The sequence below is a fragment of the Furfurilactobacillus sp. WILCCON 0119 genome (assembly GCF_053471565.1).
The window spans coordinates 1-115,343 of the sequence record NZ_JBPCCV010000002.1; the positions used below are offsets into that span (position 1 = coordinate 1).

Sequence of the window (115,343 nt, forward strand, 5' to 3'; positions counted from 1 at the left end):
CGAAAACCATGCGGTTCTCGTTGTTATGCGGTATTAGCATCTGTTTCCAAATGTTATCCCCCACTTTAGGGCAGGTTACCCACGTGTTACTCACCCGTTCGCCACTCATCTCAATGTTTTATCAATCAAGTGCAAGCACCGTCAATCAAAAACGAAGATGCGTTCGACTTGCATGTATTAGGCACGCCGCCAGCGTTCATCCTGAGCCAGGATCAAACTCTCAAATTAATGAGTTATTTGAACTAACTCTTGTTTTTGTTACTTGGTTATAAAGTGAATTGACTTCACAATTGTATTGTTTTGAACTTTCGTTCAAAGACCCTACACATTTGATTCGTCGAAACGTTGTTCAGTTTTCAAAGATCTAACTCGTTGCCTCAAGACAACTATTTAACTATATCATTTTGTTTCAATGTCGTCAAGGAAAAGTTTTAACTTTTTTTGATAACCAATTGATTCAAAACCCCGCCGCAACGCTTCTGCGTTAGCAACGAGTAATACTATATCAATTCCAGCTAAACTGGTCAACCCTATTTTGCAAAAAAGTTCAAAATAACGGTTTAATCTAGCAATGGTGCTGAATCAAATTTCACATCCGTGAACAATTCATGCAGTTCATTACCCTGCACAAACGCCATTTGATGGGCTTCTGCACGCTTTTGCAGTGCTTCATCCACCAGTAAGTGATCGAACACAAAAAGCGACACATTATCCGTGCCAATTTGGCAAGATGTCAGCTCGCTTAATCGCAGCCCCTCTAAATCTAAATCTAGTTGGCCCTTTAATTGATCCAAAATACTGGCTAACGCCGTCTTTCCTTCTTCAACACCAGTTGAAAAGAACCCATACATCTGTTCTTTATCACCCTTTGTGACCAAAAAACTTGGCACATTATCTTCAATCGTTAAAATTGTTCCGGCTACTTGCTTCATAACTTACACGAGCTCCTCTTCTACCGTATCGTTAAAAACCGCTGCCGCGCCTCTGCTAACCACGCGGGCATTTGTTCTTCAATTGGCGTAAAGCCAGTTCGAACGTGACGTGTTGTCCAGTACCGTTTATGTTGTTGCCGCGGATTGATCCCAGGGGTTCGTTCCTGGGCGTCCTCCTCTAAACAACGAATGGACAAACTAATTTTCCCTGAATATTCATCAATATCCAGTACTTTTACCGTCACGGACTCCCCCACCTTTAGAAATGCCCGCATATCACTAACAAACCCCACGTGCATTTCAGAAATGTGAATCAGTCCCTGATGATCTTCATCCAGATTAACAAAGGCACCGTACGGTTGAATCCCCGTTACCGTGCCTTTAACAATCTGACCAATTCGATACTCCATCTCACCGGTCTCCTTAACTAGTCGCTAACTGAAACACTGTTAATGAGAATGGGCACATCTGGACGGTCTTCATAATTTGTTGAAACGGCCCCCATTGCATCCACAACGTCCATTCCTTTGATCACCTGACCAAAGACCGTGTGGTGGCCATCAAGCCATGGTGTGCCCCCTTGCTTATACTGGTTAACAACAGCGTCATCAACACCCATTCCGCTTAATTGTTGCAGCATGTCAGCTGGCACCCGTTTTGCTTGAACAATGAAGAACTGACTTCCATTTGTGTTAGGGCCGGCATTTGCCATGGACAATGCGCCACGGAAGTTAAACAGTTGATCAGAAAATTCGTCTTCAAATGATTGACCATAGATACTTTCACCACCAGCACCCGTTCCAGTAGGATCGCCACCCTGAATCATAAAGTCACTAATGACACGGTGAAAACTCACACCATCGTAATAACCGTTCTTTGCTAACCCAACGAAGTTTGCAACGGTCTTAGGGGCCTGTTCATCAAATAATTGAACGGTAACATCCCCCATCGTTGTGTGCAGTGTTACTTGTGGGCCTTTTGCTGCCTCGAGTTCAAGTTGTGGATACATATTATTGTCCGCCTTCCATTCACCTATATTAGTTTGGATTCATATCGTCAGCCACGGAATCATCCGAAGCGTTTTTAATAATTTCTTTTTCATTGTAAACAACGTCACCGCCACATGCAATTAACGATTACAAATTGGTGTTAAGGTAAGAATTCTAAGTTGCAATTTCCTTAATTTTCTTATGAAACTAAGCTCACTAGTTTTGCCGCCACCGTTTTTCTGATATAGTAGGCCCATTGTCGCATTATGACAAGCCATAATGGTTGATCATTTAAAATTTTAGTTGTGAAAGGATTGCTCATGTCGACCCTCATTGATTTTGTCTTACACATTGACGCGCACCTTGTTTCCATTGTTAATACGTTTGGTAACTGGACGTACCTCATCCTCTTTGCCATTATCTTCGTGGAAACTGGTGCCGTTATTCTCCCCTTCTTACCGGGAGATTCACTGCTCTTTGCAGCCAGCGCCCTCGCTGCCAACCCTGTTTACCATTTGAACATTTGGACATTCGTGATTTTGTTCCTCATTGCCTGTATCTCTGGTGATTCACTCAACTTCTTCATTGGACAGCGCATTGGTCACGCCCTCTCGAACCACTCGATTTTCGGGAAGCTCATCAAAAAGGAGTCGTTAGAACGCTCCGAAGCCTTCTTTAATGCGCACGGTGCCATGGCGATTATCCTGGCCCGGTTTATGCCGATCATTCGGACGTTTGCACCGTTTGTCGCTGGCGGTAGTAACATGCCTTACCGTCGTTTCATTCGGTTCTCACTAACCGGTTGTGTCGCGTGGGTGGCTTTATGTTCTGCCGGGGGCTTCTTCTTCGGTAACATCCCGTTTGTAAAGGCGCACTTTTCAGCCGTCGTTTTGGGAATTATCGTTATTTCATTAATTCCTGCTGTCGTCGGTTACATCCGCGGTAAAATGAACCGCGCTTAATTATTAACAGAAAAGACCGGTCATGGTCGTCTAGTGGTTATTCACTAAACGACCATGACCGGTCTTTTTTGATTATCGCAAGCTCCGCCGACTAACCAGATAGCCAGCAATAAGCCAGCCTTCTAGTAAGACAAAGAATAGTGCAAAACAGGCGAGAAAGAACGTCTCTGGTAGTGCATTAATGATCGGATCATAGCGTGGATCAAACAACCAATCGTTATTTCGAAACAAGAGATGATGAAACGTAATAAAAAATTGGTCGAAATTAACGGCCATTAACGCCGCAACAACGGGTGGAATGGGTAACGCAATCTGCATGGGTAACAACAATTGCCATAGCCGCTCCTCATGCCATAGCCGCCACAGCCCCCACCCTACGATGGGCAGTGTTACCAAGCACACCAGATTGTTTAGCAAGAGTAACTGCTTTACATCTGCAAAGTGTTTAAGGGCCCCTACGGAATCCACAAAGTTCGGGAGTCTTAGTTGGGTCACCCACGGCCAGTTAAGGTAGTGCAGGAGTTGCATGTAGTTATGCATCATTTGTGCCCGTGTCAATCCCACCTGTTGCAAAACATCCGTATTGCTTAATGTGACGCGGTACACCCACACCGCGTGAACCGTCAGTGTAATTGCACTAGTCAAAATGAACAGCCAGCCACATAAGTAGCGAAAACAATGTCCTAATCGCTGACACACCTGGCTCACAGTTGCCACTCCGTTAGGTCGTTAACAATGTGGGTCGGCTCAATTTGAAACGTTTTGATCTGTGCCACCGTGGACAATCCGGTCAACGTGAGCAGCGAATCCATCCCGGCGTTATTAGCCGCCTGGATGTCAGTCCGCAAATTATCACCAATCATGAGGACGGCCTCTTTTGAAAGTCCAATCCGTGCTAACGCTTCATTCATGATGATCGTTGACGGCTTGCCAATCGTAATTGGGGTGACATCCGTCGCATACCGAACAAAGTCCACCACCGCACCAGCGCCTGGTAACATCCCCCGCTGATTGGGAATGTTTGTGTCCAAATTCGTCCCGATAAACGTGGCCCCGTTCTGAATGGCCAAAACCGCCTGCACAAACTTTTCATAGGTGACATCGCGGTCTAACCCCACAACAACAAACGTGGGCTGTTCGGCAGCCGTCGCCACCAGTGTAAACCCGCGACTCGTCAGCGCGTCACGCAACCCCTGTTCGCCAATCACATAAGCAGTCAACGCCTGATCGTCTGCTTTGCGCACCAGGTAGTCAGCTGTCGCCATTGCCGTCGTATACACATGCGCAGCCGTCGTCTCAATGTGATGATTGCGTCGCAAGTTTTCCGCGACCGCTTCGGGACTTCTGGTGGAATTATTCGTCACAAAGAGGTAGGGACGCCCACTTTCAATTAACCGGCTCATAAACGTTTGCGCCGTTGGTATTGCTGTTGTGCCTTGATAAATGGTGCCATCGAGGTCAATAAAGTACCCTGAATACGTGCTCATTAGTTCTTACTCTCCTGCGGCTTTGCTGATTTGTTCGCGTGGTCACCTTTTTGGCGAATCGTAAAGTGCCGCCGCCCTGGTTTCCGGTTATTTGAGGACGTTGCTTGTTGCCCCGTCCCGGCCGTCGGTGTGAGCGCCTTTGTTACGACCCGTTCTTCCACATGGGCCTGTTGCTTCCGACCACCACGACTACCATTGGCACCCCGACTCTTTTGGCGCGTCTTAAACTGATGTTTCTCAGGTTGTTCCTGGCCTTTTGCTCGCTGAGACTGGGCGGCCTTTTGCTTCGGTGCCGCCTTTTTATTACCAGTTGTCTTTGATTGTGTTGACGTTCGTGGTGCTTTCGCCTCAGCCTTAGGCCGCTGTGTCTGTTCATTGGCCGCGCCATGACGCCCATTGCGGCGGCGCCGTGACCGTTTATGCTCAGCTTTTTGTGGCCGATCTTGTTGCTCAATTTCAACATCCAAGTTATGCAGAACAAAGTAGGCACAACCAAAATTACAGTATTCGTACAGATAATCTTGAATTCCTGTCACCGTCTGGCTAACCGGAACGTTTTCCTTATCGGCAACATAAAAGCCCTTCAACCGTAGTTGGTCAAAGCCCCAGTCACCCACAATGAAATCATACTTACTGAGCACGGTACTGTACCGCTCAGCAAATTTATGGACATCAAAGGCGTCGTGAAAGTTGGTCACCAGTTCATATGGATGACCGTTAATAAAAAATTGTTCTTCATTTTCCCGGACGACGGTAAAAACGGCCGCCCGTTTTTCAGCTGCTTCCTGTGCTAACTGCTGAATGTGTTCGCGATCGATGTGAATCACACTCCCCTTTTTAAGCGTTCTTAATTAATGACGTTTTTGAAAATCAACGGCCTTACCCGTGATCATTTGTTCAATTTCAGCAAATGAAAGCGGTTGACCAAACGGAACCGTGTGGTCAAGATAGGCCACCTCAGGCGTATCCACACCCACGTTAATGTTTTCCTTAGCTGGCATCGCGTAATGATGGATGTGCCCATGAAGATTGATCACATTGCCAACGATTCCTAATGAAAACGGGTAGTGGGTTAAATAATACTGCCGGTGATCATACTTCAAGTACACACCGACATCCTGAAAACTAAACTTCGGTTCCCCATCTGCCATCAACTCGTTATGAGCTGCTAGGTACTTAAACAGCGCGCGGTTGTCATGGTTTCCCTTGATAAGAACCAGGTGCCCATGCAACCGGTGCAAGATGTCATTCACCGCGGCCATAGAAAGACTAGCCGGTCGCGTGAAGTACATTGCAATGTCGCCAAGGTGGTACACCGTATCGGCATCCGTTACCACCACGTTCCAATGTTCAATGATGGTTTCGTTCATGTCGTCAACCGTTAAAAACGGTCGGGGCGCAAACTCGTTATAGCCCAATAACTGTTCATGAAAAAAATGTGTATCCGACGTAAAGTAACGCACCTGTTCGACCTCCCGTTGATTCGTTTCCTTATTGTACCACAATCATTAATCTTCACGGTGACGGCGCACCCCAATGTAAAAGCGGTGACAGGCCATTGCCCATCACCGCTTTTACTTAATCTTGATTAATCTCACCAACCTGTTGTGCTGCTCGGTTAGTCGTTATTGTTTTAATAACAAATAATGCAATGAACCACGCCACCGCACCAAGAAGTGCAATCAACGTTTCAAGCTTCATGGTCATCACCACCGCAACAAAAACCAAGAATGCGATCACGAAGTAGTCAGACCACGGCATGAATGGCGCCGCAAAGTCACCAAGTGGTAATTGCTTTGCCTTTAATTGACGCCGGTACCGCAAGTGCGCTACCGCGATCAATCCCCAAATGAGTAAGAAACACGTGGTCGCAATGCTTGAAATAAACGTGAACACCCCAGCTGGAAAGAGGTAGTTCAACACAACCGCCACTGCGATAATAGCCGTTGAAAACCGGAGTGCGTTGGCTGGCACTTGGTGCTTCGATAACCGACTCATCCGTTTAGCGAAGTGGCTTTTCCCACCGTACGTCAAGGAATACAGCATCCGCCCGGTCGTAAACAGTGAACTGTTACAAGCTGATGCCGCCGCTGTCAGAACCACAAAGTTAATGATTCCGGCCGCCGCCTTGATGCCCACGTTTTCAAACACTTGCACAAACGGACTGCTATCTGGCGATACCGCTGACCATGGATAAATACTCATGATCACTAACAGTGAGCCAACATAGAATAAAATGATCCGCATTGGAATTTCATTAATGGCCTTTGGAATCACGTGCCGTGGATCTGCTGTCTCTGACGCGGTCATCCCAACCATTTCAATGCCGACAAACGCAAAGACCACCATTTGAAACGACAGCATGAACCCCTTCGCACCCTTTGCAAAGAACCCACCGTCCCGAACCAGGTTTCCAAATGAAGCGTGACCAGCTGGTGTCTTGACGGCAAGCAGCACCATCACGACCCCAACCACAATTAGGGCAATGATTGCCACAATTTTAATAATTGCAAACCAAAATTCTGCCTCACCAAACGCTTTGACCGTAATTAAGTTTAGCAATAACAGGAGCACTAAGATGATAAACCCTGGAATCCACTGGGGGATCGTCGGGAACCAAAAGCGGACGTACAGCCCAGCGGCCGTGATTTCGGCCATGGCAATGGTGATCCACGAGATCCAGTACGTCCAGCCCACTACAAAGCTGGTCCGTTCACCAAGGTACCGTTTAATGAAATCAATGAATGAGTGCTGCGTCAAATCTGACATCAGCAGTTCCCCCAGTGAGCGCATCAACAAGAAACACATCAACCCGGTTAGCATGTATACCAGTAAGATTGCGGGACCAGCCAGGTGGATTGATTGACCAGCACCTAAAAACAGCCCGGTCCCAATCGTACCACCAATAGCAATTAGCTGAACGTGTCGACTCTTTAACGCCCGTGATAATTCCTGCTCATTTTCTTGTGTTTCTTTCATCCTGATCGCTTCTTTCTTCCCACCGTTATTATTTCGTCCGTTTAATTGATTCTAGTATACGGGGCAAGTTAACGTTGAACAAACGAAACCATTTCACGTCTAAGGTGAAAGAAATTCACCTTAGACAAATCAACCATAAAAAAAGCGGGGTAACCACTGTGGTTACCCCGCTTTTAACACGTCATCAATTTATTTTTTTAACCGTTCAACGTCACGGGCAATCATTAATTCTTCATCCGTTGGCACTAACAGAACCTTTACAGATGAATCATCAGCTGAAATGATGGTCTCTTTACCACGAACATCGTTTCGTTCTGCGTCAATTTTGACCCCCATGTAGCCAAAGGCGTCGGCAATTGCTTCACGCATTTCCTTCGCATTTTCACCAATTCCGGCCGTGAAGACCATGGCATCCACACCGCCCATTTCAGCAATGTATGACCCCACGTATTTCACGATCCGGTTAACAAAAATCTTCATGGCTAATTCTGCCCGGTGTTCGTCACTGTTTTCCAGATCACGCATATCACCAGAAATCCCAGAAATCCCGAGTAACCCAGACTTTTTGTTCAAGATATCAATCATGGCCTCTGGATTCGTCAGCCCCAACTTTTGTTGAAGGAACGTCACTAACGATGGGTCAATGTCACCGGAACGGGTAGCCATTGTGATCCCAGCCAGTGGTGTAAAGCCCATTGAAGTATCAATTGAGTGCCCATTTTGAATGGCAGCTAATGAAGCACCAGCACCCAAGTGCAGCGTAATTACCTTCAGGTCAGCTAATGGTTTGCCAAGCATTTCAGCAGCGCGCGCGGAAACATACCGGTGACTCGTTCCGTGGGCACCGTAACGCCGGGCACCATACTTTTCGTAATATTCGTAAGGAATGGAGTACAGGTAGTTTTCTTCAGGCATTGTTGCATGGAACGATGTGTCAAACACAGCAACCGCCGTTGCATCAGGCAACACTTCCCGGAATGCCCGGATCCCCGTTGCATTCGCTGGGTTGTGCAATGGTGCATATTCAGCCAATGAGTCAATCTTAGCTAACACATCGTCATCAATGACCACAGAATCCTTGAAGAATTCACCACCAGCAACCACCCGGTGCCCAACACCGGTAATCTCGTCAAAGCTATCGATGATCTTCAAATCAATCAATTCTTTAAGTAAAACACTAATGGCTACTTTGTGATCCTTGAATGGTTGTTCCAGCTTAAAGTGTTCACCATCGCCGTAAGAAATGGTGAAGGAACCTTCTGCCAACCCGATCCGGTCAACAAGCCCCTTTGCGATAACCGTTTCAGCCGGCATATCGAATAATTGGAACTTTAATGTGGAACTCCCTGCGTTAACTGCGATTGTCTTTGCCATGTTTACACTCCTTTAGTTGTCTGTCTGATCTCAATAATTAACGTTAACCATTTGCAACGACCCATGCATCAATTTGTTGCATGAATTGTTGAACTGCATCTGGTTGCTTAAATGATGGAAATTCACCCAGAAGGACTTGCCCAGCTTGTTTAGCCGTGCCACCCTTCTTTTGTAACAGTAAAATTGCCTTTTGCGCAGACTTATTCATAAACAACTCACCTGGCAAGTTTAATAACCCTTGTAAATGAGCGTGTTCTTGAATCCACGCGACCAGCCCCTTTGCCTCACTCGATGTGAAGAGGTCACTTGGAACCAGGAAGATTCCCCAGCCACCAGGTTTCAACTGGTGCACGGCCTGTTCAAGTAACAAGTGATGAACGTATGAGTGGCCCGTTTTGGCGGCTGTTTCAAACGCCTTTACGTGTTCATCCAACGGATAATACCCAACTGGTAAGTCACTGACCACAAGATCCACAGCTGGCATCATCAATGGATCCAACGCATCCTGATGAAACAGTTCCAGATCATGGCGTTGAAGGGCGCCATCAATGTTGGCCGCGGCCAACATTGAATCATCATTATCCACACCAAAACCGTGAATCGTCACTGCTGAATCCGTCATTAACTGGTTCATCACCGTCGTCAATAAGTTCCCAGTTCCCACCGCGAGATCAAGCACCGTTAAGGCTTGTTGTGGGAGTAACCGACTGGCTAAATAGGCAACCAAAAAGCCAATCGCGTCTGGCGTCAATTGATGATTTGCGTCAATAGCGTCTGTTTCAACGTCCTTCAACAAAACGAGTTGAAGCGCCTGCCGAATCTCCTCTGGCGTTAACTGATCAAGTGAAATCTTTGCGTATAAATCACGCAATGTTGCCGCCGCCTCAGCCGTTGGACGGCCTTCTTCGATGCGAACCGTTCCGCCATCGATCAGGTCATCACCAACTTCGATGAACGCATCCAAATAACTTGTCTCGAGCTGTTCTTGTAATAGTGAAATTGCTTGATTAAGCGTCTCGTAGAGCGCCTGTACGTCTTCTTGTGCCAGCCCACTTCACCTCTTTGATCGTTTACTCTTAGTTTACATCGTCATAAAAACCGGTGTCCTTATTAAGGATACCGATTCGACGCACTTATTTCAACCGTTGATTACGCTCCCAAACGTGGCGCGACGCGGTTTGACCAGACCGTAAATGAATGGAAATTTGTGAACCATTTAACGTTGCTTCCCCGGTTTGAAATGTAAACTGGCTTTTCATCGGATTTTTAAGATGTTCGATTGCCGTTTGTTTTGTGATTGTTTGAATTTGCCAGTAGTCCCGCTCACTTCGTAACGCCCGAACCCCAGCCTCGTTTGCCGCAACATGACCTAACATAATTCCGGTCACTAATAGCAACAGAAAAATTGTTGTGGGTAACATGAAGCCCCTCCGATGGATCATGTGGCACCTCCCGGCTCAGCCGTTGGTAGCCACACCATCCGCCGAGCCGTTTGCTGATTTAACCATGTCACCGTGAGCGTCAAACAATGGGCACTATAGGAAAAATGAACCGTTGAAACACGCTCAACTAAGGGCATGTAACCGCCCTGACTCGTCGTCAGCACTAGCTGATGGCGCGTTAAACGAACCCAGTACTGGCTTGGCTTAACCGCCGTGGCTGTAACCCCAGTAAGTTGGATTGCGGTCGCCGTACCGTTGACATAACGCATGTGTTGGCGGTCATCACTCAAATGAATCATCGCATTATCTAATTGCGTTTGGTTAAGTAACCGTGGCTCTAATTGGCGGCGCAGTTGTTGCACCACAAGGCCAATGGTAAAAAGGATCATTAACCCGATCATCAGTGCCCAGACTGTTTCAACTAAGGTGAAACTTGCCCGCGGCCTAGTCACGCCCATCAACCATGGCCCCTAAAGCACGACAACTTGCTTCGTAATCCTGCTGTGCCTGGTGCACGTGTCCCCGTTCAATCGTTAACCGGGCACTCATCGACTGGTTTGTCTCCGCAACAAAGAGACAGGTCCCACTTGCAAGTGTTAACGCAAGAATAGCTTCCATTAAAACAAATCCTGACCGCTCACATTTTTTCCTCCGTAACATGAACAACCCCCCAGCCTAATTGTGGTTTGATGTGGTAACTAACGCCGCGTGTTGTGACAAAGGCAATGTCTTTTGGCGCTGTCATGGCCTGTGCCATCAGGTTGATCCGCCCACCATGAGGCAACCGTAAACTTTTTGGCATCGCCAACCGGACCGTGTGATGGGACTCAAATTCTTGATAAACAACACCTGCATCCGTAAAGCTCACCTTCACCAAGAAATTTGATTGCGCCGCATGAGCCCGCCCCTGTTCAATGAGCGCCACCGTTGTTGTTAAAAATTGCCGTTCCGTTTGAATCTGCCGCGTTTGGGCAAACGCCTGGGTGCCCCATAGTATCATTAATGTAGTCACAGCTAACACCACCACCATTTCGATCAGCGTAAACCCCGCTCTACTTTTTGGTCGCAACATTATCCGTGATCTCAATACCGGCATCCTTTGCCTTATCAATCTGTTTGCCCGTTAAGTATTTATCCGCCGCTAATTCATCAAACGTCACCGCCTGAGTTCCGTGATCATTCTGGTATAAATCGACCTGGGTCTGCACCACCTGGGTTAAGGCATCCTGGTGGGTTTTCGTAGCGTTTTTACGCGCTGCCGTAATGTTTGGCAAAATAATCAAAATCAATAACGAAATAATGAACAACACCACTGCCATCTCGATTAGCGTAAAGCCGGTGCGTTGCCCCGGTTTTGCTGGCGTCCGTCGCGTCATGATAATCCTCCAATCGCCTGATACATCGGTAACAGCAGACTCAGGTAAAGGCCAATGATCCCTGCGCCAATCACCCCAAACAAAAGTGGTTGAACCAAGCCAATGAGGCTTTCAATCCGCGTAAACAACCGTTGATACGTCAGTTGGGCGTCCGCCCGAAGATCCTTAGCAAGCTGTTGGGTTGTTAACCCCTTGCTGAAAAACATGGTAAACGTTGTCGGCAAAAATGCGTACCGATCGACGAATTGCGCGATGGTCGCCCCCTTTTTCAAATGAACATCAAGTTCATCCGCTAACTGCCGTAACACAGAGCGTGGCTGATACGTTTTGAGTAAGCGAAGTACGTCATGCGATTGCAACCCACTTGCAAGTAGCAAGCCCAGATTAAGTGCCAGATAATAGTGCCAATACAACCTCAACAAGCCGCCAAGAATCGGACAGTGACAGCCAACGACGACCCGCTCTAAGCGTGGGTGCCGCCACAAGCGCCAAATGCCAATAAGGATAATAGTCATCATCAAACAACCACCACCTACCCAAACAAGTGACCAGGGGCCCGTTAACGACGGCCGGTGTGGCACTAGCTCGCGTAACTCTGGGGCCAACACCTGTTTGACTGCAAGCATTAACAACAGCAACAACCCTAAAATCGCTAATGGATACCGGAGGACGGCCCTAACTTTTTGTTGTTGCCGATGTTTGAGCGCTAAGAAATTCCCCAAGTTTGTTAAAACTAGGCCCAGCGCCCCATTTTCCTCCGCAATTTTCAGCTGGTAGTAACAGTCAACGTCCACAAATGGTTGCACTGCATTTGAAAACGTCATTCCCGTCGAAAGCGACGCCTGGATGGCCGTAATCGTCACCCGTTGGCGCGGCAACATGATTCGCGCAAAATTAAGGCCCTCACGAAGCGAAAACCCAACCGCTAACACATCTGCCATCAAACTGAAAAACTGTGCGGCCGGTGCGGCGCGTAACGGTTTTATCTTAGCCGGCTCTGTACGCCGTCGCCACGGTCGCTGCCACTTTTCCATCACTAATTGCCTTGCTGAGCGCATCATGCCACCTCCAGGTCATTTGCTGAGTGAGTGAACGTTCTTGGGTCATGTCATTAAATAAATCGGTGGGCTCCAACCAGTCGTATAGCACCACCGGATGAGTCGTTCCTGGTAACAAACGTTGGTAACAGACCCCCGTAATGACTTGTTGCAAGTCTGCTGAAGAAATGCCGAGTTGATGCAACCGTGGTAACACACCGTGCGCACTTTGCGCGTGAACCGTTGAAAGGACGACGTGTCCACTAAGTGCCGCTTGAACCGCGATTTTTGCCGTTTGTTCATCACGAATTTCGCCGATCACAAACACATCCGGGCGGTGACGGAGTGCGAGTTTTAGCAGGGATTCATAGTCCATTCCGGCGGGCTTATTGACCTGAAGCTGAATGAATCGTGGCTCACTAATCTCAACTGGGTCCTCAATCGTTAACACAACGGCCTGATCGGCCAACTGCCGAGCTAGTTGGTAAATGGTCGTCGTTTTCCCGGAACCCGTTGGTCCACTGAGAATAAACAACCCCCGTTGTTGTGCCAAACGACTAAGTGCCGCCCACTGAGGCCCTTGACGCACGGTTTGTGTCACTGCTTCCAGTGGATAAATAATCCGAATCACCATTGATTCATGATCCTGAAAATCCCCAACTGTCGATAACCGCAAGTGCACGGTTTGCTTTGCTACCGTCATGGATAACGCCCCCAATTGCGGTCGCCTGTGATCACTAATTGACATGTTCGCTTGATACTTAACGTATGCCATTAGCTGTTCAGCCTGACTGGCCGATAGGTTCATTAACTTTTCGACCCCTGCAACCGTGTGAATAATAATTTCGTAACCCGTTACCTTTGGAAACAGATAGATATCGTTGGCTGTCTTTGCCATGGCCCAGAGCAACACCTTGATTAATCGTTCAGCAGGTTGCATCTCTTCCTCACTCCCCTCTATACCGACAACATACGCAAGCACCCGCCATTTATTCGTCATCATTTCAAAAAATTTGACGGTCAACGTAAAAAAAGACGCTGACTCACTTGAGTCAACGTCTTTCATCGTTACGATAACTAGTCTTCAGCAACTTCTGTTACTTCAGCTGCTTCGTAAACATCCGAAACATCATCGTTATCGTTTAATTCATCAATTAAGTTAATGTATTGCTTAGCCTTATCGGCAGGAACCGCCGTCACGTTTTCAGGAATCATTGTGATTTCTGCAGTGTCTAAAGCAAAGCCTTGTTCTTGCAACGCGTCACGGACAGCAGCCAGTTGACTTGGATCCGTGTAAATTTCAAATGCGTCTTCAGTGGTTGTCATGTCGTCAGCACCAGCATCCAGAGCACTCATTAACATGGTGTCTTCGTCAGCGTCAATCCCATCACGTAAAATGACAATGAACCCGCGACGGTTAAACATGTAAGCCACTGAACCTGAAGCACCTAAGGCACCACCATGGTGAGTGAAAGCGGACCGAATTGCTGAAGCCGTCCGGTTTTTGTTATCCGTCAACGTAGCAACCATCACAGCAGTCCCACCAGGGCCGTAACCCTCGTAAGTGATTTCTTCGAACTTTTGACCACCAGCACCAGTTGCTTTATCCAACGCACGTTTAACAACGTCCTTTGGCATGTTAGCAGCCTTAGCTTTATCCATGACTAACCGTAATTGAGCGTTGCCATCAGGGTCGGCACCACCAGCTTTTGCGGCTTGGTATAAGTCACGTGAGATTTTTTGGAAAATTTTTCCACGCTTAGCATCCTGAGCATTCTTCCGCCCTTGGATGTTATGCCATTTTGAATGTCCTGACATAATCGGCAACTCCTTTATTAGTTGGTTTAATGTGTGTATAAAACACCGAATAATAATATACCACTGGAACGGCGTGAGTTCAATCGCTTTCATCGATTGTCGCCTAATAATCAGTCATTCATTGATCATTGTGACAAATCTAAAAGACGTTTATAAACGAATGCGTGATTACCCACACACCGTTATGACGAACGGCTATCATAGCAGCATTTTAGCAATCATCGCGGTACTACCATTTTCATAAATTTCGTGGCATCAAAAAAACGAGTTTGAAAATAACTTACCATTTTCAAACTCGTTTTTGTTCGTTAAAAATTACTTTGTCGAATTCCGCTTTTTTAAGCCGTATGGCAGAACAACAGTCCGTTCGCCAATGTCTTCACCATTCATTAACTTTGTTAATAACCGCATGGACACCGCACCAATATCATACAGTGGTTGCGTAATGGAACTCATCCGCGGACGCGTGATTTCCGTAAAGCGGGTATCGTTACTGGTAATAATTTCAAAGTCTTCCGGAACCCGAATCCCGGCGTCTGTCAATCCGTTTAAGACCCCTGCGGCCAGTTCATCGTCACCCACAAAGGCTGCCGTGGCGTTAACATCTTGCAACGCTTTTGCCAACCCAAACCCAGCTTTGTATGAATAGTCCGTTTGGAATACAAGGCCTTCATCATAGTTGATGCGTGCGCCGCTTAGGGCCTGCTTGTACCCCTTCAACCGGTAATCCCGGTTGATGCTATCATCCATTGAACCAGTGACAAAGGCGATGCGCTTGTTGCCCCGGTCAATTAATTTTGTCACGGCCTGTGTTACGGCAGCAACGTAATCAATGTTGACGGATGGGGCTTGGTGCTCAGGATCCACTGATCCAGCCAACACGATTGGTGCATTGGACCGCTTAAAGGCAGCTCGTAGGTCATCACTAATCTGGTTCCCCATGTAAATGATGCCGTCCACTTGCTTCGCCATCAGGTTATCGATCACTTGTAGTTCTTTATCATGATTTTCATCAGAAGAAGCCAAAATGATGTTGTACTTGTACATCAAGGCAACGTCATCGATTCCCCGTGCCAGTTCAGAAAAGTACGAGTTTGTTAAATCAGGAATGATAACCCCGATTGTTGTCGTCTTTTTGGAGGCTAATCCACGGGCAACGGCATTTGGCCGGTAGTCCAATTGATCAATTACATCCAGCACTTTTTGCCGTGTTGCTGGCTTCACGTTTGGGTTACCATTCACGACACGCGAAACGGTGGCCATTGAAACAGCTGCTTCACGAGCAACATCATAGATTGTTACAGTTTGCTTATCCATTGTTACACCCTTTCATTCTTGATTTAATTTGTTTTCATTTATTTTCATAGCTTAACTAATATAACAAAGCAGATACATGAAAGCAATCATGAAACCGCTTACTCCAAATATAAATCAAACAACTGCCGGGTGCAAGCCATGCGACGCCATTGTGCTATACTAGGGACAACATTGAATGATTTAGATGTTTGAGTTTCACAATAATTGAAAATGAGGCGATGTTATGGCAGATTACACACAATTAGCACAAGTTCAACAATGGGTGGCCAACCAGGGCGTGGACGTTGCGTACTTTAGCAATTTCCAAACCATTCAATACTTGACCGGGTTCGGTTCCGATCCCATTGAACGTGTTCTTGCCCTCTTTGTATTTCCAGATCAAGATCCGTTCCTATTTTGTCCGGCACTAGAGGTCGAGGCCGTTAAGGACACTGGGTGGCCTTATGGCGCTTACGGGTATCTTGATCATGAAAACGCCTTTGCAATGATTGCGGACCAAATCAAAAACCGCGTGGCGAACCCGAAAAAGTGGGCCATTGAAATGGGCAACCTAACGATTGACCGCTTCAACGCCATGCACGAACAGTTCCCGAATGCGCTATTTGAAACAGACGCAACGGATTACCTTGCTTCATTACGGGTCATCAAGACACCACATGAAATTGACCTCTTAAACGCCGCCGGTGCCGAAGCCGACTATGCGTTTGAAATCGGCTTCAAGGCCGTTGCTGCTGGCGTACCTGAACAACGGGTCGCCGCAGAATTGCAATATGCCTTAATGAAGCGTGGTGTCATGAACATGAGCTTTGAAACATTGATTCAAGCTGGCGCTCATGCTGCCGAACCTCATGGTGCAACCAGTGACCTCAAGATTCAAAATAATGAATTGGTGCTGTTTGATTTAGGGACCGTTCATGATGGTTACATCTCTGATGCCTCTCGGACCGTTGCCGTTGGGACCCTGACTGATAAACAAGCTGACATTTACAAAGTCTGTTTAGAAGCGCAGCTGGCCGCAATGGATGCTGCCCGCCCTGGCATCACGGCAGCTGACCTTGATAAGGTTGCTCGTGACATCATCACCAAGGCCGGCTACGGCGAATACTTCATTCACCGGCTCGGCCATGGGATGGGGCAATCTGAACACGAATTCCCAAGTATCATGGAAGGTAATGATATGGTTCTAAAGGAAGGCATGTGCTTCTCCATTGAACCCGGGATCTACATTCCAAACGTTGCTGGTGTTCGGATCGAAGACTGTGTTCACATTACTGCTGATGGCTGTGCACCATTTACCCACACCAGCAAAGATTTAACGTACGTGGGTTAACGCTACCCTCACCTAATCATTAAAAAGTAAGCGACCACCACGGAAATTAATTTCTGCGGTGGTTTTTTATGTACCTAATTTTAGTTTAGCTAAAACGTTTTACGTAAAGCCCTTGCGCGAATTCACCCAATCATTTAACCTATGGACTATGTGTTTGCTGATAAAGGGTTCATTAAATAAAGGGGTTAGTCATCATGAAAATTACAAAAAAAGTCTGGTTTGATTCACTTGGGGTGGGATTCTTCACAATCATCTACAGCCTCATCATGACCGGCTTCTCACTCTGGATGGGCGCTGCAGCCTTTGTAGCGGTCTCCTACTTCTTTGGCGCCGGCTTTCCAAAAAACAAGGTGTGGAACATCTTACTGAGCTTTGCATTAGGAATCTTCTGGGGGCTCATTGCGTTTGCGCTTCTCCACGTCCCGGTGACATCCGGTCTGCTTGGTTCCTCAATTATGTTTGGTGTGCTTACGTTCGTTGTATTGTTCCTTCAAGGAACCATCATGCCCTTCACCCTCGTGCCTGCATGGTTAATTGCATGGGGAACGACAATGCTGATCATTACAAACGTTGCCGTTCACAACTGGCCACTGTTTGCCATTGAACTGTTTACCGCCATGTTCTTGGGCATTTTCGTCATCGGGTACGCCTCCGATTACTTTAACAAACTAATGTTCCACTTCTTCCCTGAAAAGGACGCCACTAATCAGGCCGCTAAAACGGCTAAACGTCAGCCTGATCAAGATATTGACTAACAAAAAAACGTCTGTGACATCGTCACGGACGTTTTTTTGATGCTGCCATCATTGAGTTACTTGGCAGACTTGTCGTCAGCCGGTGTTTCATCAGTTGGTGCTGAACTGTCATCAGCCGCTTTATCTGAAGCCTTTGAATCGTCTTCTGGTGCGGTGACCATGTCATCCACATTAATGACAATATCATCGTCGTCATCGTCAAGATCGACGCCGTTTAATTCCTCACGTAATGACGCTGTCTCGTCGTCGAAATCTTCTTGCTTTTGGTGTAATCGACCACGTAAAGAAGCACTCCGTTCCCCCACTGTTGAAGCGAAGTCACGGGCAGAATCAGATGCTGATTCTGAATAGTCCTGGAATGAATCCTTCGCGTCATCAATGGCGTCTGCTGCGTAAAACGCGTAATCAATCGCGCGGTCACGAAGCTTATGGTATTCCGTATCCGCTGTGTCGCGTAATGCATCCCGTTGTTCTTCCGTTAACGCACGGTAAGCTGCGTATGCGGCCGCACCACCTAATAACGCACCAATCCAAAATCCTTTAGCCATCTTCATTCTCCTTCTTTCTAGTCATCCGTCGTTCGTTGACGTTTCTTTTCTTGATGATTATTGTACATCTTAAATGCTGAGCTTGCTGCCCGCGCAGCCATCCCAACTTTACCAGCATTTTTCCCTGTGTCTGTCACCCGGTTTGTTAACCGGTGGGTTGCTGCGTTTAAGTCAGATACACTTTCACCAAGATCTGCCGCTGCCTGAAAAACTGGGTCAATGGTTGCGACCTTGTGGTTAACGTCATCCAATAATTCATTGGCGTTCCCCATGATGTCTTCCATTTGCTTGGACAACACGTCAAGGTCGCTCGTAATCACGACCATGCTCTTGTTAATTTCACCAAACGTTTTCGTCAGCCGTAGTAAGAAAATCCAAATGATTCCCACCAATAATAAAAATGCTACGGCAGCGATGATGCCTGCAATTCCGCCAAGTGTCATAAAATTGCCTCCAGTATGAAATAAAAACCTGATGTACTTGAGTTCAGGATACCATAAAACGATCGCTGGATAAAACCGTTTCCATTTAGTAATCAGTTAAACAATAAATGCCACCTGGATCAGCACCACCGTTACTGAGCCGAACGTCCCCTCGCTAACGTGGTCATTTCTTCGTCTGTTAGTGTAATGCTAGCAGCGGCCGCGTTACTAAAGAAGTGTTGAATGTTAGCCGTTCCGGGAATCGGTAAAATAACGTCAGAGCGCTGAAGCAACCACGCCAGTGCAATTTGTGCTGGGGTTGCTCGGTGCGCTTGAGCAATTGAAAGCAAGGGACCATCAGCGGCCGTTAACGTCCCCGTCGCCAGCGGATACCACGGAATAAACGCCATGTGGTGGGCTTCTGCGTAATTCAAAACGTCCTCGTCACTTCGATCCGTCAGGTTATAGCGATTCTGAACGGACGCAATCGAGGTGACGGCCTGCGCCGCTTCTAGTTCCGCGACGCTTACCTGACTGAGGCCAATGTGTTTCACCTTGCCCTCACGCTTCATATCCGCCAAAACGCCCAGTTGATCAGCCAGCGGCACCGTTTTATCGATGCGGTGCAACTGAATGAGATCTAATTGGTCCACCCCTAGTGAAAATAGGTTTAATTCAACCTGTTGCCGTAAATAGGCCGGTTGACCGAGCGGTGTCCACTCGTTCGGCCCCTGTCGGGTAAAGCCAACCTTTGTGGCAATCATCTTGTGGTGCCCTTGATATGTGGATAACGCTTGCTTTAGATAGTCATTTGCAAAGAACGGACCGTAAGCATCCGCTGTATCAATGAAATTGACATCACTATTCAACACGGCATCCATCACGGCGACGGCGTTTGCAGGGTCAGCACTTGGCCCCCACACACCTGGTCCGGGTAACTGCATGGTTCCATAGCCCAAGCGATTTACCGTTAGTTCTTCATCAAACGTAAATGTTTTCGTTGTCATTTCGTGTCCTCTCGGGGAAACGTCACCGTTAGTGCTGGAACCACTTGGCCATCGCGTGTGCAAAAACGGACCTCTGTGTGGGTTGGCAGCACATCTACCAGTGCAAACGTCCCCCCTAGATCAGCATACTGACCCCGTGGCTGGCTAATGCTCCCAGGGTTCAGGAAAAGAGTCCCCGCGTTTTCAACGACGCCCAGTTCATGTGAATGGCCAAAGCAAACAAGTGTGGCCTGTTCTTGCCGAGCAGCCAATGCAAGGGCCGTTAGATCGCGTTTGATGTGGTACAGGTGCCCATGCGTTAAAAAGACGCGCTGATCACCAATAGTGACTAATTCCTGATCTAAAAACGCAGGGTCAACATCCATGTTGCCACCAACGACGTGCATGGTCTGCCATAACACATCATCAGCAGCCAATTCAGAATCCCCACAATGAAACCAACCGTCGATAGTTCCGGCAAACTGCTGTTGAAGCCGCACTAAAATTTCGCGGTCGCCATGACTATCACTCACCACCAGTAATCGCATTAATCTTCACGCCACCAGGTTGGGAATTGTTCCATCAGTGAGGCAATCGCCCGGCCACGGTGACTCACCTCATTTTTTTCTGCCGTTGTTAATTCAGCAAACGTCTTTTTCTTCTCGGCCACATAAAATAATGGGTCATAACCAAAGCCATCTGTGCCATGTGGTTCACGCAAAATCAGGCCCGAAACGTCACCACTAACAACCAGGCGCTTTCCGTTGGGCTTCACAGCAACAATGGTCGTGTGAAAGTTAGCCGTTCGTTCAGCATCTGGGACGTTATCCATGGCAGCCAGCAACTTAGCATTGTTCGCTGCGTCATCATGATCGCCCGCATAACGGGCTGAGTGAATACCTGGTTGCCCATTCAAAGCATCTACTTGAAGACCTGAATCATCTGCAATAATGGGAAGTTCCACCAGCTTTGCCAATGCATCCGCCTTGATTTGGGCATTTTCTGCAAAGGAAGTCCCATTTTCTTCTGGAACCTTAACATCTGGGAAATCTGCTAACGTTAACACCTTAATGTTTAGTGGTGCCATTCGTTCTTTATATTCCGCAGCCTTACCTGCGTTGTTGGTTGCGATTACAATTGCGTCTGCCATGGTGCGCCTCCAAGAAGTTTATTTATCTACATCACTAATAATGCCCATTTTCAGTAAAAATATCAATCAATGACTGCTTGATTAACGGTCATTCCGGCTAAGCCCAACCACTGGGTGGCAATGGTCTTAAACATGTCCGGCGAGCCAGTGGTAAAGTAACGATCTGGTGCCAATTTTGTTGGCGCCGCCATGTGGTAAATATCCAGCAACGCCTTAATTTCATCAGCCGTCTCGGTGCCCGGGTCAATCAGCGTAACCCGTTCGCCCATCACGTTTTGAATGATGGGGGCCAACAGCGGGTAGTGGGTACACCCTAAAACCAGTGTATCAATGTCCGTTTGCGTCAACGGTTGGAGGGTTTGGGTAACAATCTGTTTGGCCAGTGGGCCCGTGTATTCATTACTTTCAACGAGTGACACGAACTTCGGACACGCTAAACTCGTGACCGTCATCTCGTGTACTTGCTCATGAATGGTTTTTGCATACGCGTCATTTTTGACGGTTCCCTCCGTTGCAATGACCCCAATGTGCCCATTCTTTGTCGTTCGAATGGCGGCCTTTGCACCGGGTTTAATAACACCGATAATGGGAATCGTTAACTGCGCTTGTAAGTCTGGTAATGCGGCTGCTGTTGCCGTGTTGCAAGCAATCACCAACATCTTGACTGGTTGGGCCTCAAGAAACCGCACCATTTCCCAGGTGAACTCACGCACCTGCTCTGCGGGCCGCGGTCCATAAGGAAGCCGGGCCTGGTCGCCAATGAAGCGGATCGTTTCGTTTGGCAGCTGGCGTAACGTTTCTTTAACGACCGTTAAACCGCCGACACCAGAATCCATAAACCCAATGGGTAATTCCGGTCGTAACCGTGACCGATCAATTTCTACCATGTCTCTGTCCCTCTGTTTCATGATTAATTGAACCTTTAGCATGACGCTTTCCACCGGACTTTTCAAGCATCAGCGATTAAAGTTCGGTGAAACATGATGATTCTCAGATGAAACTTTCTCAGGACCACGCTATAATGAGTAAAATTAAGGCAATTGGGGAGATAATCATGGATCAAGCAACCTACAACAAATTACTTACACAATCAGCGGTTTCTGCACTCGGTGCGGGCTTCATCCGCGATGAGGTGTTACCCACTATCCTGGGTGACGATCAGCTGACCATTCTGTATTGGATCGGCCGCCAGGTTGCCCGCAATAATCCGTTAGCAGATCGCGATGCCATCACACCACTCTTTGCCCAACTCAACTTTGGGACCCTGACGTTGACACATGACAGTCGCCATCAGCAACACTTTGAGTTAAGTGGTGCGCCGGTTGCCCAGCGATTAGCCGCTTTTCCGAAGGCCAGCTTTGACCTTGAGGCCGGTTTTTTAGCCCAACAAATCGAGCTGATCACTGGGGCCGCAACCGAAGGCACCGTTGACGAAGTTCACAAAGATCACGTCACCTTGCTCATTCAAACGGATCCACACGCCATCGTTGGTGATGTCGCTGCTAATGTCCCAACGTTAACGGTTACTGAGCCCAATGAACCCACCGTTGAATCATAATTAAGTGTGACTAACATGCATAACATCAAAAAACGCCTGCCGTCTCAATTGATTTTGAGACGACAGGCGTTTTTTGATGGCCTTGACCGACCTTATTTAAACGTTGTGAGATTTTGTTGCGTTGGGGCTAACTGTTGCCAGTCTGTAGAGTAGTAACGGTCATCGATGTGATAATCCGTCGTCCCTGTCTTTGTTGATAAGAACGGACGAACACCCTTATCAACGGCAACCCAGCCACGCCACCCGAGGTGGATGGTGTCTTCCATGAAGTACGGTTGCCCGCCATCATGGCTTAAATCTAACACATTGTTAAACCCTTGGCTTGCCAGCTGGTGTTTGATCTTATTGTTCGTTTGATCAATCATCGTCTGGTTTAAGTCAGTGTAATTGGCCCATCGCTGGTTAATTGGTGGCAAAATGAACAGCACATCGGTATGTGTTTTCGCAAACTGGTTCAAAACCAATTCGAAATCACTATACTCAGGTGACTTCCGGTAATCTAAATTCCGTTGTGCCCCCTTCAAATGGGCCATATTACCCCGTAACCGCTTGTTGTAGAACGTGTTACTGATTTCAAGGTTATTACTGGTGGTGTGTGCCTTACCCAGTTTAGCGGCCGTTTTATCCAGTGCTTGGTAGCTGTCTGACTTCGGCAACTGTTTCATCCCGTCATCAATTTTAACCAAGTGCCGGCCCAAACCATAATTTGAAAACAGTTGGTCTTCATGCGTCAGGATCAACGCTTGAATGGACAACTGGAGCCGATCATAGTTTGATAATGACTGCCCCTTAGCCGTCTTTCTGAGCATCCGTGCAATTGCGTGATCAGAATGTCCAGATGGCATTTCGAGGAGCCGTTTAGCAGCGTAGCGATCCATTTCACTATCTTGGGTCTGCTGAAGCCAGTCAACCGTTTGAAGCTTGGAATAATAAAAACCAAAAGCATCTTTACGGGCACCCTTTGGAACGAACCACTGAGGTGAAACAATGAAAACCGCCTTTTTATGCTGCATTTGTGTCGCAATGGTTTGCATTGAATAATACTGAGTCAATGATTGCGTCCCCGCTGCCCCTAAAAGAAACGGCCGGTAATTACGGTCATATTTTGCTGCTAGCACAGACGGATGCAACGGATCCATCCGCGCTAATTCACTGGAACCAAAAAACGGAACGTACTCACCTTCGAGTGCCTGTTTTTTGATCTGCTGGCCCTTAAACACTTGCGGTGCAAGTGACACTGCCGCCTTCTGCTCTGTCTTTTTTGAGTTACTGGCAAAGTTAATTGGTGAAAGCAGTAACGCCACTAAGATTACAAAGGCTGCAATGACCGGGCCGATAACCAACCAGAGTCGTTTTGCAGAAGTCATCTTACCCCACTAATCCTTCCACCTTAGCCACGATCTTGTTAGGTGTGTCCCATTCCGTCCGTTCAAATTCAGAAACAGGAACGTTAACCCCTAACTGACCTTGTAATTCTAACAACAATTGAACTGATCCCATTGAGTCCAACAACCCAGCGTCAAACAGGTTGGTGTCCATTGCTTCTGAAACGTCATTCCCAGTTAAGTCGTTCAAAATTTCTAATACTGTTTCTTTAACATCCATGATAATAATCCCCTTTAATTTATCTTGTTCAGCACCATTACTGCATCACCCCGTTACGGGTGTTTGAACCATAACGTATCTAAGAACCCGGAAAAGAGCAGGAAGCTCACACACACGACGTTGATCGTAAGGAAAATGGCAAAGGCCTCTGTCAATTTATTGTGCGGAATGGCCTCACGGTGTTTCTTCTTAAAGCGTAGCCACCAGTCATTGATGACTAAGCTGATGCCGTGGAATAACCCATAAGCAATGTAATACCACGTTACACCGTGCCAAAATCCCATAATCAACATGTTCAAAACGTACGCGATGTTACTAACTGTCACCCGGCTCTTGAACAGTTTATTCTTCATCATTGCAAACACTAACCGCATGAAGATGAAGTCACGGAACCAAAAAGACAGACTCATGTGCCAACGGTTCCAGAAATCCTTCAGGTTCTTTGACTGGAACGGCCGGTTAAAGTTCATTGGTGTTTCAATCCCCATTAAGTAAGAAATGGCGACTGCAAATAGTGAATAACCTGCAAAGTCGAAGAACAGGTCCAGTGAATAGGTATACATATACCCAATCAACGGCCAGGATAAGCCCTTGCCGCCGTAGCGGAGGGTCAGCATTCCCAGTTTTGGTAGCAACACGGTTCCAAACAAGTAGGCCAGTAAAAACTTATATAAAAAGCCAAGGAAAATGTAATGCACGGCTTTTCCGATCATCCCAATATAGGTCTCGCGATCTGGCACCTTTTCGTAATCATCCAACCACCGCCGGTAACGATCAATGGGTCCAGATGAAATGGTGGGCATGAATAGTAAAAATTCAAGGAAGAGCAATGGGTGGAATTCTTTAATGATTCCATCCCGCATTTCCATAATCATGCCGACCGTTCTAAACGTCAGGTAACTGATTCCCAGAAACCCAAACAGTGAGGAATGACTGGCCGCCACCGCGGGGGTGATTTTGACAAAGGCCAGTGGTAAGGCACTGAGTAACACAGCTAGATAAAAGACCCACCGATTGTTCGATCGGTTTCGGTAAGCCATGTACCCGCCAACTAACAACCACTGCCACGCCACAAACCCAATTAGGGCAACGCCTTGCTGCCACTTGGCACCATCAAACATTAAGAAAATAAAGGCTAATGAAACGAGGCTTTGGTACCACCGCCACCGATGGCCTGTGTACAACCCAATCATCAATGGGAGTAATCCAATCAGTAAGTACACAAAATACTGTGGATTACCATACGGCTCTAAATTGATCATGCTGGATTCACCTCAGCAATGATGGTCTTAATGTCCACCTTACCGTTAGCCGTCAATGGTAATGACTCTTGGTAAATGAAGCGGTTCGGGACCATATAATCCATCATAACGCCCTTTAAGGACTTTTTGATGGCCGTTGTCCGTTGTAAGTCAGAGGTGAATTCTGTCGTTTCTTCGGGCACAACGTAGGCCCACATTTGGCTAACTTTATGATCAGCATCGTATTTTGGCACTGCAACCGCCTGTTTGATCCACTGATTGTCATTCAAGTAGTGGTTCACCTCTTCAAGCTCGATTCGGTAACCATGTAACTTGATTTGAAAATCAATCCGCCCAAGGTAATGCAGTAAGCCCTGTTCATCCAAGAACCCAAGGTCACCAGAATGATAAGCAGCTTTGCCGGCTTCCGTAAAGAAGGCCCGGGCCGTTTTCTCTGGGTTATTTAAGTACCCTTTTGAAACACTGGGACCACTGATAATGATTTCACCCTGTTCACCGGCAGGTAAGCTCTTACCCGCGTCATCCACCACCGTAATGGTGGTGTCTGCTTTAACGGTTCCAATCGGGAGCCGGCCAGCGGCAATCAATTCATCCGTGATTTCAACACCAGTCACAGCAACCGTTGCTTCTGTTGGCCCGTACGTATTAAAGATGTGGGCATGAGGGAACCGTTCACGCAGTTTGGTTGCGGTCGAAACGGTTAGTTCCTCCCCACAAAAGAGGAAGTGCGTCAGGTCTGGTAAATGTTCTTCATCAAACGTTGGTTCTAGCAGACAAATGTCGGCAAACGATGGTGTTGCAACGAAAACATTGAGCTTCATCGTTGGCAACGTTTCAAACAAACGTTTGAAGTCATCTGTCACCACTTTTGGCAAGGCTGCCAACGTTCCACCAAGCGCCAACGTTGGCGCCCAATCCATTACTGATAAGTCAAACGAGTATGGTGGTTGTGCCATGGTAACCGGCCGGTTGGGGAGCTTAAAGTCATCACTTACCATCCAGTTCACGTAGCTCAACAGGTTTGTGTGACTAATTTGAACACCCTTAGGCCGGCCAGTCGTCCCAGACGTAAAGATGATGTAGTACGTCTGATCGCCACTAACTGCGTGATCCGCGTCATAGGCTGTTTCTGGTGCCGTCAACAATGAGGCTAACGTGTCCCCACCCAAAATTGGTTGGTCGCCCACTTCAACAGGCAACGCGTCAACCGCAATAATGGCGGCTGGTTCAGCAATTTCTGCAATCATCGTTAGCCGGTCATTTGGTGAATGCGTATCCACCGGAATGTAAGCGTGACCTGATTTAACTGCGCCAAGGAAACTGGCGATCATAGCAAACTGCTGACCACCAAAGACAACAACAGGTGCACCGGTTGGCAACCCCAAATCGTCTAAGTAGCGCGCAATGTTATCCGACGCCCGCTTCAAATCTGCGTATGTGTAATGTGTTCCTAACTCATCGTAGGCCACAGCTGTCGGTGTCGTCTGTGCCCATTGGTCGATGGTTTTGATCATGTTCTCAATCATGAAGACCCTCCCAGTCAATCTGCCGTTTAAAACTCATTGTAGATGAACTTGCTTTGGTTCACACCAGAGTAACTGTACAGATATAGTAGCAGTAATAGAATGACGAAATAAAATACTGTTTTTAGGATAAAGGTGACCCACGGCGTCCTTAGCCAGAGTCTTAATCGTGCCATCCTCATTGCCCCCTTCACTTATACCAATATCATCAGTATAGTGATTTATCACCTTAATAGTGGTAAAAAAAGTGTTAAACTTTTTAGTCCATTTTTTAGATTACCGTTAGTGTACCAGAAATCGCAAAAAAAAGCCCCATCGCATACCATTACGATTCTGCGAGGGGCTCTCATTATTCTGTCACATATAAAGCTAAAGCGTTAAGCCGTGTACTGCGCCAACGTCTTTTCGATTTGTTCCTTACTGTGGTAACCAACTAACGTGTCAACCACTTGGCCATCCTTCTTAACGATCAGGGTTGGAATCCCCATGATGCCAAACTTTGATGGGGTGTTTGGATTTTCATCAACATCCATCTTTGTGAAGGCCACCTTGTCGCCCATTTCATCCGCTAACTGTTCCACAACGGGTGATTGCATCTTACACGGGCCACACCAAGTTGCCCAAAAATCAGTCACGCTAACACCAGCATTGGTATCGGCTTCAAACGTTTGATCAGTTGTTACATTTACAGCCATTTTAACGGCCTCCTTATCACATTAGTCTTTAATACACTAACTTTTAGTATGTAAGTTAGTGTACTCTTTTTTTCAGAACACGCAATCAATTTGCCTGGCATTACCCAAGATGAACAACCGTTGCGCCGTCACCACCAGCATTTGCGGGGGCAAAGCCAAAACTTTTGACCCGGGGGTTCGATTGAAGGTACTCGGTAACCCCTTTTCGAAGAGCCCCTGTTCCCTTTCCATGAACAATCGTGACGTCGTTTAAATTAGCTAACAACGCAGAATCTATGAACCGATCCACTTCACTGATGGCTGCATCATACCGATGACCACGAAGATCTAATTGCGCCTGGGCCCGGGCACCAATGTTACTGTGCACCGTTGGCCGACTGGTCCGCTGTTGCTTTTCATTGGCTGTTGGTGCGGCTGACTTTTCAAGGTCATTGTCGTCAACCTTCATTTTCAGCATCCCAAGCTGAACTTCCCATTCGTGGGCACTCAACTTCCGGTTTAACGTTCCGTGTTGTCCATAAGATTTAACGACCACGTTGTCACCAGGATGAAAATCACGCTTTTTCTTTGCCCGGGCGAGGACCTTATTGTTTGCTAACGACGGTTCCTGACGGAGCGCATTTAATTGTCCCTGTGCATCAATCAATTCGTTTTCACGAACACCAGCCCCCTGCTTCACCTCTAATTGGCGCAGGTGGTGAATAATTTTGTCCGATTCCTTTTTAGCGTCAGCAACGATATGATTGGCCTGTTGCTTAGCAGCATCCAGCTCATGCGTCTTTTGTTCAGTGAACCGGTCAAACTGAGCCGTCAGCTCTTCTTGAAGCTTTGTGGCGTCCGCTAACTGTTCAGCTAGCGCTGCCGCCTCATCTGTGGCCCGTTTGCGCTGTTCAACTAAATCACCGATCATGTCGTTTAGATCCTGACTATCCTGACTGGTCAACGTTCGGGCCGCCGCAATGATATCGGACCGTAAGCCTAACCGTTGCGAAATTTCCAACGCGTTTGAACGACCGGGAATTCCGAGTAGTAAGCGGTAAGTTGGCTGCAGGGTCTCCGCGTCAAACTCCATGCTGGCATTAATGGTCCGTTTGCGGTCATACCCATACGCCTTTAGTTCTGGGTAGTGGGTCGTCGCCACAACGGCGGCGCCGATGGTTCCAAACGCATCAAGCATGGCGATCGCCAGTGCAGCCCCCTCTTTGGGGTCAGTTCCGGCACCAATTTCATCAACCAACACTAAGCTTTTGGCCGTCGCCTGATCAAGAATGCGGATCAAGTTGTCCATGTGTGAACTAAACGTACTCAACGATTGCTCAATGGACTGTTCGTCCCCGATATCAGCAAAGACATTGTCGTAAATGGCCACGGTACTTTCTTCACGGGCCGGAATAAACAACCCGGACTGAGCCATTAACTGGCTCAAACCTAATGTCTTTAACGTGATGGTTTTCCCACCAGTATTGGGTCCCGTAATGATGATGGCATCGTAATCATCGCCCAGCGTGATGTCATTTGCCACGGCCGTCGTTTGATCTAACAGTGGGTGACGCGCCTGCCGGAGGTTAACCTTTCCGTCGGGGCTCAGCAATGGTTCCGTTGCCTTTAATTGGTGCGCATACCGGGCCTTCGCGTTCACGAAGTCTAAATGGCCAAGCACACTCGCATTCGCTAAGATCTCCTCACGGTGTGGTGCCAGCATCCTTGACAATTCCTGTAGAACCCGGGCAATTTCATTTCGTTCCTGAACCTGGCTTTGCCGGAGCCGGTTATTTAAGTCCACCACGTCCTCTGGTTCAACGTACAGCGTTTGGCCAGACTGACTTTCATCATGCACGACACCACCGAAACGATTCCGGTACTCCGTCTTTACTGGGACAACATACCGGTCATTTCGCATGGTAATAATCGGCTCGCTCAAATAGCTTGCCTGGCGCCCACGAACGTATGACTGCATCTTGCTCCGAATCAATGCTTCCGTGCCCTTGATGCGGGTCCGGATGGCCGCTAATTCCTCGCTTGCTGCGTCACTAACACGCCCGTCTGGTTCAATGGCCGTGTTGATTCGCCGGGTCAGGTCCGGGAGTGTCACTAACTGGGCAACAATCGTGCTCAGATGACGTAACGTCACGCCCGTTTCATCCAGTTGATTAAAAAAGGTTCGCGTTGAACTTGCCGTTTGTAAAACCCGGCCAACCGCCGCTAGTTCCGTCCCGTTCAGCGCCGCGTCAATGGCTAACCGTTTCATGTGGGGCGTTAAATCTGCCAGTTCAGGCAACGGAATGCCACCCTTTAGCCGGAGAATGTCCGCACCGTCTTTTGTTTCATCTAAACTTTCTTGGATCACCTCAGCGTCTGTTGCTGGCTGCAAAGACGCCAACTCAGCGCGACCGCCAGGTGAACTCAGTAAGCCCGTCATCTGGGCCTTCACTTTTTCAAATTCGAGGATCGTTAATCCACGTTCATTCATCAATTTTATTCAGTCCTTTTTTATCGAGTTAACCACCACTGATAGATCTGTTCTGACAGTAGTGGCGTTTGGTGGAGAATCCACATGCTTAACGGTGAATGCAGCAGTTGGTCATGAATCCAGGTCGCCGGCCAAACGGACGCAATGGCCAAACCGAAGAAGATCAGGATGTACATTAGTATGCCAGCGACCGCAGCCCCGGCAAGTGCATTAACACCATGAATCACTGGTAAATTTGTAAACAGCTTTAACGACCGGGTCAACAATCGCAAAAGAATGATCCCAATAATCATCAGTCCCCAAAAGGCAATTCCGGCCGCCCAGAAATGGTTGACCTGACTGTTTAGAAGCTGGTCGTTGGCCGTGACTTGGTGATTAGCTGGCAACAAGTGTTGGACCCCCGTCGCGACCGTTGGCGTTAGTAACCGGGCCAGAAGCAAAATAAACAGGTAACCAACAGTGTTGACCAGTTCAACTACAAAGCCACGGTGAAAACCGCGCCCTAGTGCACTCACCAATAATAAAATGACAACTAACGTTAAAATCATTCGTCTATCCACCCCTTAATAAGCATTATGACACAAGCGGCGTCATACTCCACCTGAGGAATACGACGCCGCTCTGTCAGTTATTTACTGTCGCTCACGCAACGGTTTTTAAGCCATGTTGGAGTCATCGTCAAGGAATGTGTTAAGCATTTCTTCAACCATGTCCCATTCAGCTTCGTCTTCGATCGGTGAAAGTTCGCCTTCTGTGGAGCCATCTTCCTCTGGATCAAAACCGTAAGCCTGGATGTCCACTTCTTCATCATCCGCAGTGCTTGCTGGATATAAAAGAATGTAAGACTTGCCATAGTCTTCTGACGTAAACGTGAAGAGCACGTTATATAACGTCTCGTTGCCGTTATCGTCAACGAGCGTGATTTGTTGTTCGTTATCGTTTTCTGATTCGTGGTTGTGTGTTTCAGCCATTTGTTAGACCCTACTTTCTTCGTGAATGATCATGTGTTGTTGTGAATGTCCCAACCGCTACTTGGTTAGTTTACCATTTGCGTCGAGATAATTCTGCAAAATAAAGGTTGCCGCTAATTTATCAATGACTTGCTTGCGCTTTTTCCGTGAAATGTCGGCCTGCTCAATGAGCATCCGCTCTGCTTCCACCGTCGTCAAACGTTCATCAATAAAATCAATGGGTAAGCCAAAGCGTTCCGTCAACATGTCTCCATACCGTTGAGCGGCCTCTGCACGGGGGCCGAGGGTGTTGTTCATGTTCTTTGGTAAGCCCAAAACGAATCCGCCGGCCCCGGTCTCTTTGACCAACTCAGCGATCCGGTCCAAACCAAACTGGCCCTCATCTTCGTTAATCCGCACAATCTCGACACCCTGAGCTGTCCAACCGAAGGCGTCACTAACAGCGACCCCCACGGTCCGGGAGCCCACATCTAATCCCATTAATTTCATTTAGCTGCGTTATCCGCACTCAGATAAGCCCGGACGAGTTCTTCAATGATCTCATCACGTTCATGCTTACGAATTAAATTCCGGGCGTCATTAAGACGGGGAATGTAAGCTGGGTCCCCAGATAACAGGTACCCCACAATCTGATTAATCGGATTGTATCCTTTCTCTTCCAAAGCTGCATAAACTGTTGCTAACGTGTCATGCACGTCTTTTTGTTGCTGGTTACTAAAATCAAAGAACATGGTTTTGTCTGTTGTACTCATTCGTATTCCCTCCATGATCAATCAACCAAACGGCGTGTGTTGCTAACCAATCTGCGTTGGTTGCACTTTCCAACTGCACACTCCAGTTACGACCTATTTTACTTAATCCACCGCCAAATAACAATTATCCAGCACGTTGTAACCATATTGTCAAATAAGCAGTTCGTAATTTTAATGATTGATTGACTAAATAATCATAAAAAACGGAACCAGTCGGCAATTTGCCAAGCTGCTTCCGCTGTTAGCGTCACTCATTTGGACGCCCTGACGTTGCTTATTTGGCTAACCATGCCTTTGCTTGGGCCATCGCATCGTCCAGTCCGGCAGGATTCTTCCCACCAGCCTGAGCCATGTCTGGCCGACCACCGCCACCACCATTAATGGCAGGCGCAATGGCCTTGATCAAGTCACCTGCACGACGACCGGCCTTAACCTGGTCTGGTGCCATTGCAACTAAGAGGCTTGCCTTATCATCAACAGCCGTTCCAAGAACCAAAACATCTGACGGTAACTTCTGTTTCCAGTCATCCGCTAATTGACGGAGCTGGCCCATACCGGCAACGTTGACTGTTTGTGCGATCACCTTCACGCCGTTGATTTCGTCAACGTTCGTAAAGACATCGCCGGCCTGTTGCGCAGCCATTTTGGCTTGCAGCGCCCGTTGTTCTACTTCTAACTGCTTAACGTCTGCTTGCAACCCAGCGACCTTCCGAGGAACTTCCTTCACTTGTGGTGCCTTAACCATGGCAGCCGTTTCGTTTAAGAGGGCCTCTTCGTTGTTCAAGTAGGCAAAGGCATCACCAGCCGTTACGGCTTCGATCCGCCGAACACCGGCACCAACCCCTGTTTCAGAAACAATCTTAAACAAGCCGATTTCATTTGTATTGGTAACGTGATCACCACCACAAAATTCTGTGTTGAACTCACCAATTGAAACGACCCGGACCGTCTTCCCGTACTTCTCGGAGAACATGGCAATCGCGCCCATCTTCTTTGCAGATTCAAGGTCGGTTTCTACCGTTTTGACCGGAATTTCAGCAAAAATCTGGTCGTTGACCATCTGTTCAACCTTTTTCAGGTCGTCTTCTGTTACTTGACCAAAGTGGTTAAAGTCAAACCGCAAGTAGTTTGGTTCAACCAAGGAACCTGCCTGCGCAGTGTGCCCGCCCAAGACGTTTCGCAATGATTGATCCAACAAGTGGGTTGCCGTATGGTTCTTTTCGATCTTACTGTGCCGACCAGCATCCACAACCAGTTTGTACGTTGCGTTCTTCTTTAACGTCCCCGTTAACTTAACGGTGTGGAGGTTTTGGCCGTTTGGTGCATATTGAACGTCCGTTACACTAGCGACCACTTTCCCGTCGGCGTCAATGATCTGACCCGTATCAGCAATTTGACCACCCATTTCAGCGTAGAACGGCGTTTGATCAAAGATGACCTCGGCCGTTTCGTCGCCTTCTTTGGCCACGTCAACCAACGTTTCGTTAACAATGATGTCCAGTAACTTCGCTGCTGGAACCGTTAACGTCGTGTAACCAACATATTCACTGTCGGACTTGATGTCCGTGAGCAATGCCCGTTGCACACCCATTGACTTAGCAGATGACCGGGCGCCACGAGCACGCGCACGTTGCTTTTCCATTTCGGCCTTAAAGCCCTCCTGGTCCACAGCTAACCCTTCGTCACCAGCGTATTCAGTGGTTAATTCAACGGGGAAACCATACGTATCAAACAATTTGAACGCGTCGGTCCCGGACAGTTCGGCATTGCCAGCTGCCTTGGTAGCTGCAATCGTGTCGTTTAATAGTGACAGTCCTGTATCAAGCGTCACGTTAAACCGGTCTTCTTCAGAGTGGATCACACCGGCAATGTAGTCAGCCTGTTCCAACACTGCTGGATAATGGCTCTTCATGATTTCGCCAACAACCGGCACCAATTTGTACAGGAAGGCTTCGTTAATACCGAGCTTCTTCCCGTTTAAAATGGCCCGCCGAATTAACCGCCGAATTACGTAACCACGGCCTTCATTTGAAGGCAACGCCGTGTCACCAATGGCAAACGTCACGGCACGCGCGTGATCCGCGATGATCTTAAACGACACGTCGTCAGCCGCGTTGTCACCGTAGTGCTTATCCGCTGACAGTTCTTCCGTCTTTTTAATGATCGGCAGGAATAAGTCTGTTTCAAAGTTTGTCCGGGCGTGCTGGAACACAGACACAACCCGTTCGAGGCCCATCCCCGTATCAATGTTTTTATGAGGAAGTGGTTCGTACGTTCCTTCTGGTGTGTGGTTAAACTGTGAGAACACAATGTTCCACACTTCCAGATACCGTTCGTTTTCCCCACCAGGGAAGTTTTCAGGATCATCTTCAGCGACGTTGTTCATTTCTTGACCACGGTCGTAGAAAATTTCTGAATCAGGACCAGAAGGACCCTGACCAATATCCCAGAAGTTATCTTCGGCTTCCAGAATATGGTCTGCCTTGACCCCGGCGTCTAACCATTCCGCTTTAGCATCCGTATCCTTGGGGTACACCGTGATGTACAACTTGTCAGGATCAAACGCAAACCAATCAGCTCCGGTTAATAATTCCCAGGCCCAGTGAACGGCTTCCGTCTTGAAGTAATCACCCACTGAAAAGTTACCAAGCATTTCAAACAGCGTGTGGTGTCGGGCTGTTCGACCAACGTTTTCAATGTCGTTTGTCCGAATACTCTTTTGTGAACTCGTCATCCGTGGATTGTCAGGCACGACGGAGCCATCAAAGTACTTCTTCATTGTGGCGACCCCAGAGTTGATCCACAACAAGGTTGGGTCTTCAACGGGGACTAATGACGCACTCGGCATAATTTTATGGCCGTGTTGTTCAAAAAAGTCGAGGTACATTTGCCGTACTTGGCTACTACTTAATTCTTTCATGATTGTCCTTTCATCACTTGTGCGTGAAACACAAAACAACACCCCTGCTTGCAAAGACGGTCAAGGACCGCGGTACCACTTTGCTTGCAACGATGTTGTTCGTTAACCCCTCACTCATAACGCCGAGTCGCGTGTTTTTTAAACAAGTGTGTTATCAAATTTTTCTTCAAGGGAGCACAAGAATCGTTACCTCGCTCTTCACACCAACCAGAGCGTCGCTGAAAAATAACTGATTCCCACATATCCTTGACTGCACTTTAGTATAGCATTCACGGCCAACTTGTCAATTGACTTACCGACTCCGGTTGGCACGACTTGCTGCGCCCTGTTGCCGATTTGCCTTACGCTTCCCACGAGCAGCTTCACGCATCTCAACCCGTTTATCCTGTTGGGCCTTCCGCTTAATGGCTGACTTAATTTGGTTCTTGTAGCCAGGCTTAACTTTCTTCTTCTTTTTCTTAACCATACCGACCATGGTTGGATCAAGCTTATTGTGGGTCGCTGTCCGTTTCGTCCGCCGGTTTCGGTCGTATGAATCAACGATTTCACCCTGACGAATATCCTTCGGCGCAAACTTCACACCCAATTTTTCGATTTCAGCAACCTGATCCTCTTCACCAGGACGGTACAACGTAATCGCCGTTCCAGACATGCCGTTACGGCCGGTCCGGCCAACCCGGTGAATGAAGAAGTCCAGGTCTGCCGGAATGTCATCGTTAATGACGTGTGAAACACCCTTAATATCAATCCCACGCGCTGCCAAGTCCGTTGCAACCACGTATTGGTATTCCAGGTTTTGAACCTGTTTCATCACCCGTTTCCGCTCACGTGACGGCACGTCTCCTGAGATCATGGCCACTTTAAGGCCACGTTCCTTCAGGTACGCCGTTAATTCGGCCGTGCGTTGCTTGGTGTTACAAAAGACCAGCACAAGGTATGGTTCACCCATTGTCAGTAATTCATAAATCATTTCATTCTTTTTGTGCCCCTTGGTTGACATCAACCAGTTATCAATCGTTGGACTGATAATTGACGTTACCGGGATTTCTTCAATCACCGGGTTCGTCAGGTATTTCCGTAAGAATGGTTGCAGCTTCTGGGGAATCGTTGCGGAAAAGACCAACATTTGAAGGTCCTTAGGCAGGGCCCCCGCAATGTGATCTACGTCGTTTAAAAAGCCCATGTCAAGGGTCATATCCGCTTCATCAACAACCAGTTGGTGGGCGGTGTGTAAGCCCAGGTCATGTTCATCCATGAAGTCACGCAACCGTCCTGGGGTCCCAATCACAATTTGGGGTTGGTGCTTACCCAGTTGGCGTTCTTGCCGTGACCGATCCGTTCCCCCAACGTAGTTTGCGATCCGAATTGGCTGGTCAAAATGACTCGCCAATTGTTTAGCATCCGCGTAAATTTGACTCGCCAATTCACGTGATGGTGTCGCAATAATGGTCTGCACTTCATCTAAATCAGGCTTGAGCTGGTTAAAGATGGGCAGTAAAAAGGCGTGGGTCTTCCCACTCCCCGTTTGTGATTGACCAATAACAGACCGGCCAGCCATGATAACGGGAATCAACCGCGCTTGAACCGGTGTGGGTTTCACGAAGTTAATTTCCGTTAAGGCGGCCATTAGCTCTGGTCGCAAGTTTAGTTCTGTAAATGTTTCCGTCATAGTTTCTCCTTATTGGGCGCTTGTTAAGGCTTCTAGTTGGCTAATGATTGTTTGAACTTCAGCTTTATCTTTCGCCTTCGCACCACTGGCAAGCGGATGGCCGCCACCGTTGTGTTGCCGGGCCAACCCGTTGATCACGGGACCCTTGGACCGTAAACGAACCCGATAACTGTGGTCGTCTTGTTCCTCAAAAATGGCCCAGGCCCGCACTGAATCAATCTTTCCTGGCATCGGAACTAAGCTTGCAGTTCCGGCGTCACCAAGGTCAAACGACTGAATTGTTTCCGCGCTTAACACAACGTGCGCTGCACCACTCGCCGTGATCTCCAGGTGCTCATAGAGGTATGCCGATAACCGTGCGACTGGCACTGGCATTTCATCTTCCAATTGGTTGACGGCCACGGCATCGATCCCCGTGTCCATCAGTTGCGCAGCCACGCGCATGGTCGTCGGGGTCGTATCGGAGTAAAGGAACCGCCCGGTATCCCCAACGATGCCCGCGTACAGTGACCGGGCAGCCGTTGCGTCAATCGTTAAGTCAAACCGGTTTGCAAAGGCCACAACCATTTCTGAGGTGCTGGAGGCTTGGTCATCCACCCAGCTAAGATCACCAAACGGATCGTCATCTGGATGGTGATCAATTTTCACAACTTCCCGACCGTCACGCCACCGTTGGTCATCCACCCGCGGTTCGTTTGCCGTGTCGAGGATCAAAATCAGTGCTTGGTCAAATTGTGAATCAGCCACCTGGTCCATTTCAGCTAACCAGGCCAAACCAGGAACCTGCTTTCCAACGATATAAATCTTCTTTTCAGGATAAGCAACCTGCAAAATCCGGGCAAGGCCTGCCTGTGCCCCGACGGCATCTGGATCAGGTCGTTGATGTCTGTGAATGATGATAATGCGGTTGCGATTAATATCGTCAAAAATTGCTTTTTGCACGTCCATGGTTTTTGGCCCCTCTTCTCGCTACAAGTCTCGTACATGCCAGTATAACGGACATTGTGCGTAAATACAAAGCCTCACAGCGATATCTATGGACCATAATCCGGTTAAAATGCGCGTGAAGACGCCGAAGTAAATAGTGGTAACGTCATATTTTCAAAAGAAAGTGGATCTAAATTTGTCATCGTAATTCCTAGCAACCGGACGCTCGCTGCTAAATCAGCTGTTTCGTCGAACAATTCTTTTGCCGTTTCATAAATGATGTCAGCCGAATTTTCAAAAAATTCAGTTTGCGTTCGCCGCCTGGTAACCGTATTGAACTCAGCATCACGGACCTTCAGGACGATGGTTTTTCCGTGCCGTTGCCGGCTAACCAGGTGTTCCACCAGTTCGGTTGCCAATAATTGTAACTGTGTCTCAACATCCGCTTCATTGGTGATCAGGGTATCGTAAGTTTCTTCACGCCCAATGGATTTACGTTCCCGTTGCCACTCCACCGGTCGGTCATCACTCCCCCGAACGTGACGATATAACGCATAGCCCAGTTTGCCAAAATGTTGAATGAGTTCCGGCTCCGAATGTTTTAATAGATCCGCCCCGGTCATAATGCCCAGGTCGTGCATCTTTGGAACCGTCTTTTTTCCTACACCACGAAATTTTTCAATGGGCAACGGGGCGAGGAAGGTCTCGGCGTCTCCTGGTAAGACAACGGTAACGCCCACTGGTTTTGCATAGTCAGAGGCGAGCTTCGCTAAGAATTTATTGTACGAAATTCCCGTTGAACACGTTAAATGAACCGTTTCAAAAATTTGCGCCTGGAGCTGATGCGCAAGGGCCACAGCGGACTCGATGCCCTGCTTATTGGTCGTCACATCAAGGTACGCTTCATCAAACGCAATCGGCTCAATGTGATCCGTATACTGATGAAAAATTTCGTGAATTTGTGCAGAGACCGCCCGATACTTGGGAAAATCCGGCCGTTTAAAGACAGCCTTGGGCGCCAATTTTCTAGCTTCCTGTGCGCTCATCGCAGAATGAACACCTAGTTTACGGGCGACATAATTCGCCGTTGTCACGACGCCGTGTCCACCGGTCTCCCGTGGATCACGCGCAATGACTAGTGCTTGCTGCTTAAACTCGGGGTGGTCACGGACTTCAATAGAGGCATAAAACGCGTCCATATCCACATGAATAATTTTCCGACTGGCATCCACAACTAGTGGAACCTGCATTAACGTCTGCGCCATGAGTCACCCCTCCTTTTTTCCACTATTTAGTTTACAGTTTATCAAACATATGTTCGCAATAACAGCAAAAACACCGTCCTTCCGCCACTTTATTCTCAATAAATAAAACCGACGGAGAATCCCCATCCACATGAGGGTCTCCGTCGGTTTTATAACTTCACATCGCCATTAAATGGACAAATGATTAGTCTTTTGGTGCTTCTGATTCAGCAGCACTTGTTGCTTCTGAAGTTGCACTTGTTGCGGCGCTCGCTGCTTCTGAGCTTGCACTGCTCATTGGTGCTGCGGCAGCACTCGTCGTTGCTGCTGGCGTTTCTACGTGGTGAATTGACTGTAAGTCAAACACTAAGTAAATGCCGTCAGCATCGATCGTCACTGTCTTCTTTGTTTCGTCAAGTGCGTCAATAACACCGTGTAACCCACCAATCGTCACCACGTGATCCCCAACGTGAATCCCGTTCATCATTTCTTTACGTTGATCTTGTTGCTTCCGGTTTGGCCGCATAATAAAGAAATAAAAGATCCCCACGAAAAGGACAATCATGATGATTGTACTCCACATGTTGTTTTGCCCGCTCTTAGCGGCTGCTGCTAATAAACTTGTCAATTTCTCCACCTCATTCAAATAGATTCCTTAATGTACTGTACCAGACTTAACGAAGGTTGCCAAATGGAATTCGGCAATTAATTTCAGTCTGGAGCGGGAATGTGCAGGTGCTCATACCCGGCTGATGTCACCATTCTGCCCCGGGGCGTCCGTTTAATGAGCCCCGTTTGTAATAAGTACGGTTCGTACACTTCGGCGATGGTATCCGCTTCCTCACCAATGTTGGCCGCAAGGGTCGTTAACCCAACGGGCCCCCCGTTGTAAAAGTCGATCATCGTGTTCAATAGTTTGATGTCCACTTCATCCAGTCCCAACTCATCCACCCCAAGAACACGGAGCGCATGGTCGACAATTGGCGCATCAATGGCAGCACTCCCATCAACCTCCGCAAAATCACGAACCCGTTTTAATAACCGGTTGGCGATCCGGGGGGTTCCCCGTGAGCGGCGGGCAATTTCATGGGCGCCTGCCTTCACGATGTTACTGGCCAAAATGTTGGCCGACCGTAACGTGATCTCCTCTAGGTCAGCCGTCGTGTAGTAGTTCATGTGTTCGACGATGCCAAACCGATCTCGCAATGGCGCAGATAGCAAGCCAGCCCGGGTGGTTGCCCCAATCAAGGTAAATGGTGGCAACGGAAAGTGAACCGGATGGGCAGTTGGTCCCTGGCCCACAACAATATCCACGAAGAAATCTTCCATTGCAGAATACAACATTTCTTCCACCACTTTTGGTAACCGGTGGATTTCATCAATGAATAAAATGTCGCCAGGCTGTAATTCGTTTAACAACGCAATGATGTCACCGGGCCGTTCAATGGCCGGGCCACTCGTTGTCTTAATGTTGACCTGCATTTCATTTGCAATCACCATGGCCAACGTCGTTTTCCCCAGTCCGGGTGGGCCGTACAGTAACACGTGGTCCAGTGACTCTTCCCGTGCATTTGCTGCCGTAATGTAGACCGTGAGTTGCTCCTTCACCGTATCTTGACCGATGTACTGCGCCAAGGTCGTTGGTCGAAGCGACCGTTCTAGCGACGCTTCCTGCTCACTAACCGGTTCATTCGACATCACTTCATCATCCATCTTGTCACTCACCTCCTCAACCATTATTTACCATCATTAACGCGTTAATAACGACAGGGCCGCACTTAAGTACTGGTCTGTCGACTTGGCGCTCATGGTCGTTAATTGTTTTTCGACTTTTTTCACTTCTGCTGCACTGTATCCGAGTGCCGTCAGAGCTGCCAATGCATCTGTTAAGGCCTGCGATGTCGTTGGGGCAACTTCCAGATCAAGTTGGCCTGGCAACGCCCCAAGATCACTCAGCTTTCCTTGTAGGTCCAGCACAATTTGTTGCGCTGTCTTCTTCCCAATGCCAGGGAACTTCGTTAAAAAGGCCACGTCGTTATTTTCAATGGCGGCCACTAGGCCACTGTGGTCTTCGTTAGCAAGGATGGCCAGCGCACTTTTGGGCCCGATGCCAGAAACATTGAGTAACTTCAAAAACAGCCGCTTTTCATCCTCGTCAACAAACCCAAACAGGTTCATCTCTGTGTCACGAATAACCTGGTGGACGTAGATCTGAACCCCCTCGTCACCCTCGTGAAAGCGGTAGGGGTTCGCCGTTTGAATCAGGTACCCCACCCCATTTACATCGAGGACAACGTATGCAGGTGTTACGGCATTAACCGTTCCCCGTAAATATTCAAACATTTGTGTGCCTCCTAAAATTCGTGATCATCAAATTCAGACCAGGCTTCATGACTATCCTGAATCCGTTTAAACATTTTTTCCATATCTGCGTTCGTAAAGTGGACGACCACTGGCCGACCATGAGGACAGTTAAACGGATTTTGCGTTTGGGCTAAGTCATGCAAGAGCGCTTTGGCGTGCCGATCATCAAGGTGATGATTGGCCTTGATCGACCGTTTACAACTCATCATGATGGCCGTTTTTTCACGGAACTTGGCCACCGTCAGCCCACCATCCGTTAACACCCAATCCACCATTTCACGAACCGTGCTCTCTTCCTGCCCTGAGACAAACCACGTTGGGTGTTGCCGGACAATGAAACTGTTAGCGCCAAACGGTTCAAGGATCAGTCCTAATGACCGTAATTCATCCGCAGCATCCCTAATTTTCAAGGCATCACTCACCGGATAATCCAAAACAATCGGTACCAACAAGCTTTGAAGGTCGTCGCTTACCTCACCGATCTTCACTCGGTAATATTCATACTTGATCCGTTCCTGAGCAGCGTGTTGATCAACTAAGTATAACCCGTCAGCGGCCTGCGCAAACAAAAATGTGCCGTGCATTTGACCAATGTACATCAGTTCTGGAAACCGTGGCTGCGTTGTCGTTGGTTCCGCCACTTCGGGAACCATTTCGAGGCGCTCACTTGGCACCGCAACGGCAGGGGCATCCTCGTTTGCAAACGGTGCGGGCATCGTCTGGGCCTCATAACGCGCATCAAACGCCGTCATCGACGCACTGGTCATGTCATCGCGTTGATGGATCACCACAGGGGCTAACGCCTGGGTTGGGAGCGCGTCAGGTAACGATGGCGCCTGCTCCTCAGGTAACGCCACTGCTTCATCAGCCGGCGCTGGCATACTTGTGGCAGCTTGCACCGTTTTTTGTGGCTGTGCGTAAGTCACGTTAATCCGCGCATCGTGAATGGTCGAGGCCTGTGTCAACTGCTCGCCCAGTGCCACCGGATCCACCGTTTGTTCCCCGTGTAAATTTTGATAGGCATCCGGAATCAAGTTTTCCGTTGCCAGCCGGTTGTAAACTGCTTTATCGATCAGGTCAGCCAGTTGTGGTTCTTTACTCAACCGAACTTCCTGTTTTGTCGGGTGAACGTTTACATCCACCAGCAGTGGATCCATCGTTAAGTTTAGAACCGCGATGGGATAACGCCCAACCATGAGCTTTGAGCCATACCCTTTGATCAACGCCTTCGTCAGTTGAAAGTTTTTAATCGCCCGACCGTTGATCAGCACTGAAATGTAGTTTCGTGAGGCCCGCGTCAATTCTGGAAGGGCAACAAAACCCGTCAGTTGAAAATCCGCGTCTTCTGCCTGAATGGCAACCATTTTCCGGGCCGTTTGAACTCCATAAATCCCGGCAATGACCTGTTGCAGATCACCACGCCCCGCCGTTTTCGTTAATTCACGCCCGTTATGCCGTAAACTAAATGCAATTTCCGGGTGCCCCAGGGCCAACCGGTTAACCGTATCAACGATATTGGCTAGTTCCGTTTGTGGCGACTTTAGGTACTTTAACCGCGCTGGTGTATTAAAGAACAGGTCACTAACCGTAACCTCTGTCCCCGGCCGGGACGCGCCTGATGTATGGCTTAGGATCTCGCCACCCTTAACGTGGATTTCACTACCGGCACCACGCCCCGTCGCCGTTTTTAACCACACGTCGGCGACTGACGCAATACTTGGCAACGCTTCACCTCGAAATCCTAATGAGTGAACCCGAAATAGATCCTCACGTGACGTAATCTTACTGGTTGCATGCCGTGAAAATGCAAGCTCAACATCTTCATCGTCAATTCCTTGACCGTCATCCACAATTTGAATGGACTTTAAGCCGGCCTCTTCAATCAGAATATCAATGGTGGTTGCCTTAGCGTCCACCGCATTTTCAACCAATTCTTTAACGACTGAAGCAGGTCGTTCTACCACTTCACCAGCAGCAATTTGATCCGCCAAAATCGTTGGTAGTTCATGAATTTTACTCATTATTTAGATCCTCTCCGATTCGTTATTAACAAACCGGCTTACTTTAATTGTTGCTGAATTTCATAAAATTTATTCATCACGTCCATCGGTGTCATCGCCATCAGGTTCATTTGTTTCAATTCAGCGATGACCGCTGCAACCGTCGGATCTTCGCTGGCCGTGTCAAACAAGGCCAACTGTTCGTTTGCTGCCGGTTGATCAGACACGGGCGCTTCACTTAATGGTTGCTCAACGTCCACCGGCGTTGGCGTCTCGCCTGCCTGCGCCTCTAACTGCGTCAAAATCGTGCCTGCCCGGGTCAACAGGTTTGTTGGCATCCCGGCTAGTTTGGCAACGTGAATCCCGTAAGATTTATCGGCAGGTCCCGGTTGAATCTGGTGAAGAAAGACCAGCTGGCCATGTTCTTCCACCGCACCCACGTGCACGTTTTTCAGCGCTGCTAACGACTCTTCAAGCGCCGTTAGTTCATGATAATGCGTGCTGAACAACGTCTTTGCATGAACATGATCGTGCACATATTCAATAATTGCCTGAGCGAGCGCCATCCCATCATACGTCGCAGTTCCACGGCCAATTTCGTCAAACAAAATTAAGCTGTTCGCCGTGGCGTTCATCAACGCAGCGTTGGCTTCTTGCATCTCGACCATAAACGTCGAGTTTCCAGAAATCAGGTCATCCGCCGCACCAATACGCGTAAAAATTTGGTCAAAAACGGGCATCGTTGCTGCTTTCGCCGGGACAAAACACCCAATTTGTGCCATCACCACGGTTAGTGCGAGTTGGCGCATGTACGTACTCTTCCCGGACATGTTTGGCCCGGTAATCAGCAGAATTTCCGTGTCATCCGGCATCCGGACGTCATTTGGTACATACTCTTGCTTGCCCAAGACCTTTTCGACAACCGGGTGCCGCCCCGCTTCAATTTCAAGGTCATGCGCCGTGGTCAGCGTTGGCCGAACAAACCGGTAATCTTCTGAAACGACTGCAAAACTTTGTAAAACATCCAGACTGGCAACCGCTTTTGCTAACCGTTGAAGCCGCTCAATGGCGTCTTTAACAACGTTGCGAACCTTCGTAAACAGCTGATATTCCAGTGCTGTGGATTTATCCTGCGCTTCTAAAATCAACGTCTCTTTTTCTTTCAACTCCGGCGTTGAGAACCGCTCAGCATTGGTCAACGTTTGCTTGCGTTCATAACGATCCGCCGGAAGCTTCGCCAAGTTCGCTTTCGTCACTTCGATGTAATAGCCAAAGACCCGGTTATAGCCAATCTTCAACGTGCTGATCCCGGTGGCCGCCCGTTCCTTTGCTTCTAACGCCGCGATCCACTGCTTTCCGTTCTTCATGGCGTCACGGTAGGCATCCAACTGTTCGTTATAGCCATCCTTGATCACACCACCATCCGTGACGCCAATTGGTGGTTCGTCCATGATGGCCCGTTCAATCAAATCAGCCACATCGTCAACGGGATCAAGATCCGTTACAAGCGAACCAAAAATCGTCTGATCCAGTTCAGCCAACACGTACTTCAACTTTGGAATTTGCAATAACGACGTTTTTAACTGAATCAAGTCACGCCCATTTACACTCCCAAACGCCACCCGGCCGGCTAACCGTTCCAGGTCGTAGACCTTCACCAGCTCTTCTTGTAGACTTGCCCGTTCAAAGTAGTGTGTCAACAACTCAGCCACCTTATCTTGCCGCGCCTGAATGTCCGTTAGTGATAAGAGTGGCCGGTCGATCCATTGTTTCAACAAACGGCCACCCATGGCTGTCTTTGTTTCATCCAACAACCACAATAACGTGCCCGATTTCTTGCCCGTTCGACTATTGATGACCAGTTCAAGGTTTCTCTTGGCGTGGTGATCCATCTTAAGAAAATAGGAGGGTTCATACGCCACGGCCCGTTGTAAATGCGCAAGGTCCCGTTTTTGCGTTCCCAATAAATAACTCAGCAACATGGTCACGGCTGCGACCTTTGTATGATCGTCTAACCCCTGGGTTACAAAACTTACCTCAGCGTTCGCCATCATGTTCGTTTGGTGAGACACCAAAATCCCTAGTGGTGCAAACCCCGTTAACGCATCATCCGTCAGGGTATCGTCCACCACGACCTCTTTTGCTTCCACAGCCATGACTTCGTTCATCACAGCCGCAATCGTAGTCAACGTTGCTGTTTGGACTTCACCGGTAGACACATCCGCGTAAGCAAAACCATACTGGTCACCTTGTTTGGTAACGCCAGCAAGGTAATTGTTTTGCTTGGCGCCCTTCACACCAGTGGCCATCCGCGTGCCTGGCGTGATCAATTGGATGACATCCCGCTTAACCATGCCCTTAGCAACCGTTGGATCTTCTAACTGTTCACAGATGGCCACTTTATCCCCGTGGTCCACCAAAATATCAATGTAATTTTGAACCGCATGGTGCGGCACACCACACATCGGGATTGGATCTGCCGCATTATGATTTCTGGCTGTTAACGTCAACTCTAATAACTGTGAGCCCTTCACTGCGTCGTCATTAAACAGCTCATAAAAATCTCCGATTCGATAAAACAAGAAGGCGTCTGGATATTGATCCTTGATGGCCTGATACTGCTTCATCATCGGCGTTTCCATACTTTCTTGAGCCGACTTTTTTGCCATGTGTTCAAACCCCTTTTTCTTCGTTTGTTAATCCTTAAAGCACAGCCCAAACGGATGCTTTAACTCGTTAACCACTTGATTGCAATGTCATAATTTTACCATTTTTTAGCTGGACTGTCTGGTCTCACCACACTGTGCGTAACCACAGCAACATAAAAGAACGACACCCCCACTGCCGCTAAGCAATGTGAGTGCCGTTCAATGATTAATCGTGACTACTTGGCGTATTCAACCGCCCGTGTTTCACGAATAACGGTCACCTTAATGTGACCTGGATACTCAAGATCATTTTCAATTTCGTTCTTAACGTCCCGTGCAATGACGGTCGCTTGCAGATCATCAACGTCTTGTGGTTTAACGATGACCCGCACTTCACGACCAGCTTGAATGGCATAACTATGTGACACACCATCATGCTGGTTCGCGATTTCTTCCAACTGCTTCAACCGTTGAATGTAGTTTTCCAACGATTCAGACCGGGCACCCGGCCGGGCAGAGGAAATTGCGTCCGCTGCGCCGACGAGCACCGCGATGATGGATGTTGGTTCCACATCTCCGTGGTGAGAAGCAATTGTGTTAATAATAACTGGGTTTTCATGGTACTTCGTTGCCAATTCAACCCCTAGTTCAACGTGAGACCCCTCAACTTCGTGGTCCACGGCCTTGCCAATATCGTGTAATAATCCTGCGCGCTTCGCCAGCGCAACATCCTCACCAAGTTCAGCAGCCATCACAGCTGTGAGCTTTGCGACTTCAATGGAATGGTTCAAAACATTTTGACCATAACTCGTCCGGTAATTCATCCGACCAATTGTCTTAATTAAATCTGGATTCATGGACCGAATGCCCAAATCAAAGACGGTTTGTTCACCAATTTCACGGATTTTTTCATCCATTTCCTTACGTGCTTTTTCAACCATTTCTTCAATTCGTGCAGGGTGGATCCGGCCGTCAGCGATGAGTTTTTCCAACGCTAACTTTGCAATTTCACGCCGAACGGGATCAAACCCACTCAGCACAACCGCTTCCGGTGTATCGTCAATGATCAAATCGATTCCGGTTAAGGTCTCTAAGGTCCGAATGTTCCGACCTTCACGACCAATAATGCGGCCCTTCATGTCATCATTTGGCAACGTCACAACGGTCACAGTGTTGTCGGAAACAGTGTCCGCAACACTCCGTTGAATTGCCGTTACGATCAGGTTTTTGGCCTCTTTATCAGCCGCCGCCTTGGCTTCTTCTTCACTTTCTTTGATCAGAACGGCTCGCTCATGAGCAAGCTCATCCTTTGTCTCTTTAATAATCAGGTCGCGGGCATCATCTTGTGATAACGCCGCCACCCGTTCAACTTCTTGTTGCCGTCGATCGATGAGGTCTGCTGCTGCTTGCTGTTGCTGTGAAAGCACATCCCGATCACTGGCCAACTTGTCCTCTTTACGAGTTAACTGGGCTTCACGCTTTTCAAACGTGGCGTCCTTGTGGTCTAATGACTCTTCACGCTGCAATAAACGGTCTTCTTGCTTTTGAACTTCCGCACGTCGATCCTTTAATTCATGTTCGACATCCGTCCGGTACTTGTGGTTTTCCTCACGGGCCTCAAGCAAAGCTTCTTTCTTGGCTGTTTTTGCATCCTGATGAGCTTGATCAAGAATGGCCTTAGCAGATTTGTTGGCATTGTCAATATCGCGTTCCTGACGCTTTTTGGCAACTTCAAGTCCACTGTACAGACCGGCAATAATAGCGATGAGCACGAGGATAATAGTGATAATCACCATTGTAAAGTCCCGCCCTTCATCAAAAATGGCTGACCGCAAAGCCAGCCGCAAACTTTTAAAGATGTTAAATTGATTATTTACACAAGTTCAGTTTACTGATAAATCAGCGCCCTGTCAATAAAAGGAACAACCCTACCCCCGACGTAATCGCAAGAGCTGATTAAAGCCGTAACTAATCGCAAGACCAAGGCCGACAAAAACTAAATTTGTCACGATCAAATTCCCCGGATACTGCATTCCGTGGGTTCCGTGAAAACCAAACATCAACCGAACGATTGGTCCCACCCAAGTGTCCATGTAAGAGGTATCGATGCCAGTCATCGCTTTGGCTAACAGTGTTAACATCGCAAGACCCGTGGCACCGCCCGCAACCATGAGAACCATTTTTCCCCGCCAAGCAAACAAACTCATCACGGAGCCAAACACCATTCCAGCGGCCATGACCAGTAACAGCACGCTTAATGAACGGCCCCACTGCCATAACAGCGGTTGAATTCCTGAACCAGCGGCCGAACCAAACAGTGTCTTACCAACGGCCGCATATGAAGTGGCCCCCAACGGAATCGCCACAAATGCCCGGTACATAACCGCTATCAGCGACGCCAGTAAAGCGATTGTGCTTAAACTAGCCACCTTACTTAGCCAGTAAGTCCGCCTTGACAGTCCGTTTTGCATAAAGAGACTGTAGCCCTGATACACCAGCGCCCCCATCGCAAAAATCGCCACCACAAAGTAAAAATCTGGATGTGCCTGCTGGAGCCGGTTTGTGAGTGATGTCATCGTCACCGGTGTTGTCAGACTCTGCAAAACGATTCCGAGCATTCCTAATGCAATTTCAACAAGAATCACGATTCCTAAGAACTGGAGATCCTGCTTTAACCGGTACCGATAGGCCACCTTAAATTTCATGCTCATCCTCCGTTAAAGCCACAAACAGGGCCTGTAGATTCAGTGCCTGTTGGGTTACCGTCGTTGGTAACGTTGGCATTGTTTCAACCATCACGATGGCCGTGGTTTGTTTAGCAAATTGGTGCTGGGCGAGGACGGTGACAGTTTCTAAGATTGGTGCCATCACATCCGCTGGTCCGCTCAGTTGAACGGCCGTTGCCATTAACGTTTCAACCTGCTCGGCCACTTTGATTTTACCATCAGCAATGACCACCACCCCGTTTAAAAGGTGCTCAATTTCTTCAACCAGATGGGTCGAAATAATAAACGTCCGGGGCCGGTCAACATAACTCGCCATGAGCTCATCGTAAAACCGGCTTCGGTGGTTCGCATCCAGCCCCAACACGGGTTCATCCAGTAAAACGTAATCGACTGGTACACACAATGCCACGATGTCCTTAAAAATCGTTCGGTAACCCGTTGAAAGGTTCCGAAAGCGGGCATTCACATCCAAGCCAAACACATTGGCCAACCGGTCAGCATTCTCACGGTCAAACGTTCCGTAAAACTGGGCGGTTAAATCAAATAGTTGTCGCACCCGACGATCACCAGGATATAAGTTATCCTCGCTCATCAAGTATAGCCGTTGTAATTGCTTATCCCGTTCATGGACGGGGGTCCCGTCGATTGTTACCTGACCGCGACTAGCAGGAAGCCGATCTGCAATGATGTTCAGTAGCGTGCTTTTTCCAGCTCCATTACGCCCCAGCAACCCGTAAATCTGGCCGGCTTCAAAATTAAGGTTGATATTTTTTAACCGTGACGTTTTGCCACTGGTCTTACTGATATTAGTTATTGTTAGTGCCATCGTCACGATACCCCCGTTCAATTAATTCAGTGACATCGCCCTGTGTAAGGTCAATGCTTTTGGCCGCGATAATCAGTGGCCGGATTGTTGTTTCATAAAAGCTTCCACGGCGTTTAAGAACAATCCGCTCGCGGGCTCCGTCAAGAACAAACATCCCGAGTCCCCGGCGTTTTTCAATCACCTTATCGGCCACCAAAATGTTCATCCCTTTAAGAACTGTTGCTGGATTGATGTGGAACTCACGCGAAATTTCTGTTGTGGACGGTACCTGTTCACCAGCTCCGTAGCTATTCACTAACACGGCCTCTTCAATTTGCTCGGCCACCTGCAAATAGAGCGGAGTTGTCCCGTCAAAATCAAATTGCATGCGTTTTTCTCCAATATCTTCGTTCATCTGCCTAGGCAATATCTCCAGAATAAGCGATGTTCACTACTTCGTCAATTAACTAGGTGACGGTTTAGGCCGCCAATTGTTCTTCAGGAACAACAATCCGCTCGTACAACCACACAGTGATCAGGTAATACCCGCCGTATAGAATCCAGAAGATCAGCATGGCCCAGCCGGTTGAAGCATACGGATGATACATAAGTGGCTTGAACAATTGTAAACCAAACAGCACGTCGATCATGCCGAGAATCCCGGGAATGAGGTACAAAACGAGCAGTTCACTGCGAATCGCGTGCCGCATTGTCTGCTGACGGACCCCAATGCGATTCAACATGTTGTACCGAATCACATCGTCTGTTGCGCCAGATAAAATCTTGAACATCAAGCAACTTGCTAACATCGCTAAGAAGGCGATCCCGAGGAAGAGCCCCATAAATTCAAGCCCACTAAACAGCGTGTTAAACATGTCATAAGCAGCGTACGCTCCGGCACTCATCCCCGCACTTGTTGGGTAACGTCGTTGTTGTTCCTTGTTTAGGTGTGAAAGTGCCACGCGATCCGCCAACAAGTCACTCACGCGAACAGTCGTCACAGTTTGCGGCGTTGCCGTCAATTTGTTAAAGGCTGATGCTGAAACGATTTGGCGCTTTTGTTGCATCCCGGTCGCCGTTAACCCAATAAAATCTAAATCTGTCAATCCTTGCCGTTTCATCTGAGCTAACGATAATGCTTTGACCGAACCATCATTTTTAGGTTTGCTGGAGACCAGCTGTTCAAATGGTTGATCACGAAACTCTTGTTCATTATAAAAAACAGTATTCCCCACCACTTTTTGCGTATACGTTGCTTTATGCGCCACGTGCAGCTGTTTGATCAACTGCCGCTCACGTGAATTGGGGTTGTTAACTGCCACGGTGTACGCACTTGTCGAAACTGCCATGGTCCCAGACTGCTTATGCAACCCGGTCCCCACGCTCAGTGCACCAAGCGCCATGGCGAATAACAGTGAAACCACCGTCAACATTCGCGTATAACTTTGCAGCCGAAATCTAATTTGCGCCAACGTAAAGTTGTGCAACTGATGGCTGGCAAACGACGTCCGTTTTAACCCTGCAAGAACACTCACACTTCCCGCATGGATCACAAAGTAACTCCCACTTGTAATCGTGATCAACGCCACAAAAATTGCATTGATTTGCAGTTGTCGAATGGCTGTAAACGCCCAGTAACCAACCGCCAGCAATAAAATCCCGGCAATGCTTTCAATAACTAAGAGAACGGGACGAATCCGGCTAACCGTAACCCGTTCATCCGCGTGTAACAATGCCAGCACCGGCGTCCGCAGTAGTTTAATCAAGTTGAACGCTGCTGCAAGGATAAACAAGCCAATGTACAAACACCCAGTACCAATCACCGCCGGCCAGTACAGCGCAGTAAAGTGGTGAACCGTTAAGCCCAGTTGGTGAAATAACATGCCAGCAACCACCGAACTGGCGCCAATCCCGATGACCACACCTAACGCTGTTGAAAGCACCCCAATAATCAACGTTTCGAGTCCGATCAGTTGGCCAATCCGTTGCTTCTTGGCACCCAACATCATGAACAATCCGTAATCATGTTGGCGCATCTTGAGCAGAAATGAGTTGGCGTACCCAATATAAACAACGGTAATCATGGCCAGTAGAATCATCCCAAAAACAAACACTTGGCTCGCCATTGCAATGGTGGTGTTGGCCTTGATGAACGCTTTGTTGGTGGCCAAGTTCATGAACATGTAGAAAATGGCGGCCGACATGACAAGCCCGGTCAAGAGCACTAGGTAGTCCTTAAACCGACTCCGCACACCTGCTAATGATAGTTTTGTTAACATTTTGCCGCCTCCTACCGTTCAAACGTTCCGAGTGCCGTTAAGATCTGTTGATAAAAATCCTGGCGTGACGCCTCACCTTTGCTGAGTTCCTGACCAAGTTGCCCATCCTGCATGAACAGGAGCCGGTCACAGAAACTTGCTGAAAATGGGTCGTGCGTGACCAACAAGACGGAAACATGCTGACGCTGATTGATGTCCGTTAGTAAGCTCATCAGATCCCGCGCGGCGGTTGAGTCCAGTGCTCCAGTGGGTTCATCCCCCATGATGATCGCTGGCTCATGAACAATGGCCCGAGCAGCGGCAACCCGTTGCTTTTGCCCACCAGATAATTCTGCGGGGTACTTGTTCAGCAACGGATCGATCCGCAATGTTTCGGCAACCCGTTGAACGGCTTCATCAATTTTACTTTTGCTAACCCCTTGAAGTGACAGCGGCAACGCAATGTTCTCACGGGCCGTTAAACTTTCTAACAGGTTAAAATCTTGGAAAATGAAGCCAATTTCTTCCGAGCGGAAGTCCGATAACGCGCGCCCCTTGTAATGGCTGATTTCTTTACCGTTAACCTTGACGCTACCGCTAGTCGGTACATCCAACGTTGACAGTAAATTCAACAACGTTGTTTTCCCAGAGCCAGAGGCCCCCATGATCCCGACAAATTCACCGGCTTGGACGGTGAAATCTAATCCCTTTAACACTTCATACTGGTGCGTCTTTTTCTGACCGTATGTTTTCCGCAATTCTGAAACTTCAACGACTGGTGTTGTTTTCATGTTAATAACCTCTTTCGTTATTCAGTTAGTTACTTGTGTAGTTAACCATACATGTAGTGACATATGATGTCAACCCATCATTAGCGCTTTTCATTCAAATTAGCGCCCTTTTCGTCGCGAATACGGTGGTGCTTAACGGTTTAACGCACCGCGTTTACAAAAAAAACGCGACCAGTTATTTTCATAACTAGTCGCGCTCACGTTACTATTTAAACATCAAGATCAGTGGTGTCACCATCGGTCTTTGGTGCCTCAGTTGCTGAATCATCCTCAGCGTCACCATCCATGTTGTAGGCCTTACGAACCTTATCATGAATCTCCTGACGCATTGCTGCGTGTTCTGGGTCTTCCAGATAAGCCTTAACGTTTTCACGTCCTTGGCCGATCCGTTCACCATCGTATGAATACCACGCACCTGACTTATCAACGATATCTTTATCCACAGCCATGTCCAACAATTCACCTGACTGTGAAATTCCCTTACCGTACATAATGTCCACTTCAGCCACCCGGAATGGTGAAGCCACTTTGTTCTTCACAACCTTGATCCGGGTCCGGTTCCCCATGACTTCCGTGCCATCTTTAATTTGTTCAGCACGACGAACTTCAAGCCGAATGGTTGAGTAAAACTTCAGGGCCCGACCACCAGGGGTGGTTTCCGGGTTCCCAAACATAACCCCAACCTTTTCACGAATTTGGTTAATGAAAATGGCAATGGTCTTCGTCTTGTTGATGGTTCCAGATAACTTCCGGAGGGCTTGTGACATCAACCGTGCCTGTAACCCAACGTGCGCGTCACCCATTTCACCTTCGATTTCGGCGCGGGGCACCAAGGCAGCGACGGAATCAATCACTACGATATCAATGGCACCAGAAGAAACCAAGGCATCCGTAATTTCCAACCCTTGTTCACCAGTATCTGGTTGTGACAGCAACAGATCGTCAACGTTGACCCCGAGGGCTTCGGCATACTGGGCATCCAGGGCGTTTTCAGCATCGATGTAGGCGGCAGTTCCGCCCATCTTTTGGACTTCTGCGACGGCATGCAACGCAATGGTTGTCTTACCAGATGATTCTGGTCCGTACACTTCCACAATCCGACCACGAGGGAAGCCCCCGACACCGAGTGCATCATCAAGCTTCAATGAACCTGACGGAATGGTTGAGATTTGCGTATTGGCATTTTCACCCAACCGCATAATGGAACCTTTACCAAAATTCTTTTCAATTTTCTTTAAGGCAGCGTCGAGCGCTGCTTGACGTGCATCAGCCAAGGGCAGATCCTCCTTCAATGACATAACCTAATGACATTATGATACCGACTCGCGCACCAAATTGCAAGAAAAATCGAACAAAAGTTCGCATTAGTTCGTGTGTTGTGTTGCCCGTAAAATCATGTTTAAACCACTTAAAACAGCGCGCCACCGGTTTAACTGCCGGTCGTCACCAAAGTGAAATTCTTGGGCAATTACCGGTTGATCGCGGTAAGCCAAGCCGATCCACACTGTCCCAGCCGGTTTGTGTTCCAACGGTTCCGGTCCTGCGGCACCAGTAAAGCTGATGCCGATGTCCGTATTAAGCGTTGCCCGTGCCCGAGCAGCCATCTCCTTTGCGGTCGCTTCGCTCACCACGCCGTGTGCATCAATGGTGCGCTGAGAAACGCCCAATAGGTTAGCCTTGGCACTGGCAGCGTAGGTGACAAACCCGCCTGGGAAAATTGCTGAAACACCAGGAATCGTTCCAATCGTACTTTGAAATAAGCCCGCCGTCAGACTTTCGGCCGCCGTTATCGACAGGTTCGCCTTAATCAGCGTGTCGACCACGACCTTCGCCAAACTGTTATCATCGCCATACCCGTAAAAATACTGACCAACCCGGCTTTGAATCGTTTGTTCTAATTGGTCCAGTAATTGACCAACCTCAGCTTCACTTTGCCCACTTGCCGTTAACCGCAACGTCACCTCTGCGTCCTTTGCATAGGTTGCTAACGTTGGGTTTGTTTGCGTCTCAATCAGGTCGTCTAACTCACGGGCTAATGATGCTTCACCGATCCCAAAGAAGCGCAGAACGCGCGATGTGAGGTGCTGCCGTGACTGGTAGGTTTTGACCAACAATGGTTTCGCTTCCCGATCAAACATTTCCATCAGTTCACGCGGTGGTCCAGGAAGCACCAAGTAATCAGCCCAATTAGGTTGGTGGACAAAATCGCCCACGGCCATCCCGTTGTGGTTGGGCAAGACCGTTGCACCATCAATGTACAGTGCTTGCAACCGATCATTATTTCCAAGGGTCCGGCCTGTTCGTTGGTAATGTGCTGCAATCTTTTCAAGTGCTGCCTCATCCACAACCAGCTTGCGACCCAATTGCCGTGCCACAAGTTGCTTCGTTAAGTCATCCTTTGTCGGTCCAAGGCCCCCCATCACAACAACAAGGTCACTTCGCTCCTCTGCCAACGTTAGCGCCGCTGCTAGCCGTTCAGGATTATCCCCAACAACCTGTTGGTCATACACATTGATTCCTAGTTCTGCTAACCCACGAGCAACGTAACTGGCATTGGTATTATCAATTTGGCCCAGTAAGATTTCTGTTCCAACAGCAATAATTTCAGCCTTCATTTCTTCACCACTCCTTACATACGGCAACGAACCGTTTTTATTCGTCACTTCTAGTATAAAACGTTTTTAATTGTTCAGCCCACAATAAAAGCGGTAGCCCACACTTTTCGTGTGGGCTACCGCTTAATCGGTTATTTAAATCCGTCACTAAAGACACTCCGGTTTTGAACAAAGTAATCAACACCTGAGTAAATGGTGAAGAATAAACAAATGTATAACAGAATCAGGGCCATTGGCACCCCAATGTTATTAAAGAACACATTATTCAACAACAGGAAAATGATGGATAACATTTGGGTCGTGGTCTTGATTTTACCAGGATAAGCAGCCGCCATGACGGTGCCATCGTTTTCAACAATAAGTAACCGCAATCCGGTAATGGCGAGTTCCCGACAGACGATGATGGCAATCACCCATGCAGGTGCCTTGCCCATCTCAACCAAGATGACAAACGCCGTCATGACCAGCATCTTGTCTGCTAACGGATCAGCAAACTTCCCAAAGTTAGTCACAAGGTGTTGCCCCCGTGCGATTCGTCCGTCCAGAAAATCAGTCAGTGACGCCACGATGAAAATAATTGTGGCAATGAGGCTTGTGACCGGAATACTCGTACTTGCCCACACAACTGTCCCCCAGTTAAACGGAACAGCCATAATGATTAAAAAGATTGGAATCAAAATGATTCGAAAGACCGTTAATTTATTCGGTAAATTCACGTTACTGTCCCCCGCCTTTACTTAGTGGTACTTGACGCTGCCTTTAACTGTAACGTCAAGACACCGGTGGTCCCTGTCCCAGTTGTCAAATCAACATTTTTACCGTTGATCTTAACCTTCGATGAAGACCGGTTCCCGTATGAAACGGCAACAGAGGTCGCTGTACTTGGAATCGTCACCGTTTGGTCCTTACCACTGGTCAACGTTCCTTGATAAAGCGAGGTGCCACCAGCAGTAACTGACATCCATGAATCGGCGCCAGCGGCTGCGACCGTCAGTTTACTGTTTGCTGGTGCATTTTCAACGTTATACGTTAAATTTGCGCCGGTCGTTGTGACGCCAACCAATTTTTGCTTACTTGACGACTTGCTTGTTGAACTGCTTGAACTTGACGACGAACTACTTGAGCTCGATGATGAGCTGCTAGAACTTGAACTAGCAGATGAACTCGAACTTGATTGGTGACTGCTACTTGATGACTTCTCTGTAGCCGAGCTCACCTTCACGGAGCTACTGGACACAGCACTATGATTGCTTGACTGACGCCCATTCCGGGCGGCAAAGATCCAAATCGTCCCCAAGATCACGACCACAACCAGTGTCACGATCGCAATTGGCATAATGCCACGAACCCGATCCAACCGGGTATCTGCTTGCTCCAATTTCGCAGCCTTTGGTTCCCGCGTAGTTGGTTGCTCTGCCTCTGCTGCAATGACGTTGGCCGCAGCAGCGTGGGGCAATTGATCGTTGTAGTCCTTCAGTAATTCATCGCCGTTTAAGTCAACAGACTGGGCGTACTGCTTAATGAAGGCCCGAACATAAAAATCGCCTGGTAGTTCATCAAACTTACCATCTTCAATAGCAATTAAATAACGCCGTTGAATCTTGGTGGCTTGCTGGACGTCATCAATGGTTAACCCCTTTGCGTTCCGGGCTTCTTGTAACTTTTGACCGATTGTCGGTGTTTCTTCACTCATAAGATCAAAACTCCATCTTTTCTAGAATATACATTAATCCGTTGCTTTTCAGTATAGCATACGACAGTGGCCCGCGTGGTCATTCACCAACCCGGGCCACATCTTTAAGATAATTTTAGGAAGGTTCATTCCCATCGTCCACTGGCATAATGTCAAAAACACTAATACCATCGGACCGAATCAATGACTTCGCAACGCTTTGAATATCTGTCAGGGTCATCGCTTCCAGGACCTTCGTTTCATCCAGGAGATTAGCATTGTCAAACAGTTTTCCCTCATAAGCGTTCGCAATGGCCTCCACCGAATTTAACATCATGACGTGGTGCCCAATGGCTTCACGTTTAACTAGCTCAAAGTTAGCGGCTGCTGCTTCCCCAGTCACATACTCATCGACATGCTCTAACACATCGATCACTGCTTCGGAAAACTCACTCGGTGCCTTTGTATCACTACTGATGGTTAAGAAATGGAACCCCCGCTCAAGGGAGAAGTCATAGTCAAAACTGTCATCAATAATGCCGTCATCGTACAACTTCAGGTAGGCGGTACTGGTATCCGCAAACAACATGTCGAGTAACAAGGAAGCGGCTAAACTGTACGTTAACCCTGCCCGCCCCGTCGGCACATCATCTAACCCCCGCAGCCCAACAATGGACTTTGGCATGGTCACATCTAGGTGTCGGCTTCGATACGGTAAAATTTCCGTTTCGTCGTGGTTTTCAATGATGGTTCGGTCAATTATCTCAGGCGCACTAAACGTCTTTTTCGCCTGGTTTTTCCGAATGATTTCCATCACAGTCGCCGGGTCGAACGCACCAACAACAAATAAATTCATGTTGCTTGGGTGGTAAAAAGTCGCGTAGCTCTGGTGCAGTTGTTCTGCGGTGATTTTTGAAATGGATTCCTTGGTTCCCGCGATGTCAATGTGAACGGGTTCCGTTGGGTACAAGTTGCCAACGATGCCCATGAACAACTGCCAGCTTGGGTCGTCATCATACATCTGAATTTCTTGCCCAATGATCCCCTTTTCCTTTTCCACCGTTGCTGGTGTAAAGTATGGATCTTGAACAAAATCCAGAAGAACATTTAAATTTTCCGTTAAATGGCGACTGGCCGAAAAAAGGTAGCTTGTTCGTGTGAAGCTTGTAAATGCGTTGGCATCCGCCCCGTATTCACCAAACAAATCGAACGCATCATGATCGGCCTTTTCAAACATCTTATGTTCCAAAAAGTGGGCAACACCGTCCGGAATCGTGATGGCTTCCGTCTCGCCACGTGGGACAAACGTCCGGTCGGTGGACCCAAAATCAGTGGTTAACAGCGCGTACGTTTTATGAAAACCGGCCTTGGGCAGCAACTGAACGAAGAGTCCGTTTGGTAACGTCTCTTCAAACAACGACTCGCCAAGTTCTTGATAATCGTGTTTTTCCACAAGCAGCCTCCTAAGCTTTCAATAAATACGTGGTCGCAAGTGTCGCCAACCGTGCCACCATGGTCACGTCGGCCGGTGTCACCGCATTAATCCCGGCAACCCAGTCATCGACAGAAATCTGGTGCCCAGATAAATCATCCAGTAACCGACTCCCAATTTGGAGGCGCGGTGCATCTTGTGCGGCTTCACGCTGGTTAATTAAGGTCTCTTTGACCTGGTGAAAGCGTTGGTCGCTAAAACGACCATTCGTTAAATCGGCCAGCTGTTCACCGATAATCTTTGTCACGAGGTCCGCCTGTTCCCCATCGATTCCCGTCTGAACCGTCATGGTTTGGTTAAAGAAATTGATGCTAGAACTGGCGTAGTAGGCCAGACTCTGCTTTTCCCGAACGTTTGTAAACAGGAGTGATAACGGTGTTCCACCAAATAACCCGTTAAATACCTGGGCAGAATAGTACAACGCCTGCCCATAATCCACTGGTAGGTAGTACAGTAGATCCAACTTTGCCTGAGCCACTGGTTGGTGTTCGACCTTTGCCGTGACCGTTGTTGGAACCGCCGGCTTATACGTCATGGTGCCGGTAACGTGGTCGCGCGCGGCAAAGTCAAGCTGACGCATGGTTGCGCCGACGATGCCTTCATCAACATCACCAATCACGTAGATCCGAACTTCATCCTCTGCGATCATCCGCTGATACTCTGCATAAACGGACGCCGGTGTTAACGCCGCAACGTCTACCAGTCGCCCGGCACTTGGATATGCAGCCACAACGTCCCCAAAATGAAGTTGTTGTGCTTGCAAGCGGGTGTATAACATCTTGTCTTCACTCACGGCTGTCAACGCTGCTGCAAGGTTTTCTTGTTGCCGAGTAAAGGTCGCCGTGTCAAACTGTGGCTCAGTGGCCTTGGCGTCCAGCAACGGATGATGGATCACCTCATCTAAAAAGGTGACACCGCTATTCAACAGGGCGGGATGCCCCTGTAGATACCGGCCGTTTGGCACCGTTAGGGCGAACTGGAATTGGGCAATGTCGCCGCTTTTGGTCACATTTGTACTAAAGTTTGCGCCATACATGTCACTTAACGCACTAGCAAGCGCCGTCTGCGTTGGGTATGCCGCTGAACTTGTTTCCATTAAATCAGCCAATAATGACCGCGTTGTTAATGTCTCTAACCGCGCTTTGGATGAATAACTAATTAAGATGCTAATGGTTTTAAACTGGGTTGTTGGAATGACGGTCAGGTGAACACCTGTCGTTAACTCTTGTTCCACTTTATGCCGCCTCCCGCATTTTTCTCGATATTCTCATTGATTCATCTTAGCCGAAACGCACGATAAAAACAATCCTCTCCACCATTTCTACGGCCGGATTATTTTGGGTGAAGCTCGCCACTAATCGTCGTTATAACAGCAAACGGACGGTCACATTTTGTGATCGCCCGTTACTTACTTTTTTTCAACATTTGATGAATCTAACGAATTAAGGAGTCCGCATTCGTCCCAAACCACTTCTGATTAATTTTTGCCAACTGGCCATCTTTTGCCAACGCCGTAAACGACGTGTTGATCTTATGACGCAGCGTGACGTCCCCTTTTCGCAACCCCACCGCGTAGTCTTCGCTCGCAAAGTTACCAACGATCGTCCTGTAGGCGGTTGGATCAGCCTCGTGCTTCACGTAGTAACCCGCATACACCTGGTCAATTAAGAGGCCCTGAATTCGGTTCGCATTTAAATCAATAAACGCATCGTTAAACGTGTCGTACTGAACGGGCGCACCCTTAACGTACTGTTTCAGCAATTGTGGTTGCTCGTTAAACAGCGATTGCGCGGACGACCCTGTTTGAAGCCCCAACGTTTTGTCCTTCATCCCGGCAAAACCTGTAATACCTTGTGACCGTTTTGTCACTAACACCTGGCGATTACGTAAGTATGGGTGACTAAATGCCACCTTTGCCTGCCGTTCAGGGGTAATCGTGTATCCGTTCCAAATGGCATCGATCGTCCCGTTACGTAATTCCGTTTCCTTCATTGACCAGTCAATCGTTTGGAAATCAACCTTGATGCCATAGCGGGCAAACACTGCGCGTGCAAGGTCAACGTCATACCCCACCAGCTGACCGTTTTTCTCACGAAAGCCCATTGGGACAAAACTATCATCGACCCCGATCACGATTTTGTGCCGGCGTTCAATGCGCTTCCAGGTATCCGTCGTGTCAGCGCGTTGTGTGACGCTTTGACATCCCGACAAAATGACCATTAGCATGATCAAAAGTAAGCCCGTCACCCACGGCAACGGCCGCCTCATTATTTTTCTCATCCCGTGCCTCCTATGCGTCAAGCGGTTCAACGGTCACGATCTGGTCCGCAATTTGGCGTGCAAACGGCAAATCATGGGTCACCACTAACTGGGTAATTCCTTGTTGCTTCAGGTCAACAATGAGTTCCCCGACTGTATCACGGAGCGTTGGGTCTAACGCAGAGGTTGGTTCGTCATAACAAAGAATCGCCGGTTGCATGGCGAGGGCCCGTGCGATAGCCACCCGTTGCTTTTGCCCACCGGATAACTGAAACGGATATTGATCAGCCAACTTGGTCAGGCCAAGCGACGCCATTAAATCGGTAACGGCTGCCTTGGCGTCCGCTTTCGTCCGCCCAGTCACCACCTCGGGAGCCAACATCACATTTTGAGCCACGCTCAGATTGGGGAATAAATTAAAGTCTTGGAAGACAACCCCAATTTTTCGTTCGTGACCACGATCCGTGGCGGGATCAAACGGCTGACCGTTCAGTAAAAACGTCCCCGAATCTGGCGTCTCTAACCCTGCGATACACCGCAATAATGTCGTTTTACCGGCCCCAGATGGACCAACAATGCTGACAATTTCACCATCCGGAATGGTTAACGAAAAGTCGGTTAAGATTTGCCGATTTTCAAAACGTTTATTCAACTTCACTAATTCCAACATTTTGGGACCTCCTAGCGGTAGTAACTGTAGTGTTTTTCCAACGCCCGGAGTCCGTAGGTGCAGACCAGCGTCAGTAATAAGTAAATGATCCCCACTAAAATCAGTGGTACAAGGGTCACGTCACGTGCAGACGCAACGTTTCCGGCCCGAAGTAAATCGCCCAACCCAATCACATAAACCAGTGAGGAATCCTTAACCAGGTTGATAACTTCATTCCCAACGGCCGGAATCACTGACTTAACCACCTGGGGCAAAACGATGCGTCGCAACGTTTGTCCGTAGGTTAACCCCAGCACCTTGGCCCCTTCATACTGACCGGGCGCAATGCCAGCAAACCCGCCCCGAAAAATTTCTGAAAAGTACGCGGCGTAGTTCAGAATGAACGCGAGTAAAGCGGCCGGATACCGTGCAAACACGATGTGAATGTCTGGTAAACCGTAAAAGATAAAAATCAATTGCAACAGTAACGGTGTGCCCCGCATCAGCCACACATAAAAGTTTAGGGCCAACCGGACAAGTCGCCACCGCGATCTCAATCCCACACTCACCAACATCCCCAACGGAATGGCCCCAATTAATGTCCAAATAAAAATCTTTAACGTCATCCCGGCACCACTAAGCAGTGACGGTAAAATTTGCATTACATATGATAATGACATGGCGCTTCCTCCACATAGCTGATTAATAATTGCAATTAAAAAAGTCCTCCAACCGCTTCAGAATCTTCTGAAAAACGGTTAGAGGACGTTGGTTAACGCGGTGCCACCTCATTTTATTGCCGCTTCACAACGACAAACTCATGGAGTTAATTGATAAAAAAAACGCCCTCCTTGGTCATCAGACCAAAGAGGGCGTTTTCCGCGGTACCACCTCATGAACCCAATCATCTCACAATGACTGGCTTAGCGAGTTATCAATTAACTCCGTGGGATAACGGACCGCTCCGATCTCGCTTACTGTTAACCTACGTTAAGCACTCGGCGAGATGACTCACAGATGTGGTTCGGTCGATTGCTTGGTGATCATCTCAGCAGCGATCACTTTCTGGACAAGCTAACTAACCTACTCTTCTGTTCAATGTCATTTGTTCGTATTTGAAAAGTTGTCAATACTATAAATGTCTTTTGTCTGGCTGTCAAGCATTACCGTGAACTTTGCCGGCGAAGGTACAACTGCCGAAGCGGCAGGTAAAAGATCAACACCATAATTTCGTTGAACGCTAACGTTGGTGCTAACGCGACCACCAAGAAATCAGCAAGTGACGCTGACGTCACCCCAATGATTTGAAAGGCAATCCAGCTTAAAAGTGATTGTAATGCAAAACCCAAAAAGCAGACCAGTAATGTTGCAAATAGATTGACGGGGAGGTAACGCCGGAGCGTTTTTGCAAGCCACACAATGACTGGAAAAATAAAAACATAAATTCCCCAGTAACCCATGTAAAAAATGTCAAAGATAATTCCTGCCACCACTGCAAACCAGTAAGTAGGCATGTGAATGTCATCCTCAAAGAAGGCCGCTGCCATCAACCAGAGTGCTGTAAATTCCGGCACCATACTGGTGGAATGACGAAACAACTGGTTTGCCATTTGTTGGCTGACCGCCCCATCTAAAAAGACACACACAAACAGTCCAATGATAAAGTACCACCGGAGACGTGCAACCTGACGCATTTTCTCACCCTCCGTTAGTTCTTTGCAGCAACTGTTACGACGTTAAGACTACCCAACGTCCCAGCTGGCTTAATGTAGATCTTGTTAGCCAGACCGTAATCATCAGAGCGTGTTTGGGCAACGGTCCCAACGAAGAGCCCCTTTGGCGTAATCCCACCAAGACCACTCGTTGAAACCTTGTCACCGGCATTTAACTTGGTCTTTGATGAGATCTGGGTCATTTCAAGCAGGTTTTTATCACGGTTATACCCGGACAACACCCCGTTGACTGTTTCCCCGTTCTTATTTGTAATCTGGATGGCAAACCGGTTAGCTGAGTCACTGTCATCAGAAAGAAGCTCAACCTTACTGTTCGTCTGGTTGACTTCGGAAACCCGTCCGATGAGGCCCTTGCCGGCCACAACTGGCATGTTCTTCTTAATACCGCTCGACTTCCCCTTACCGATCACCAGCTGGTCCTGCCATGACGATGGTGTCCGGGCAATCACGTTTGCTGTGATGGTGTCGTAATCAGTCAAACTGTCGCTCAGCTTTGCATCCGCCCGCAGCTCCTTATTTTCTTGCCGTGCTGCTTGCAGTTGCACCTTATCCTGTGCCATTTGATCGACTTGCTGCTTTAACTTTTGGTTTTCATCATACGTACTCAACAATTGCGAAATGGCGTTGATCCCTGACCCAACGCCACCAGCTGGCACGCTGATGATCCGGTCCGTTAACCCTGCGACGTCATTGCCAAACTGCTGAATCACTGGCGGTGTGTTTCGTCGATCACGAACCACCACGGACAGTGTCATTAATCCCAGACAGACAATAATTCCGACTGCAACAATCACTAATCGTCTGGTTGAAAAGAATTTGTGCATGCCTTACCTCCACGTGTGCCAAATAAAAAGTGTGGTCCAAAATTGCCAGCCCAATCGTCATCCGTTCACAACTAGCTGGCATCGGTGCAGGTTTACAAAAACAGTCATTCCGTTTATAAACCCTAACCAAAGCTTTTGTCCCACACTGTTCTATTTGTTATTAACGATTGTTCCGACGCTTCATGACTTCGATGCTCTTCAATGATTCGCCAGTTCCGATGGCAACACAGTCCAACGGTTCATTTGCGATAAAGACCGGAACCTTTGTTGCATCAGAGATAACGTCTGGCAGGTTCTTTAAGAGCGCCCCACCACCCGTTAAAACGATTCCGTGATCAATCACATCAGCAGCAATTTCTGGTGACGTTTCTTCTAACGTCTCCTTGATGGCGGCAATGATCTCGTCAACCGTGTCATGAATGGCAATGGCAACATCTTCAGCCGTCACTTCAATGGTCTTTGGCAACCCAGAAATCAGGTCTCGCCCACGAACAGACGCGCCGTCCATGTCAGCAGCAGCTTCAACGGAAGCTGACCCAATTTCAATCTTGAGGTTCTCGGCGGTCGTCTCCCCAATTAACAGGTTGTACTTTTGCCGAACAAACGCCACGATGGATTCATCCAACTTATCACCGGCCATCCGGATAGAACGGCTTGAAACGATTCCACCAAGAGAAATCGTGGCAACGTCTGTGGTTCCACCACCAATATCAACAACCATGCTCCCGGTTGGATCCATTACGGGAAGCCCTGCACCAATGGCAGCAGAAAATGGTTCTTCGATCACGTACGCATCACGTGCCCCGGCAACCCGGGTCGCGTCAATCACGGCACGCTTTTCAACTTCTGTAATGCCACTTGGAACACACACCATGATGTACGGCTTTTCGGTCGTCCTACCCAGGGCCTTTTGAATGTAGTACTTCATCATGGCCACCGTTGTATCATAATCTGCAATAACCCCATTTTTCATTGGTCGAATAGCTGAAATGCTACCCGGGGTCCGACCAAGCATTTTACGCGCTTCTTGTCCAACGGCCACGACGTCACCCGTGCTCGTATTCCGAGCAACAACGGATGGTTCACGCAACACAATTCCCTTACCATCAATGTAAACGAGTGTGTTGGCCGTGCCCAAGTCGATGCCGATGTTTTTTTGTCCTAATCCAAACACTGTACTTCTTCCCTTCAAAAGACCTATGGGCCAAATCATATCGAGAGAAGTATACCATAGAAAAAACAGTGAAAACAGCTCGTTTCCACTGTTAAAGATATTTTTATGCTTCCTTAAACATCGGGATTGTGTGGCACCGGTTGTAAGGCGTTATCCACCGTCAATCCGTGAAACAGATCATGCTCACCAAAGCTAAAGTAACTGTGCCGACCGACGATGAAACAGTCAAGCAGGTCAATTCCCAATAATTGCCCGCCGAGCCACAGCCGTTGACCAAACATTTCGTCGCTGGACGATGGGCTGGCGATGCCACTGGGGTGATTGTGAGCCACAATAATTCGGGCAGCGTTGGCTAAAATGGCGTAGTAAAACACATCTCGTGGGTGCGCGATACATGCGTCAACCGTTCCCCGAAAGATCTCTCGTCGGGCCACGACCTGATTTTTAACGTTCAGTGACAACAACAATAACGTTTCTTGCCGCGTGTGACTCAGCTCATCACTCAAGTTTATCCCAACCAACCGACTTGACCCGGCCTGATCCCCCACGGAAAGGCGGTGCGGGACTGGTGCTAAATTAATCTGCTTGCCCATGCGTTGTAACCTCCGTTTACTGGCGTTACAGAAACATACGGCAATGGCTCGCCATTATTTTTCAGAATCTGGCGCGTCTTTAAATAAATGACGAACGTCACTAATAAAGTACAGGGAACCAGTAATAATCAAAACATCGTCAGCGGACAAGTTTCCTGCCGTTTCAGCCAACGCTACCTGCCAGTCTGTGTACTTTGGCACCGTCGTGGGCAAGTCCTGCGCCAATTCATCAAGGTTCGCCACCTCACGCGCACCCGGTCCAGTAAACTGTGTCAGCACCAGCTGGACGTTTGGGAGCTTTGCCAGGGTCGCCACCATTTGTGAATACGCTTTGTCTGCCAGCGCCGCAAAAATTATGGTCACCTGTTGCTGGGCAAAATGGGTCTTGATCAGTTGCGCGAGTTCCACAACGGCTGGTTCATTATGGGCGCCATCAATCACCACCAACGGCTGCTCATTAACGGGTTCAAATCGTCCCGCCCAAACGGCAGCCGCTAACCCACTGCGAATCGTCGCACCACTAATGGGGAGGCTTTCTTGCTGGTGATACATCAGGTAGGCAGCCAGTGCCGTCGCCGCATTGTCCACCTGGTAACGACCAAGCATGCTGATCGTTAGTTTACTCAGATGTTGGTCAAACCCGGTAAAGTCGAAGCGTTCATGCCATCCCGTTGCCGTTGATGGTTTCACGTGATAGTCCCGGTCAAGTGCCAGCCATGGCGTTCCAACGGCCGTCGTCACTTCATCCAAGACACGGTTCGCGCCGTCATCGTTAATTCGCCCCGTTATCAACGGCACTCCGGGTTTTGCGATCCCCGCTTTTTGCCAGGCAATCTTTTCCACCGTGTCACCCAACATTTTCATGTGGTCCATGCCGATGGTCGTAATGATCGACAATAACGGTGTGATGACATTGGTTGAGTCGAACCGCCCACCAAGACCGGCCTCCACCAACACAATGTCCGCATGTCCTTCTGCAAAGTACAACAGCATCATGGCCGTTAGGGTTTCAAATTCTGTGGGACCACCCTCTGGCAATTCATCATCCAAAACAGCTTCAACTTCGGCGACTTGTTGAACGAGCCGCAAGATGGTGTCATCGTCCACCGGGGTTCCGTTGACACTGATCCGTTCGTTAAACCGGACCAAAAATGGTGACGTAAAGCTCCCCACCGTTAGGCCATCGGCTTCCAGCAACGACCGAAGAAACGCCAACGTGGACCCCTTTCCGTTAGTTCCGGCGATGTGGATCATTTTCACGTTGGTTTCTGGGTGCCCAAGCCGATCGAGCAAGAGCATCATTCGTGATAACGTCGGTTGCTTCTTAAATTTTGACCGACTGTGGACATAGGCCACGGCTGCTTCATATGTTTCAATCAACTTCATCAACCCCTTACCGTTCCAATTAATGTTCAATGCGTTTATCATACCACGTTGGTTTTGCCCAAGCCGGTGTTGGAACCTAAAAAAACTGATCACCCGCACTCGGGTAATCAGTCTTTTGTGATGCATTTATGCCACTAAGCTTAACGGTTCGCCTTAACTTCAGCTAACCGACTGGTTGCAGCAGCCAACTTTTGTTGCCAATCTGCTTGCTTAGCCCGTTCTTCGTCAACCACCGCTTCCGGTGCATTCGCGACAAAACGTTCATTCCCCAGTTTCTTTTCGGAGCGGTCAACTTCGTTTTGCAAGCTTGCCACTTCTTTTTCTAACCGAGCGATTTCATCATCAAGGTTGATCAATTCTGCTAACGGAATGTACACCTCTGCGTCAGAAATGATTGCTGACATGGACAATTGTGGTGCAGTCACGTCTGCGCCAATTTCCAACCGACTTTGGTGACAGAAACGGTCAATGAATTCCTGATTTGCTTCAAACAAGTCCGTCAGTGCAACACTGTTTGTCTTGATCAGCAGTTCAACGGCACTACTCATTGGTGCGTTTGCTTCGTTTCGAATGTTCCGTACGGCCGTGATCAACTCGATCAGGTGATCCATGTCCGTTTCGGCTTGGTCATCATTAAAGTCAGCGTGCACTTCTGGGTAGGCAGCAACCATGACGGATTCCCCATCATGCGGCATGTCCTGCCAAAGTTCTTCCGTCACAAACGGCATGATTGGGTGCATCAACCGCAACGTCTGGTCCAGCACGTAACCCAGAATGTTTTGGGTGGCGGCCTTTGCGTCTGCGTCGTCGCCGTTCAGCACTTCCTTGGTCATTTCGATGTACCAATCACAGAAGTCATTCCAAATGAAGTTGTACAAGGCCCGGCCCACTTCACCAAATTCAAACTTATCAAACAGCCGGTGAACATCAGCCGTAACCTTGTTCAAACGGTTTAAGATCCACCGGTCGGCCAAGTTCCACTGGTCCTTTGGTGGTAACACGGGTTTATCCATGTCACCTAGGTTCATGATGACGTAGCGACTGGCGTTCCAGAGCTTGTTGATAAAGTTCCAACCGGCGTCCAGTTTTGCAGAATCATACCGAACGTCCTGGCCAGGCGTCGACCCAGTTGCCAAGAACCAGCGCATGGCGTCGACCCCGTACTGGTCGATCACGTCCATTGGGTCGATCCCGTTTCCAAGGGACTTACTCATCTTTCGGCCCTGTGAATCACGCATCAGCCCGTGCATCAGCACGTTTTTAAACGGCCGGCGTCCGGTAAATTCAACGGACTGGAACATCATCCGGGAAACCCAGAAGAAAATGATGTCGTAACCGGTAACCAGGTCATCCGTTGGGAAGTAGCGTTCAAAGTCAGCGCTATCCTCGTTTGGCCAGCCCATGGTCGTCATTGGCCACAACGCAGAACTAAACCACGTGTCCAACACATCTGGATCTTGTTCCCAGTTGTCAGCATCGGCCGGTGCGTCCATACCAACGTAAGTTTCGCCCGTCGTCTTGTTGTACCACGCTGGGATTCGGTGACCCCACCACAACTGCCGTGAGATAACCCAGTCATGGACGTTTTCCATCCACTGTTCATAGGTATCCTCAAACCGTGATGGCCAGAACGTCACCTTGTCGTCCGTCTTTTGGTGAGCCAGTGCCTGTTCGGCCATTGGCTTCATCTTCACGAACCACTGGGTGGACAGCCGAGCTTCCACTTGAACCCCGGTCCGTTCGGAGTGCCCAACCGAGTGCGTTATTGGTTCGATGTTGATCATCCAGTCGCCCGCTTCAAGGTCAGCCACAATTGCCTTCCGAGCGTCAAACCGGTCCATGCCGTTGTACTTACCGGCATTTTCATTCATGGAGGCATCATCGTTCATCGTGTTAATGCGTTCCAGGTCGTGGCGGTTCCCAACCAAGAAGTCGTTAGGATCGTGCGCCGGCGTAATTTTAACCATTCCGGTCCCAAACTCAGGATCAACGTATTCATCCGCAATGATCGGAATTTCCCGGTCAACCAACGGTACCCTGATGTGTTTGCCCACTAACGCCTTGTAGCGCTCGTCACTTGGGTGAACCGCAACAGCCACGTCACCAAACATTGTTTCTGGCCGGGTTGTTGCGATTTCAATGTAGTCGCGGCCTTCATACGTTGTGCCATCCGTAAACGGATACTTCACGTGGTAAAAGGCGCCTTCGTCGTCCTGGTGCAACACTTCAATGTCAGACAAGGCCGTTCGTGCTTGTGGGTCCCAGTTAATGATGTATTCGCCGCGGTAGATCAAGCCCTTGTTGTACATTTCGACAAAGACTTTCCGCACGGCTTCAGAAAGACCGTCATCTAACGTGAACCGTTCGCGACTGTAATCCATTGACAGCCCTAACTTCGCCCACTGCTTGTGGATGGTGTTTGCGTACTCATCTTTCCAGTCCCAAACCTGTTGAATGAACTTTTCGCGACCAAGATCGTAACGGGTGATTCCCTGTTCACGGAGCCGCGCTTCAACCTTCGCCTGGGTGGCGATCCCTGCGTGGTCCATTCCTGGAACCCACACAGTGTCGTACCCTTCCATCCGCTTATAACGGACCAACATATCTTGCAATGCGGTGTCCCACGCGTGGCCTAAATGAAGTTTCCCGGTCACGTTTGGTGGCGGTAACACAATGGAGTAAGGTTTGGCTTTCTTGTCGCCTGAGGGCTTAAACAGCCCGGCGTCGAGCCACTTTTCATAACGGCCGTCTTCGACCATGTGTGAATCATATTTGGTTGGTAAATCTTTGGTTGTCATGGCAATGATCCTTTCTTTACGGCGGCATGGCCACCAATTGATAATCGATTAAGTCCTGAAACAGAAAAATCGTCCTAATTTCATAACGAAATTAGGACGATTACTCGCGGTACCACCTAAATTGGGTGTTGCCACCCCACTCAAGCACACTTAACGCGTGTGGGTCGGTCCCGCTTACTACGAATCAAATGACTCATGTTCAGCGACACAGCAAACAAGGTACTTTCGCCGTCCCGGTCACCACTGACTCACATCACCCGTCAGCTTGCTGAAGGTGCCCGCGCGCTACTCTCTTGTTTTTAGCAATTCATAATTCTGTCTGTTTCAGTGTTATTAATGATAGGCTGTCGCCACCCCATCGTCAAGCTTAATTATTAAATTGCCCCAGTGCATCAAGGGCAGCCAGATAATCTGGTTCCCGGTGGAGATCTTGGACAACCTGGCGATAGACGGCCTGACCGTCGGCAGTAAAGACGTAAACGGCCCGTGCCAACACGTCAAGGTCTGGAATCAATAGGTTTGTTGCATAACCAAAGGATTGTTCCTGGTCTGACAGAACCGTTAAGTTCACCACACCTTCGGCAGCACACCAGTTTTGTTGCTCCTGTGGTGTGTTCATTGAAATCGTCACAAAACGCACATTTTTATGATGATCCGCCTGCTGATTAAACTTTTTCGTTTGCAGTGAGCAAACCGGCGTATTTAAATCCGGTACGACACTGATCACCAACGGTTTGCCCAGTAATTCAGCCATTTTGACCTTATTACCATCCGCATCAAAGACCTTAAAATGGGGTAGTGCTTCACCAACAGCTAATGGCTCACCAACAAGTTGAACATTATTACCATCTGCAACGATTTCCACGAGGACCACTCCTTAATTCAATTTAAAATTTAGGCATATTCATTTAACACCGCCTAATTGTGGTTAATTCTAACCCATTTAGACATGATGTAAAACCAAAATGACCTCATCAAAATGCTTTGTTAAGAAAATCGCCAACCGCACATGGCGCTGAACGCATCATTAGATGGTTTGCTCTTGACCATTAAGGATGACGGTCAGCGGTTCACCACTGATTCGGCTAACCGTGGCCCCATTTTGATCCACGTGAACTTCAATTAAGCGGCCCCGGAATAACTGCCGGAACTGGTAACTAGTCCATTTCTTCGGTAAGAACGGTGTGAAGTGCAGCTGATCATCATGGACCCGCATGCCGGCAAACCCTTGAACAATGGCTAACCAACTCCCGGTCATCGAGGTAATGTGTAGCCCATCGTCAGTATCATTATTGTAATTATCAAGGTCTAACCGTGACGTCCGTTCATACATTTCCACAGCCTTATCCTCATAATGAAGATCAGCCGCCAAAATGGAATGGATCGCCGCTGACAAGCTTGATTCATGGACCGTTAGTGGTTCGTAGAAGTCAAAGTTGGCCTTCTTTTCGGCCGGGGTAAAATCGTCAATGAAATCCCAGACCCCTTGCAAGACATCCCCTTGCTTAATGTATGGAGACCGCAAAATTTTATCCCATGACCAGTGCTGATTGATTGGTAATTGATCTGCCGGAATCGCACTGACGGGTTTAATGTCCTTATCCAAGAACCCATCATGTTGAACGAAAATGCCTAATTCATCGTCTGATGGCAAGTACATTTTGTCCACGATTTTTTGCCATTGTGCCTGTTCGGCCGGTGTTACGTTAACCTTAGCCGCTTGCGTTTCATCAAGTTGAGCCAAAATTGACAATGTGTAACGCAAGGTCCACTGGGCCAAGTAGTTGGTGTACCAGTTATTATCAACATTATTTTCATATTCATCAGGACCGGTCACCCCATGAATCATGTACTGCTGGTGCCGTTCTGAAAAGTGAACCCGGTCTGCCCAGAAGCGTGAAATCCCAACCAGTACTTCACTTCCTTCATGTAGAACGTAACTCGTGTCACCCGTGTAACGGGTGTAGTTATAAATCGCAAACGCAATGTCGCCATCACGATGAATTTCTTCAAACGTAATTTCCCATTCGTTATGTGACTCGATCCCGTCAAACGTCACCATCGGGTACAAGGCACCAGCCAGTCCCTGCATCTTGGCGTTGTGGTAAGCACCGTCAAGTTGTTGGTACCGGTACATTAAGAGGTTACGTGTTACCTGTGGATCCGTAACACCAAGGTACACTGGAACTGCAAAGGCCTCTGTGTCCCAGTAAGTCGCACCACCGTACTTTTCACCAGTAAAGCCCTTTGGTCCGATGTTTAACCGCGAATCGTCACCATAGTAGGTTGAAAACAGTTGGAAGAGGTTAAAGCGAATCCCCTGTTGGGCCGCCAGATCGCCGTCAATCTGCACATCACTATTTTCCCAGCGGTCTGTCCAAATGGCAGCATGATCAGCCAATAGGTCTTCGAAACGACGCTTAGAAACCTGGTCCATTAACGTCTGAAGGGCTGCCGATAACGCTACCTGATCAGAGTAATCACGGGATGAAACCACCACCACCCGTTTAGTAAAGGACGTCTCACTTCCAGCGGCAAGGCTTCCGCTAACCGTCGTTGTTGCCGTCAGGTCAGTGGTTGAAGCAGTCGCTGAATCCGTCAAGTCAGTGGTGTTGACCATGCCCATTCCGACCATGAACCGTGGCGTTCCAAACGGATTTTCCTTGGTCATCGAAATAAGTGTGCCCTGATTGCCGGTTGCCTTCTTTTCAAGCACATTCCAGAAGCGCTCGTCGTAATTTGCATCCTCATTTTGAACATCTGCATCAAGTTCAGAGGTCACCTTTAGATCAACCGCCGTTGCCCCGACGTTTTTCGCTGTGACCCTGATAACGGCCAGCTCTTTTTGTGCAGCACTGATAAACCGTTCGAACGTCAACGCAACCGTGGCGTCGCCTTTGGTCACCGTAAACGACCGGGTTAAGACTGCCCGTTTCATATCAAGGTTCAATTCAAAATCACGAATTTGATCAGTGGCTAAATCAACGGGCGCACCGTTGATCATGATGTTCATTTTGATGAAGTTCGTTGCGTTAATGACCTTCCCAAAGTACTCGGGATACCCATTTTTCCACCAACCAACCCGCGTCTTGTCGGGGAACCACACGCCCCCAATGTACGTGCCGGGGAGTGTGTCACCACTGTAATTTTCTTCAAAGAATCCCCGAAGGCCCATGTTGCCGTTTCCTAAACTTGTCATGGACTCCTGAAGCCGTTTATCGGTGGGATTAAATTCATGTGTGACCACGTTCCATGGTTCAATTTCAAACGTTTGTTTCATCATCTTTTCCTTTCACTCGTCGTCATTAACTTATTCAGCGTACGTTTCGTGCACGATCCCAACGGAGCAAGCGCCCAGAAGAAGTAAGATTCCTGATAGCAAAATCATTACTGGCATGGATGAACCCAGCAGTGGGAACAAGCCAAAACTCAATAAACTGGCAACAATTTGTGGTAAACAGATGGACCCATTGAACAAGCCTAAGTAAGTCCCCATGTTGGCGCCAGAAAGCGCGTTCGTCAAAATGGTGAATGGGAAGGCCATCATGGAAGCCCAGGCGATTCCGATCAGAATAAAGGAAATGATCAGTAACCACCGGTCATGAATGAAGAAGACGGAACCAAAACCAACGGCTCCTAAAGCTAACCCAATTGAGTACGCCTGTTTATGCAAGTTGTTTGGGACCCGTGCAATAACCAGTGACCACACAACGGCGGCCAGTGATTGAACAGCTGACATTACCCCAAACCAGTTACCAGCTGCTTGATACCCTGCGCTGGCAGGATCAACCGCCTGCCACACGTTTTTCGCAATGGCCCCAGTGCCGTATGTCCATAAGTATTGGAATCCCATCCAGCAGAAGAATTGAACCACTGTGACCGTCCAAAAGACTTTTGGTGCCTTCGCCAACAACTTAAACATGTTACCGCTTTGCTTGTTCGCGTCAACATCAATGTTGTGGTAGCGGGCGTACGTTGCTGGATCGTATTCCTTGACACGGAAAACAGTAAAGAGACTGCAGACAATTAAGATAACCGCCCCAACGTAGAACGAAACAACAACGGATTGAGGGACAACCCCCTTCTTAGCGGTGTTCGCAACCCCAATGGCTGTTAACAAAAATGGGAAGATGGAGGCCAGAACTGCCCCGGTGTTTGATAAGAAACTTTGAACCCCGTAAGCGAACCCCTTTTGGTCATCATTCACCATGTCGCCGACCATCATCTTAAACGGTTGCATTGCGACGTTACTAGATAGATCCATAAACAGAATCGTGATTGCACCAAACCACAGTGCGGCTAGTGACTCGTATCCGAACCCGAAACTACCAGCGTTCGGCAGCAAGCACATAACGATCACAGCCACAACCGCCCCAATCAAGAGGTACGGAATCCGGCGGCCATACCGTTTTGACCAAGTCCGGTCAGAAAAGTACCCCACTAATGGTTGAACGACTAAGCCGGCTAACGGGGGTAAAATGAAGAACGCCCCGAGCTTTGTTGGATCCGCGCCAATCGTTTGAAAAATCCGCCCCATGTTTGAACTTTGCAGTGAAAACGCCATTTGAACCCCAAGAAAACCAAAACTAATCATCCAAATAACGCTAGCAGGTAACGTTGGCAACTTGTGCTTTGCCTGTTCCTGTGGTTTCGTAGCGGTCGTTGCCGCTGGTGATCCGTTGTCTTCTGACATCTTTGTCTCCTCCAACTACTTCCGATAACAATAATAGCAAACAAACAGAATGATCATTCACGCTTAAGCATCTCCTATTATGTAACCGCTTACACAAAAATGCAACCGTTTGCGCAACTTTTCTTTCCCCGTTATTTTGTCATTAACACCTCAATACCATTCCCACCAGCTCTTTAGCGGAACAAAAAAAGTGTTTGTCTTTCCAAAATAATTTTGGAAAGACAAACACTTTTATTTAAACAAATGGCCTGAAGACCATGCGGATAGTTTTAATTCAACGTTTCAAACGGCACGATCAGGCGATTTTCCTCACCGACCGTGGTGGTGTGGTGACGAAAGACCAGCTCAGCCGCCGCCGCACCCAACCGTTCTGGGTAGAGATCAATTGAGTGAAACATCACGTTTGGAAGCGACAGCGCCACCGACCGGTTGTAACTCACAACCGGTAACTGATCATGTGGATGAAGCTGTTGCCACTGCTGATAAAAAGCGAGGCCAATCAAATCATCACTGGCAAGGATGCCGTCAATTTGATCATGCTCACTCAACCAGTCGGCTAACGCTGCGTGGGGTAACTGCACTTGTAACGTTGGAACCCCCCGTTTGACCGCGACGCCCATGAACCCGCGACGGCGGTTTTGTTCATATGGCCAGTCAGCCACGGACCCAACAAACACCGGGCGGTTGACGTGCAACCGATCAATAAGGTAAGACGCCCCGGCTGCTCCGGCCGCAACGTTATCATTATCGACATAATCATCCGCGTGGGCTGCGCTTGGTTGCCCAATAATGACAAACCGAAGCCCGGCCTGCCGGAGATAATCTGCCACCGGATCATCCTCATGGGCATACAGCAGGATAAACCGTTTGACCTTCGCCTGATCGACCATGGCCACGACGTTTGCTAACACATCGTCGCTCTCCTGGCCGATAGCAACGGATAACACGTAATGGCGACTCATCAACACGGTGTTGATACCCCGCATTGCGTCAATAAAGAACGGGTTCTCTTGGTCGCTCGCCGCGTTTGGAGGAAACACAACCCCCACCACATTGGCCTCACCGCGGGTCAAACTTTTCGCGTTATAGTTGGGCACGTACCCCAGCCGTGACGCTAAGGACTGAATCTTCCGGCGGGTTGCCATTGAAATGCGCGGATTATCGTTTAAGGCTCGGGACGCCGTTGAAACAGAGACGCCGGCCTGTTCCGCAATATCACGGATTGTTATCATGTTTCCACCTGACTTATGACTAACGACTTACAGCAGCTCGGCGAATACGTCAGCCTGCTGATTCAAGAATGTGTCTCCTGGGCGAATCTCGGTCATCTTCACGCCGGCCAAGGCTTCTTCCAGTAACCCATCAACGTCGATCCGCTTTTCAAATTCACGGGTCCGTTCGAGGTTGGGTTTTGTTTTTGGTGCTGGTGGCGCAAAAATTGTACAACAGTCTTCAAAAGGAAGGACGGACAAATCAAACGTATCAATTTGCTTGGCAATGTCGATAATTTCGTTTTTATCCATCGAAACCAGTGGCCGTAAAATTGGCATCGCCGTCACATCATTAATGGCCATCATGCTTTCCATCGTTTGTGAGGCAACCTGGCCCAGTGATTCGCCGTTAAAAATGCCCAGTCCATGACGTTTTTCGGCTAACGCAACGGTCAACCGGAGCATCATGCGCCGTTGAATGGTCATCAAATACCCTTCTGGCACCTTTTCCTTAATTTCTTCTTGAATCTTGGTAAACGGCACTTGAATAAACCGAATTTTCCCGGTGTATGGCGTTAACTTACTGGTCAATTCCATTGCCTTATCCAGCGCCTGTTGACTGGTGTATGGCGGACTAAAGAAGTGCACCATTTCGACCTGAACGCCCCGCTTCATGGCAAGGTAGGCGGCAACTGGTGAATCGATCCCGCCAGATAACATCATCATCCCTTTACCGGCAGTTCCGACTGGCATTCCCATGGCGCCATCAAACGTCTCACTGGACAAAAAGATCCCGTTGTTTCGGACTTCGACCCGCAACGTTAAGTCAGGGTGTTTCATTTGGACATGAATGTCGTCAAACGCGTTTAAAATAACGCCCCCAACGTGGTCATTCATCTCGTACGTGCTTAACCCGAAGTGGTGATTGGACCGGCGGGTATCGATCTTAAACGTCATTCCTGGTTGGTACTGTTCCGTGACCATCTTAACGGCCATTTCATCCACCAACTGTTGATCCAAATCAACCTTTACGGATGGCGAGTAGTTCTCGATCCCGAAAACATTGCTCAGTCGTGCCATCACACCGGCAGAGTCAGCACCATTTAACGTTAAGTGCATCCGGTCATGATCTGGATGCACCTTCACGTCAGGGAAGTCGTGAAGCACGCCACGGACGTTACTCCCAAGTCGGTCAATAAATGACTTTCGGTTTTTTCCCTTGGTGGATAACTCGCCGTAGCGAACCATAATTTCATCGTACTGCATGGACAATCCTCCTTTAATGTTGAACGGCTAATCGTTCATTTTATGAATTAATTTTTTTAAACTGTTCGTATAATTGATCAAAGACCTTGTTAAACGTTTCCGCTTCGGCCAGCGTATTCTTTTCGTCGAGACTCACCCGAACGGCACTCGTAGACACATCATCAGCAACGTGCATTGCTTTTAATGTGCTGGAAGCCAAGTGCTTTTTCGATGAACAAGCACTGGTTGTTGAAATGTAAATATCATGGTCTTCAAACGCGTGCACAATTGTTTCACCACGGACACCCTCAATCGCAAAACACAAAATGTGCGGTGCAAAGTGGTCATCATTATCCTGTGAGAACAGCGTGACCTTGGGAAAATCCTTAATGTGATTTAAAATCTTCGCCCGAACGGCTCGTTCAGTGGCCACGTGGGTTGCTTCATCCGTCAGTAAAAGCCGCAGGGCCCGGGCCATTCCAGCAATTGCTGGGAGGTTTTCAGTCCCACTCCGAAGGTTGCGTTCCTGCCCACCACCGGTCATTAACGGCGCCAATCGCTTGCCTGAACGCGCGTAAATGAACCCGATGCCGCGTGGTGCGTGAAATTTATGCCCGGAAAAGGTAATGAAATCGACCCGGTCATTAAAAATCAGGTCTGAAATCCCCTTACCAATGCCTTGAACCGCATCAATATGGAAGTGAATGGTTGGGTAGGGCGTCAGCACATCAGCAATTTCAGTCAGTGGTTGAATGCTACCAACTTCATTATTAACGGCCATTACTGACACTAAAATGGTGTCTGGCCGAATCGCGGCCTTCACATCAGCTGCTGATACACGGCCCTCAGCGTCCACGGGGAGGTACGTAATCTCGTAGCCAAGCTGCGCTAACTGTTCCATAGAATTGTGGATGGCTGGGTGTTCAACCGCGCTGGTAATGATGTGGCGACCAAACGCCCGTTTTTCCATCGCCGTGCCCTTAACGACCCAGTTATCCCCCTCAGTCCCACCACTCGTGAAAAGAATTTCACTCAGATGAACACCAAGTAAGTCGGCAATCTGTTGCCGTGATTGTTCCAGCAGGTTGTAGGCCTGCTCACCAAAATTATGCAAAGACGACGGGTTGCCCCAAATGCTCTCACTCACCTTGGTATAGGTCGTCAGAACAGATGGATCCACTTGTGTTGTTGCACTGTTATCAAAGTAAATCATGTTGTCCCTTCTTCGTTTAAAATTCGGTTCGACTCGAGTTAAAAACTTGAATCAGTATAGCACGTTTTCGCCCAGTCACCTAGCGTTGGTCCTGCGGGTTAGTTTCCAAACAAAAAAGGCGGTCTTAACGCACCGTCTTCTTTGCTCCAGCTATTCCTGAACACCTTGTGAACCATAGTAGTTATTTTCAATTCGCTTGTAGGCACCAGGTTCAACCTGATCCAACGCGCTCGCCATCGTTTCCAGTGCCTCGGCATACCGATACTGTTGACCAAACTCACGTTGGGCCTTCGTCCAGGCCGTTGCCATAATCTCGTTATTTTGCCGGTAGCGATTGGCATACTGCATGAGTTGTTCAGCAAGCAGCGCACTGTCCCGTAAGTCCTGACTCTTTTCATTTAAGGTCGACATGTCCGCTTGGATCATCACCAATTGTTTTGTAATGTCTTCCATATTAATCCGAGTCCGACTTAACGACTTCCCAAGCTTTTCAACTTCGTCACTGACCACGTAGAAATAGTCCAAGTAATCCTCAGGCAATCCGGGCAGATTTAACCCCTCAATTTGGCGCTTGATCGTGTGCATTTGGTTGTCAAACTGTTGGAACCGGTCCCGGGCGGCCTTTTCATGAGTTCCGAGATCCTGGATGCTTGTGTTGATCTGTCGTTGTCGCTGTTCAATGTTTCTCAACGCCTCCAACTGAGCCAGCTGATGCTTCGCAACCGTTGAAAAACTAACGGTGTGGGTCACAAGCCCGTTTTCATCCGTTTGCTGTTGTTCAACCACCCGTTGAATTTCGTCAGACATCGATTTAGCGTTGTTTTCCTCACCATGATCCAACACGTAACTTTGGCTCAACCGATCAATTTCAATTTGGAGCGCATGATTTTGCCGTTGTGCATGAACAACAAAATCGTGAACCTCTTTTTGCTGTTTGCCGACCGTTTCCTTGGCCGTCATTTCTTGCTCCATGACGTCATACAGCGCATCGATCTGTGCCGCAATGTCTTTATTTGCTGTCGTAACTGTGGTCAGATCTAAGTTCGCCAGCTCCTGGGTCGCCGCTTGGATTTCATGACGAGCCTGGTTGACCTGCCCCAATACATCAACATGATCAAACACATAATTTTGAGCGATCAACTGTTGATACCCTTCGGTAATATCATTCAGCTGATCGTTAAACCCAGTCTTTAAGTCATCATACAATGCCGGAATCGCCGCAATCAGCTGTTCCAACGCGTCCGTATCTGTCGTTAGTTGCTCTAGCACTGCTTGTGCCGCAACGTGGTCACCTTGACTTGATAACGTTGTGAACTCATCAAACTGGTCTTCTAGCTGTGCTAACTGTGCTTCTAACTGATCAATACTGGGACCAAAGCTCAGGTTCTGCGATAGCAACACCTTCCGAAGATCCTGATACTTTTTCTCCAACCGGTCAACGGCTTCATGGTGTTCTTGGTCGACCTTTTTTAACTCGATCAATCCGTTGTGAACGTGTTCTAACCGTTCTTCCGCTAAGGTTGCGAGCTCCTCAGCCTGTTTTTGTTCGTTGTGTGTTTTAACGAAGTTGATGCCACGAACATCTAGCGTCACTTCATCAAGCGTGCGGTTTAACGCTGGTAACGTCCGTTCCATGACGTCACGATATTCCTCAATGAGGCTATCAAACGCCGCCAATGATTGGCCCGTAAGGCTCATTTGTCGACCAGCCTCGACCTGATCCCCCACGCCCAGCTGTTGTAAGTCCACTAAGCGATCACGCAACACACTCACCTTGTGCGTTGTGATCCGTTGAAAGGCAAACACTGAGCCGTATAGAATAACTGCTAAAACAACAATCCCAATTAACACTTGAATCATTATGCACGTCCGTCCCCGTTCGCAAGCACGAATGACTTGCTTTTTTGAATAAAATCTTTACACTTTATGTCATTATTTGACCTTTCGATCAGCTAATGAACGATACCTAATTAAAAGTATAGCATAGCGGGTTTTAGCCGTTAGGTTACGTTTACATGACTTTATCATTATCTTAGAAAATCTGGAGGCCTCATCACATGAATTCTTCCTCACCATCGCTCCTTGTCCAACAATTGGACGCCTTACTCACGGACGAACACGACACCATTGCCAATCTGGCCAACGCGTCAGCACTCCTGATGGAAACTGTCCCTGACCTGAACTGGGCGGGCTTTTACCTCTACCATAAGGCTGATAACGAATTGTGTCTCGGCCCATTTCAGGGACGGGTTGCCTGCGTCCACATTCGCCCAGACCGTGGTGTGTGCGGGGCTGCCTTTACCAGTCAAACGTCACAACGGATTGCAGACGTTCACGCCATTGCCGATCACATTGCCTGTGACGCTGCTAGTAACGCCGAACTGGTCATCCCCCTCACGAAAGATCATGTTCAGTTTGGTGTCCTCGACCTCGACTCACCCACACTGAACCGATTTAGTGCGGATGACGAAACAGAATTAACTGCTTTTGCCGCGGTGTTAATGCGCCACCTTGACATAACGGCGTAAAGCACGGTATACTGTTCCAGTTGTAAAATTTGCAGCAGTAGGTGGTAAGCTCGTCAACAGATTGGTGCTGCGCCGTCAGGTCAGTTCAATTAGTAACCGGGGCTGCTCCGGTGAACCTTGCAAAGCGATCTGCACGAATACCGAACCTACACTTCGCATCTTTTACTCCAAACAAATTATTTGGAGGACATACAATATGTCACGTTATACAGGTCCTTCTTGGAAGATCTCACGTCGTTTAGGCGTTTCTCTTTCAGGAACTGGTAAAGAATTAGCTCGTCGCCCTTATGCTCCTGGTGACCACGGCCAAGGCCGTCGTGCCAAGATTTCAGAATACGGGATGCAATTACGTGAAAAGCAAAAGTTGCGTTTCACATACGGCATGAGCGAACGTCAATTTGCTAACCTTTTCCTTAAGGCTGGTAAGATCCGTAAGGGTACTCATGGTACTAACTTCCTCGTTCTGCTTGAACGTCGTTTAGACAACGTGGTTTACCGTTTAGGTTTGGCAACAACTCGTCGCCAAGCACGTCAATTGGTTAACCATGGTCACATCACTGTTGATGGCAAGCGTGTCGACATTCCTTCATACGAAGTTAAGGTTGGCCAAGAAATCGCCGTTCGTGACAAGTCAAAGAAGATGGTTATTATCCAGGCCGCTGTTGAAGCCGTTGTTGGTCGTCCTTCATACGTTGAATTCGACGCTGACAACTTAAAGGGTTCATTGGTTCGCCTGCCAGAACGTGAAGATCTGGATGCTGAAATTGACGAATCATTAATCGTTGAATACTACAACAAGTTGTAATTTCCTGTTACACCTTGTTACAAAACCGTTGCCAACTGGCAACGGTTTTTTGTTTGCGTCGGCCTCGCCGTTTGTTCCAAACGGAATGTGCTATACTAACAACATCAAGGAGACAGGAGGCTAGTTTTTTTATGGCTGATAATCAACAGAACACAGGTGACCCCAATCAACGGCTATCAAACGCAATGTACGGGACCCCAAAAATCAATCCCGATGAGCAACGCCACTACCTCGGGACTTTTCGTGAGCGTGTTGCCCTGTCCATGACCGTTGCCCAGTTAGAAAGTGGCGATTATCTAACGGCCCTCGGAACAGATTTAGAACAGCGTGACGAAGCAACTCACACCATTTTTCTAAATGGTAACCTTGGTCAGGAGGCTCTTGGCCCCTACATCCGCCTCGCCACGATGCATGCTGTCGCGTTCACCATCAAAAATGATCCGCAATACAAAACGGCACCAACTGATCTTGCCCTTGTCATCGCAGCCAAAAAGGCCATTGATGTGGACCCGATCGACATTGCCTTAAAGTATCCAGCGGCAACAACTCAATCACAGGCGCCATCATCACAACCTTCCTTTTGGCACCGCCTGTTTAAATGACGGCGCCCTCAATTAGATGACTAACGCCTAAGCGGCTGACTTCCTCGTTCAGGAAATCAGTCGCTTTAATTCACCACTTCATTAATCATCGATTTATTTTCAGTCCACACTATTTCTGATTGGAGGAACTTCATCCATGCAACCCCTCGCCTACCGAATGCGACCAAAGCGCATTGAAGACATCGTTGGGCAACAACACCTGGTTGGTAATGGCAAAATCATCAGCCGAATGGTAAAAGCAAAGATGCTTTCATCCATGATTTTGTACGGCCCACCGGGAACCGGCAAAACCAGTATTGCAAGTGCCATTGCTGGGTCCACAAAATATGCCTTTCGAATGCTCAATGCCGCCACTGACGGTAAGAAGGAACTACAAATCGTTGCCGCTGAGGCTAAAATGAGTGGGACGGTCGTGCTCTTACTTGATGAAATTCACCGGCTCGATAAAACTAAGCAAGATTTTTTACTCCCATTGCTGGAGAGTGGTGCGATTATTTTAATCGGGGCCACCACGGAAAATCCCTACATTAACATTAATCCGGCCATTCGCAGCCGAACCCAAATTTTTGAGGTTCACCCCCTTACCCCAGCAGACATCACGGTCGCCATTGATCGGGCCTTAGATGACACTACAAACGGACTTGGAAACATTAACGTTCACCTTGAGGAGAATGCGAAACAGCACTTGGCCACGACGACAAACGGTGATTTGCGGAGTGCACTAAATGCGCTCGAACTCGCCGTAAAGTCCACAGATCCAGATGAGGATGGCGTAGTGACCATCACGCTCCCAATTATTGAAGAATGTTTGCAACGAAAGGCCCTGTCCGCTGATAAAGTTGGCGACGCCCACTATGACGTCATCTCTGCGTTTCAAAAATCGATTCGTGGTTCCGACACGAACGCGGCCCTTCACTACATGAGCCGTTTGGTCGCTGCTGGCGATCTGACGATCATTTGTCGCCGGCTCCTTGTGATTGCTTATGAGGACGTCGGTTTGGCTAATCTTCAAGCGGCGACCCACGCCGTTGCTGCTGTAACCGCGGCACAACAGCTTGGTCTGCCCGAGGCCCGGATTCCGTTGGCGGATGCAGTCATCGAACTGTGCCTGTCACCTAAATCCAATTCCGGCATCAATGCCGTTGATGCTGCCCTTACTGATGTCACTGCTGGTCATGGTGGCGCTGTTCCGGACCACCTGAAGGATGCCCACTATCAAGGGGCCGCAGCACTCGGTCACGGCACTGATTATCAATTTCCTCATGATTATCCAAACGACTGGGTCAAGCAGCAATACCTACCAGACATGCTCAAAAACGCCGTGTACTACCAGCCAAAGCAAAATGGTCGGTTTGAAACTGCCTTCACTGAACAGTATCAAAAACTCATGGCGGCAAACGGTCACCCACTGACTCAGTCACCGTCGTCAACTAATCATTCTGATAATTAATTTTCAGGCGGTACTAATTGCACGAATTGATCTTTCATGCTATTCTGAGAATGAAATCTAAGGTGTACGCAAGGCTCAACTTACAGTGTTGCCTTACAGTCTTACTACTTTGGGTGCTACTCTAGTCCTGCTGCTGATAAGCCTTTTCTCTTGGTAATCAAACGCACGAACAGCAGCGCCCACCTGCGTTGTCGCGGGTCAACTCTGAAGAGCCGGTTGTCGGCACCACTAGTTTTCTTCAAAGTTCATACTTTGAGATGCCATCCTCCTAGAGGGTGGTTTTTTTAGTCACTGCCCATTCCATGACAGCCGTCACTACCGTCTTCTGCAACAATCCGTTATAATTAAGCTTCATTAGGAGGAACTTCATGGCAATCAAATTATTAATGGCACTTTTTGCACTCGTTTTATTCGTCCTGAGCGGTTACTTATGGCTGCACAGACAAAACGGTTTCTTACTATTTACCACAGACCGGCATCCAGAAATCGCCGGGATCCTTAACTTCTGGGCCATTGAACTGCTCGTGGCAGGCTTGCTTGCCGTTGCCGGTATGTTCAGTTTTTCCGTCATGATCGGCGCCCTCATTGTCGGCTGTTTATCTGGGATGGGACTTGGGCTAACGTTAGTCCACTTTTTAAATTAGCCAATCTTTTTTAACAAAAAGCGGTCTTTTGTCCCCTTACATGATTTAAAAAAACATTTTTTACACACCCTGCCCACAAATGCAGCGCTTTCACTTTTGTTTTTCATGATTTTACAGTAAAATAAATGTAGAAAGATAAAGGGGAGTGAAGCTTATGGCACAACAATACAAACGCATTCTGGTTCCAATCGATGGTTCGCGTGAAGCCGAATTAGCATTCAAGAAAGCGGTCGCTGTTACTAAGCGTAATGGTGAAGATGCACAACTGCACCTACTGCACGTTGTTGACACCCGTGCCTTCCAAAACATTTCCAGTTTTGATACCACCATGGTTGAACAGGTAACCGAAACTGCCAAAAAGACACTGGATAAATACGCAGCCGAGGCTAAGGACGCCGGCATCAAGTGTGATTACTCCATCGAATATGGTGCCCCTAAGTCATTGATTGCTCAGGAAGCACCAAAGGAACTGGGGACTGATCTAATCATGATCGGTGCCACTGGGCTTAATGCCGTTGAACGTTTACTGATCGGTTCTGTTACTGAATACGTCACCCGGGCCGCAATCTGTGACGTGCTGGTTGTTCGGACTGATTTGAGTAATCAACCCGTCTCCGCAACTGAAGGCGCTAAAGCAACGAAATAATCCATTCAAAAGGTGAGGTTTCTTCCCCACCTTTTTGTTTGCACAAAAACACCCGTTCTCGATGACCATTGCCTTCGAGAACGGGTGTTTATCAATTTACAGACCGCGGTGCTTAAAGCGCCAACGGCGGAATTTGATACTTAGAAACATTTTGTGTCACACTGGTTAATAACTTTTTATTATTCGTCACCACGGCCAGTGCATACGCAATGTACAAATTCTTTTGCGCTGCCACCTTATCGGCCAGTTCCAACTGACTAACTGCTTTGGTTTCGTACACTTCTTCCAGTAAAAACAAACTGTGACCAAGGTCACTTAGCTGAATCGCCTTGTCCATTAACACTAACGCGCGCTGGTGGTTTCCGATGTCTTGCAAAAATCGGGCCGCCCGTAGCAAGGTGTAGATTTGATCCTGGACTAAATCATAACTATCGGTATCAAACGACTTTAAGTCTGCAATGGCCTGACTGATAAAGAGTTCACCCTTATCCATGGCACCTTTATCAGCGTATGCTAACCCCAAGCCAACGCGGGCCATGACTGTATACATATCCTTAGTCCGACTCGCATATTCGTTTAGTAGCATCCCAAAATTAAAGATCGCCTCATCCGCATCATGGTGGACGAGCAATTGCAGTTCACCATGATAATAGTAGTACGCCTTAAATTGATCATCTTCTGACAACCGCTGCAACTTAACCGTTGCTAGCCGCGTTGCCGCCCCATCTAGATCCTGGCACCGGATCAACTCACCAACTTGGCGAAAAACCTGTGCCGTCTGGTCATCTGTTTCAATGATCACATCTGCCAGCTGGATGCCTAACCGGCCACATAGCTTAAGCAGGATTTGCATACTTGGAATCTTGTTTCGTTTTTCAACTAAACTAATGGTTGCTTGGGTACAGATGCCCTTTGCCAACTCTTTTTGGGATAGTCCTCTGGTCTTTCGATATGCACGTACGCGTGCTCCTAAAATTCTCATCTTATGCCTCGTCTTGATTGCAACAGACGGGGCATTTTAGTTTGTTAACTCAACCAATGTTCATATGCGCATCGTGGTGCATTGCCATCAACATAGATGGTTCCACAGGCAATAAACCCGCAACGCGTTAAAATTGTCTGCATTGCCACATTATCAGCATGCGTGTCGACCCGGATGCTTAGCCCTGGTTTGGTTTGTCGCAACCAAGTTATCATGTGGGTCAATAGTTGCTCGCCCACATGCTGCCCATGAAACGCACTGGCAACGGCCAGCCGATGAATGGTCGCATAATCACCGTTATGAAGCCAAGCGCCCCGTTCAATCAACTGGTAGTTTGGCTCCTCGCCCACAATCATTGCGGCAACGGCCATTATTTGATCGGCACTGGTGAGCACAAACAAATGCCCCGCCGTAAGGTCAGCCAACATATCCGTTCGCATGGGGTAGCCATCCTGCCACTGATTAAAACCAGCACGGGCGATTGCCTGTTTGGCCGCCTGAACAATCACCATTATTTGATCCAGATCGGCTTCAGTTGCCCGTCGCAATTCTCCTTGCCCCAATTGAACACCTTCTTTACTCGTGGTTGTCGCATCAACATTAGGTTTTGGCAAACATCAACGACCGTGGGTCAAAAACCACGGCCATCAATCATTTTGATCACTTGCTTGCAACACCGTGTGTCAGAACGGCTCCTGTTGCATACATGATTATTATGCCGTTATTATTTTCCCATGTTTTAGGAAATTCGTCCAGTGGTATGGCTAGATAAAAATATTTCTTGTCGACGAAAACACTGGTGGTCATGATCGTTAATAAACCCACTGGCCTGTAGAAAACTGCGGGTCGCCTTTTGTCCAAGCCCTTGGAGCCCCCACTCCTTAAACTGCGTACAAACAACGGTCACTAAGCGTGGGGTGTCTAACCCAACCTGTCGTTGAAGCCGCCACAAGGTTGTTGCCGGTGAAACCCCAGCTAACCGTTGGTCCTGCCACACCCGGGCATTGTGGATCACCGCCGCCAATTTACGCCGGTTGCGAATGACCGTGGGGGTGGTTAAGTACATCATCTGATCAACCTCGGTGAACGCCGCCAGGACATCCACATCAAATGCCGCTAACGCTGCTTTTAATGCCGGCCGCCGTTTTAAAATGAGTTGCCAATTCAACCCCGCCTGAAAAAGTTCTAAACTCAAGCATTCGAACAGCGCCTGATCATCTTCCACTGGTACGCCCCACTCTAAATCATGATACACACAGTTGCACACTCTTTGTTGCCCATGCACAGCGTTCCATCTGCCGGTTCCTCCCGCAGTTATTTGTCACTATCTAAGACATACGGGAAACTCGTGGCATTATTTCTAAACTGTAAAAATTTGTGCGCGCTTGTAAAGATAACCGCTCTGGCATCCACGCCACAGCCTAGAACCATTCGGGCAAATTAAAACGACTGCTTTCCCGAACATTCAGGAAAACAGTCGTTTCTTTAGTTTCATTAACGCACTCGGCTAAGCACACATGGCTAGTTATACTTCTTTTCACCAACGTGTTCAGTTCCTAATTCTGTGAACGAGTAACTGATGGACTCGTTTCGTTTGAACTCGGCCAAACCGTAATCAATAATTTCATCAATCAGGGATGGATAATCAATCCCGGAAACACCCCACATTTGTGGGTACAGACTGATGTTGGTAAAGCCTGGCAACGTGTTTGGTTCGCTGAGGTACGGAACCCCATCTTGTGAAACCAAGAAATCGATCCGGGCTAACCCCTTTAAGCCAAGGGCGACGTACGCATCCAGCCCCATCTTGGTAATTTCATTTGCAAGTGATTCTGGCAGGATCACTGGTAGTTCAAACACAATGCCACTGGCATCCACGAACTTGTTGTTATAGTCGTAGAACGTGTCAGAGTCTGGCACCCGAACGGCCCCAAGTTTTGACGCACGGGGATGTTCATTACCAAGAATCGAAATTTCGATTTCCTGTGGATGATCGACCGCTTCTTCAGCCAGGACTTTGAAGTCATATTGTAGAGAATCCGCCAAACCAGCGTCAAATTCTTCTTTGGTTGACACCTTGTGAATCCCCACGGATGAGCCTTGGTTAGCAGGCTTCAAAAACATCACCCGGCCAACCTTTGCAGCAACCGTGTCGTAATCCATCTGGTCCTTGTTTTCAGGGGTAATCACCACGTACTCCGTGTTGCGGACGTGCGCTTGGTTCAGGATCCGTTTAGTCATGTCCTTATCAAACGAGACGGCGGATGCTAACACATTACTTCCGATGTAAGGCTTCTTCAGGAGCTTAAACAACCCCTGAATGGTCCCATCTTCACCAAGATTTCCATGGATAACGGGATAGAACAAATCGATGTCCTTCACTTCGCTAAGCGCCAGCACTGGTGCAAGTGGGTTAGATTGATCAATCTTCGGTAGTTCTTCGGCCACAACAACGTCTTCAGGTTCACCATCGAAAATCCGGTGTGATGCCTTGTTTCCTAGTAAAACGCCATCCTTGGTGAACATAAACAGGCTAACGTCGTACTTATCCTTGTCCATGGCATCGTAAATGTTGTGCGCAGAACGCTTTGAAACGTCATGCTCTGAGGAGTTACCACCAAATAATAACGCGATGTGCAACTTTTTCTTGTCCATAAAATTCCTCATCCTATTCTTCGCTTTTTAATCGGTCTGTTGATAGAACCTTAAGTATACCAGACCGAACCCGAAACGACCAAAAAACCGCCGCATAAACTTTAGTTACGACATAAAGTCCCGTTCCACTTCGAGTGCAGCGGTAATGGCCTCTGGATAGTCATCACGCAACAACATGGCGGTCGCCAACCGGGAACGATTGAAGAGCTTATTCCACCCTGCCTCCTCTTTTGGCTGTGGTTGATTGCTTAACACGGCCCGCCACTGGTGCCACTCTTGCAAAAAGGCCTGGGTGTATAAATCGTTCATGTTTAGAAGCGTTGCAAAATAAGCAGCGAGACGCCGATTTTCACCAGCAATCAGCGGGGTTCCTAGCCGCCGGTACTTCCGCAGTAAGACCACCATCATGAGCAGTTTGTCCGCCCGACTTAATAACTGACTTTCTGCCAGCTCATCAAGCATGTTGCCAATGTGGGTGTACGCGTGCGCCCATCCCGTGGTGCCGACAAACCCACGTGTATCGTCCTCAAGGGCCATGTAGGTCAACACTTGATCAACCAGGCGGTCCATCATCTCAGGCGTCATAAACGCCGTCCCGACCCGATCAACATAGACGAATAATGACAGCACCATCATGGCAAATGACCGCCCGTAGATCCCGTCATTAGTGGGCTCCGTGATGTGGTCAAAAAGAACTTTATCCTGCAATAACGCGTTCATCACCAACCGCATCTGGTCAGCCGTTAACACGTGTTGTTGCACGGCGTCATTCAAAAAGTAATAAACGCCCTGGTCTCGCACCGTTAGATCAGTACTTCCCAAATGACCAAGCAACATTAGCAACTGCTCGTCTGTCACGCTATCTAAGGTGCCGCTTTGGAGCTCACGGTTCAACGTTGCCACCAGGGCACGAATCCCGTCCTCATCATCAGGGAGTGTCACCGGCGTTGCATCATTATGTGGTGCTGCTGCCAAAACATGGGCAACCCGGCTCCCAAGTGATTGATAGATCGTTCCGGCCTGTAACTGTTGCCGAAGGTCTTGTAACGCCTGTCTAACCACCGTTACCTGTTTTAACTCCTCTGTCATCTTCCATCCGTCCCTTCTTACTATCCTTTCATCTTAACGGCCAGTGACAGATGACGCAACTTACTGGCCTTTTGTAACACACAACAGTCGCCGTTTTATTTAAAGAGGCCTATACTGAACACATTATTCTGATGAAAGTAAGTGATTTTTATGCAACCCCTAATTGGTATTGGCACCAACCACCTCATTCGCCCCAGCGACCATTTTGATGATAATTACGTTGACTACACACAAAAGAACTATGTCGCTAGCGTTACCGCAGCTGGTGGCCTTCCCCTTTTACTGCCCATCGGTGATCCCCAAACGGCCGCAGCCTACATTGAGCACGTCGACGGCCTTCTCTTAACCGGTGGCCAGGATGTGACCCCCAGCCTGTACGGTGCAGAACCTGAGCCAGTTAACCAGTTAAACGACCTCGCTCGTGATCAATTTGAACAGGCATTGATCAAAGCGGCCATTGCGGTCCACAAGCCGATTCTCGGTATTTGCCGCGGTTTGCAAATCATTAACGCAACGCTAGGTGGGACGAACCTTCAAGATATCGCCAGTCACGTGGACAATGCCATTGCCCACAATCAGTACCCAACGGCATGGGCGACCCCCACTCACGGGATAACCACCACCCCCAACAGCCGCATGCAGGCCGTGTGGGGCGATCACGGCCAGGTTAACTCATTTCACCACCAAGCAGTGCAGCAACCTGCTCCTGGTCTCACCGTCACCGCAACCGCGACTGATGGTGTTATTGAAGCCGTTGAAGACGTGACCCGTCAACTCGTTGCCGTTCAGTTTCACCCTGAAATGATGGCGGCGACTGATCCTCACGCAGCGGCCATTTTTAGCGGCTTCGTCACTGCCGCAACCCACTAATAACACAAAAGACACTTGTCGATGATGATCGACAAGTGTCTTTTTGTTAAGTCATTGGATTACTTTGCTGGGGTAAATGTTAATAACCACGCTTCGTCCCAATCGCCATTTAGCGCATCTGTTCCGTCAGCTAACGCAGGGTTTAACCCGGTCACCGTTCCACTGATTGGACTTGGCATGTCAGAAACGGCTTTTTCAGCTTCCATGCTAACAAACGTTTGCCCGGCCACAAGTTCACTGCCAACCTTGGGCAAGTCAATGTACGTCACGTTGCCAAGTTCATCCTGAGCGTCTTTACTAAGCCCTAGCTTCGTACCCTCATCCGTTGTTTTTGTCCAAAAGTAACGTTCTGCATCGTTATTCATCATCATAACCTCGCTTTAGTTTAAGTTATTTAAACCGTGAATCATTACTAAACATATAACTCGTGTAGTGATACCGCATTGACATAATCAATCCGATCCCAATGAGGTTCCCAATCAAGGCAGAGCCCCCCTGACTAACAAAGGGCAACGGAATCCCGGTCAATGGTAGCAATCCGATCGTCATCCCCACGTTTTCAAACACGTGGAATAAGATCATCATCACCACACCGGTTGCAATGTAGGCATAGAATTCATTCTTTGTATCAAACGTGACCCGGACCATCTGCCAAATCAGGAAGAAATACAAGATAATGAGCAGTAAGCCGCCCACAAACCCGAAGTTTTCACCAATAACAGAAAAAATCATGTCCGATTCACGAACGGGAACGTAAACGTGTGAAACGTTAAAGCCCGTTCCGAACAGACCACCAGAACCGATGGCCTTCATACTTTGCCATAACTGATAACCCTGGTTGGTGGTATCGGCATTTGGGTGCAACCACGTGTCGACCCGCGCAAATTGATAAGATTGAAAGCCAAGGTGGCCCAAAATGGCCCGGCCCCAGTCAGTGATCACCAACGTTAAGGCCCCGCCACCAATAACGGCGGCCCCAATAAACGTTGGGGCTAAAATGCGCCACGTCACCCCGGACACCAAAATCATTCCGGCAAAGATGGCGCCGAACACCAAGTTTGTCCCAAAGTCATTTTGAAGCTTCATCAGAATGAAAATGGGTAACGTCCAGGCAAACATTTTTCCAATCAACAACCAGTCGGTCCGCACTGTATGGGTGGGATATTCAGTGTTATGCATGGAAATGACCCGCGCCATCATCAAAATGTACGCTGGTTTCATAACTTCCGACGGTTGAAACGTCAACGGTCCGATTGCAAACCAACTGCGGGCCCCCGTTTGAACATAGTACGCCCGACTGTAGAAGACGAGCACCGCGACCAACAGGAAAATCCCAACACCGTATGCTAGCGGTGCCAACTTCCATAACTGTTCTGAATCAAACTGCATTAACACAACAATCGCAACCGTTCCGATTACGTACCACACGATTTGGGTAATCACCTGTTTGGAGATACTGATTGCCTTCGTATCATGTGACGCCGCCACGTAAATGGAGGCAATTCCGATTAACGCCAGCATGAGGACACAAAAGATGATGCCCCAATCGATGCGTGAATCTAGTTTTTTTTCATTCCGACTAGCAGAATTTTGTTCTCGTTGCACGTTTGGCCTCCTTCACAGGGTTCCATCATGCCGTGCCGTTAGCTTCCACGGTCGCCGCATAAATGAAACGACTAACCATGTAGGTTATATTCCGCCAGAATGGCCTGAAGGGCCTCTTCTTGGCTCTTAACGGTGAATTTTTGCCCTGCCGTCATGGTGGCCGTAAACTTCTTGCCATCTTCGGTCGCTTCAATTTCACCAATTGCCTGTTTGTTTACTAATACTTCTTCAATTTCCTTACCGTTAACCGTTTTTTCTTCGATTGACACCGGAATTGTTTTATCTTTTTTTGCCATGCTGTTCTCCATGAATGTACGCCGCCACAATCGGATCCATGTCTTGCGGGTCAGGATTGCGTCGAACGGTAAAGTAATCGGGAACCGGATCATAGCCGCCACGAACAAACGGGTTACACCGTAAAATTCGGGCAAGCCCCATCACAGTTCCTTGTATTGCACCACGCTTTTTTAACGCATCAAGCATGTAATTAGAACACGTTGGGTAATACCGACAGCTCGGTGGAAATAACGGTGAAATGAACCGCTGGTACCCGTGAATCAATGCAGTTAACAACCATTTCACAATGACCACCTCCACTCGGTTAGTCTTTTGCTTTACCGTTCATCCGTTCTAATAACTGCCCAGCACCCTTCGCCACGTTGTCCAGTGGTTGTTCAGACACCATGACTGGCACTTGCAGTTCTCGGGAAATCAATTGATCCAAACCGTTTAACAAGGAGCCACCACCGGTCAGGATGATCCCGCGGTCGATGATGTCTGCGGCAAGTTCTGGTTGGATCCGTTCAAGAACACCGTGCGCAGCCTCAACAATTTGTTGTAAGGTTTCATGCAACGCTGATTCGATCTCGTTTGCGTTGATTTCCACAGAGTGTGGCATCCCGTTGACGTTATCACGACCACGAACTTCCATTGTTTCTGGTTCATCTTCCACAACGGCGGTTCCAATCTTGATCTTAATATTCTCAGCAGAATGTTCACCAATCACCAGTCCGTGTTCCCGCTTAACGTATGCGGCAATGTCCGCGTTCATTCGGTCACCGGCCATCCGCAAAGAGGTACTTGCCACAATGTCGCCAAGTGACAATACAGCAATGTCGGACGTTCCCCCACCAATATCGATCACCATGTTACCCGTGGCTTGGTACACATCTAATCCGGCACCAATTGCGGCAACCTTTGGCTCATATTCGAGGTAGACCTTGGCACCACCGGATTTTTCAGCGGCCTGAATGATGGCCTTGCGTTCAATCTCCGTGATGTTCGTTGGCGCACAGATCATGATGTTTGGGCGTGACATAAAGCCCTTCACATTTAATTTATTAATAAAGTAGGACAGCATTTCTTCTGTTACATCAAAGTCTGAGATTACCCCATCCTTTAATGGTCGAATCGCGCGGATGTTGCTGGGGGTCCGACCAACCATTCGGTAAGCTTCTGATCCCACAGCTAGCACGCGCTCTGTCTTGGTATCTATGGCAACAACGGACGGTTCGTCTAAGACGATGCCCTTGCCAACAACGTAGATCAACACGTTGGCCGTGCCTAAATCGATCCCAATATCCTTAGCCATGTTAAACTCCTTTCAAAACGCACAATTTCAATGCACAATTATAGCACAAGATGAACCGGTTCGTCAGTAGCATCCTTCCGGTTAACGCTACGGGCAGTAAGGAAGTCAGCTAACCTTGTGTTTTCATTAAAATCCCCGTAAGAATCACTTCAATCATTAAACCACTACACCCTCATTCACGGGTTTAGTCTAGGCATCCGTCACACTAAAAAACTGACGCTCCAAAGTTACGGAACGTCAGTCATTTGCATGAACCGGTGCTTACACCTGTTCTATAAAATTTTTAATGATTGATCTGAAATAATGGCTTGCAAATCTGTGGCCATATCCACACGAACAATTTCAGCGCCCAGTGCCGCTAACTTGGTGTGGAAATCACAGTACCCACGATCAAGGTAGTTCAGGTTGGTCACTGTCGTGTAGCCGGTTGCTGCAAGTCCCGCTAAAACAAGTGCCGCAGCGGCCCGTAAATCAGTGGCCCCAACCTCAGCACCACTAAAGTCTGTCGGCCCTTGGAGGGCAACCGTGTTCCCCTCAATTGTAAACTTCGCGTTCATCCGGCGAAGTTCATTAAGATGGTTGAACCGGTTTTCAAACACTGTTTCAGTCAACGTGCTGGTTCCGGTTGCCATTAACTGAAGCACGGAAACTTGTGGTTGCATATCCGTTGGAAAACCTGGATGTGGTGACGTCTTAACATCCGCTGGTTGGAGTGTCTTAGGCCCAATAATGCGAAGGCCACCGGCTTCTTCTTGCACCGTTACGCCCATCTCTAACAGTTTTGAAATCAGGGGCTTGTTATGCTCAGGAATTGCGTCAGCAATCAACACGTTTCCCTGGGTGATGGCCGCAGCCACCATAAACGTCCCGGCTTCAATACGATCTTGAACCACGCTGTGCTCACAACCATGAAGGGCGGAAACCCCTTCGATCCGAATTGTTTCCGTCCCAGCGCCGAAGACGTGGGCCCCCATTTTATTGAGCACGTTGGCTAAGTCCACGATTTCTGGTTCGCGGGCAACGTTTTCAATCAATGTTGTTCCTTGTGCTAACGTTGCGGCCATCATGATGTTTTCAGTGGCCCCCACACTTGGGAAATCAAGGTAGATATTGGCCCCTGTCAGGTGGTCCGCATTGGCTTCAATGTAGCCATCATGCTGTTCAATCGTAGCCCCTAATGCTTCAAATCCCTTTAAATGTAAGTCAATTGGCCGACTACCAATGGCACATCCACCTGGCATCGCAACGCGTGCTCGACCAACTCGGGCTAACAATGGACCCATGACGACCATTGACGCACGCATCTTTGAAACGTACTCAAACGGCGTCTCTGAGCCAAGTTGGCGTGTCGCATCGTAGGTAACCGATTTACTTTGTTGATCAAAATTAACATCGATGTTTAAAAAGCTCAGCACCTTGTTCATCAAGTAAACATCTGATAGCGCCGGGACGTTCGTTAATGCTAATTCGCCAGATGACGCTAAGATGGCTGCTGCTTGAATTGGCAACACAGCATTTTTGGCGCCTTCAATGTGAACCGTTCCTGTTAGCGGTTGACCGCCATGAACGATGATTTTTTCCATTGGTATGTTCCTCCAAACTGACATGAATTCGTTAATCTTGTGATTGATGGGCCAACGCGCCTTTGTTACGGTTGGTAGCCGATCAATGTTTGTGTTAAATCAATAAAAAACGAGCTGCATGTGTAACCCACGGTAATGGCCAGCAAAACTAACAGAAGCTGTGCCTGCCGTGGGTACATTGGCATGATTTTAACGAGCGGTAATGGTCGCAATGCCCAAAAAGCAAGCCAAATAAAGGCCAACTGCACCACAATCTTAATCACCGCTGAAAACCCGTAAACTGCCATTTTGCACCTCGCTAATTTATACACGCCAGTTTAGCATAAAAATCAAGCCCGCGTCGTGATATTTCACTCAAAAAAAGAGACTTACTAAAATTTTAGTAAGTCTCTTTACTGGTGAAATTAATTGCACTACCGGTTACGGTTATGCGAACCAACGTTGATTCGGTTAATCGCCCGACGCAAGGCCACTTCCGCCCGCCGTAATTCAGCGGTGTCGTGAACCTGTTGCGCATGTTGAATGGCATTTTGTGCACGGGTCCGTGCACTTTCAGCCCGGGTAATGTCGATATCAGACTGTTGTTCAGCAGAATCGGCAACAATGGTTGCCACATTATCTGAGAATTCAACAAAGCCACCGTTCACGGCGATTTCATCTTCATCACTAGAATCATGCTTAACCCGAATTTCATCAATTTCCAAAGCCGCAATCAATGGCACGTGGTTTGGTAAAATCCCAATTTCCCCGTTCGTTGTTTTCGCAACAAACATGGTTGCTTGGTCATTTTCGTAACACGTTCCATCGGGCGTCACAATGGTGACAGTCAGTTGAGGTTCAGCCATTGTTCATTGCCCCCTTAATTGTTACCTTGTAGTTGCTTGGCCTTAGCGACCGCCTGATCAATCGTTCCGACAAGTCGGAATGCTTCTTCAGGAAGGTCATCGTATTTACCGTCCAAGATTTCTTTAAAGTCGTTAACCGTATCTTCAACAGATACATATTGACCATCGATCCCAGTAAACTGTGACGCAACGGAGAATGGTTGACTCAAGAAGTTTTGGATCCGGCGAGCACGAGCAACGATTGTTTGTTCTTCATCAGACAATTCATCCATCCCAAGAATTGAGATGATGTCTTGTAACTCATGGTACCGTTGCAAAATCTGTTGAACCCGGCTAGCAACATCGTAATGTTCCTGACCAACGATTTCAGGTGTTAATGCTGAAGAAGTTGATTCAAGTGGGTCAACGGCAGGGTAGATCCCCTGTTGTGTCAGGTACCGTTCCAAGTTCGTCGTTGCGTCCAAGTGCGCGAACGTCGTTGCAGGGGCCGGGTCGGTATAATCATCGGCTGGCACATAAACGGCTTGGATCGACGTAATGGAACCTTTTTGAGTTGAAGTGATTCGTTCTTGCAGTTGACCCATTTCAGTTGCTAACGTTGGTTGGTAACCAACGGCTGAAGGAATCCGCCCTAACAGAGCTGACACTTCTGAACCGGCTTGGGTAAACCGGAAGATGTTATCGATGAAAAGTAACACGTCTTGGCCCTTAACATCACGGAAGTATTCCGCAATTGTCAAACCAGTTAAGGCAACACGCATCCGGGCACCAGGTGGTTCATTCATCTGACCATAAACCATGGCCGTCTGTTTAAGAACACCTGATCCTTTCATTTCAAAGTACATGTCGTTACCTTCACGGGTCCGTTCACCAACACCGGTGAACACAGAAATCCCGTTGTGGCCTTGCGCGATGTTATGAATCAGTTCTTGAATCAGAACCGTCTTCCCAACACCGGCACCACCGAAGAGTCCGACCTTACCACCACGGACATATGGGGCAAGTAAATCGATAACCTTAATCCCTGTTTCAAGGATTTCGGTACTGGTTGCCAACTGGTCGTAGTCAGGTGCTTCCCGGTGAATCGGGTCGCGCTGAACATCTGGACCTAAGTCTGCACCGCCGTCAATTGGTTCCCCGAGGACGTTAAATACCCGTCCCAACGTTTCTTCACCAACGGGAACAGAGATTGAATGACCTGTGTCTTCGACTTCCATCCCACGTTGTAAGCCATCCGTTCCATCCATGGCAATCGTCCGAACAACTCCGTCACCTAATTCCAAGGTAACTTCGACCGTCAGATCCTTATCATCGGAACGTTTAACTTGAAGCGCGTTGTTAATGGCAGGTAATGTGCCATCCAGAGGGAATTCAACGTCAACAACGGGTCCGATAACTTGAACAATCTTACCAGAACTCATTCGCGTTTCTTCCTTCCATCATTTTTTCAACCATAACGGAGTTCCCTCACATTATGGACTTTAACCACCTAGCCTAACGCAGCTTGACCACCAGTAATTTCGGTGATTTCAGTCGTAATCGCACTCTGACGAGCACGGTTATACTGAAGGCTCAAACTGTCGATTAAGTCCTGGGCATTATCAGAGGCAGTCTGCATCGCAGTAGAACTTGATGCGTGCTCTGATGTCTTCCCATCAAGGATCGCGCCGTAAACTAAACTCTCAGCATACTGTGGCAGAACAACTTGAAGAATCTCCTCTGCAGAAGGTTCTAGTTCATATTCTGGCGTAATGCTGATTGTATGATCATCCGGCTGAACTGCTTCATCCCCGTCTGGCTTAGATTCCGCCACCGTTTCGCCCGTGATGGGTAACATCCGGGTGGAACGGAAACGTGAGGTCAAACGGTTCACAAAGTGGTTGTAACAAACATACAGCTCGTCAAAAACTTCATCGTTGTACATTGCGGTCACGGTCTTCACGATTTCCCGAACTTCAATAAAAGTCGGAACATCGCTTACACCACGATACTCATAGGCAACGTTCATGCCGCGCTTCTTATAGAAGTCGGCCCCGTTACCACCAACGGCCATAATGACATAGTCATTTTCCGTCCGGCCATGTTCTTTGATGAAATCATTGGTGGCCTTAATGATGCTACTGTTATAACTCCCCACTAACCCACGGTCTGAGGTAATAACCAACAAGCCGGTTTTCTTAACCGGCCGTTGTGCCATCAAGCTACTAACAGGCACGTCGTCAGTCTTATTGGAAGCCGCCGCATCAACGGTGGCTGTTTCCAATAAGTGAGAGGCAGCGAGGTGAGTCACAACGCTTTCGACCTTTGATGCATAAACTTGATAACCAGCGGTATGGCGCTGAATTTGGCTTAATTTTGACGTTGACACCATTTGCATGGCCGTCGTAATTTGAGCGGTATTCTGCGTTGAACTAATCCGGCGTTTAACTTCGTTTAATGCTGCAGGCATTTGCTCACCTTCCCTTCAACTAGTTAGCAGCTGCGTCAGTTGCAGCCTTAGTTGGTTGGAAATTCTCACCAAATGCACTGATTGCAGCCTTCATGGCGTCATCATCTGGCAACGCACCCGTTGACTTGATGGTGTCCAACAGATCTGCATGGTTAGCATCGAAGTCATCGAACAGTTCTTCTTGGAACCGGGCGATGTCATCAGTGTCCACTTGATCCAAGAATCCACGTGTCAAGGCATACAAGATCACAACCTGCTTTTCAACAGCAAGTGGTGCATGAAGTGGTTGTTTCAGAACTTCAATGGTCCGTTTCCCACGGTTCAACCGGTCTTGGGTCGCTTGATCCAAGTCGGAGCCGAACTGTGCGAAGGAAGCCAATTCTGCGTATGAAGATAAGTCCAAACGCAATGTCCCGGCAACCTTCTTCATGGCCTTAATCTGGGCATCCCCACCAACACGAGAGACAGACGTCCCGGCGTCAATGGCTGGCCGAACACCTGAATAGAATGAATCAGAGTTCAGGAAGATTTGTCCATCGGTGATGGAAATAACGTTAGTTGGAATGTAGGCTGAAACGTCACCAGCTTGCGTTTCGATGATTGGTAAGGCAGTCATTGAACCACCACCCATTTCATCACTCAACTTAGCGGCACGTTCAAGCAAACGTGAGTGGGTGTAGAAAATGTCCCCAGGGTAAGCTTCACGACCTGGTGGCCGACGCAAAATCAAGGACAGTTCACGGTAAGCAACGGCTTGCTTGGAAAGGTCATCATAAATGATCAACACATGCTTGCCGTTGTACATGAACTCTTCACCCATTGCTGCACCAGCATATGGTGCTAAGTACAACATTGGCGCAGGTTCAGAAGGACCTGCAGAAACAACGATTGTGTAATCCATGGCCCCAAGTTGGCGCAGTGTTTCAACTTGTGAACGCACTGTTGATTCCTTTTGACCGATCGCAACATACACACAAATCATGTCTTGATCCTTTTGGTTAACAATCGTATCAATGGCCAATGACGTCTTCCCTGTCTTCCGGTCACCGATGATCAACTCACGTTGACCACGGCCAATCGGAACAAGGGCGTCAATGGCTTTGATCCCGGTCTGTAATGGTTCACTAACGGACTTCCGCTGCATAACACCAGGAGCTTTGTATTCAACAGGACGGGTGTGATCAGTCTTGATCTCACCCTTCCCATCGATTGCTTGCCCCAGTGAGTTCACAACGCGGCCAATTAAAGCATCACCAACGGGAACTTCCATGATCCGGCCCGTCCGTTTAACGGATGAACCTTCTTGGATCCCGTCGTAAGCACCCAAAACAACGATTCCGACATCATCGGATTCGAGGTTTTGAACCATGCCATAGACACCGTTGTCGAACTCAAGCAGTTCGCCAGCTAAAGCATTATCCAGACCATGAGCACGGGCAACCCCGTCACCGACGTAGGTTACTGTTCCCGTTTCTTCAACGGTCAGCTCTTCTTGATAATTCTCAAGTTGTTGCTTAATGAGAGCGCTGATTTCTTCAGCTTTGATGCTCATGCGGATTTCACCTCTTTGCAAAGAATTTTATCGCGTCAATGCTTGACGGATATGAGCTAACTGTGTGCGAATCGAACCATCGATCACCGTGTTGTTGCTGTTGACGATAACGCCACCAACAATTTCAGGATCAACAAGCTGGTTCACGTGCACTGTTTTGGCACCCACACGGTTAGCAATGCTAGCGGCTAACCGCTGTTGCTGCTCATCACTAAGCGCAACAGCAGTGGTCACATCAGCATAAACAGTTTGGTTTTGTTCATCATAGAGTCGTTTGAACTCATCAATGATTGCGACCGTGTCATTCAACCGGCCGTAGTCGAAAAGCATTTGCAAGAAATTATGGACGAGCGGACTAGCCGCGTCCAGCAAAGGCTTCAAGAGGGCTTCTTTCTCAGGGTTCTGTAAGCCAGCACCTGTCAAAACCGTGCCTAACGTAGGAACGGATTGAAAAACACCTTGGACTTGGATGAGCTCGTCATAAACAGACTCTAGTTGCTGACGATCGCTGGCAGCGTCAAACATGGCACGGCCGTAACGACGCGCAACTTGTGTTTTAGCGAGTTTGGTCATCTTTTCCCAACCCTTCGATATAAGAATCAATCAATGCCTTTTGATCATCGGCATTCAATTGCTTGTGAATGATCTTGGAAGCAATCTCAATAGATAAATCAGCCACGTCTTTACGTGCACTAACTAAGGCGTCCTGGCGTTCTTGATCAATGTCAGCCGTTGCGTGTTCGCGCAATGATTGAGCATCAGTCTGAGCCTGGGCGATGATTTGATCACGTTGCTCGTTCCCCGTTGTTTTGGCATCAGCCACAATGGTTGCTGCTTCTTGGTGCGAGTTTGCGAGTGCGTCGCGGCGTTGTGTTGCTAAATCAGCAGCATCGGCACGTGACTTTTCAGCGGAATCAATGTCGTCAGCGATTTTAGTCGCCCGTTCATTCATCATCTTCGTCACTGGTTTCCATGCGAAAACCTTGACGAGCCACATCAGTAACACGAAAGCGACCATGTAGAAAAGCATGTCTCCGTAATCGAAACCCTTTTCAGCCGCCATTACTAATGGTGAAAACATCTATTGGCACCTCCCTTGTCAGAATTTAGTTGTTCTTAGTCAAAAACTACTTGTTCATAACTAAGAAGGCAATAACGATTGAAATGATTGGCATGGCTTCGATCAAACCAACACCAATGAACATCGTTCCACGCAGTTGACCTGATAGTTCTGGCTGACGAGCCATCCCATCCAAGGTCTTGGAAATAACCATCCCGTCACCGATTCCGGCACCGATGGCAGCCGCAGCAGCGGCGATCCCAGCAGCAATTGCTCCCATAATATTGAATCCTCCTAAAAATTTTTTATTCCTCAGCTGTAACTTTCCGAGAAATGTATACCGTGCTTAAGGTTACAAAAACATAGGCTTGGATTGCCCCGATAAATACCGAGAATCCCTGCCAAGCAATCTCGAGTGGTAACGCCACAATGATGGTTGGAAGACCATGTGAAAATGCTAGCCCTCCGATCAATTTAAGTAACGTTTCACCAGCGAAGATGTTCCCGTATAGCCGCAAAGCTAACGTTAACAAGTTCGTGAATTCTTCGACGAGGTTAATTGGTAGTAACGCCGCAAATGGCTTTAAGTAAGAATTTGATACATAACCACCAAAACCGTACTTCACAACACCCAAGAAATGCGCTAACGCAAGTGTAACCATAGCCATTGTTAGTGTCATTACAGGGTCAGCCGTTGGACTCTTAACGTACTCCGTACCGTTTACCGCCACCTGAAGGAACAAGCCCATCTGGTTAGCAAAGAATACAAATAAGAAGAGCGTAAATGCAAATAGTCCTAACTGACCGCCATCACGTCCAGGTAATTGCCCACGAACAATTCCGTTCGTAAAATCAATCACCCATTCCAAGATGTTTTGTCCACCCGTCGGCTTCATCGCGATCTTTCTTGAAAGAAAGAAAATAAAGAAGAACACTAGGGCAAACGCAATTGTCACAGAAATGACGTTGGCAGTGTGAAAAGTCAGCCCCAAAAATTGGAAGGAATCCACTAAATATCACCTCTTTTCGTAACCTTAGTTGTCTTGCAATATTGTGAACCAGCCCAATTGTCGCCATAATGGCCACAACAAACCAGGCCCCTGCTGTTCAAAATACAAAAACATGATACCACCATTGAAATGCATTCGCAAAAGAATTTCAGGAATCAAATTGACTTCTCATTCTTACTGCCACAAGGTTTTATATCGTTTGAAACCGTTACCATCAACTGTGAGAAAATAATTTTCATTTGATTAATCATTGATCGTCTAAACGGATTCGCCCACCTGCTACCAATTTAACTGTTTATATTATAGGAAGATTCTTTTTTACGAACGGTTAATTTTTTCACGTCAAACCCTGAACCAACGCCATTAGTGCGTGCAAAAAAACAGGCTATCAGCGCGATTACTCACAATGACAACCTGTTTTCAATTACTTGGTCCCGAATAACCGGTCACCAGCGTCCCCTAATCCAGGGACAATGTAGCCATCTTCATTAAGCTTTTCATCCAGTGCAGCTGTGTAAATGTCCACATCTGGGTGGGCCTTTTGTAAAGCTTTTACACCCTCTGGTGCGGCCACTAAACACATAAACTTAAAGTTATTTGCGCCACGTTGTTTTAAAGCATCGATTGCCATGATGGCTGAACCACCGGTCGCTAACATTGGGTCAACCACAAAAATCTGGCGTTGATCAATGTCAGCTGGCATCTTCACAAAGTATTCCACTGGTTGCAGGGTTTCTTCATCCCGATACATTCCGATGTGGCCGACCTTAGCAGCCGGAATCAAGTTCAAGAACCCGTCAACCATGCCTAAACCAGCACGAAGAATTGGCACAATTGCCAACTTCTTCCCGGCCAGCTGCCGCTTTGTCGTTGTGGCAACGGGGGTTGTGACGGAAACGTCTTCCAACGGCATGTCACGTGAAACCTCATATGCCATTAGCGTTGAGATTTCGTTGACCACTTCACGGAACACCTTGGTCCCAGTGTCCTGGTTACGAATGATGGTTAACTTATGCTGAATTAACGGATGATCAAGAACTTGAAACTTCCCCATGGGATGCCACACTCCTTTTATATTCTGCTCTCAATTTTAGACGATTTCCCCTTCAAACGCGAGGCCTATCTGCAATTAATTCACATTAATTGGGTGGGCAGCAGTTAACGTCGTGACCGCCGCTAACACTTGTTCAGCGACGGCGGCATCTTCTGGATGGTGAATCATCGTTAAAATCAAGTTCGCAACCTGTTCACAGTCTTCTTCGTTAAACCCTCTGGTGGTTATTGCTGGTGTTCCCACCCGCAATCCAGACGTCACCCGCGGGCCCTCTGGATCATTTGGAATGGCTTCCTTGTTCGTTGTAATGTGCGCCCCATCCAATAAATCTTGGAGCGCCGCCCCTGTCAGTGAAGTGTGGGTCAGGTCCAGTGTCATTAAATGATTATCGGTACCACCCGTGAGCACCCGAACGTCTGGGTCAGCTTCAAAAACCGCGGCCATTGCTTTAGCATTTTTAATGATCTGCTCAGCATATGTTTTAAACGTTGGCTGTAACGCCTCGCCAAACGCCGCGGCCTTTCCGGCAATCACGTGTTCTAATGGCCCACCCTGGGTACCTGGGAACACTGCCGAATTTAATTTCTTTGCATAGGCCGCCTTTGCAAGGATCAAGCCACCACGAGGTCCCCGCAGCGTTTTATGCGTTGTGGACGTCACAACGTCCGCATACGGCAACGGACTAACGTGAAGCCCCGTTGCCACTAGCCCCGCAATGTGAGCCATGTCGACCATCAGTTTAGCGCCCACTGCATCTGCGATGTCACGAAAGGCCTTAAAATCGATCTCCCGACTGTACGCCGATGCCCCGGCCACAATCAATTGAGGTTTAACCGTCTGCGCCTGTTTTAAAATGGCATCGTAATCCAGCCGGTCCGTCGTTGGGTCGACATGGTAACCGTAAAACGTGTACGTCTTCCCACTGAAGTTCACCTTGGAACCGTGGGTTAGATGGCCCCCGTCATCCAGCGACATACCAAGCACCACGTCGCCTGGCTTGATCAACGCCATGTAGGCGGCCATGTTCGCTTGGGACCCAGAATGAGGCTGGACGTTAGCATATTCTGCGCCAAACAGTTGTTTTGCCCGGTCAATGGCCAGTTGCTCCACAACATCAATGTATTCACAACCACCGTAGTACCGGTGCCCAGGATACCCTTCCGCATACTTATTGGTCAGCACCGATCCCTGTGCTGCTCGAACAGCATCTGAAACGATGTTTTCTGATGCGATTAATTCAATTGTCGTTTGCTGCCGTGTCCCTTCATTGTTAATTGCGTTCCATAAATCTGGATCGACCGTCCGGTAATCTTCACTAGTCATTGGCAACCCTCCGTCATTTTCGTTTGCTAACGTTTTATTACGCCAAGTTTACCCCATCATGATTTCTTATGGCAATCAGGAACTGTTTTAAATCTAGTGACCACCGTCATTTGGTTTCGCACCAAAATAAAAACGCCGACTTCTCAATTGAGAAATCGACGCGTAATTTTACCATTTATGCCATCGTGGACGAGAAGAACACGTTGCCGGCCGCTTTTTTTAACCGGTTCATGTATGCCAATCCGAGACCAGATTCAGCAAAGCCTTCCGCCAAGATGTTGTGAACGGCACCTTCATCATCAAAATGCCGCAAGCCGGCAAACAGTGCGTGGCTTGCCCCGGCAACGTTACTCCCCAATGGAAAAATTTCCACATTTGCGGGAATGGCCAGCCCGTCTAACCGCCCTGTGGTGGCCATCAAACCAACCGGACCATCCTGCTTAGCTGCCCACGCCAGTGCCGCCTCCCAGTCACCGTCGTTCACGATTTCCACCTGGGCCGCTGGTGCGTAATGTTTATACTTCATCCCCGGTGCCTTTGGCGTTTCTTTTGCGCCAACTTTGTGTAGCTCCGTGGCAACCGGCTCATGAATCACCGCCTCGATCTGCTCAGGGGTCACCGCGCCAGGCCGCAAAATTGCCGGGTGACCCGTTGACATGTCAAGAACCGTTGACTCAACACCAACCGTGGTTGGCCCATCGTCAACAATGCCGGCAATTTTTCCTTGAAGATCGTGGTAGACATGTTGGGCCGTTGTGGGACTTGGTTTACCGGATGTGTTGGCAGACGGGCCAACCATGGGCCGCCCCAGTTCCTTAATCAAGGCTAACGTTGTGTCGTTTGCCGGAAACCGAAAGGCAGCGGTCGATAATCCACCCGTCACTGCTTTTGAGAGAGCACCCGGTTTCAACTTAAAAATCATTGTCAGCGAGCCTGGCCAAAACGCATCCATCAGTGCTAACGCAGCGTCTGACAGTGGTTCCGTTAGTGCCGTTACCGTTGCAATGTCTGCAACGTGCACAATCAGCGGGTTATCACTCGGCCGCCCTTTCGCTGCATAAACCTGTTTAACTGCGGCCTCATTGAATGCATCCGCTCCCAGGCCGTACACCGTTTCTGTGGGAAAAGCCACCAGTTGCCCGGCACGAAGCGCTGCCGCAGCGGCAGGTAACTCCTGCTTTGAAAAAATTGTTGTTTCCATTATTAACGTCTCCTTTACCCCAACGTAACCCGAACCATCCGGTCATGGCCTGTAATGTCCTGCTTTAAGGTCACCGTGGCGGATGGCATTGCCTGTTGCATTAACGTCACAACTGCCGGCCCCTGTGCATAACCAATCTCAAAGTAGGCCCGGCCGTACGTTGTGAGGTGTTCTGCCAACCCGGCTGCCAACCGACGATACAGCGCTAATCCATCTTCATCCGCAAACAGTGCGCCATGTGGCTCATATGAAATGACGCTCTCATCCATTAACGGCCGTTCCGCTTCGCTAATGTACGGTGGGTTACTTAACAAAATGTCGAACCGCTGGTCAGTGATGGGGGCGTATAGATCCCCCGTCACCCATGACACGGATGCACCCAGTGCGGCCCCGTTGTGTTTTGCCACTGCAATTGCCTCGTCACTAATATCAGTGCCCGTAACGTGCCATGTAGGCCGCGCTAACGCTGTGGCAATGGCTAACGCACCACTCCCGGTCCCCACATCCACCACGGTCTGTGGTCTGTCACTTTCTGGACAGTCATTTAATAACCACTCGACCAATTCTTCTGTTTCTGGCCGTGGAATCAATACCGCCGGGCTCACCGAAAAGTCGTGCCCGTAAAACATGGCATGGCCGGTAATGTATTGTTCTGGTTCCCCATTAGCAATCCGGTGAACAGCCTGTTGATATGTGGTCCACTGATCGTCCGTTAACGATTCTCGAAGTTGCATCAAGAGTTGTGTGCGCCGCCAGTTAAAAAGGTCCATCATTAATGTTTCTGCTAATTGTGGATCAGCGCCTGCTGAAGTTCCGGTAAAACAAGAAGAAGCCCATTGCTGGGCTTCTAACATCGTTGGATTAGCCATTGTTCAGCTCTTCCATCTTTTGGGCTTGTTCGTTCAGCAACAGTGCGTCAATAATGTCATCAAGTTCACCGTTCATGACCCGGTCCAGCTTATTTAACGTTAAGTTGATCCGGTGATCAGTCACCCGGTTTTGGGGGAAGTTGTACGTCCGAATTCGTTCAGACCGGTCACCCGTCCCAACGGCAGACTTCCGTTGTTCGTCGTACTCGTTTTGTTCCCGTGAAGCGTAGTAGTCATAGACCCGCTGCTTCAGAATTTCCATCGCCTTGACCCGGTTTTGCTGTTGTGACCGTTGATCTTGCATGGACACGACAATTCCGGTTGGCAAGTGGGTCATCCGCACCGCTGAACTCGTCTTGTTAATATGTTGACCACCCGCACCGGAGGACCGGAACACATCTGTCCGAATATCCTTGGCTTCTAAATCAATGTCAACATCTTCGTATTCTGGCATCACACCAACTGTGGCGGTACTCGTGTGGACCCGTCCAGCTGATTCCGTTACTGGGACCCGCTGAACCCGGTGCGCCCCATTTTCAAATTTCAGTTTGGAGTAAACCTTATCGCCAGAGATCATGATGACGATTTCTTTGAAACCACCGACTTCAGTCGCATTTTCATCAATGATTTCAACATCCCACCCCTGCTTTTCAGCATACCGGGTGTACATGTTAAAGAGGTCCGCTGCAAACAGACTGGCTTCGTCACCACCAGCGGCACCATGGATTTCCATGATGATGTTCTTATCATCGTTTGGATCCTTTGGCAGCATCAACACCGTAATCTCCTGCTCCAACGTTGCCTTATCTGCTTCCAGTTCCTTTAATTCTTGCTTGGTTAGTTCTTCCATTTCTGAATCGAGCTTTTCGCGTAGCATCTCATTGTCATCGTTGATTTCGTCGACGACCTTCCGATAACGACGGTACTTTTCCACCGTTTCACGAATGCTTCCTTCTTCTTTTGACAGCTTCATGAAACGTTCAGAATCTGAGATTACTTCCGGATCACTCATTAATTCATTCAGTTCTTCGTAGCGATCAGCGACCGCCTGTAATTTGTCAAACATCTCATCCATAAACGTTCTTGTCTCCTCAACTCACGAAATAGCGGTTACTTTACCGATCGGTTCAACGGCGGATTGAAGTAGTGTTCCCGACACACTGGGTAATAACTTTCATTCCCCCCGATTTGGACCTGTTCACCTTCGTAAACGGGCCGGTCATCGTGAAAACGCAGGTTCATAATCGCCTTTTTCTCACAGAACCAGCAGATCGTTTTCATTTCTTCAATTTTGTCCGCGTACAACAGGAGGTACTTTGACCCTTCGAACAGCTCATTACGAAAGTCATTTTTTAGCCCAAACGCCATCACCGGAATGTGCAATTCATCCACAACGTGCGTCAACTCGATGATGTGGTGCTTTTGCAAAAACTGGGCCTCATCCACGAGGACACATGACGCCGCTGGATCAATTTTTTTCACTTCTTCAAAGACGTTCATCTCGCCAGTGATTGTGTTAGCGGCCCGTTTCAGCCCAATTCGACTTGAAACGTAACCCTCGCCATCACGCGTATCTAATGCACTGGTCATGATAATGACAGACTTTCCCTGCTCCTCATAGTTATGAGCAACCTTTAAAATCTCGATTGTCTTCCCAGAGTTCATTGCACCGTAACGAAAAAATAACTGTGACATGTGCTGTCCTCCACCTGTTTTTAATCCTTACTATTATACCGAATGCATGAATACTTGAACAGGGACGCGCACAAAAACCTTGTAAAATGACGATTGCCACCGTCATTCTCACGGCAATTTGTTAACGCACCCTTAAAGGTGAGCGCTAGGGCACCCGGATTCCACAACTTGTGCTAAACTACTTAAAGTTAATTAACAGAATTAAAGGAGTCTTTTCATGTCATTACGAAGCGGGATCGCCACAGCAGTTGGCAAATCTTCATACTGGTTTTTACACACGTTTCTCCACGGCGGGTCCTCACTACCTGGTAAGCTAGCGACCCGCATCGACCCCGAGCTCCTAAAGACGCTCGGCAAAAATTATGATGTTATCGTGATCACGGGTACCAACGGGAAGACCCTAACCACGGCACTAACCGTGCGGGTCCTCCGCGAAAAGTACGATGATGTGTTAACCAACCCAACTGGTTCAAACATGGAACAAGGTATCGTCGGCACCTTTCTGCACGCTAAACGGGCTCACGGCTCACGGCCACTGGCCGTTTTAGAAGTTGATGAAGCCAACGTCATTAAGGTCACACAGTACATTAAGCCGATCGCCTTTGTCTTCACCAACATTTTCCGGGACCAAATGGACCGTTACGGGGAAATCTACACGACGTACAAAAAAATCCTTGATGGGGTCAAACTGGCACCGGAAGCAACCATCATCGCTAACGGTGACGCTCAGTTGTTTAATTCTGTTGACCTCCCAAACCCAAAGATTTTTTACGGGTTTAACCACCTTCCAAAGGGTGACATGTTAGCCCCAACAAACACGGATGGGATCCTTTGTCCCAACTGTGAACACGTCTTGCACTACCACTTCATGACCTACGGAAACCTTGGGGACTACTTCTGTCCTAACTGTGGCTTCGAGCGGCCCGCATTAACCTATGCGGTCACAAAGCTTGGGGCAATGACCCCAACCTCATCCGCGTTCGACCTTGATGGCGAATCATTTAACATTGGCATCGGTGGCTTGTATAATATCTACAACGCCCTCGCTGCTTACGCAGTTGGTCGGTTCTTGGACGTTAGCCCTGCACAAATTCGCGCCGCCTTTACCAGCGACGAACGGGTCTTTGGCCGTCAGGAAGTTGTCCACGTCGGTAATAAAGACGTTACCCTCATTCTGATCAAGAACCCCGTTGGCGTGAACCAAGTCATCGACATGATTTTGACGGAACCAGCTGACTTTTCATTTGTCGGTCTGTTAAACGCTAACTATGCGGATGGGATCGATACGAGCTGGATCTGGGACGGCGAGTTTGAAAAGCTGGGGGCTGCCGGTCAAGGTGAGCATCCGAAGATCAAGGCGTTTATGACTGGTGGTGAACGTTACAAAGACATCACCTTCCGGCTTCAAGTTGCTGGTGTCGATCACCCGCTGACCGAACCAGATCTTGGTGAAGTCACGAAGAAGATCCAGCAATTGCCGACGGATAAAGTTTATGTTTTAGCAACGTACACCGCAATTTTGCAACTCCGGAAACTGTGGGCCAGTGAAGGCCTCATTAAAGAAGGGATGGGTGCTTAATGGCAGCTTACGAATTAACTATCGCCCATTTATACGGCGATTTGATGAATACGTATGGCGACGTTGGTAACATTCTCGCCATGAACTACTATGCAAAACAAATGAACGTCACCATTCACACAGAGTTAGTCAGCTTGGGCGACACGTTTGATCCCGCAGCCACCGACATTATTTTCTTCGGTGGTGGTCAGGACTTTGAACAAACGATCGTAGCGCGTGACCTCCCGTCAAAAGCCGCTGCAATCACTGATTTCATTGAGGACGGTGGTCCTACATTAGCCATCTGTGGTGGTTTTCAGTTGCTCGGTCAGTACTACATTGGCGCTGACGGCGAACGCATCATGGGAACGAAATCCATGAGTCACTACACCACTAACCAAAAGGATCACCGGTTCATCGGGGACACCATCATCAAGGATGACCAAACCGGTGAAACGTACCATGGGTTTGAAAACCACCAGGGGATGACTTTCCTTGGCGATGACGAAGCCCCACTGGGTGTTGTTTCCGAAGGTGCTGGTAACAACGGTGCTGATGGCACCGAGGGTGTTCACTACAAAAACGTTTATGGCACCTACTTCCACGGACCGATTTTGACCCGTAACGGTGACATCGCTAAACACCTGCTTGTGGCCGCCTTAAGACGCAAGTATCCAGAGCAAGACTTCAGTGAACAGGATGCCATGGTTATTCCAGCAACCTTTTAATCACATTTATGTAAATTAAAGCAGCCCCTTTCCGTTTTCTGGAAAGGGGCTGCTTTTTACGTTCATTTTCTGACTAAACTGACGTTAGGCCTGTTGTCCGGGTTCACTGGCAATAATTTGCACATCGCCGCGCACTGTCCATTCCTTAACGTCAAACGGCAAGATAAAGTGCATCCCCTTCGTCAACGTGTATGGTGTTTCACCAGGAACCAGTAATTCGCCACGTCCATTGAGAACGGAGGCCAACGTATATGGCGCCTTGCCACGTGTAAAGTGCAGTTCGTCACCGTTTGTCTTCCATTCGTAAACAGCAAAGAAATCAGACGACACAAACTTTTTAATGACCGCGTCACCCACCACCGTTTTTTCCACAGCTAGCTTAGGGTCAACATGTGGCACCGTTGTGACGTCAATACTTTGTTGTTTATGGAGTGGCCGTTTCCGGCCCTTAGCGTCCTCACGATCCCAATCATACACACGGTATGTGGTGTCAGAACTTTGCTGGGTCTCTAAAACCATGACGCCGGCTCCGAGGGCGTGGATCGTTCCACTTGGCACGTAGAAGAAGTCCCCGGCTTTAACCGGAACCGTTCGGAACAGCTTGTCCCACTGATCATGCTCGATCCAATCGGCCAATTCCGCTCTGGTCGTTGCATTATGTCCGTAATAAAGCTTGGCACCAGGTTCCGCCGCAATCACGTACCAGCATTCCGTCTTCCCCAATTCATGTTCATGTGCCTCAGCATATGCATTATCTGGATGAACCTGGACGGAAAGATCCTCGTGGGCATCCAAAATCTTGGTCAGCAGTGGGAAAACATCCCCCGTGGCGTTACCAAACACATCGCGGCGGGTTGCCCAGATCGTGTCTAACGACTGCCCCTTAAATTCTCCGTTAACGATGGTTGCCGGGCCATGGGGATGTGCCGAAATGGCCCACGCTTCCCCGGTGTGGTCCGTTGGAATTTCATAGCCAAACCGGTCATGAAGGCCCGTTCCGCCCCAAATTTTTTCATGAAACACCGGAATCATAAACATTGGTTCAGTCATTATGTGCACTCCTTCTTCACTTTGTAAGCCGTTACATTACGGTTAATAGTGTAGCACAGTGCTTGACCGCCTAAACTATTTTTCACTCACTTCATCCAAAAACGTTCGGTAGAGTTTGGGACGCCGTTCAATAAACCGGTGATTTTGTTGCGTTGGGTGCACCCGGTTGGTCAGTAACACAAGGCCTTGGTGCGTCATCCGGTCCAAGATCAAAATGGTTCCCGTAAAACCCGTGTGAAAGGACACCAGATGATCCGGCGTGCTTGCAGCCAGTAAGTTCCACCCAAGTGATCGGCCGAGGTTGCGGTGCGGCGTTTGGTCCGTCGCCAATAGGTCACGGGTTGCAGGTGTCAGCACACAATCATCCTCACCCAAAAACCACCGTGCAAACGTTGTTAGATCCGCTAACGAGGCAAAAAGCCCGGCGGACCCACAGTGCTGTCCCAAAATGGCCGCTTTCGGATCATGCACCCGGCCACGCAGTACCCCGGTGGGCGTTAACGTTGTTGGCACGCACAGGGCTGGCGCTGGTGTAAAGGTTGCCGTTGTCATGCCTAGCGGTTCTAAGACGGTTTGTGTCATAATTGTTTGGACAGGTTGCTGATAAACAGCCTCCAGGACCCAACCAATAAAAATCAGACCAATGTCCGTATAATGATCACGGACTTCAAACGTCTCACCCACCGGCAGCTTTAGGAGGGCCGCCGTTAATTGATCCGCTGGCAGTTCGTTTCGGTGGGGAATGTAACCAGCAATGGCGGACGTGTGCGTCAATAAGTCACGGAGCGTTACCCGGTCGTCATGCCACGCAGGAACAAACCGGGACAATGGCTCATCAACGGTCAAAACGTGTTGTTCAACGAGATGCATTAACGCCGTCGTGGTCCCCACCACCTTCGTCAAGGAAGCCACATCATACAGCATTCCGGCAGTCAATGGCGTCACTTCAGGCCACCAAGAGGCATTTCCCACCGTATGGGTCATCACGTCCTCACCATCGATTAGGGCATAGCTTGCCCCGGGCATAATGTGTTGTTCGACCAACGCGTTTATTAATCGCTGTGTTTTTTGATACTGTCGCATGGTTACCCTCCTGGACTTCGTTATTCTAAGTGTAGCAATCATCCACAGCAAGAAACGCTTCATGTCTAAAAGTTACCCTTTTTTACGATTCTAACTCATGTTTGGAGGTTTACCCATGTCACAAAAAGCACTGCATGATCATCTCGACCAGGTTCGCCAACGCTTTGTGATTGCCACCGTCCTGGCCATCTTGCTCCTCATCATTCGCTTAATGACCCCATCAATCATCGTTATTATCGCGTTTTGGGCCTGCGGGGCCTACCTTGCCATCCTCTTTGCCATCTGGCTTTGGCTCGAGTGGCAACTGTTAGTTCACCATTAATGCCACTCACCATCATCCAAAGAAAGGTCGCTTCATGGCTAAACACGTTACGTTAGCAGACATTGCTGCTCACACTGGCCTTGCGCCGTCGACAGTCTCACGCGCACTTCATAACAGTTCTCGGGTCACGGCGGCCACACGCCGTCACGTTCAAGCGGTGGCTAAAGAACTCCACTATCAACCAAACGTCCTGGCACAAAGCATCCGAAACCAGCGCACCAATACGGTTGGCGTTGTCATCAGTAACATTTTAAATCCTTACTTCACCGAAGTCCTCCGTGGCATTAGTGATGAACTTCTCCGGGCAAACACCCACATGATTCTGTTTAACACAGACGAACAGCCGGAAAAGGAAACGCGGATCTTACAGTCGTTGACCGGGCAAATGGTGGATGGTCTCATCATTGTTAGCACCGGCGGCATCGCCAATTATGACGCGCTTACCCAGGCGGCCCCCACCGTTTTTGTGGATCGGGTCCCAAACGCCGCCTCCATTGCCCGCTATGACGCCGTGTTAACCGATAACGTCCCGGCAGCAACCGCATTAACCACCCGCTTACTCGACGCTGGTACATCAAGGCTGGGCTTCATCGGCAGTGCCGTTGCCTTTTCGGCTGCCGAACGCGAAACCGGCTATCGTACTGCCCTTAAAAATCACGGCCTTTCCGTCAAAAGAAATTTGATTCGTCACACGGACTACACCCCAGAGACAACCGCCCGGATCGTTAATGAGCTCCGCCAAACTGAACATGTGGACGGCCTTGTCATCGCAGATAGCGTCATTTTGGGCCAGGTGTTGAAGACCCTCACCGCGTCTACACATCAAGCGGCTCCACTTCAACTCGGTACATTTGATTACCTCGCATGGTTTGACTATCTTAATGTTGATTTGATTGCTGCCCAACAATCAACCTACCAGCTCGGTCACGTCGCGGTCACCACCCTTTTCGATCGCATCGCGCATCCAGAGGCCCCCGTTTCAACAACCCGGTTCCCCGTGACGTTTCATGAACACCATCCCAATCACTAAATCCATTCGATCGTTACCCTGCTTATCAGGGGAACGGTTTTTTTATTTAATGACAGTCACCCCCTGTTCCATCAGGACTTTACATCAATTTATGAAACATCCGCCATTGTTTTCATGCGTGCCAAGTCAGTTTCAAAGACAAACGTTTGTCTTCTGCCTTTTCACCACACAGCTACTTTCATAAAACGACGACGACTTTCCGTTAACCCTCACCACACCAGGGATTACGGGCTTTCTTCACAAAGTGACTCGACACGTCAAATTTCTCATAACCCATTGTTCTGCCACTAGTCTCGCCGTAGGATAAATTATGTAATCGCTTACAAAAAACACAAAATAAAAACTTACGCACCATGAAAGGACACGTCGCCATGTTATTAGGAAGCATTGAAGCTGGAGGAACTAAATTTGTTTGCGCCGTCGGGGATGAAAATTACCGGACGAAGGACATAATTAATTTTCCCACCACAACACCAGAAGAAACGCTCAAACGCACCATCGACTACTTCAAACAGTTTGATATTGAAGCTTTAAGCGTTGCATCATTCGGCCCCATCGAACTTCGGCGAAACGATCCTCACTACGGGTACATCACTAACACGCCAAAACCGGGTTGGGCAGACACTGATTTCATTGGTGCCTTGAAGGACGCCTTTGACATCCCCATGTACTGGACAACGGACGTTAATGGATCTGCGTACGGCGAATACGTCATGGCAACGCTGACCAACGAACGGGTTAATTCCCTGGTGTACTACACCATTGGGACCGGTGTTGGCGCTGGCGCCATCATCAACGGGGATTTCGTCGGTGAACTGGGGCACCCCGAAATGGGCCACGTTCGCCTCAAACGCCATCCAGATGACCTGGACTTCGCCGGTATCTGTCCATTTCACGGTGACTGTTTAGAAGGCCTGGTTGCGGGGCCAACATTTGACGTGCGGACGGGAAAACCCGGCAAGAACGTTCCACTGACTGATCATGTGTGGGATATCATGGCCTATTACGTTGCCCAAGCTGCCATTCAAGTCACCTTAACGTTGCGGCCCGGCAAGATTATTTTTGGCGGTGGTGTCGTTAGTGACGCCTTCTTGGATAAGGTTCGGGCCCAATTTACCGACCTGCTGAATGATTATGTGGCCGTTGGCGACCTCAACGACTACATCACAATGCCAGCTATTAAGCACAACGGTTCCGCCACCTTGGGAAACTTTGCGCTGGCCCTTAGAGAACTTCAGGCCTAACCTCATCGTCACTAAGAAAGGACTCCACTCATGAAACAAACACATCAATCTGGCCGCTCCATCTCAATGGTCAGTGCCATCGGTTTCTTTGTTTTATCACTCGTCATTAACGCCGCCGGAAACGTGCTCACGCTTGTGACCAGCGCTAAGATTCACCCATCGTTTATGGGCTCAGCCTACTGGACGGCTGCCGAGGTCAACCTTGGTAACGCCATTCACTGGAACCTTTTCTGGGCCTTCCTTATTTTTGGGATGTTGACCACCGTTTTAAACGCCATCTTGGTTGGTAAATGGGAATGGTGGCGGGCCCTTGGTAACCTGATTTTCATGGTGCCGTTTTCCGCACTGATTCAAGTATTTGCTGACTTCTTTAATGGTGTTTACGCAAACATCTTTACCGGGCTCTCAACTGCGCACGGCATTGGCATGACCAGTCTGTACGTCATTTTAAACTTCTTGGGCGTTGTCCTCATCGCCATCGCCATCTCTCTTTACCAACGCGTCAACCTCGTGTTGCACCCCGCAGATGATTTAATGCAAATCCTCCGCTTCAAGTACTGTCATGGGAACG

Annotated in this window: 117 protein-coding genes, 1 rRNA gene, 1 other RNA gene, 1 pseudogene and 1 other annotated feature (1 of these 121 running past the window's edge); of the genes and pseudogenes, 18 read left to right on the forward strand and 102 right to left on the reverse strand. The window is 48.4% G+C overall.

Annotation, left to right across the window (positions count from 1 at the left end):
* The 4 genes from ACRYI5_RS03485 to ACRYI5_RS03500 form a co-directional block, all read right to left on the reverse strand.
* Positions 1–228, reverse strand: a 16S ribosomal RNA gene (locus ACRYI5_RS03485); the annotation flags it as partial.
* A gap of 332 nt (positions 229–560) precedes the next feature.
* Complete coding sequence (locus ACRYI5_RS03490) at positions 561–932, reverse strand: hypothetical protein (RefSeq protein WP_448224310.1); 372 nt, start codon at positions 930–932, stop codon at positions 561–563.
* Between the two features lie 20 nt (positions 933–952).
* Entirely contained in the window at positions 953–1,342 is a 390-nt protein-coding gene (locus ACRYI5_RS03495) for a CvfD/Ygs/GSP13 family RNA-binding post-transcriptional regulator (protein ID WP_407879695.1), read from the reverse strand.
* 17 nt (positions 1,343–1,359) lie between these two features.
* Complete coding sequence (locus tag ACRYI5_RS03500) at positions 1,360–1,941, reverse strand: peptidylprolyl isomerase (protein ID WP_407879697.1); 582 nt, start codon at positions 1,939–1,941, stop codon at positions 1,360–1,362.
* Between the two features lie 300 nt (positions 1,942–2,241).
* On the opposite strand from ACRYI5_RS03500, the gene ACRYI5_RS03505 reads away from it, so the two are divergent.
* Positions 2,242–2,883, forward strand: a complete 642-nt coding sequence (locus ACRYI5_RS03505; protein WP_448224311.1) for a VTT domain-containing protein — start codon at positions 2,242–2,244, stop codon at positions 2,881–2,883.
* A 72-nt stretch (positions 2,884–2,955) separates the two neighbouring features.
* On the opposite strand, the gene ACRYI5_RS03510 is transcribed toward ACRYI5_RS03505, so the two are convergent.
* From ACRYI5_RS03510 to ccpA, 16 genes are all read right to left on the reverse strand, one after another.
* A complete protein-coding gene (locus ACRYI5_RS03510) occupies positions 2,956–3,591 on the reverse strand; it encodes a TIGR01906 family membrane protein (protein WP_448224312.1) in 636 nt (211 codons plus the stop codon).
* Positions 3,588–4,370, reverse strand: a complete 783-nt coding sequence (locus ACRYI5_RS03515; RefSeq protein WP_448224313.1) for a TIGR01457 family HAD-type hydrolase — start codon at positions 4,368–4,370, stop codon at positions 3,588–3,590. Before ACRYI5_RS03515 ends, ACRYI5_RS03510 begins: the two co-directional genes overlap by 4 nt.
* Positions 4,370–5,197 carry a YutD family protein gene (locus ACRYI5_RS03520; protein WP_448224314.1) on the reverse strand — a complete coding sequence of 276 codons (828 nt, stop codon included), beginning with the start codon at positions 5,195–5,197 and terminating at the stop codon, positions 4,370–4,372. Before ACRYI5_RS03520 ends, ACRYI5_RS03515 begins: the two co-directional genes overlap by 1 nt.
* A gap of 24 nt (positions 5,198–5,221) precedes the next feature.
* Entirely contained in the window at positions 5,222–5,833 is a 612-nt protein-coding gene (locus tag ACRYI5_RS03525; RefSeq protein ID WP_448224315.1) for a metallophosphatase, read from the reverse strand.
* 115 nt (positions 5,834–5,948) lie between these two features.
* Positions 5,949–7,349: an amino acid permease gene (locus ACRYI5_RS03530; protein ID WP_448224316.1), complete on the reverse strand. Its 1,401-nt coding sequence runs from the start codon at positions 7,347–7,349 to the stop codon at positions 5,949–5,951.
* A 189-nt stretch (positions 7,350–7,538) separates the two neighbouring features.
* Positions 7,539–8,723, reverse strand: a complete 1,185-nt coding sequence (locus ACRYI5_RS03535; protein ID WP_407879707.1) for an acetate/propionate family kinase — start codon at positions 8,721–8,723, stop codon at positions 7,539–7,541.
* Between the two features lie 43 nt (positions 8,724–8,766).
* Complete coding sequence (locus tag ACRYI5_RS03540) at positions 8,767–9,771, reverse strand: class I SAM-dependent methyltransferase (RefSeq protein ID WP_448224551.1); 1,005 nt, start codon at positions 9,769–9,771, stop codon at positions 8,767–8,769.
* Positions 9,772–9,856: 85 nt separating this feature from the next.
* The gene (locus tag ACRYI5_RS03545; protein ID WP_448224317.1) at positions 9,857–10,144 is read right to left on the reverse strand and encodes a hypothetical protein; all 288 of its coding nucleotides are present in this window, start codon (positions 10,142–10,144) and stop codon (positions 9,857–9,859) included.
* A gap of 17 nt (positions 10,145–10,161) precedes the next feature.
* Positions 10,162–10,623, reverse strand: coding sequence for a competence type IV pilus minor pilin ComGF (locus tag ACRYI5_RS03550; RefSeq protein WP_448224318.1), 462 nt, complete (start codon positions 10,621–10,623; stop codon positions 10,162–10,164).
* On the reverse strand, positions 10,610–10,783 hold the full coding sequence (locus ACRYI5_RS03555) for a hypothetical protein (RefSeq protein ID WP_448224319.1): 174 nt from the start codon (positions 10,781–10,783) through the stop codon (positions 10,610–10,612). The genes ACRYI5_RS03550 and ACRYI5_RS03555 overlap by 14 nt, the downstream gene beginning before the upstream one ends.
* 19 nt (positions 10,784–10,802) lie before the next feature.
* Entirely contained in the window at positions 10,803–11,237 is a 435-nt protein-coding gene (locus ACRYI5_RS03560; RefSeq protein ID WP_448224320.1) for a pilus assembly FimT family protein, read from the reverse strand.
* Positions 11,218–11,541, reverse strand: coding sequence for a competence type IV pilus major pilin ComGC (gene comGC, locus ACRYI5_RS03565; protein WP_448224321.1), 324 nt, complete (start codon positions 11,539–11,541; stop codon positions 11,218–11,220). The genes ACRYI5_RS03560 and comGC overlap by 20 nt, the downstream gene beginning before the upstream one ends.
* Entirely contained in the window at positions 11,538–12,599 is a 1,062-nt protein-coding gene (locus ACRYI5_RS03570) for a type II secretion system F family protein (RefSeq protein WP_448224322.1), read from the reverse strand. The genes comGC and ACRYI5_RS03570 overlap by 4 nt, the downstream gene beginning before the upstream one ends.
* The gene (gene comGA, locus ACRYI5_RS03575; protein ID WP_448224323.1) at positions 12,529–13,581 is read right to left on the reverse strand and encodes a competence type IV pilus ATPase ComGA; all 1,053 of its coding nucleotides are present in this window, start codon (positions 13,579–13,581) and stop codon (positions 12,529–12,531) included. Before comGA ends, ACRYI5_RS03570 begins: the two co-directional genes overlap by 71 nt.
* Before the next feature lie 74 nt (positions 13,582–13,655).
* The gene (locus ACRYI5_RS03580; RefSeq protein ID WP_407879716.1) at positions 13,656–14,396 is read right to left on the reverse strand and encodes a YebC/PmpR family DNA-binding transcriptional regulator; all 741 of its coding nucleotides are present in this window, start codon (positions 14,394–14,396) and stop codon (positions 13,656–13,658) included.
* 315 nt (positions 14,397–14,711) lie between these two features.
* Positions 14,712–15,713 (reverse strand): catabolite control protein A, encoded by a 1,002-nt coding sequence (gene ccpA, locus ACRYI5_RS03585; protein WP_448224324.1) that lies wholly within the window; start codon positions 15,711–15,713, stop codon positions 14,712–14,714.
* A gap of 223 nt (positions 15,714–15,936) precedes the next feature.
* On the opposite strand from ccpA, the gene ACRYI5_RS03590 reads away from it, so the two are divergent.
* A complete protein-coding gene (locus tag ACRYI5_RS03590; protein ID WP_448224325.1) occupies positions 15,937–17,043 on the forward strand; it encodes a M24 family metallopeptidase in 1,107 nt (368 codons plus the stop codon).
* Positions 17,044–17,237: 194 nt separating this feature from the next.
* Positions 17,238–17,798, forward strand: a complete 561-nt coding sequence (locus ACRYI5_RS03595) for a DUF1097 domain-containing protein (protein WP_407879720.1) — start codon at positions 17,238–17,240, stop codon at positions 17,796–17,798.
* 56 nt (positions 17,799–17,854) lie between these two features.
* On the opposite strand, the gene ACRYI5_RS03600 is transcribed toward ACRYI5_RS03595, so the two are convergent.
* The 6 genes from ACRYI5_RS03600 to racE all read right to left on the reverse strand — a co-directional run bounded on the left by ACRYI5_RS03600 (position 17,855) and on the right by racE (position 21,791).
* The gene (locus ACRYI5_RS03600; RefSeq protein WP_448224326.1) at positions 17,855–18,346 is read right to left on the reverse strand and encodes a hypothetical protein; all 492 of its coding nucleotides are present in this window, start codon (positions 18,344–18,346) and stop codon (positions 17,855–17,857) included.
* Between the two features lie 17 nt (positions 18,347–18,363).
* Entirely contained in the window at positions 18,364–18,789 is a 426-nt protein-coding gene (locus ACRYI5_RS03605) for a DUF948 domain-containing protein (protein WP_448224327.1), read from the reverse strand.
* Between the two features lie 131 nt (positions 18,790–18,920).
* On the reverse strand, positions 18,921–19,775 hold the full coding sequence (locus ACRYI5_RS03610) for an aldo/keto reductase (protein ID WP_448224328.1): 855 nt from the start codon (positions 19,773–19,775) through the stop codon (positions 18,921–18,923).
* Positions 19,772–20,302, reverse strand: a complete 531-nt coding sequence (locus ACRYI5_RS03615) for a YfcE family phosphodiesterase (RefSeq protein ID WP_407879725.1) — start codon at positions 20,300–20,302, stop codon at positions 19,772–19,774. Before ACRYI5_RS03615 ends, ACRYI5_RS03610 begins: the two co-directional genes overlap by 4 nt.
* On the reverse strand, positions 20,302–20,904 hold the full coding sequence (locus ACRYI5_RS03620; protein WP_407879727.1) for an XTP/dITP diphosphatase: 603 nt from the start codon (positions 20,902–20,904) through the stop codon (positions 20,302–20,304). The genes ACRYI5_RS03615 and ACRYI5_RS03620 overlap by 1 nt, the downstream gene beginning before the upstream one ends.
* A 62-nt stretch (positions 20,905–20,966) precedes the next feature.
* A complete protein-coding gene (racE, locus tag ACRYI5_RS03625; protein WP_448224329.1) occupies positions 20,967–21,791 on the reverse strand; it encodes a glutamate racemase in 825 nt (274 codons plus the stop codon).
* A 134-nt stretch (positions 21,792–21,925) separates the two neighbouring features.
* On the opposite strand from racE, the gene ACRYI5_RS03630 reads away from it, so the two are divergent.
* Complete coding sequence (locus tag ACRYI5_RS03630; protein ID WP_448224330.1) at positions 21,926–22,462, forward strand: DUF2507 domain-containing protein; 537 nt, start codon at positions 21,926–21,928, stop codon at positions 22,460–22,462.
* A 92-nt stretch (positions 22,463–22,554) separates the two neighbouring features.
* On the opposite strand, the gene dltD is transcribed toward ACRYI5_RS03630, so the two are convergent.
* The 48 genes and pseudogenes from dltD to ezrA form a co-directional block, all read right to left on the reverse strand.
* The gene (gene dltD / locus ACRYI5_RS03635) at positions 22,555–23,829 is read right to left on the reverse strand and encodes a D-alanyl-lipoteichoic acid biosynthesis protein DltD (protein WP_407879730.1); all 1,275 of its coding nucleotides are present in this window, start codon (positions 23,827–23,829) and stop codon (positions 22,555–22,557) included.
* Position 23,830: 1 nt separating this feature from the next.
* Positions 23,831–24,067 (reverse strand): D-alanine--poly(phosphoribitol) ligase subunit DltC, encoded by a 237-nt coding sequence (dltC, locus tag ACRYI5_RS03640; protein WP_407879731.1) that lies wholly within the window; start codon positions 24,065–24,067, stop codon positions 23,831–23,833.
* Positions 24,068–24,120: 53 nt separating this feature from the next.
* Complete coding sequence (dltB, locus tag ACRYI5_RS03645) at positions 24,121–25,329, reverse strand: D-alanyl-lipoteichoic acid biosynthesis protein DltB (RefSeq protein WP_407879732.1); 1,209 nt, start codon at positions 25,327–25,329, stop codon at positions 24,121–24,123.
* Positions 25,326–26,855: a D-alanine--poly(phosphoribitol) ligase subunit DltA gene (gene dltA / locus ACRYI5_RS03650; RefSeq protein ID WP_448224331.1), complete on the reverse strand. Its 1,530-nt coding sequence runs from the start codon at positions 26,853–26,855 to the stop codon at positions 25,326–25,328. The genes dltB and dltA overlap by 4 nt, the downstream gene beginning before the upstream one ends.
* Positions 26,856–26,881: 26 nt before the next feature.
* A complete protein-coding gene (locus tag ACRYI5_RS03655) occupies positions 26,882–27,028 on the reverse strand; it encodes a teichoic acid D-Ala incorporation-associated protein DltX (RefSeq protein ID WP_407879735.1) in 147 nt (48 codons plus the stop codon).
* Between the two features lie 201 nt (positions 27,029–27,229).
* Positions 27,230–27,547 (reverse strand): thioredoxin, encoded by a 318-nt coding sequence (trxA, locus tag ACRYI5_RS03660; RefSeq protein WP_407879737.1) that lies wholly within the window; start codon positions 27,545–27,547, stop codon positions 27,230–27,232.
* 100 nt (positions 27,548–27,647) lie between these two features.
* Positions 27,648–30,017 (reverse strand): endonuclease MutS2, encoded by a 2,370-nt coding sequence (locus ACRYI5_RS03665; RefSeq protein ID WP_448224552.1) that lies wholly within the window; start codon positions 30,015–30,017, stop codon positions 27,648–27,650.
* Positions 30,018–30,037: 20 nt separating this feature from the next.
* Positions 30,038–30,565, reverse strand: a complete 528-nt coding sequence (locus ACRYI5_RS03670) for a CvpA family protein (protein ID WP_407879741.1) — start codon at positions 30,563–30,565, stop codon at positions 30,038–30,040.
* 108 nt (positions 30,566–30,673) lie between these two features.
* The gene (locus ACRYI5_RS03675) at positions 30,674–30,988 is read right to left on the reverse strand and encodes a DUF1292 domain-containing protein (RefSeq protein WP_407879743.1); all 315 of its coding nucleotides are present in this window, start codon (positions 30,986–30,988) and stop codon (positions 30,674–30,676) included.
* Between the two features lie 57 nt (positions 30,989–31,045).
* Complete coding sequence (ruvX, locus tag ACRYI5_RS03680; protein ID WP_407879744.1) at positions 31,046–31,477, reverse strand: Holliday junction resolvase RuvX; 432 nt, start codon at positions 31,475–31,477, stop codon at positions 31,046–31,048.
* Positions 31,474–31,740 (reverse strand): IreB family regulatory phosphoprotein, encoded by a 267-nt coding sequence (locus tag ACRYI5_RS03685; RefSeq protein WP_407879746.1) that lies wholly within the window; start codon positions 31,738–31,740, stop codon positions 31,474–31,476. The genes ruvX and ACRYI5_RS03685 overlap by 4 nt, the downstream gene beginning before the upstream one ends.
* A 274-nt stretch (positions 31,741–32,014) precedes the next feature.
* Positions 32,015–34,660: an alanine--tRNA ligase gene (alaS, locus tag ACRYI5_RS03690; protein ID WP_448224332.1), complete on the reverse strand. Its 2,646-nt coding sequence runs from the start codon at positions 34,658–34,660 to the stop codon at positions 32,015–32,017.
* 292 nt (positions 34,661–34,952) lie between these two features.
* Entirely contained in the window at positions 34,953–36,329 is a 1,377-nt protein-coding gene (locus ACRYI5_RS03695; protein WP_407879748.1) for a DEAD/DEAH box helicase, read from the reverse strand.
* Positions 36,330–36,338: 9 nt separating this feature from the next.
* Positions 36,339–37,277 carry a DHH family phosphoesterase gene (locus ACRYI5_RS03700; RefSeq protein WP_448224333.1) on the reverse strand — a complete coding sequence of 313 codons (939 nt, stop codon included), beginning with the start codon at positions 37,275–37,277 and terminating at the stop codon, positions 36,339–36,341.
* Between the two features lie 104 nt (positions 37,278–37,381).
* A complete protein-coding gene (gene dinB, locus ACRYI5_RS03705) occupies positions 37,382–38,521 on the reverse strand; it encodes a DNA polymerase IV (RefSeq protein WP_448224334.1) in 1,140 nt (379 codons plus the stop codon).
* Positions 38,522–38,705: 184 nt separating this feature from the next.
* Positions 38,706–39,128: a preprotein translocase subunit YajC gene (yajC, locus tag ACRYI5_RS03710; protein ID WP_407879753.1), complete on the reverse strand. Its 423-nt coding sequence runs from the start codon at positions 39,126–39,128 to the stop codon at positions 38,706–38,708.
* An 83-nt stretch (positions 39,129–39,211) separates the two neighbouring features.
* Positions 39,212–40,213, reverse strand: a complete 1,002-nt coding sequence (ruvB, locus tag ACRYI5_RS03715) for a Holliday junction branch migration DNA helicase RuvB (RefSeq protein ID WP_448224335.1) — start codon at positions 40,211–40,213, stop codon at positions 39,212–39,214.
* Positions 40,214–40,249: 36 nt separating this feature from the next.
* Positions 40,250–40,843: a Holliday junction branch migration protein RuvA gene (ruvA, locus tag ACRYI5_RS03720; RefSeq protein WP_448224336.1), complete on the reverse strand. Its 594-nt coding sequence runs from the start codon at positions 40,841–40,843 to the stop codon at positions 40,250–40,252.
* Between the two features lie 11 nt (positions 40,844–40,854).
* Entirely contained in the window at positions 40,855–42,885 is a 2,031-nt protein-coding gene (gene mutL, locus ACRYI5_RS03725) for a DNA mismatch repair endonuclease MutL (protein ID WP_448224337.1), read from the reverse strand.
* A 38-nt stretch (positions 42,886–42,923) separates the two neighbouring features.
* A complete protein-coding gene (mutS, locus tag ACRYI5_RS03730) occupies positions 42,924–45,533 on the reverse strand; it encodes a DNA mismatch repair protein MutS (protein WP_448224338.1) in 2,610 nt (869 codons plus the stop codon).
* A 215-nt stretch (positions 45,534–45,748) separates the two neighbouring features.
* Positions 45,749–47,236 (reverse strand): annotated as a pseudogene (gene rny, locus ACRYI5_RS03735) (ribonuclease Y); the annotation flags it as partial.
* A 204-nt stretch (positions 47,237–47,440) separates the two neighbouring features.
* Positions 47,441–48,217: a hypothetical protein gene (locus tag ACRYI5_RS03740; protein ID WP_448224339.1), complete on the reverse strand. Its 777-nt coding sequence runs from the start codon at positions 48,215–48,217 to the stop codon at positions 47,441–47,443.
* Positions 48,207–49,064, reverse strand: coding sequence for an ATP-binding cassette domain-containing protein (locus ACRYI5_RS03745; RefSeq protein ID WP_407879762.1), 858 nt, complete (start codon positions 49,062–49,064; stop codon positions 48,207–48,209). Before ACRYI5_RS03745 ends, ACRYI5_RS03740 begins: the two co-directional genes overlap by 11 nt.
* Positions 49,045–49,431: a GntR family transcriptional regulator gene (locus ACRYI5_RS03750; RefSeq protein WP_407879763.1), complete on the reverse strand. Its 387-nt coding sequence runs from the start codon at positions 49,429–49,431 to the stop codon at positions 49,045–49,047. Before ACRYI5_RS03750 ends, ACRYI5_RS03745 begins: the two co-directional genes overlap by 20 nt.
* 91 nt (positions 49,432–49,522) lie before the next feature.
* On the reverse strand, positions 49,523–51,322 hold the full coding sequence (locus ACRYI5_RS03755) for an FtsX-like permease family protein (RefSeq protein ID WP_448224340.1): 1,800 nt from the start codon (positions 51,320–51,322) through the stop codon (positions 49,523–49,525).
* Positions 51,323–51,333: 11 nt separating this feature from the next.
* Positions 51,334–52,092, reverse strand: a complete 759-nt coding sequence (locus ACRYI5_RS03760) for an ABC transporter ATP-binding protein (protein WP_407879766.1) — start codon at positions 52,090–52,092, stop codon at positions 51,334–51,336.
* Between the two features lie 209 nt (positions 52,093–52,301).
* Entirely contained in the window at positions 52,302–53,366 is a 1,065-nt protein-coding gene (gene recA / locus ACRYI5_RS03765; RefSeq protein WP_448224341.1) for a recombinase RecA, read from the reverse strand.
* Between the two features lie 90 nt (positions 53,367–53,456).
* Entirely contained in the window at positions 53,457–54,707 is a 1,251-nt protein-coding gene (locus ACRYI5_RS03770) for a competence/damage-inducible protein A (protein WP_448224342.1), read from the reverse strand.
* A gap of 131 nt (positions 54,708–54,838) precedes the next feature.
* On the reverse strand, positions 54,839–55,423 hold the full coding sequence (gene pgsA / locus ACRYI5_RS03775) for a CDP-diacylglycerol--glycerol-3-phosphate 3-phosphatidyltransferase (protein WP_407879771.1): 585 nt from the start codon (positions 55,421–55,423) through the stop codon (positions 54,839–54,841).
* Positions 55,424–55,440: 17 nt separating this feature from the next.
* Positions 55,441–56,400: a helix-turn-helix domain-containing protein gene (locus ACRYI5_RS03780; RefSeq protein ID WP_448224343.1), complete on the reverse strand. Its 960-nt coding sequence runs from the start codon at positions 56,398–56,400 to the stop codon at positions 55,441–55,443.
* A gap of 115 nt (positions 56,401–56,515) precedes the next feature.
* Positions 56,516–57,832 (reverse strand): EF-P 5-aminopentanol modification-associated protein YfmH, encoded by a 1,317-nt coding sequence (gene yfmH, locus ACRYI5_RS03785; protein ID WP_448224344.1) that lies wholly within the window; start codon positions 57,830–57,832, stop codon positions 56,516–56,518.
* A gap of 10 nt (positions 57,833–57,842) precedes the next feature.
* The gene (gene yfmF, locus ACRYI5_RS03790) at positions 57,843–59,105 is read right to left on the reverse strand and encodes an EF-P 5-aminopentanol modification-associated protein YfmF (protein WP_448224345.1); all 1,263 of its coding nucleotides are present in this window, start codon (positions 59,103–59,105) and stop codon (positions 57,843–57,845) included.
* 200 nt (positions 59,106–59,305) lie between these two features.
* Positions 59,306–60,139: an amino acid ABC transporter substrate-binding protein gene (locus ACRYI5_RS03795; RefSeq protein WP_407879813.1), complete on the reverse strand. Its 834-nt coding sequence runs from the start codon at positions 60,137–60,139 to the stop codon at positions 59,306–59,308.
* A gap of 22 nt (positions 60,140–60,161) precedes the next feature.
* Positions 60,162–60,800, reverse strand: a complete 639-nt coding sequence (locus ACRYI5_RS03800) for an amino acid ABC transporter ATP-binding protein (protein ID WP_407879778.1) — start codon at positions 60,798–60,800, stop codon at positions 60,162–60,164.
* 11 nt (positions 60,801–60,811) lie between these two features.
* Positions 60,812–61,459, reverse strand: coding sequence for an amino acid ABC transporter permease (locus ACRYI5_RS03805; protein ID WP_448224346.1), 648 nt, complete (start codon positions 61,457–61,459; stop codon positions 60,812–60,814).
* 78 nt (positions 61,460–61,537) lie between these two features.
* Positions 61,538–61,887, reverse strand: a binding site (T-box leader).
* Positions 61,888–61,942: 55 nt separating this feature from the next.
* Positions 61,943–62,473, reverse strand: coding sequence for a rod shape-determining protein MreD (gene mreD / locus ACRYI5_RS03810; protein WP_407879781.1), 531 nt, complete (start codon positions 62,471–62,473; stop codon positions 61,943–61,945).
* A gap of 14 nt (positions 62,474–62,487) precedes the next feature.
* Positions 62,488–63,336, reverse strand: coding sequence for a rod shape-determining protein MreC (mreC, locus tag ACRYI5_RS03815; RefSeq protein ID WP_407879782.1), 849 nt, complete (start codon positions 63,334–63,336; stop codon positions 62,488–62,490).
* A gap of 160 nt (positions 63,337–63,496) precedes the next feature.
* A complete protein-coding gene (locus ACRYI5_RS03820) occupies positions 63,497–64,510 on the reverse strand; it encodes a rod shape-determining protein (protein WP_407879783.1) in 1,014 nt (337 codons plus the stop codon).
* Positions 64,511–64,623: 113 nt separating this feature from the next.
* Entirely contained in the window at positions 64,624–65,103 is a 480-nt protein-coding gene (locus ACRYI5_RS03825; protein WP_448224347.1) for a JAB domain-containing protein, read from the reverse strand.
* A gap of 54 nt (positions 65,104–65,157) precedes the next feature.
* A complete protein-coding gene (locus ACRYI5_RS03830; protein WP_448224348.1) occupies positions 65,158–66,483 on the reverse strand; it encodes a bifunctional folylpolyglutamate synthase/dihydrofolate synthase in 1,326 nt (441 codons plus the stop codon).
* 146 nt (positions 66,484–66,629) lie between these two features.
* Entirely contained in the window at positions 66,630–69,287 is a 2,658-nt protein-coding gene (locus tag ACRYI5_RS03835; RefSeq protein WP_448224349.1) for a valine--tRNA ligase, read from the reverse strand.
* Between the two features lie 367 nt (positions 69,288–69,654).
* Positions 69,655–70,152 (reverse strand): thiol peroxidase, encoded by a 498-nt coding sequence (gene tpx, locus ACRYI5_RS03840; protein ID WP_448224350.1) that lies wholly within the window; start codon positions 70,150–70,152, stop codon positions 69,655–69,657.
* Positions 70,153–70,314: 162 nt separating this feature from the next.
* On the reverse strand, positions 70,315–72,567 hold the full coding sequence (locus tag ACRYI5_RS03845; RefSeq protein ID WP_448224553.1) for a glycoside hydrolase family 65 protein: 2,253 nt from the start codon (positions 72,565–72,567) through the stop codon (positions 70,315–70,317).
* Positions 72,568–72,597: 30 nt separating this feature from the next.
* On the reverse strand, positions 72,598–73,881 hold the full coding sequence (locus ACRYI5_RS03850) for an SLC45 family MFS transporter (protein WP_448224554.1): 1,284 nt from the start codon (positions 73,879–73,881) through the stop codon (positions 72,598–72,600).
* 368 nt (positions 73,882–74,249) lie between these two features.
* Complete coding sequence (locus tag ACRYI5_RS03855) at positions 74,250–75,212, reverse strand: LacI family DNA-binding transcriptional regulator (protein ID WP_407879790.1); 963 nt, start codon at positions 75,210–75,212, stop codon at positions 74,250–74,252.
* Positions 75,213–75,239: 27 nt separating this feature from the next.
* Positions 75,240–76,457, reverse strand: a complete 1,218-nt coding sequence (gene thiI, locus ACRYI5_RS03860) for a tRNA uracil 4-sulfurtransferase ThiI (RefSeq protein ID WP_448224351.1) — start codon at positions 76,455–76,457, stop codon at positions 75,240–75,242.
* Between the two features lie 40 nt (positions 76,458–76,497).
* Positions 76,498–77,649 (reverse strand): cysteine desulfurase family protein, encoded by a 1,152-nt coding sequence (locus tag ACRYI5_RS03865; RefSeq protein ID WP_448224352.1) that lies wholly within the window; start codon positions 77,647–77,649, stop codon positions 76,498–76,500.
* 150 nt (positions 77,650–77,799) lie between these two features.
* On the reverse strand, positions 77,800–79,509 hold the full coding sequence (ezrA, locus tag ACRYI5_RS03870; RefSeq protein ID WP_407879793.1) for a septation ring formation regulator EzrA: 1,710 nt from the start codon (positions 79,507–79,509) through the stop codon (positions 77,800–77,802).
* Positions 79,510–79,706: 197 nt separating this feature from the next.
* On the opposite strand from ezrA, the gene ACRYI5_RS03875 reads away from it, so the two are divergent.
* From ACRYI5_RS03875 to ACRYI5_RS03905, 7 genes are all read left to right on the forward strand, one after another.
* Entirely contained in the window at positions 79,707–80,177 is a 471-nt protein-coding gene (locus ACRYI5_RS03875; protein WP_448224353.1) for a GAF domain-containing protein, read from the forward strand.
* Positions 80,178–80,373: 196 nt separating this feature from the next.
* A complete protein-coding gene (gene rpsD, locus ACRYI5_RS03880) occupies positions 80,374–80,982 on the forward strand; it encodes a 30S ribosomal protein S4 (protein ID WP_407879797.1) in 609 nt (202 codons plus the stop codon).
* A gap of 131 nt (positions 80,983–81,113) precedes the next feature.
* A complete protein-coding gene (locus tag ACRYI5_RS03885; protein ID WP_448224354.1) occupies positions 81,114–81,584 on the forward strand; it encodes a YueI family protein in 471 nt (156 codons plus the stop codon).
* Positions 81,585–81,720: 136 nt separating this feature from the next.
* Positions 81,721–83,034, forward strand: a complete 1,314-nt coding sequence (locus ACRYI5_RS03890; RefSeq protein ID WP_448224355.1) for a replication-associated recombination protein A — start codon at positions 81,721–81,723, stop codon at positions 83,032–83,034.
* Positions 83,035–83,085: 51 nt separating this feature from the next.
* Positions 83,086–83,273: non-coding RNA, 6S RNA (gene ssrS, locus ACRYI5_RS03895), on the forward strand.
* A gap of 129 nt (positions 83,274–83,402) precedes the next feature.
* On the forward strand, positions 83,403–83,678 hold the full coding sequence (locus ACRYI5_RS03900; RefSeq protein WP_407879802.1) for a hypothetical protein: 276 nt from the start codon (positions 83,403–83,405) through the stop codon (positions 83,676–83,678).
* A gap of 154 nt (positions 83,679–83,832) precedes the next feature.
* On the forward strand, positions 83,833–84,324 hold the full coding sequence (locus ACRYI5_RS03905) for a universal stress protein (protein WP_448224356.1): 492 nt from the start codon (positions 83,833–83,835) through the stop codon (positions 84,322–84,324).
* Positions 84,325–84,436: 112 nt separating this feature from the next.
* Here the strand turns inward: ACRYI5_RS03905 and ACRYI5_RS03910 are convergent, their stop codons facing one another.
* The 5 genes from ACRYI5_RS03910 to ACRYI5_RS03930 form a co-directional block, all read right to left on the reverse strand.
* Positions 84,437–85,306, reverse strand: a complete 870-nt coding sequence (locus ACRYI5_RS03910; RefSeq protein WP_448224357.1) for a helix-turn-helix domain-containing protein — start codon at positions 85,304–85,306, stop codon at positions 84,437–84,439.
* A gap of 44 nt (positions 85,307–85,350) precedes the next feature.
* Positions 85,351–85,869 carry a GNAT family N-acetyltransferase gene (locus tag ACRYI5_RS03915; protein WP_448224358.1) on the reverse strand — a complete coding sequence of 173 codons (519 nt, stop codon included), beginning with the start codon at positions 85,867–85,869 and terminating at the stop codon, positions 85,351–85,353.
* A gap of 176 nt (positions 85,870–86,045) precedes the next feature.
* Positions 86,046–86,591 (reverse strand): DNA-3-methyladenine glycosylase I, encoded by a 546-nt coding sequence (locus ACRYI5_RS03920; RefSeq protein ID WP_448224359.1) that lies wholly within the window; start codon positions 86,589–86,591, stop codon positions 86,046–86,048.
* 236 nt (positions 86,592–86,827) lie between these two features.
* On the reverse strand, positions 86,828–87,961 hold the full coding sequence (locus ACRYI5_RS03925; protein ID WP_448224360.1) for a D-alanine--D-alanine ligase family protein: 1,134 nt from the start codon (positions 87,959–87,961) through the stop codon (positions 86,828–86,830).
* A gap of 105 nt (positions 87,962–88,066) precedes the next feature.
* Entirely contained in the window at positions 88,067–89,050 is a 984-nt protein-coding gene (locus ACRYI5_RS03930; RefSeq protein WP_448224361.1) for a DUF2785 domain-containing protein, read from the reverse strand.
* Between the two features lie 150 nt (positions 89,051–89,200).
* On the opposite strand from ACRYI5_RS03930, the gene ACRYI5_RS03935 reads away from it, so the two are divergent.
* Positions 89,201–89,920, forward strand: a complete 720-nt coding sequence (locus tag ACRYI5_RS03935) for a gamma-glutamyl-gamma-aminobutyrate hydrolase family protein (RefSeq protein ID WP_448224362.1) — start codon at positions 89,201–89,203, stop codon at positions 89,918–89,920.
* A 59-nt stretch (positions 89,921–89,979) separates the two neighbouring features.
* On the opposite strand, the gene ACRYI5_RS03940 is transcribed toward ACRYI5_RS03935, so the two are convergent.
* The 21 genes from ACRYI5_RS03940 to ACRYI5_RS04040 form a co-directional block, all read right to left on the reverse strand.
* Positions 89,980–90,285 (reverse strand): glycine cleavage system protein H, encoded by a 306-nt coding sequence (locus tag ACRYI5_RS03940; protein WP_407880560.1) that lies wholly within the window; start codon positions 90,283–90,285, stop codon positions 89,980–89,982.
* Positions 90,286–90,310: 25 nt separating this feature from the next.
* On the reverse strand, positions 90,311–91,525 hold the full coding sequence (locus ACRYI5_RS03945; RefSeq protein WP_448224363.1) for an FtsW/RodA/SpoVE family cell cycle protein: 1,215 nt from the start codon (positions 91,523–91,525) through the stop codon (positions 90,311–90,313).
* A 71-nt stretch (positions 91,526–91,596) separates the two neighbouring features.
* A complete protein-coding gene (locus ACRYI5_RS03950; RefSeq protein WP_407880563.1) occupies positions 91,597–91,821 on the reverse strand; it encodes a DUF2969 domain-containing protein in 225 nt (74 codons plus the stop codon).
* Positions 91,805–92,107: a membrane protein insertion efficiency factor YidD gene (gene yidD / locus ACRYI5_RS03955; RefSeq protein ID WP_407880565.1), complete on the reverse strand. Its 303-nt coding sequence runs from the start codon at positions 92,105–92,107 to the stop codon at positions 91,805–91,807. The genes ACRYI5_RS03950 and yidD overlap by 17 nt, the downstream gene beginning before the upstream one ends.
* A gap of 19 nt (positions 92,108–92,126) precedes the next feature.
* Positions 92,127–93,116 (reverse strand): rod shape-determining protein, encoded by a 990-nt coding sequence (gene mreB, locus ACRYI5_RS03960; RefSeq protein ID WP_407880566.1) that lies wholly within the window; start codon positions 93,114–93,116, stop codon positions 92,127–92,129.
* A gap of 272 nt (positions 93,117–93,388) precedes the next feature.
* On the reverse strand, positions 93,389–94,699 hold the full coding sequence (murA, locus tag ACRYI5_RS03965) for a UDP-N-acetylglucosamine 1-carboxyvinyltransferase (protein ID WP_448224364.1): 1,311 nt from the start codon (positions 94,697–94,699) through the stop codon (positions 93,389–93,391).
* Between the two features lie 65 nt (positions 94,700–94,764).
* A complete protein-coding gene (locus ACRYI5_RS03970; protein WP_407880569.1) occupies positions 94,765–94,986 on the reverse strand; it encodes a DUF1146 family protein in 222 nt (73 codons plus the stop codon).
* A gap of 126 nt (positions 94,987–95,112) precedes the next feature.
* Positions 95,113–95,544 carry a F0F1 ATP synthase subunit epsilon gene (locus ACRYI5_RS03975; protein WP_407880571.1) on the reverse strand — a complete coding sequence of 144 codons (432 nt, stop codon included), beginning with the start codon at positions 95,542–95,544 and terminating at the stop codon, positions 95,113–95,115.
* Between the two features lie 14 nt (positions 95,545–95,558).
* Positions 95,559–96,965 carry a F0F1 ATP synthase subunit beta gene (gene atpD, locus ACRYI5_RS03980; RefSeq protein ID WP_407880573.1) on the reverse strand — a complete coding sequence of 469 codons (1,407 nt, stop codon included), beginning with the start codon at positions 96,963–96,965 and terminating at the stop codon, positions 95,559–95,561.
* Positions 96,966–97,033: 68 nt separating this feature from the next.
* On the reverse strand, positions 97,034–97,993 hold the full coding sequence (locus tag ACRYI5_RS03985; protein ID WP_407880575.1) for a F0F1 ATP synthase subunit gamma: 960 nt from the start codon (positions 97,991–97,993) through the stop codon (positions 97,034–97,036).
* 19 nt (positions 97,994–98,012) lie between these two features.
* A complete protein-coding gene (gene atpA, locus ACRYI5_RS03990) occupies positions 98,013–99,545 on the reverse strand; it encodes a F0F1 ATP synthase subunit alpha (RefSeq protein WP_407880576.1) in 1,533 nt (510 codons plus the stop codon).
* A 27-nt stretch (positions 99,546–99,572) separates the two neighbouring features.
* A complete protein-coding gene (gene atpH / locus ACRYI5_RS03995) occupies positions 99,573–100,118 on the reverse strand; it encodes an ATP synthase F1 subunit delta (RefSeq protein WP_407880577.1) in 546 nt (181 codons plus the stop codon).
* Entirely contained in the window at positions 100,102–100,626 is a 525-nt protein-coding gene (atpF, locus tag ACRYI5_RS04000; RefSeq protein WP_407880578.1) for a F0F1 ATP synthase subunit B, read from the reverse strand. The genes atpH and atpF overlap by 17 nt, the downstream gene beginning before the upstream one ends.
* A 46-nt stretch (positions 100,627–100,672) precedes the next feature.
* Positions 100,673–100,885 carry a F0F1 ATP synthase subunit C gene (gene atpE / locus ACRYI5_RS04005; protein WP_407880580.1) on the reverse strand — a complete coding sequence of 71 codons (213 nt, stop codon included), beginning with the start codon at positions 100,883–100,885 and terminating at the stop codon, positions 100,673–100,675.
* Between the two features lie 25 nt (positions 100,886–100,910).
* On the reverse strand, positions 100,911–101,615 hold the full coding sequence (atpB, locus tag ACRYI5_RS04010) for a F0F1 ATP synthase subunit A (protein WP_407880581.1): 705 nt from the start codon (positions 101,613–101,615) through the stop codon (positions 100,911–100,913).
* 424 nt (positions 101,616–102,039) lie between these two features.
* Complete coding sequence (gene upp, locus ACRYI5_RS04015) at positions 102,040–102,669, reverse strand: uracil phosphoribosyltransferase (RefSeq protein ID WP_448224365.1); 630 nt, start codon at positions 102,667–102,669, stop codon at positions 102,040–102,042.
* A 75-nt stretch (positions 102,670–102,744) separates the two neighbouring features.
* Entirely contained in the window at positions 102,745–103,992 is a 1,248-nt protein-coding gene (gene glyA / locus ACRYI5_RS04020) for a serine hydroxymethyltransferase (protein ID WP_448224366.1), read from the reverse strand.
* A gap of 175 nt (positions 103,993–104,167) precedes the next feature.
* Positions 104,168–105,193 (reverse strand): L-threonylcarbamoyladenylate synthase, encoded by a 1,026-nt coding sequence (locus ACRYI5_RS04025; RefSeq protein ID WP_448224367.1) that lies wholly within the window; start codon positions 105,191–105,193, stop codon positions 104,168–104,170.
* Between the two features lie 14 nt (positions 105,194–105,207).
* Positions 105,208–106,062 (reverse strand): peptide chain release factor N(5)-glutamine methyltransferase, encoded by an 855-nt coding sequence (prmC, locus tag ACRYI5_RS04030; RefSeq protein WP_448224368.1) that lies wholly within the window; start codon positions 106,060–106,062, stop codon positions 105,208–105,210.
* Positions 106,055–107,137 (reverse strand): peptide chain release factor 1, encoded by a 1,083-nt coding sequence (gene prfA, locus ACRYI5_RS04035; protein WP_448224369.1) that lies wholly within the window; start codon positions 107,135–107,137, stop codon positions 106,055–106,057. Before prfA ends, prmC begins: the two co-directional genes overlap by 8 nt.
* Positions 107,138–107,172: 35 nt before the next feature.
* The gene (locus tag ACRYI5_RS04040; protein ID WP_407880591.1) at positions 107,173–107,757 is read right to left on the reverse strand and encodes a thymidine kinase; all 585 of its coding nucleotides are present in this window, start codon (positions 107,755–107,757) and stop codon (positions 107,173–107,175) included.
* 217 nt (positions 107,758–107,974) lie between these two features.
* Here ACRYI5_RS04040 and ACRYI5_RS04045 point away from each other — a divergent pair, with 217 nt between their 5' ends.
* Positions 107,975–109,336, forward strand: coding sequence for a MurT ligase domain-containing protein (locus ACRYI5_RS04045; RefSeq protein ID WP_448224370.1), 1,362 nt, complete (start codon positions 107,975–107,977; stop codon positions 109,334–109,336).
* Positions 109,336–110,043 (forward strand): type 1 glutamine amidotransferase, encoded by a 708-nt coding sequence (locus tag ACRYI5_RS04050; protein WP_407880594.1) that lies wholly within the window; start codon positions 109,336–109,338, stop codon positions 110,041–110,043. Before ACRYI5_RS04045 ends, ACRYI5_RS04050 begins: the two co-directional genes overlap by 1 nt.
* A gap of 84 nt (positions 110,044–110,127) precedes the next feature.
* Here ACRYI5_RS04050 and manA read toward each other — a convergent pair whose 3' ends face one another.
* Together manA and ACRYI5_RS04060 are read right to left on the reverse strand one after the other, a co-directional pair.
* Complete coding sequence (manA, locus tag ACRYI5_RS04055; protein ID WP_448224371.1) at positions 110,128–111,093, reverse strand: mannose-6-phosphate isomerase, class I; 966 nt, start codon at positions 111,091–111,093, stop codon at positions 110,128–110,130.
* Positions 111,094–111,168: 75 nt separating this feature from the next.
* Positions 111,169–112,176 carry a serine hydrolase domain-containing protein gene (locus ACRYI5_RS04060; protein WP_448224372.1) on the reverse strand — a complete coding sequence of 336 codons (1,008 nt, stop codon included), beginning with the start codon at positions 112,174–112,176 and terminating at the stop codon, positions 111,169–111,171.
* 115 nt (positions 112,177–112,291) lie between these two features.
* Between ACRYI5_RS04060 and ACRYI5_RS04065 the strand changes: the two genes are divergently transcribed.
* The 4 genes from ACRYI5_RS04065 to ACRYI5_RS04080 form a co-directional block, all read left to right on the forward strand.
* Positions 112,292–112,498, forward strand: coding sequence for a hypothetical protein (locus ACRYI5_RS04065; protein WP_407880598.1), 207 nt, complete (start codon positions 112,292–112,294; stop codon positions 112,496–112,498).
* Between the two features lie 34 nt (positions 112,499–112,532).
* Positions 112,533–113,528 (forward strand): LacI family DNA-binding transcriptional regulator, encoded by a 996-nt coding sequence (locus ACRYI5_RS04070; protein WP_448224373.1) that lies wholly within the window; start codon positions 112,533–112,535, stop codon positions 113,526–113,528.
* A 371-nt stretch (positions 113,529–113,899) separates the two neighbouring features.
* Positions 113,900–114,772: a fructokinase ScrK gene (gene scrK, locus ACRYI5_RS04075; RefSeq protein ID WP_448224374.1), complete on the forward strand. Its 873-nt coding sequence runs from the start codon at positions 113,900–113,902 to the stop codon at positions 114,770–114,772.
* A gap of 30 nt (positions 114,773–114,802) precedes the next feature.
* Positions 114,803–115,343, forward strand: the 5' portion of a protein-coding gene (locus ACRYI5_RS04080) for a fructose permease (RefSeq protein WP_448224375.1). The gene runs 236 nt beyond the window's last position; the window shows 541 of its 777 coding nt (coding positions 1–541); its start codon is at positions 114,803–114,805; its stop codon lies off the right edge, out of view.

Excerpts from the sequence above, each read along its gene's own strand:
- ACRYI5_RS03740 (WP_448224339.1), bottom strand. The coding sequence starts at position 48,217 with ATGAAATTTAAGGTGGCCTATCGGTACCGGTTAAAGCAGGATCTCCAG.
- dltA (WP_448224331.1), bottom strand. The coding sequence starts at position 26,855 with ATGATTGAGAACATGATCAAAACCATCGACCAATGGGCACAGACGACA.
- comGA (WP_448224323.1), bottom strand. The coding sequence starts at position 13,581 with ATGATGACGAATAAATGGCGGGTGCTTGCGTATGTTGTCGGTATAGAG.
- ACRYI5_RS03685 (WP_407879746.1), bottom strand. The coding sequence starts at position 31,740 with ATGAGTACAACAGACAAAACCATGTTCTTTGATTTTAGTAACCAGCAA.
- ACRYI5_RS04065 (WP_407880598.1), top strand. The coding sequence starts at position 112,292 with ATGTCACAAAAAGCACTGCATGATCATCTCGACCAGGTTCGCCAACGC.
- ACRYI5_RS03580 (WP_407879716.1), bottom strand. The coding sequence starts at position 14,396 with ATGTCAGGACATTCAAAATGGCATAACATCCAAGGGCGGAAGAATGCT.
- ruvB (WP_448224335.1), bottom strand. The coding sequence starts at position 40,213 with ATGGATGATGAAGTGATGTCGAATGAACCGGTTAGTGAGCAGGAAGCG.
- ACRYI5_RS03835 (WP_448224349.1), bottom strand. The coding sequence starts at position 69,287 with ATGACAACCAAAGATTTACCAACCAAATATGATTCACACATGGTCGAA.
- dltC (WP_407879731.1), bottom strand. The coding sequence starts at position 24,067 with ATGGATGTTAAAGAAACAGTATTAGAAATTTTGAACGACTTAACTGGG.
- ACRYI5_RS03875 (WP_448224353.1), top strand. The coding sequence starts at position 79,707 with ATGAATTCTTCCTCACCATCGCTCCTTGTCCAACAATTGGACGCCTTA.
- atpD (WP_407880573.1), bottom strand. The coding sequence starts at position 96,965 with ATGAGTTCTGGTAAGATTGTTCAAGTTATCGGACCCGTTGTTGACGTT.
- ACRYI5_RS03490 (WP_448224310.1), bottom strand. The coding sequence starts at position 932 with ATGAAGCAAGTAGCCGGAACAATTTTAACGATTGAAGATAATGTGCCA.
- ACRYI5_RS03910 (WP_448224357.1), bottom strand. The coding sequence starts at position 85,306 with ATGAGAATTTTAGGAGCACGCGTACGTGCATATCGAAAGACCAGAGGA.
- ACRYI5_RS03615 (WP_407879725.1), bottom strand. The coding sequence starts at position 20,302 with ATGCGATTACTGGTGGTGAGTGATAGTCATGGCGACCGCGAAATTTTA.
- ACRYI5_RS03570 (WP_448224322.1), bottom strand. The coding sequence starts at position 12,599 with ATGCGCTCAGCAAGGCAATTAGTGATGGAAAAGTGGCAGCGACCGTGG.
- ACRYI5_RS03620 (WP_407879727.1), bottom strand. The coding sequence starts at position 20,904 with ATGGCAGACGCAATTGTAATCGCAACCAACAACGCAGGTAAGGCTGCG.
- ACRYI5_RS03630 (WP_448224330.1), top strand. The coding sequence starts at position 21,926 with ATGAGTAAAATTAAGGCAATTGGGGAGATAATCATGGATCAAGCAACC.
- mutL (WP_448224337.1), bottom strand. The coding sequence starts at position 42,885 with ATGAGTAAAATTCATGAACTACCAACGATTTTGGCGGATCAAATTGCT.
- ACRYI5_RS03900 (WP_407879802.1), top strand. The coding sequence starts at position 83,403 with ATGGCAATCAAATTATTAATGGCACTTTTTGCACTCGTTTTATTCGTC.
- mreC (WP_407879782.1), bottom strand. The coding sequence starts at position 63,336 with ATGCACAAATTCTTTTCAACCAGACGATTAGTGATTGTTGCAGTCGGA.
- trxA (WP_407879737.1), bottom strand. The coding sequence starts at position 27,547 with ATGGCTGTAAATGTAACAACTGATCAAACGTTTGAAGCCGATACCAAT.
- ACRYI5_RS03780 (WP_448224343.1), bottom strand. The coding sequence starts at position 56,400 with ATGAGTGAAGAAACACCGACAATCGGTCAAAAGTTACAAGAAGCCCGG.
- ACRYI5_RS03610 (WP_448224328.1), bottom strand. The coding sequence starts at position 19,775 with ATGACAACGAAAACATTTACGTTTGATGAAGAACTAACGGTAAATCGC.
- ACRYI5_RS03535 (WP_407879707.1), bottom strand. The coding sequence starts at position 8,723 with ATGGCAAAGACAATCGCAGTTAACGCAGGGAGTTCCACATTAAAGTTC.
- alaS (WP_448224332.1), bottom strand. The coding sequence starts at position 34,660 with ATGAAAGAATTAAGTAGTAGCCAAGTACGGCAAATGTACCTCGACTTT.
- ACRYI5_RS03595 (WP_407879720.1), top strand. The coding sequence starts at position 17,238 with ATGAAAATTACAAAAAAAGTCTGGTTTGATTCACTTGGGGTGGGATTC.
- ACRYI5_RS03805 (WP_448224346.1), bottom strand. The coding sequence starts at position 61,459 with ATGTCATTATCATATGTAATGCAAATTTTACCGTCACTGCTTAGTGGT.
- ACRYI5_RS03665 (WP_448224552.1), bottom strand. The coding sequence starts at position 30,017 with ATGAATGAACGTGGATTAACGATCCTCGAATTTGAAAAAGTGAAGGCC.
- ACRYI5_RS04045 (WP_448224370.1), top strand. The coding sequence starts at position 107,975 with ATGTCATTACGAAGCGGGATCGCCACAGCAGTTGGCAAATCTTCATAC.
- atpH (WP_407880577.1), bottom strand. The coding sequence starts at position 100,118 with ATGACCAAACTCGCTAAAACACAAGTTGCGCGTCGTTACGGCCGTGCC.
- ACRYI5_RS03495 (WP_407879695.1), bottom strand. The coding sequence starts at position 1,342 with ATGGAGTATCGAATTGGTCAGATTGTTAAAGGCACGGTAACGGGGATT.
- ruvX (WP_407879744.1), bottom strand. The coding sequence starts at position 31,477 with ATGAAATTAATGGGATTAGATGTGGGCTCCCGGACCGTGGGGGTCGCT.
- ACRYI5_RS03970 (WP_407880569.1), bottom strand. The coding sequence starts at position 94,986 with ATGGCAGTTTACGGGTTTTCAGCGGTGATTAAGATTGTGGTGCAGTTG.
- ccpA (WP_448224324.1), bottom strand. The coding sequence starts at position 15,713 with ATGGATAAGCAAACTGTAACAATCTATGATGTTGCTCGTGAAGCAGCT.
- ACRYI5_RS03530 (WP_448224316.1), bottom strand. The coding sequence starts at position 7,349 with ATGAAAGAAACACAAGAAAATGAGCAGGAATTATCACGGGCGTTAAAG.
- ACRYI5_RS03905 (WP_448224356.1), top strand. The coding sequence starts at position 83,833 with ATGGCACAACAATACAAACGCATTCTGGTTCCAATCGATGGTTCGCGT.
- comGC (WP_448224321.1), bottom strand. The coding sequence starts at position 11,541 with ATGACGCGACGGACGCCAGCAAAACCGGGGCAACGCACCGGCTTTACG.
- ACRYI5_RS04040 (WP_407880591.1), bottom strand. The coding sequence starts at position 107,757 with ATGTCACAGTTATTTTTTCGTTACGGTGCAATGAACTCTGGGAAGACA.
- ACRYI5_RS03600 (WP_448224326.1), bottom strand. The coding sequence starts at position 18,346 with ATGGCTAAAGGATTTTGGATTGGTGCGTTATTAGGTGGTGCGGCCGCA.
- ACRYI5_RS03560 (WP_448224320.1), bottom strand. The coding sequence starts at position 11,237 with ATGTTGCGACCAAAAAGTAGAGCGGGGTTTACGCTGATCGAAATGGTG.
- ACRYI5_RS03555 (WP_448224319.1), bottom strand. The coding sequence starts at position 10,783 with ATGGAAGCTATTCTTGCGTTAACACTTGCAAGTGGGACCTGTCTCTTT.
- ACRYI5_RS03550 (WP_448224318.1), bottom strand. The coding sequence starts at position 10,623 with ATGGGCGTGACTAGGCCGCGGGCAAGTTTCACCTTAGTTGAAACAGTC.
- ACRYI5_RS04025 (WP_448224367.1), bottom strand. The coding sequence starts at position 105,193 with ATGGAAACAACAATTTTTTCAAAGCAGGAGTTACCTGCCGCTGCGGCA.
- ACRYI5_RS03590 (WP_448224325.1), top strand. The coding sequence starts at position 15,937 with ATGGCAGATTACACACAATTAGCACAAGTTCAACAATGGGTGGCCAAC.
- ACRYI5_RS03935 (WP_448224362.1), top strand. The coding sequence starts at position 89,201 with ATGCAACCCCTAATTGGTATTGGCACCAACCACCTCATTCGCCCCAGC.
- ACRYI5_RS03505 (WP_448224311.1), top strand. The coding sequence starts at position 2,242 with ATGTCGACCCTCATTGATTTTGTCTTACACATTGACGCGCACCTTGTT.
- ACRYI5_RS03745 (WP_407879762.1), bottom strand. The coding sequence starts at position 49,064 with ATGGCACTAACAATAACTAATATCAGTAAGACCAGTGGCAAAACGTCA.
- dinB (WP_448224334.1), bottom strand. The coding sequence starts at position 38,521 with ATGGCGCAGACGTTAATGCAGGTTCCACTAGTTGTGGATGCCAGTCGG.
- ACRYI5_RS03605 (WP_448224327.1), bottom strand. The coding sequence starts at position 18,789 with ATGACACTTGGCGGAATTGCAGGCATCATCGCTGCCGTAGCATTTTTA.
- glyA (WP_448224366.1), bottom strand. The coding sequence starts at position 103,992 with ATGACTAGTGAAGATTACCGGACGGTCGATCCAGATTTATGGAACGCA.
- mreB (WP_407880566.1), bottom strand. The coding sequence starts at position 93,116 with ATGGCTAAGGATATTGGGATCGATTTAGGCACGGCCAACGTGTTGATC.
- ACRYI5_RS03865 (WP_448224352.1), bottom strand. The coding sequence starts at position 77,649 with ATGATTTACTTTGATAACAGTGCAACAACACAAGTGGATCCATCTGTT.
- ezrA (WP_407879793.1), bottom strand. The coding sequence starts at position 79,509 with ATGATTCAAGTGTTAATTGGGATTGTTGTTTTAGCAGTTATTCTATAC.
- ACRYI5_RS03855 (WP_407879790.1), bottom strand. The coding sequence starts at position 75,212 with ATGATAACAATCCGTGATATTGCGGAACAGGCCGGCGTCTCTGTTTCA.
- ACRYI5_RS03770 (WP_448224342.1), bottom strand. The coding sequence starts at position 54,707 with ATGAAGGCTGAAATTATTGCTGTTGGAACAGAAATCTTACTGGGCCAA.
- ACRYI5_RS03890 (WP_448224355.1), top strand. The coding sequence starts at position 81,721 with ATGCAACCCCTCGCCTACCGAATGCGACCAAAGCGCATTGAAGACATC.
- manA (WP_448224371.1), bottom strand. The coding sequence starts at position 111,093 with ATGACTGAACCAATGTTTATGATTCCGGTGTTTCATGAAAAAATTTGG.
- ACRYI5_RS04070 (WP_448224373.1), top strand. The coding sequence starts at position 112,533 with ATGGCTAAACACGTTACGTTAGCAGACATTGCTGCTCACACTGGCCTT.
- ACRYI5_RS03850 (WP_448224554.1), bottom strand. The coding sequence starts at position 73,881 with ATGATTAGTTTTGGTTTTCTTGGGGTTCAAATGGCGTTTTCACTGCAA.
- mutS (WP_448224338.1), bottom strand. The coding sequence starts at position 45,533 with ATGGCAAAAAAGTCGGCTCAAGAAAGTATGGAAACGCCGATGATGAAG.
- murA (WP_448224364.1), bottom strand. The coding sequence starts at position 94,699 with ATGGAAAAAATCATCGTTCATGGCGGTCAACCGCTAACAGGAACGGTT.
- atpE (WP_407880580.1), bottom strand. The coding sequence starts at position 100,885 with ATGGGAGCAATTGCTGCTGGGATCGCCGCTGCTGCGGCTGCCATCGGT.
- ACRYI5_RS03515 (WP_448224313.1), bottom strand. The coding sequence starts at position 4,370 with ATGAGCACGTATTCAGGGTACTTTATTGACCTCGATGGCACCATTTAT.
- ACRYI5_RS03825 (WP_448224347.1), bottom strand. The coding sequence starts at position 65,103 with ATGGGCAAGCAGATTAATTTAGCACCAGTCCCGCACCGCCTTTCCGTG.
- dltB (WP_407879732.1), bottom strand. The coding sequence starts at position 25,329 with ATGATCAATTTAGAGCCGTATGGTAATCCACAGTATTTTGTGTACTTA.
- scrK (WP_448224374.1), top strand. The coding sequence starts at position 113,900 with ATGTTATTAGGAAGCATTGAAGCTGGAGGAACTAAATTTGTTTGCGCC.
- ACRYI5_RS04060 (WP_448224372.1), bottom strand. The coding sequence starts at position 112,176 with ATGCGACAGTATCAAAAAACACAGCGATTAATAAACGCGTTGGTCGAA.
- ACRYI5_RS03655 (WP_407879735.1), bottom strand. The coding sequence starts at position 27,028 with ATGGCACGATTAAGACTCTGGCTAAGGACGCCGTGGGTCACCTTTATC.
- ACRYI5_RS03545 (WP_448224317.1), bottom strand. The coding sequence starts at position 10,144 with ATGTTACCCACAACAATTTTTCTGTTGCTATTAGTGACCGGAATTATG.
- ACRYI5_RS03695 (WP_407879748.1), bottom strand. The coding sequence starts at position 36,329 with ATGACGGAAACATTTACAGAACTAAACTTGCGACCAGAGCTAATGGCC.
- ACRYI5_RS03975 (WP_407880571.1), bottom strand. The coding sequence starts at position 95,544 with ATGGCTGAACCTCAACTGACTGTCACCATTGTGACGCCCGATGGAACG.
- ACRYI5_RS03755 (WP_448224340.1), bottom strand. The coding sequence starts at position 51,322 with ATGTTAACAAAACTATCATTAGCAGGTGTGCGGAGTCGGTTTAAGGAC.
- atpA (WP_407880576.1), bottom strand. The coding sequence starts at position 99,545 with ATGAGCATCAAAGCTGAAGAAATCAGCGCTCTCATTAAGCAACAACTT.
- ACRYI5_RS03940 (WP_407880560.1), bottom strand. The coding sequence starts at position 90,285 with ATGAATAACGATGCAGAACGTTACTTTTGGACAAAAACAACGGATGAG.
- atpF (WP_407880578.1), bottom strand. The coding sequence starts at position 100,626 with ATGTTTTCACCATTAGTAATGGCGGCTGAAAAGGGTTTCGATTACGGA.
- ACRYI5_RS03795 (WP_407879813.1), bottom strand. The coding sequence starts at position 60,139 with ATGAGGCGGCCGTTGCCGTGGGTGACGGGCTTACTTTTGATCATGCTA.
- rpsD (WP_407879797.1), top strand. The coding sequence starts at position 80,374 with ATGTCACGTTATACAGGTCCTTCTTGGAAGATCTCACGTCGTTTAGGC.
- prmC (WP_448224368.1), bottom strand. The coding sequence starts at position 106,062 with ATGGCTAATCCAACGATGTTAGAAGCCCAGCAATGGGCTTCTTCTTGT.
- ACRYI5_RS03885 (WP_448224354.1), top strand. The coding sequence starts at position 81,114 with ATGGCTGATAATCAACAGAACACAGGTGACCCCAATCAACGGCTATCA.
- ACRYI5_RS03760 (WP_407879766.1), bottom strand. The coding sequence starts at position 52,092 with ATGAAAACAACACCAGTCGTTGAAGTTTCAGAATTGCGGAAAACATAC.
- ACRYI5_RS03750 (WP_407879763.1), bottom strand. The coding sequence starts at position 49,431 with ATGCAATTTGATTTTGACGGGACAACTCCGCTCTATTTGCAGGTGGCC.
- prfA (WP_448224369.1), bottom strand. The coding sequence starts at position 107,137 with ATGGATGAGATGTTTGACAAATTACAGGCGGTCGCTGATCGCTACGAA.
- upp (WP_448224365.1), bottom strand. The coding sequence starts at position 102,669 with ATGGGGAAGTTTCAAGTTCTTGATCATCCGTTAATTCAGCATAAGTTA.
- ACRYI5_RS03985 (WP_407880575.1), bottom strand. The coding sequence starts at position 97,993 with ATGCCTGCAGCATTAAACGAAGTTAAACGCCGGATTAGTTCAACGCAG.
- ACRYI5_RS04050 (WP_407880594.1), top strand. The coding sequence starts at position 109,336 with ATGGCAGCTTACGAATTAACTATCGCCCATTTATACGGCGATTTGATG.
- thiI (WP_448224351.1), bottom strand. The coding sequence starts at position 76,457 with ATGCAGTACGATGAAATTATGGTTCGCTACGGCGAGTTATCCACCAAG.
- ACRYI5_RS03845 (WP_448224553.1), bottom strand. The coding sequence starts at position 72,567 with ATGAAACAAACGTTTGAAATTGAACCATGGAACGTGGTCACACATGAA.
- ACRYI5_RS03500 (WP_407879697.1), bottom strand. The coding sequence starts at position 1,941 with ATGTATCCACAACTTGAACTCGAGGCAGCAAAAGGCCCACAAGTAACA.
- mreD (WP_407879781.1), bottom strand. The coding sequence starts at position 62,473 with ATGCGTCAGGTTGCACGTCTCCGGTGGTACTTTATCATTGGACTGTTT.
- ACRYI5_RS03950 (WP_407880563.1), bottom strand. The coding sequence starts at position 91,821 with ATGGCAAAAAAAGATAAAACAATTCCGGTGTCAATCGAAGAAAAAACG.
- ACRYI5_RS03925 (WP_448224360.1), bottom strand. The coding sequence starts at position 87,961 with ATGGACAAGAAAAAGTTGCACATCGCGTTATTATTTGGTGGTAACTCC.
- ACRYI5_RS03670 (WP_407879741.1), bottom strand. The coding sequence starts at position 30,565 with ATGATTTTAACGTTAGTTGTCATTTTATTATTGGTGAGTGCACTAGGG.
- ACRYI5_RS03675 (WP_407879743.1), bottom strand. The coding sequence starts at position 30,988 with ATGGCTGAAACACACAACCACGAATCAGAAAACGATAACGAACAACAA.
- ruvA (WP_448224336.1), bottom strand. The coding sequence starts at position 40,843 with ATGTTTGAATATTTACGGGGAACGGTTAATGCCGTAACACCTGCATAC.
- dltD (WP_407879730.1), bottom strand. The coding sequence starts at position 23,829 with ATGACTTCTGCAAAACGACTCTGGTTGGTTATCGGCCCGGTCATTGCA.
- racE (WP_448224329.1), bottom strand. The coding sequence starts at position 21,791 with ATGGTAGAAATTGATCGGTCACGGTTACGACCGGAATTACCCATTGGG.
- ACRYI5_RS03930 (WP_448224361.1), bottom strand. The coding sequence starts at position 89,050 with ATGACAGAGGAGTTAAAACAGGTAACGGTGGTTAGACAGGCGTTACAA.
- ACRYI5_RS03800 (WP_407879778.1), bottom strand. The coding sequence starts at position 60,800 with ATGTTGGAATTAGTGAAGTTGAATAAACGTTTTGAAAATCGGCAAATC.
- ACRYI5_RS03700 (WP_448224333.1), bottom strand. The coding sequence starts at position 37,277 with ATGGACGTGCAAAAAGCAATTTTTGACGATATTAATCGCAACCGCATT.